Below are 108239 nucleotides of genomic sequence, written 5' to 3' on the forward strand. Positions count from 1 at the left end.
TCGCGGATGCGCTCCCATTGGGAGTCGCGAAGGCTGTAGCGTCGCACCGGTCAGCTCCAAAATGGCTGACCTTCTATGAATCGAAGTTTCCAGCGCGCCGGAAGCCCCTAAATGACGACAGGCCCTAATGCGACAACTTGCGTCAAGGGGATAATCCCCTTTTTCGTTTCCGGCGGCTGCGCGCGGGGCTTCAGAACGATCCGAAGGCGCTGCCGAGTGCGATTACGGCGATGAGGGCGATGAGGGCGCCGACGATGGCGGCCATGACGATGTCGAGGTAGCTTTCCTTGTGGGTGCAGCCGCAGACGGCGAGCAGGGTGACCACGGCGCCGTTGTGCGGCAGGCTGTCGAGCGTGCCGGCGCCGATCACCGCGACGCGGTGCATCAGCTCGGGGCTGAGGCCGGTGTCGGCGGCGATCTTCATGTAGGACTCGCCGAGGGCGTCGAGGGCGATGGTGAGGCCGCCCGACGCCGAGCCGGTGAGCGAGGCGAGGATGTTGGTCGCCACCGCCAGCGAGACGAGCGGGCCGCCGCCGATGCCGAGCACCCAGTCGCGCACCGCCGCGAAGGCCGGCAGCGCCGCCACCACCGAGCCGAAGCCGACGAGGCTGGCGACGCTGAGCACGGGCAGGGTGGAGGCGTTGGCGCCGGCGTCCACAGTCGCGCGCAGCGACGGCACGCCGGGGAAGTTGAGCGCGGTCACGACGACGATCGCCGCGGCCAGCGCGGTGACGACCGCCCAGACGCCGCCGACCGCGGCGAGCGACGTCGAGCCCCATTCCGGCTGCGCCAGATAGGACGCGTCCATGCGCGGCAGCACGACGAAGGACATCAGGAGATTGACGACCACCACCACGGCGAGCGGCAGGAAGGCGACCAGCGCCGAGGGCTGGCCCTTGCGCTTCTCGCTGCGGCCGATCTCGGCCGGATCGAAGGCGCCGGCGGTCGTCGCGCGCTCGCGCACGATCGCGTCGCCGGCGGCGGCGAGCGCCGGCTCGGCGGCGAGCGGCGCGCCGCCATAGCCCTCGCCGGCGGCGTTGGCCCGGCGCGCGGCGCGCGAGAGCCACCACATGCCGAAGGCCAGCATGATCGCCGAGGCGATGATCCCAAGGCCCGGCGCGGCGAAGGGGGTGGTGCCGAAGAAGGGCATCGGAATGGCGTTCTGGATCGCCGGCGTTCCGGGCAGCGCCGACATGGTGAAGGTCGAGGTGCCGAGCGCGATCGCCGCCGGCATCAGGCGCTTGGGCACGTTCGCCGAGCGGAACAGCGCCTGGCCCATCGGCGCGAGCACGAAGAAGGCGACGAACAGGCTGACGCCGCCGTAGGTGACCAGCGCGCCGGCGAGCACGACGGCGAGGATCGAGCGCTGCGGCCCGAGCGTCCTGGTCATGTAGTCGGCGATCGCCGCGACCGAGCCCGAATCCTCCATCAGCTTGCCGAACACGGCGCCGAGCAGGAAGATCGGAAAGAACGAGACCACGAACTGGCCGGCGCTGCCCATGAAGGTCTGCGTCCAGTGCGCCAGCAGCGGCTGCGCCGAGAAGGCCGCGGCGACCAGCGCCGCTACGGGAGCGATGACGAGAATGCTCCAGCCGCGATAGGCGAGGAAGATGAGCAGCGCGAGGGCTGCGAGGATGCCGACGAGCCCCATCAGATCCTGGCCTCCAGCAGCGGGTCCATTTCGAGCGTCGAGCGCACGCCAAGGTCATGGGCGTGGGCCTGCAGGAAGGCGTCGGCGCTCTTGCGGCCCTCCTTGTGCAGCATCTCGAAGAAGGCCCATTCGGCGTTGAGCTTCGAGGAGGCGCCGAGCTCGTTCATCACGTCGCTGGCGATGCGGTGGATGCGCATCTGCGCCCACAGGCGCCCCTCCTCGTCCTTGGCGTCGGCCATGCGGCGCAGCAGCGCGCCCATGCGCAGCTCCTTGAGCAGCACCGAGTTGAAGGCGATCTCGTTGAGGCGGTTCAGGATCTCGGCGGCCGAGCGCGGCGTGGTCTTGCGCTCGACGGGATTGATCTGGATGAGGATGGTGTCCTCCGAGCGGCATTCGCGCACCAGCGGCGTGATCGCCGGATTGCCGGAGTAGCCGCCGTCCCAGTAGGGCTCGCCGTCGATCTCGATCGCCTGGAACATGGTCGGCAGGCAGGCGGAGGCGAGCAGCACGTCGGCGGTGACGTCGGCGTTGCGGAAGATGTGGCCGCGTCCGGTGTGCACGTTGGTCGCGGTGACGAACAGCCGCATCGAGGAGTCCTGCAGCCGCCTGAAGTCGATCTGCGCCTCGAGGATGTCGCGCAGCGGATTGACGCCGCGCGGATTGACGTCATAGGGCGAGAACAGCCGGCTCATCATGTCCATGGCGATGAACACGGGCGAGGAGTCGAGCGTCCAGCGCCCGAGCAGCCGGTCGAGCGGGCCGCGCCGCAGCGGGCTGAAGCGCCCGGCGTCGGCGACCGCCCGCCAGAAGCCGGCGAGCGCCTCGCGCGCGGCCGGCGCGCCGCCGCGGGTGTAGCCGTCGGCCATCACGGCGGCGTTCATCGCCCCGGCCGAGGTGCCCGAGACGCCGTCGATCTGCAGCCAGGGCTCCTCGAGCAGGCGGTCGAGCACGCCCCAGGTGAAGGCGCCATGGGCGCCGCCGCCCTGCAGCGCGAGGTCGACCAGAACCGGCCCGCGCTCAATCAGCGTCGTCGAAGTCTCCAAAGCCAAAAGCACGTTCCTTTCTTCAGGCCGCGCGCGCCTCAGCCGTCCTGTCAGGCGCAGGCGGCGGCTTGCTCGACATCAATTCGGCGATCCACCGGCTCTGCGGAAACTGCTCGCAAACGGTGAGGACGGCGATCAGAATCGGAACGCCGATGACGGTTCCCGGCAAGCCCCAGAGGAAACCCCAGAAGAACACCGCGAAAACCACCGCGAAGGGCGACACCGACAGCGTCTTGGCGGTGAACAGCGGCTCGAAATAGCTGCCGATCATGAATTGCACGAAGGTCAGCGCCAGCAGCACGGTGAGCGCCGTCTCCCACGATCCCGTCTGCGCGAAGCCGAACAGGGCCGGCAGAATGGTGGCGATCAGCGGCCCGATGAAGGGGATGTAGTTGAGCGCGAAGGAGATGACGCCCCAGGCGGCGGCGAGCTCGAGCCCCATGAAGGCGCAGAAGGCCCAGACGATGAGGCCGGTCAGCACGCTTGCGGCGGTGCGCACCAGCATGTAGCGCCGGAACTTGCGCGACGCCGAGATCGCCGCGGCGACGAGCCGTTCGCCCGTCGGGCCGCCGACCGAGCGCAGGTTGGCGCCGACGACGCGCACCTCCAGGAGGCCCATGGCGAGAAAGATGAAGATCAGCAGCGAAAAGCCGATGACGCTGTTGAGCCGCAGCGCCACGGTCTGGAACATGCGCAGCATCCACACCACGTTGAAGCGGTCGGCGATGGTGCCGGCGATGTAGAGATCCTTCGCCTCGAGCCATCGCGCCCATGAGATGTAAAGGGCCTGGAAGCGGTCGAGATTGAGCGTCAGCCACTGTCCGACCTGGCTTCCGCCCCAGGCGACCATCGAGGTCAATTTGACGATGACGACGATCGTCACGCCTACGGTGAGGAGCAGCGCGACGCCCGCCGGCAGCTTCGTTTCGAGCGCCTTCTGCAGCGGCCAGACGATGGCGATGGCGAACAGCGCGAAGGCCGCCGGCTCGAACACGGCGGCGACCTGATAGGCCGCGAAGATCGACAGGAAGACGACGATCATCGTCGCGGCGACGCGCGTGATTGTGCTCTCCATGACTCTGGTGCGCTCCTAGGGAGGGAGACGGCCGCGGCCGCGGCCAAGCTTATATGCGAGGTCCGAGGCTTGAAAATGACGGGGACGCGCCGCATTGTGCCGCGCCGTCAAGGCGAAGCAAACGGGAGCCTGTTCCATGTCCGATCTCGTCGTCATTGTCTACCCGAGCGAGCAGAAAGCCGAGGAGGTTCGCTCCCTCCTGTTCGGGCTCCAGAAGGAGTACCTCATCAAGCTCGGCGACGCCGTGATCGCCACGAAGTCGGCGGACGGCCAGATCAAGCTGCATCAGGTCATCAACACGACCGCGGCGGGCGCAGTCTCCGGCAGCTTCTGGGGGCTGCTCGTCGGCGTCCTGTTCCTCAATCCGCTGCTCGGCGCCGCGATCGGCGCGGCGAGCGGCGCGCTCGGCGGCGCTCTGACCGACGTCGGCATCAACGACAAGTTCATGAAGGACCTTTCGGAGAGCATCAAGCCGGGCGACGCCGCGCTGTTCGCGCTCATCGAGAGCATGACCGCCGACAAGGTGCTCGACGCGATCAAGCCCTATGGCGGCGTAGTGCTGAAGACCTCGCTCGACGAGACCAAGGAGCAGGCGCTGCGCAACGCGCTCGCCGGCGCCATCGCGGCCCCGGCCGCCGCTCCGGCGCCAGCCGCCGAAGGCTGAGTCGGCGCGCGCCTCATGACGCGCTTCTCATGGCCCGTTTCTCATGGCGCAGGCTCGCCGGCCTGCGTCATGACGCGCTCCAGCATGTAGGGAAAGAAAGGGTTCGAGGACATCCGCAGCAGCGAATCGAGGCTGACGATCAGCGTTCCGCGCTCGCCGCGCGGCGCGAGCGCGCCGAGATTCACGCCGAAATCCTCCGCGAGGTCGGGCTGCAGGCCGTAGAGCGAGTCGCTGAGCGGAAACGGCAGCGCGACATGCGAGAGCGAGAAGACGCCCGGCGGAAACGAAAGGCCGAGCGGCCGCGTCTCCTCCTGCGTCGACCCGGCTGCGACGCGGCGCTCGACGGCGTCCGTCGTGGCCGGGCTGGCGTTGGCGACGACGGACACGGCGAAGGCGCGCGGCGGCGGCGGCAGGAGCCGGTTCAGCGCGTCGTCGGCGGTCAGGCGCAGCATCTGGCCGAACACGGCGTTGCGGTTGAGGTCGAACAGCACGAGCTCATGCCCGCCGCCCGCCGGCAGCAGATTGTAGAGCGAGCCGATGATCGCCCGGGTCGAGACGGTGAAGTCGACGACCGACTGGAAGGTCAGGATCGGCGGCAGCGCCTTGAGCCGCCCCTCCTGCGAAAGCGCCGCGAGCCGTCCCTGCAGGACCTGCGTGACGGCGTAGGACTGGCGCGCCCCGTTCACCGGGAATGAATTATATTTGAACGGATTGAACTCCGGCACCACGCCGAGCCAGGCGGCCTTGGCGAAGGCGGGAAAGAAGGCCGGCAGGCCGGCGAGGCCGGCGAAGCGCGCGAAACGGGTGATTCCCACCATCGGCGAGATGAGGACGAGCCGGCTCGGCCGCGCGAGCGTTTCGTCCTCGACCGCGTCGAGCGCATATTTGAGGGCGAGCGCGCCGCCGTTGGAGAAGCCGACGATCTCGAGCGGCGCGGGCGCCGGCGCCTTCTCGCGCGCTTCGCGCACGGCGAGCCGCGTCGCCGCCATCCAGTCCTCCCAGGTCGCTTTCGCCAGCGCGCCCGGCGTCGTCCCGTGCCCCGGCAGGCGCGGCGCGACGACGACGAAGCCGCGTTCGCGGTAGGCGCGCCCGATGTGGCGCAGGCTGTAGGGCGAATCGGTGAGCCCGTGCAGCAGCACGACGGCGCCTTTCGGCGGACCTTCCGGAACGAGCTCGTAGGAGCGGTTCCAGTCCTGCGCGAAGTGGCCGGGATAGACGGGGCTGCCGGCGAAATAGCGGTTCGCCGGGACCTCGTCCTCCGCGGGGAGCTTGTCGGTGACCTCGCGCCGGACCTCGCCGAAAATCTTGTCCTCGGCGCCGAGATAGGCGCTCCAGCCCGCGTGATCCAGCGCCTCCGGCGCCATCTCATGAGGGGCGAAGGTGTGCCAGAGGTCGAGCGGCGCGCCGCGCTGGGAGTCGTAGACCCGCGCTCCGAGGAGGACGACGAGGGCGATCCCGGCGACGAGCGCCGCGCGCTTTAGATATTTTAAAAGTCGTTCCGTCATGACTCTCGTCGAGGTCGGGCGTGCGGCGTGGCGCCGATGACGCATCCGCCGATTTTCGGTGCGCCGTCGGCTCGATTCCACGCCGCGGCGTCAAATCGTCGTGCGAATGCAGCTATACCGGAACGGCGATGCTGGCAAAGACGGGAGCGAAGATGAGGCTCGTGACGGCGGCGCTGCTCTGTCTCGCTCTCGCCGCCTGCGGACGGCCGGAGGGAGTGCTGGCGCCGATCGGCGGCACGTCGCCCGGCGCGAGCCTCGTCGACATGCTGGTCGCGACGACGCGCAAGCCCGCCGCCGATCCGGGGATCCTGTTCACCGGCGAACGCAAGCCCGACGTCTCCCTGACCAACATCGTCGTGTCGGTGCCGCCCGACGCCGCGAGGCGGGTCGGCGAGGTGCAATGGCCGCAACAGCTGCCGCCCAATCCGGCGACGGATTTCGCCGCCGTCAGCGTGACGCCGCTTTCCGGCGAAGCCGCGGCGCAGACCTGGCTGCGCAAGGCTCTGCCGCCGCAAAAGCGCGTTCTCGTCTTCGTGCACGGCTTCAACGTGCGGTTTGAGGACGCGGTATTCTCGCTCGCGCAGATCGTCCATGATTCCGGCGCGCAGGCGGCGCCCGTGCTGTTCACCTGGCCCTCGCGCGGCAACGTGTTCCAGTACGTCTACGACCGCGAGAGCACCAACGCCTCGCGCGACGAGCTCGAGACGCTGCTCTGGCGCATCGTCGACGACCGCGACGTGCGCGAGGTCACCGTTATGGCCCATTCCATGGGCTCGTGGCTGGTCATGGAGTCGCTGCGGCAGATGGCGATCCGGCGCGGCCGCGTGCCGCCCAAGATCCAGAGCGTGATCCTCGCCGCGCCCGACCTCGACGTCGACGTCTTCACTGCGCAGTGGCTCAAGATCGGCAAGCCGCGCCCGCGCCTCAGCGTGTTCTCCTCGCGCGAGGACCGCGCGCTGCAGGTCTCGCGGCGCCTCGCCGGCGACGTGCAGCGTCTCGGCCTCGTCGATCCGACGGTCGAACCTTATCGGACGCAGCTCGAAAACGAGGGGGTCGAGATGATCGACCTCACCGACCTGTCGCGGCCGGGCTCGCTCAACCACTCGAAGTTCGCCGAGAATCCTGAGATCGTGCAGCTGCTCGGCAAGCGCCTCATCGCCGGACAGAGCTTCGGTCCGGCGCCGAGCCTCGGCGAGCGCGTCGGAACCTTCGCGATGGGCGTCGGGCAGACGGTCGGCGGCGTCGCCGGCGTCGCGGTCACCGCGCCTCTGGCGATCGTCGATCCCGAATCGCGGCGCACGCTCGACGATCAGGTCGGCCATCTCGGCGGCGTGGCGGGCGACGCGCTCACCTCGGCGCCCGACGTCGTCAAGCTGCATTAAGGCGCGGACGGCTACGAGGCCAGCACGAGGCCGATCAGGGCGACGATCGCCATCATGGCCATCGTCGCCGCCGGCCACTGGCGCAGCGCGTATTCGCCCCGCTCGACCAGGGCCCCCGCCGAGGCGAGCGTCCGCGCTCCCGCCTCCTCGACGACGATGAGATCGCCGGGCGGCGGGCTCGGCAGGCGCGTCCCGTAGCGCCGCAGGGCCGCGGCCAGCGCCGCGCCGAGCAGGATGGGCCACAGGCCCTCGACGAGCGCCGTGGGCTGGAGCGCGTTGGCGAAAGGCTCGCCGAGCGTCGGATAAAGCGCGAAGGGCATGACGAGCGCCAGCGCCGCCGCGACGAGCCAGGGCGCGGAGGACGCGGCGGGAGCGCCGTCGCGGGGCGGCCGCGCTTCGGCGAGCGCGCCGACGAAATGCAGCATCAGCATGGTCGTGCCGGCGGCCGAGAAGCTGGCGAGCCAGCCGACGAGCGCGCCGCCCAGCGTGTCCTTGACGGCGAGCTTGGCCAGCGCGCCGCCGGTGAGCGGCAGGCCGCCGAGGCTCAGCGCGAGGAGAAGCGCAGGCGCGAGGACGATCGCGCGCCGTCCGCCTTTGGCCATGGCGAGCCCCACGGCGAGGAACAGGGCGCCTTTGATGAGCGTGTGGTTGGCGCCGTAAAAAGCCGTCTGGATGATCGCGTCGGGATCGCCGGCCGAAAGCCCCATGCCGACGACCGTCGCGATCACGCCCATCTGGCTGACGCTCGAATAGGCGAGGATGGTCTTCGGGTTCTTCTGCAGGACACCTACGGCGACGCCGTAGAAGGCGGAGAAGAGGCCGGCCGCGGTCAGCGCCTCGGAGAGCCCTGGCAGGTGGACGCCGAAGGGCGCGAAGCGCAGAAGGCCGACGACGCCGGCCTTGACCGCCGCTCCCGACAGCGCCGCGGCGGCGGCGCAGGGCGCGGCCGTGTAGGCGAGCGGCATGAAGCCGTGCATCGGCACGAGGCCCATCTTCATCGCGAAGCCGGCGACGGCGAGCGCGACCGCGGGCGCGGCGAAGGGCGAATTGGGCAGCGCCGCCATCACGTCGGCGATGTAGAGCCGCCCGGCCGGCTCGCCCGCCGCGAGGAGGGCGAAGGCGAGCAGGAGAAGGGTTTCGCCGAGGATCGCGAAGGCGAGGTAGACCGCGCCCGCCCGCCGCGCCTGCGCGTCGCCGTCATGGACGACCAGCGCGTAAGCCGGCAGGCTGACCAGCGCGTAGACGAAATAGAAGGTGACGAGGTCGGTCGCCGCGAAGACGCCCATGCTTCCGGCGAGCGTCAGGAGCCAGGCGACGCCGAAGCGGACGCCGCCCTCGCCGCGCTTCAGCGGCGAGGCGGCGACGCCGGCGACGATCCACAGCGCGCTCGCGGCCGCCATCATCGTCGCGCCCGTGGCGTCGAGATAGAAGTTGAGCCCGAGCAGCGGCGTTCGGGCGGCGATGCGGCCGAAGGTCAGCACGTCCAGCGCGGCGGCGAGCGCGGGCAGGGGCGCGAGCGACGTCAACGAAAGGGCGGCGCGACGCCACGTGGGAACCGCGCAGGCGAGCGCGAGGAGGAGCGGCGCGCCATAGGCGGCGGCGAGGAGGAGCGCGGTCGTGTTCATCGCTCGTCTCCGGGTCAGGGCGTCGGCGGGCGGCCGATGTCGAGAAAATCATAGAAGCCGAGCGGCGCGAGCCCCATCAGCGCGGCGACGACGGCGAGCGCGAGGGCGATCAGCTCGCGGCCCGGCTGGCGCGGCGCCTTGAGCTCGGCGGCGGGCAGGGCGAGCGTCGGGCGCAGGATGCGATAGAGATAGCCCGCCGCGAGCAGCGTGCCGGCGAGCAGCACGGCGACGATCGGCCAGGCGCCCGCCTCGGCGGCGCTCGTCAGCAGCAGCCATTTGGCCATGAAGCCGCCGCTCGGCGGCAGGCCCATCAGCGACAGCCCGCCGACGCCGAGCGCGAGGGCGGCGATGGGCATGGAGCGGCCAAGGCCCGAAAGGCCGTCGATGCGGTCATGGCCGAGCGATTTCGCGACGAGGCCGGCGGCGAGGAACATGCCGGCCTTGGCGAAAGCGTGCGAAAGCGTCTGGAAAATTCCCCCCGCCCAGGCGTCGGGCGCCCAGGGCGCGCCGCCGAGCGCGAGCGGGAACATCAGGAACAGATAGCCGATCTGCGCCGCCGTCGAATAGGCGATGAGCATCTTGAGGCGCGCCTGCCGCAGCGCCATCGCGCCGCCGAGCAGCGCGGCGAAGCCGCCGAGCGAAGCGAGGACGATCGCGCCTGCCCCCGCGGCGAGGCTCGGGAAGACGTCGAACCACAGGCGCACGATCAGGAAGAACGAGCCCTTGACGACGAGCGCGGAGAGGATGGCGCTCGCCGCCGGCGGCGCGCCGGCGTGCGCCGGCGGCAGCCACAGATGCAGCGGCGCGAGCGCCGTCTTCGCCAGCAGCCCCGCGGTGGTCAGCGCCGCGGCGGCGTAGACGACGCCGTGCGGGCCGATCCGCTGCGCGAGCAGGGAAATGTCGAGCGTGCCATAGGCCCCGTAGAGGAGAGCGACGCCGAGCAGGTAGAGCACGGAGCCGAACAGCGCGAAGACGAGATAGCGCAGCGCCGCGCGCAGCGTCGCCGCGCCGCCGCCAAGGCAGACGAGCGGCGCGGCGGCGAAGGTCAGAAGCTCGAGCGCGACGTAGAGGTTGAAGAGGTCCGAGCTCAGGAAGACGATGGCGAGGCCGCAGCCGAGCCCCTGGACGAGGCTCCAGAAGGCGAAGGGCGCGCGCGCTTCGCTCTTTCCCTCTGGCGTCGTGAAGTCGGCCCGCGCGTAGACGCTCGCCGCCCACAGGATGAGCGCCGAGGCGACGAGCATGACGGCCGAGAAGCCGTCCGCCTTCAGCGCGATGCCGAGCGGCGGCGGCAGGGCGCCGACGTGATAGACGAGCGGCGCGCCGGCGCCGCGCACGAGAAAGGCGATGGCGATGGCGAGGGCGAGGTTCGCCGGCGCCAGCGCGAGGGTGATCGTCTGCGCGCGCCGTCCGCCGACCGCGAAGGAGGCGATGAGGCCGGCGGCCGGCAGCAGGATGGCGAGCGGGAGGAGGACGGCGCCTTGCGTCACGCTTCCGGCCTTTCGGACGCGTCGGGCTCGGGCGGCGGCTCGGGGGCGAGGCTGGTCTCGCCGCTTTCCTCGTAAAGCCGCAGCAGCATGGCGACGGCGAGCGCGCTCGCCGAGAAGGCGACGACGACGCCAGTGATGACCATCGCCTGCGGGACGGGATCGCCTGAGAAGCCCGCGGCGGCGCCGTTGCGGGCGATGATGCCGAAGACGAGGAAGACGCCGCTGCCCAGCATGTTGAAGGCGAGGATCTTGCGCAGCGGCCGCGGGTCGACGATCAGCCCGTAGAGGCCGAGGCCGATCAGGGCCGCCCCGGCGAGCCCGGCGATGGTCGCTCCGTTCATGGCGCTTCGCTCCGCTCCGGCGTCCGGTCGGGCGGTCCGGCGACGAGCATCGGCAGGGTCGCCGCGACGGTGAGCGTCATGAAGGCCTCGACGATGAGGATGAGCGGGACCGACCAGCCCTGCGGCAGCGCGAAGACGGCGCCGGCGACGAGCGCGCCAGCGAGCCCGACGGCGAGGAAGACGGCCGGTCCGGCGACGAGCGCGAGCCGAAGCCGGCGCGAGGCCACCGGCGGCGCCGGGGCGAGGCGGGCGATGACGACGATGAGCCACATCGCGGCGATGACCGCGCCGCCCTGGAAGGCGCCGCCCGGATCGTCCTTGCTGACCCATAGAAGATGGACGCCGACGAGCAGGCCGAACGGGGGAAGCGTGCGCGCGAGGAACGCGAGCGCCCCTCGCGGCGCCGGCGCGGGGGCGGGGCCGGGCGCGCCGCCCCAGAACCGGTCCTGCGCCAGCGACCACACGCCGACCACGGCGAGCAGCAGGACGATCTTCTCGAGCAGCGTGTCGAAGGCGCGGAAGACCATCAGAACGGCGGTGACCGGATTGCCGAGGCCGGTCGGGCCGAGGCGCTCGCGCGCGAGCGGCGCGAGGCCGGGGCTCGGCCGCGGCAGGCCGAGCACGACGAGACCGACGGCGAGGGCGACGACGGCGCACAGCGCCGCGGCGGCGAGCCGCGCCGAGACGGGAAGCCGCTCGGACTCGCATTGCGGCGCCTCGCGCAGCCGGCGCGCCGCGCCGATCAGCAGCACGCCCGTGACGCCGCCGCCGATCGCCGCCTCGGCGATGGCGACGTCGATCGCCGCGAGGCGCGCCCAGATCAGCGCGAGCAGGAGGCCGTAGGCGACGTAGCCGAGCGCCGCCGAGAAGGACGAGCGGATCAGGATCGTCCACGCGGCCACGGTGAGGACGACGCCGGCGAGTCCGAGGTCGAGCGCGTCGAGAAGGCTCACGCGCCGCTCTCCCTGCGCCGCAGGGCGCGCGCGACGAGCTGCGCTGCGGTCGCCCCGGCGAGCTGCGTCAGCGCCCAGACGGCGACGAGCTTCAGCGCGTCGACGAGGTCGGACGCCTGCGGGACGAGGCCGAGGGCGATGAGGCCGAGGCCGAGATTGTCCGCTTTGGTCAGCGCGTGCAGGCGGGTCAGCGCGTCGGGAAAACGCAGCAGGCCGACCGTTCCGGCGAGGAAGAAGAAGGCGCCGGCGCAGATGGCGAGGATGCTGAAGAGGCTGACGGCGAGCGTCATGCGCAAACCCTTGGGGCGGGGCTGGTCAACGGCTGCGGGAGGCGGGCGAGGGCGGCGTTTCGTCTTCGTCCTCGCCGCCGACGAAGGCGACCGAGGCGAAGGCGGCGAGCAGGGCGAAGGCGAGCGCGACGTCCACGACGCCGACGATCCCCGTCGCCGCCGAGACGAGCAACAGCACCGCGACGCCGCCGCTGCCGAGAAGCTGGGCGGCCATCAGGCGGTCGGCGTCGCCGGGGCCGCGCAGAAGCCGCGCGAGGCCGAGCGCGACGCAGACGAGGACGAAGGCCGCCGCGCCAAGAAGCAAGGCGGTCATCGCCGCGCCTCCTCGAGCCCGAGGGCGCGCATGAACATGCGCTCCTCCGCTTCGAGATCCGCGGCGACGGGCTCACGGACGTCGAGGCAATGGACGAGCAATGCGCCGTCTTCCTCGCACGTCGGCACGGAGCCGGGCAGGAGGCTCGACAGGGCGTAGAAGGCGGCGCGACCGTTCCCCGGGGGGGTGAGCGGCCGATAGGCGACGAAGCCGGGGCTGATCGGCAGGGCGGGATCGAGCGCGCGCCTCGCCACGTCGAACCCGGCGCGAATCGACTGGCCCGCGAAGCGCGCGGCGAACAGCAGGAGAGCCAGCGGGCGTGGACGGGCGGCGCCGGGCGGCAGGAGACGAAGGCTGAGCCAGGCCGCGAGAACGGCCGTCGCCGCGCCGACGACCGCGCCAGCCGGCTCCATCTTCGAGATCATCAGCCAGAAGACGAAGAAAAAGACGCTGCGGCGCGCGAGGGATCGGCCCGGCGTCGAAGCGGGCGGCCTCCGATCAATCGTCGTCGCGGCCGATCGACCTTCGTTCATGAAATTCACGCACCAAGCGCCGACGCGCGGCCTGGCTCAAGCCTATCAGGTCGCGACGCGCGTCGGAAAGCTAATTATGGCCACGCCGGGAGCGCGCAAGGGCGCGTCAGCTCCGCGAGCCGCCCGTCGAGCACACGATCTTTTCATATTCGTTCGTCTGCGGGGCCAGCGGGGAGCGGGCGAGCTGGGCCTGGCCGAACAGGCCGCAGCTGATGGCGCTATAGGCGTCCGGGCCGCGCGCCGAGCTGAGCGCGGTCAGCGGCGAGCATTCCTCGATCGGCGTGGCGATCGAGCAGATCAGGATCATGATCTTGGTCATTGGGCGCATTTCCGGAACGCGGGCGTCGACCTCCCCAGTTCATGAGCTCAAGCAATTGGCGCGCCAGCCGAGACGGACGCGCCGGAACGCGTCCGCTCAAGGGTAGAAAAGCGCCATCATCACGAAGCCGAGAACGGTGAGCGCGGCGGCGGTGCGCATGTCGTCGGCGAAAGCGTGGCGTAGGCGCATCATGGCGTCGGCCTCCAGCGGCGGCGGCGCAGGAGGAGCCTCGCCACGCGGGTTCAGGCTGCGCCGTCATCATTAACAAGCCACGAGCATAGCGCCGTTGCGGCTTCGCCGTGAGCGTTTGCGCACACTCCGCCGCTCAATAATGGTGGCCGTGGCGATAATGACGCTTGTGCGCGTACGCGCTACGCCCCTGCGGGATGCCGAGCACGCCCTTGACGCCGCCGACCGCGCCGCCGACGCCGGCGCCCACCGCGCCGCCCACGACGCCGCCGACGGGCCCGGCCGCCCGGTTTCCCGTCGCTGCGCCCTCCTGCGCGCCGCGCACGATTCCCTGCGCGCCGGCGACGCCGGCGAGCCCGACGAACGCCGCAAAGGCGAGCGGCGCGAGATGGCTGATTTTCATGGCGGACCTCCTTCTTCGGGCGTTTTTCGCCCCGATGAGGCTCGAACCGCCGCGCGCCGTCCGCGGTTGCGTGAAAAATGCGCGTGACGAAACTGTCATATGAGGGAGTCTATCAAGTCCGCCCGCGTGCGGCGGCCGTCTCGCCCGACCGCGGCGTCCGCGAGGCTGTCCTGCAGCAGCTCGCCGAACAGCCGTGGACAGGCTTCGGAGAGCGCAACATCACCGTCAAGGACGGCGTCGTCCACGTGTGGGGGCTCGTCGGGTCGCCGGAGGAGCACAAGGCGCTGCTCGCGCTGGTCGAAGGCGTGGCGGGCGTCAAGGCCGTTTCGGACGAGACCATCGCCGCCTGCTGAGGCCGCGAAGGCGGGCGATTCAGCGCGCGACTGTTGCACGGGATCCACAGCGCGCGCGATTTTCGGCGTTAAGATGGGAGGCGGGCGTCCGATCCGCGTCTCTCATCCGCAGAGCGCCATGCACTTCGCCGACCAGACCGAGACGGTCGCGGCCGACGCCGCGAGGCTTCTGATTCGGCTGGGGCTCGTCATTCTGATGACGGCCCTGCCGGTCGTCGCCGTCTTCGCGCGCGACGCGATCTATGTGCTGATGCCGGTCGGCGCGTCCGTGGCGCTGGTCGGCGCCGTGATCGGGGCGGAGGGGCACGGACCGCGCCATTTGCGCGCCGCGCTCGGCTCGAAGCCGGGCCTCGCCGCGCTGTTCCTCGCTTTCTGGGCCGGTCTGTCGCTCGTCTGGACGCCCTTTCCCGCGGACGCCGCGCCGCGCTTCGCGCAGATCGTCGGCACCACGGCGCTCGTCGCGCTGCTCGCCGCCTGGCTGCCGGCGCGCACGCGCGCCTTCGACCTTTATCTCCTTCCCGTCGGCGTCGCGCTCGGCGCCTGCGCCCTTCTGGCGCTGACCCTGCGCGGGGAAGCCTATTTCGCGGACGCGGCCGGGGTGCGGGACACACGCTTCACGCGCGCGATGATCACGCAGATCGTGCTGGTGTGGCCGGCGCTCGGCGCGCTGTGCCTGCGCGAGCGCTGGGCGTTCGCCGCCGCGCTCGCCCTGCTCGCCGCCGGCGTCGCCTTCGCCGGCTTCGCGCAGGCCGCGCTCGCCGCGATGGGCGCGGCGGCTTTCGTGTTCGCGCTGGCGATGTCCGGCGCGGGCGGCGTCGGCCGCGCGCTCGGCCTCGCCTTCGCCGCGCTGACGCTGGCCGCGCCGGCGATCGCCCTGGCGCTCGGCCCGGTCGCCGATTCCGCGCCGCGCGCCGGCGCCGGCCTGCGGTCGATGGCCGTCTGGCGCGACATGATTCTCACCGAATGGCCGCGTCTCGTGACCGGGCACGGCTTCGGCGCGGCGGACCGCGCGCTGGCGCTCGGCTACATGCCCGACGCCTCGCCCCGCGGACTGCCCTTCGTCGTCTGGCACGATCTCGGCGCGCTCGGCGCGCTCGCCTTCGCCTTCCTCGCCGCGACGGCTTTCCGCCTCGCCGCGCGGGCGCCGGCCGAGGCGGCGCCCGCGCTTCTGGCGGGCCTGACGGCGGTTCTCGTGCTGTCCTTCCTTGGGGCGGCGAGCGCGCAGATCTGGTGGGTCACCCTTCTCGACTGCGCCGCGATCGCCTTCGTCGCGCTGCTGAAGGGGCTGCATCGCGCGCGGCCCGCGGCGCCGGGGCCGGACGCCGGGGACGAAGCCGACGAAGCCGCGCTCCTCGACGCCCCGGCCGAGAGCGCGTGAGGGCGACGCCGCGACGTGTCGTGGAAACGCCGCGCGCCCTTCGGCGGGCCGCGCCTGCGACCGCAAAAGTCTTGCGCGCGGCGGGCGTTGAGACCTAAGATTCCGGCATGATCGAAGGCGTCATCAGCATCCGGAACGCGCGTGAGGGCGACGCTGCGGGAATCGCGGACGTCCATGACGCGGCCTGGCGCGACGCCTATCGCGGCGTCATTCCCGGCCGCGAGCTCGAGCGCCTCATCGCGCGGCGCGGCCCGCGCTGGTGGCATTCGGCGATCATGCGCGGCTCGCGTCTTCTCGTGCTCGACTTCGACGAGGTGATCGGCGGCTACGTCAGCTACGGCCGCAACCGCGTCCCCTCGCTGCGCTACGGCGGCGAGGTCTTCGAGCTCTACGTCGCGCCCGAATTCCAGGGAATCGGCTTCGGCCGCAAGCTGTTCGAGGCCGCGCGCGAGGATCTCTCCGCGCACGGCTATCCGTCGCTGCTCGTCTGGGCGCTCGCCGACAATGAGCGCGCGATCGCGTTCTACACGCATCTGGGCGGGCGCAACGTCCGCCAGGCGAACGAGCGATTCGGCGACGAGACGCGCGCCCGCTGCGCCTTCGCCTTCAGCTGAGCCTTCCGCCGCCGCACGGCCGAGGCCGCACTTCCAAGGTCGCACTTCCAAGGTCGCACTTGCGGCCCAAACCGCGGTGGCGCATAAGGCGAGCGACCCGCCTTCGCGCTTCCGCCGCCTTCGCGTCCCTTCTTGATTCTGGCGGGCCCGCCCATGAGCGGACCCGACGCGGCGCATTAGGCTTCGGCACCGCGGGCCAGGCGAGGGGGCCCGCGCGGCGGGCCGAAAGGACAGCGAACAGGAGACGAGCATGCGCCTCGACGCAATCGCGATCGGCAAGAATCCCCCGAACGATGTCAACGTCGTGATCGAAGTCCCGATCGGAGGCGAGCCGATCAAATATGAGCTCGACAAGGCCGCCGGCGCGCTGATCGTCGACCGGTTCCTCTATACCTCCATGCGCTATCCGGGCAATTACGGCTTCATCCCGCATACGCTTTCGGAGGACGGCGACCCCTGCGACGTGATCGTCGCCAACACCCGGGCCATCGTGCCGGGCGCCGTCATGAGCTGCAAGCCGGTCGGCGTCCTCCTCATGCGCGACGAGGCGGGACAGGACGAGAAGATCCTGGCGGTGCCCACCGAGAAGCTGACCAAGCGCTACGCCAAGGTCGCGAACTATTCCGACCTGCCCGAGATCACGCTGCACCAGATCGAGCACTTCTTCGCCCATTACAAGGATCTCGAGCCCAACAAATGGGTCAAGATCGAGGGTTGGGGCGACGCCGCTCGGGCGCGCGCGATCATCTCCGAGTCGATCGAGCGCTACAAGTCGGCGAAGTAGGCCCGTCGGCGGCCCGGCCGCGCGCCGGGCCGCTCAGCCTTTGCGGGAGAGCAGGAACACGCCCTGCTCGCCGAACAGGTTCTGCACGAAGCCTCCTCCGCGCGACAGCGGCTTTCCAACGCTGTCGAGCGCGACGCGACGGTCGATCCGCGCGCCGATCGTCTCGACCAGCGCCACGAAGTCGGCGATCGTGCAGAAATGGATGTTCGGCGTCTCGTACCAAGGCGTCGGCAGCTGGCGCGTGACCGGCATGCGGCCGCCCAGAGCGAGCTGCGCCCTGATCCGCCAGTGGCCGAAATTGGGGAAGGAGACGATGGCGCGCCGTCCGATCCGCAGCATGTTCTCGACGACCTCGCGCGGCCGGCGCGTCGCCTGCAGCGTCTGCGACAGGATGACGTAGTCGAAGGCGTCGTCGGGATAGCCGGAAAGGTCGGTGTCGGCGTCGCCCTGGATGACCGAGAGCCCCTGCGCGACGCAATGGTTGACGCCGCCCTGCGACAGCTCGATGCCGCGCGCGTCGACCGCCTTCTCCCGCGACAGCAGGCGCAGAAGAGCGCCGTCGCCGCAGCCGACGTCGAGCACGCGCGACTGCGGCGCCACCATGCTCGCGACGAGCAGGAGGTCGACGCGCCCGGCCGGGGTCGCGGGCAGGGCGGAAAGACGTGCGTCGAGGCCGGCCGCGGCCGCGCGGCCATTCATGCCGCGCGCTCCGGCAGGCCGCGCGCCCGCGCGGCGGCGGCGAGGAAGCCGTGCGAGGTCGCGTTGAACTCCGGCAGGTCGAGCAGGAAGGCGTCGTGGCCGCGGTCCGTCTCGATGTCGACGAAGGAGACCGAGGCGCCGCCGGCGTTGAGCGCATGGACGATCGCCCGTGAGGCGGACGTCGGGTAAAGCCAGTCGGAGGTGAAGGAGATGACGCAGAAGCGCGCCTTGGCGCCCTTGAAAGCGCGCGCCAGCGAGCCGTCGTAGTCGGCGGCGAGGTCGAAATAGTCGCAGGCGCGCGTCACGTAGAGATAGGAGTTGGGATCGAAGCGGTCGACGAAGCTCGAGCCCTGGTAGCGCAGGTAGTTCTCGATCTGGAACTCCGCGTCGAAGGAGAAGGCGCGCGACTCCCGGTCCTGCAGCTTGCGGCCGAACTTGCTTTGCAGCGCCTCGTCCGAAAGATAGGTGATGTGCGCGGCCATGCGCGCCACCGCGAGGCCCTTGGTCGGGATCACCCCTTCTTCGAGATAGCGGCCCTTGCGCCAGTCGGGATCGGCCATCACCGCCTGGCGGCCGACCTCGTGGAAGGCGATGTTCTGCGAGGAATGCTTGGCGGCGGTGGCGATCGGCATGGCGCTGAACACGCGCTCCGGATAGCTCGCCACCCATTGCAGGACCTGCATCCCGCCCATCGAGCCGCCCACCACGCAAAACAGCGCGTCGATCCCGAGATGGTCGATCAGCGTCGCCTGCGCGCGCGCCATGTCGCGGATCGTCACGACGGGGAAGTCGAGCCCATAGGGACGCCCGGTCGCGGGATCGAGCGAGGCCGGGCCGCTGGTGCCCATGCAGCCGCCGAGGACGTTGGAGCAGATGACGAAATAGCGGTCGGTGTCGAGCGGCTTGCCCGGCCCGACCATCGAATTCCACCAGCCCGGCTTGCCGGTCACCGGATGGACGTTGGCGACGTGCTGGTCGCCGGTGAGCGCGTGGCACAACAGGACCGCGTTCGACCTGTCGGCGTTGAGCGCGCCATAGGTCTGGTAGGCGATCGTCCAGTTCTCGAGCCGCGCGCCGGAGTCGAGCTCGAGCGCCTTGTCGGGGCCGAAGCGCGCGACGAGGCTGTGCGGCGCGTCGGCTTCGCGCAGGCCGCTCAACTTATGGGAGAGGACGATCGTCACTTGGCGGCGTCGCTTCGCGTATTGAAGCAGAGGTGTCGTTCTGTATTCCGAACGCTCCGTACGGAATATGGAAGAGAAAATTCAGGCGAAAGTCAAGCCGGACGGGAGCTTATTCTCCCGTCCGCGACGTTTCGGGACAAATTTTCCCGTTTTGCGCGTCGTCAGCTCGCGCGCTTCTGGCGCACGCCGGACTTGAGCGGCGGCTGCAGGCGGACGCCGTCCTCGTCGACGATGGCGAACTGGTAGCGTCCGGCGCCGTCGCGGGTGACGGAGTAGCGCAGCCGCTCGACGACGTTGTTGCTGGCGTCGAAGGTGAGCACGGCCGGGCTCGCGTCGACGATCTCGTCGGCGCCGACATAGGCCGAGCCGCAAATGATGAGCTCGTCGCCCGGCTGGCAGGTGCGCGCGGCGGCGCCGTTCAGCACGCAGCAGCGCGAACCGCGCTGGCCGAGGATCACATAGGTCGAGATGCGGGCGCCGGAGTTCTTGTTCCAGATCTCCACGAATTCGAGCGGCAGGATGCCGGCCGCCTCGCAATGCGCCGGATCGAGCGTGATCGAGCCGTGATATTCGAGATTCGATTCGGTGACGCGGATGCCGTGGAGTTTTCCGCTGACAATTTTGCGCATCGAGTCCGTTTCCGTTAGCGCCGCGTCAGGCGCGCGAGGTCCGCAAGAAGCGTCTTCAAGAACGCGCTTCGCTTGGGCGAGCGCTATCGGCGGCCGCCGGCGACGCCGGGGCCGCCGCAGCACATGCTCTATTTTGCGCCGCTTCACAACCAAAATGGTGCGCCGCGGCCCGCAATGTAAGCCGCGGGCGCAGTTTGCGCCGGCGCTGGCGCCCGTGCGCCCGCCGTGCCAAGAAGGCCGCGCAGACGCAGGAGGCGACAGATGGGCGAACTGGGCGACGAGGCGGTCGAACTCTGCCGCGCGCTGGTGCGCCGGCCCTCCGTCACCCCGCGCGACGAAGGCGCGCAGGAGGCGCTCGCCGCCTATTTGCGCGACGCAGGTTTCACGGTCGAGCGCGTCGTCTTCTCCGAGCCCGGAACGCCGGATATCGACAATCTCTTCGCCACGATCGGCGAGGACGCGCCGCATCTCGCCTTCGCCGGCCACACCGACGTGGTGCCGCCGGGCGATCGCGCGCTGTGGAGCCGCGACCCCTTCGGCGGCGAGATCGTCGGCGGTGAGGTGGTCGGACGCGGCGTCGTCGACATGAAGGGCGGCGTCGCCGCCTTCGCCGCCGCCGCCGCCCGTTTTTGCGCGCGCGGCCCCTTCAAGGGCGCGATCAGCTTCCTCATCACCGGCGACGAAGAGGGGCCGGCGATCAACGGCACGCAGAAGTTGCTCGCCTTCGCCGCCGCGCGCGGCGCGCGCTTCGACCATTGCCTCGTCGGCGAACCGAGCAACGCGCAGGCGCTCGGCGACATGATCAAGATCGGCCGGCGCGGCTCCCTCAACGGGACGCTGACCGTGTTCGGCCGCCAGGGCCACGTCGGCTATCCGCGGCGCGCCGACAATCCGATTCCCGCGGCGATGCGCGTCGCCTCGGCGCTCATCGATCCGCCGCTCGACGCGGGCACGGCGCATTTCGAGCCCTCGAACCTCGAGATCGTCAGCTTCGACGTCGGCAACCCGGCCTTCAACGTCATTCCGGCGCAGGCGCGGGCGCGCTTCAACGTCCGCTTCAACGACGCCTGGACGCCGCAGAGCCTTTCCGCCGAGCTCGAGGCGCGCGCGGGCCGCGCGGCCGGCGGCGCGCGCTTCTCCCTTGATTTCGAGCCCTGCAACGCGCTGGCCTTCGTGAGCGAGCCGGACGCGTTCACGGATCTGGTGCGCGCGGCGATCACGCGCGGCGTCGGCCGCGTCCCGGAGCTGTCGACGAGCGGCGGGACGTCCGACGCGCGCTTCATCCGCGCCTATTGCCCCGTGCTCGAGTTCGGCCTCGTCGGCCAGACCATGCACATGGTCGACGAGCGCGCGCCGACGGCGGAGATCGGCGCGCTCGCCGCCATCTATCTCGACGTGCTCGAGGCCTATTTCGCCTGAACGCTTAGTCGGCGTCCGTCTGCGGCGGCAGCATGCGGCCGAGCGTTCCGTCGCGCCTGGCGACGACGTGCCAGACGACGCCGCAAAGATGGGCGACGATCAGGATGTAGACCGCGAATTGAGCGGCGAGATGGACGGATGTGGCGGCGTCGGCGAGCGGCTTGTTCTCGGCGAGCGCGGGCAACGACACGAGGTTGAAATAATCGACGGTGCGGCCTTTGGCCGCCGAGAGGACATAGCCCGACACGGGCATGACCAGCAGCATCAGATAGAGCAGCGCGTGGGTGATCTTGCCAGCCCAAACCTCCCACGGCTCGAAGCTCCACGGCGCCGGCGGCGGCGGATTGAGGCCGCGCCAGACGAGCCGGAACAGGGTCGCGGCCAGAATGGTGACGCCGAGCGATTTGTGGACCATGAAGACATAGCCCTTCCAGTCGCTCGTGCGCGGCAGCGCTTCGCCCACCCAGGCGAGCACGAGCGCGGCGAGCACCAGCAGCGCGGTGAGCCAGTGAAGCGTCTGCGAGACGCCGTCGTAGCGCGTGCGTTGCGGCTGCGCGAAGGTTGAAGCGGTCGTCATGCGGCGGGCGCTCCATGGCGCGTGGACGTCGGGGCCTGACCTTAAGCCCGACGGCGCCCCGCCGCGACGGCGCCGTCGTCACTCCGTCGTGAAGCGCCCTTGCGGCTTTCGGCTCGGCCGGGCCATAACGCTCGCCGACCGCGACTTGGACATATGCCGAGACGCGTTTTTTCGACGTAAAAGTCCGCGCCTTCCGCTCAAAGCGCTTCAGCTGTCCGCCGCGACCTCGACGGGCTTGGGCATGGCGGGATCCTTGACGCGGCGCGTGTGGCCTCTCTCGGTGAGGGAAAGGGACTTGCGAAGCCGCAGCGCCGGCTTCTCGATGACATGCCACGAGAACACGGCGACCGCCGTGGCCGCGACGATGCTCGCCGGGACGAAGATCCACATGTTCTTCGCCGCCGGGAAAAGCTGCATGATCGTCTGCTGCAACGGGAAGCCATAAAGGTAAATGCCGTAGGAATAGTCGCCCTTAGAGTAGAAGGGCAGTCGCGGCAAGCTCGCGAGGCCAAGAAAAACGACCATGTAGGTGAACACGATCGAGGTCACCGGCCGCATCCCGAATTTGTTCACCAGCCCGCTGTTTCCGAGAAAGGCGACGGCGACGTAGAAGACGGCGCAGACGAGGAAGATGCGGTAGTCGAAGGGAATCCTGTAGCGAAGCAGATAAAGGCCGCAGCCGAGGATGAAGAAGGGCAGGAGAGCCCTCACCTGATCGCCGAAATCCGTGACGGCCTTGACGGTTGTCGGCTCGAGCGGGAGCCAGCGGAGAAACGAAAGGGCGACGTAGATGACGCCGATCGTCGCAAAAAACAGGGCGCCGGCGCGCCTGTTGTTGAAGACGTTCCAGTAAATTGCGAGAGAGATCACTACGTAGCAGAAAATCTCGTGTGGAATCGTCCACAGCGATCGATTCACCACGCCGACATATTGAGCGACGTTGTTTTCCGTGAAAACGCCGGGAAGGTGATATTGAATAATGCCGAATATGTTGAGAAAGTAACCAAAGAACATAGGGTCCGAAAAATATTCCCGGAGAGGAACTGTCGTCAGCAGGGGGCCGAGAATAAGCGCGGACAGGGATATTTCGACGAACAGCGCGGGCACGATTCTGACGCCGCGATGAATGAGGAAGTCGCGCAGGTTCAGTCGCATCGCGCTGGCGGTTACGAGAAATCCGCTCAGCGCGAAAAACATCGGAAGGATCGAGAATTCAACGAACCAGAATGGCGTCTGCTTCAACCCGTCGCCGATCGCAAGGTTTCCGGCGTGGGAGATCAGCACGCCCATCGCGAGGGCGATGCGCATGAAGTCGAAGCCGGGACCAAAGCCTTTCAGCGAGTCGAGTCGTTGGCCGATCGAAACAGGCGCCGCCATGTTCAACTCCGTAGTTCGCCGCCGCGTCGGCGGCTGTGAAGCGCGCCGAGTGCGTGTGGCGGTAGCGGAAAGAAGGCATAGTGCTGGTTTCCAGCAGCTATATGCAATAATCAAGCCAATTTTGGGGCCAAGCTGAGGCCCGTCTGCGCCCCATCTTTCCGGCGGCGTCGAATGATATAAATCGAACTATATCAGACGCGCTGCGCTGCAGCAATCTCGTCTCCGCCCTGCGGCGGCGCGCGGCGCGTGACACGACGCCGCATCGGCGTCAACCCATCGTGAAATGCTTGGACAGCTTCAGACCCTGCCCCTGATAGTTCGAGCCTTCGCCGTAGAGGGTCAGCGGCGCCTCGGCCATCTTCTCGTAGACGAGGCGGCCGATGATCTGGCCGTCCTCAAGCACGAAGGGGACCTCGTGGCTGCGCACTTCCAGCACGGCGCGCGCGCCGGGGCGCCCGCCGGGCGCGGCGCCGAAGCCCGGATCGAAAAATCCGGCGTAATGCACGCGGAACTCGCCCATGGCCGGGTCGATCGGCACCATCTCGGCGGCGAGGTCGCGTGGAATATGCAGCCGCTCCCGCGACGCGAGAATGTAAAATTCGCCCGGATCGAGAATGAGGCGTCCGTCGTCACGCGGCGCGATCGGCTCCCAGTAGTCGGCGAGCCGGTAGCCGCCGACGCGGTCGACGTCGACGATGTCGGCGTGCTTCTGCGCCCTGAAGCCGATTGGGGCTTCGCGCTGCGCGCCGTTCTCCGGCTTCAGCGCGACCCTCAGGATCAGACCCTGACGCAGGTTGAGAGCGTCGTCGACCAGCGGGAGGAGCGCGTGGCGCTGCGCGAGGTCGCGGTCCTCGACCGTGAAGTCGGAGAGGTGGAGCTGCTGCGAATTGAGGCGGCGGAAGCGGATCTGGTTCAGCTTCGAGCCCGTGCGCACCCGCGCCGGAAAGCTGCGCGGCGAAACCTCGGCGTAAAGCGCGCCGTCGTAGCCGCGCGCCACGCGGTCGAACGTCTCCGACCTGTCGGTGATGAGGCGCGTGAAAATGTCGAGGCGCCCGGTCGAACTTTTCGGATTGGCGACGCCGAGGATGCTGTCGGGCAGGCGCAGCCGCTCGAGGAGCGGTATCACATAGACGCAGCCGCGCTCGAGCACCGCGCCGTGCTCGAGGTTGATCGCGTCCTCGTCGCGCGCGAAGGCGGCGAGCTGCTCCATCACGGGGCGCTCCCTGCCGGGCAGAAAACTCGCCCGCACGCGATAGGCGAGCGGGCCGAGCCGCAAGTCGAGGCTCGCCGGCTGCGCCTGGCCGTCGTCGATCGGTTTTTGCGCGACGATCATGCCGCGCCGGATCATCGTCTCGATCTTCTGGCGCGCGAGCAGCCCGAAGTTCGGGCCGAAATCGTCTGTGTCTGAGGTCTGGGGCGGCGGCATGAGGCGGGAGCGCGGCTGCGGGACGCGCCGACCTTAACGGCTGGCGGCCGGAAAAGGAAAGGCCTGTCGCCGCCCGTCGAATGCGCTGCGCGCCCGGCGCGTCGCCGCGCTCTTCGCCTGCGGGCGGCGCGTTCGCCGCACCGTCCAACGCAGGATCCTCGTTGTTATCCCATTGACGCCCAAGAGGTTTCAGCTCGTCCCGGCCTGCGTCGTTTTCCTGCCCGGCGCAGTGTGCTAGGCTTGGCGCCGCTTCGGAGCCGAGGGGGATCTGGTTTCCGTCATGTATAGCGCCGTCACGCAAGACATTCAGATCACCGTCCTGCCGGAGTTCGTTCCTGAACGCTCCGACGCCGAGCAGGCGGCCTATTTCTGGGCCTATACGGTCGAGATCGCCAACCAGAGCGACAGGACGGTGCAGCTCACGGCGCGCCACTGGAAGATCACCGACGGCAATGGCAAGCTTGAAGAGGTGCGCGGTCCGGGCGTCGTCGGCGAGCAGCCGATCCTGAAGCCCGGCGAGACCTTCCGCTACACCTCCGGATCGAACCTCACGACGCCCTCGGGGATCATGAGCGGCGTGTACCGCATGGTGGACGAGAACGGCGAGGAGTTCGACGCCCAGATTCCGGTGTTTTCTCTTGATTCGCCCTTCGTGCGGCGCGTCCTCAACTAGCGTGGGCGCGCCATGCAGCGGAGCCTCGCGCCGATGAACGCCCACGACGCCCGCGCCGGAGAGGACCGGCTCGCCGCCGCGATCGCCATGATGGAGCGGCTCGTCGGCTTCGACACGGAAAGCTCGAAATCCAATCTCGCTCTCGTCGCCGGCGTCGAATCCTGGCTCGCCGAATGCGGCGCGCCCTATGTCAAGGTTTTCAACGCGGTGGGCGACAAGGCCGCGCTGTTCGCCACCATCGGCCCGATGGAGGACGGCGGCGTCGCGCTGTCCGGCCACACGGACGTGGTGCCGGTCGAAGGCCAGAGCTGGACGTCCGACCCGTTCGAACTGCGCGGCGAGAAGGGCCGGCTCTACGGACGCGGCGCCTGCGACATGAAGGGTTTCGACGCCGTCTGCCTTGCGATGATCCCCGAGTTTCAGCGCGCGGCGCTGAAGCGGCCGATCCACATCCTGCTCAGCTACGACGAGGAGACGACCTGCCGCGGATCGCTGGACACGATCCGCCGCTTCGGCGCGGACCTGCCGCGGCCGGGCGCGATCATCGTCGGCGAGCCGACGATGATGCAGGTCGCCGACGCGCACAAGGCCGTAGCCACCTACCGCACGACGGTGCGCGGGCAGGAGGCGCATTCCTCCAAGCCCTATCTCGGCGTCAACGCCGTGGCCGCCGCCTGCGACCTCGTGAGCGAGCTTTACCGCGTCAACGACGAGCTTGCGCGCGAAGGCGACCCGGGCGGGCGCTTCGACCCGCCCGCCTCCACGATCGAAGTCGGCGTGATCCGTGGCGGCACGGCGCGCAACATCCTCGCCAAGGAATGCGCCTTCGACTGGGAGTTCCGCAGCCTGCCGGGCGTGCCGCAGAGGCTCGCCCTCGACCGCCTCGAGGCCTATGTCGCGCGCGTCGCGCTGCCGCGCCTGCGCCGGGGCGCGGTCGAGGCTGCGGTCGACACATGGTCAGAGGTCGAGGTGCCGGGCCTCTCGCCGGAGCCGGGCTCGCCGGCGGAGACGCTGGCCCTGAAGCTCGCGCGCTCGAACCACACGATCAGCGTGCCCTACGCGACCGAAGCCGGGCAGTTCCAGACGGCCGGGCTGTCGACAGTGGTGTGCGGGCCGGGCTCGATCGACCAGGCGCACCAGCCCGACGAGTTTGTGGAGGTGGCGCAGATCGAGGAGGCGATCGCCTTCATGCGCAGGCTGGCGAAAGAGCTGAGCTGACGCAGGAAAGCGCACCGGCGGACCCCTACGGCTCCAGCTCGGAATCCCAGTAAAGATAGTCCATCCAGCTTTCGTGGAGATAGTTCGGCGGAAACAGCCGGCCGTTGCGGTGCAGGTCGTTGACGGTGGGCTGGAAGGGCCGGTGCGTCGGCCACATGTGGGCTTCGTCGGGAAGCCGGTCGCTTTTCCTGAGGTTGCACGGCGAGCAGGCCGCGACGACGTTCTCCCAGGTCGTCAGTCCGCCCTTCGAGCGGGGAATCACATGATCGAAAGTAAGATCCTGCCGGGCGCCGCAATATTGGCAGGAGAAGCGGTCGCGCAGAAAAACGTTGAACCGGGTGAAGGCCGGGTGGCGCGACGGCTTGATGTAAGTCTTGAGCGATACGACGGAGGGGAGAAACATCTCGAAGCTTGGACTTCGCACCGCCTTGTCGTAGCTTGAGACGATGTTCACGCGGTCCAGAAATACGGCCTTGATCGCATCCTGCCATGACCATAGCGACAGGGGATAATAGCTCAGGGGCCGGAAATCGGCGTTGAGCACCAGGGCCGGACAGCTCTCCGGCGACGCCGCAGCATGGAAGTGGACCGACACGTCGCGTGGCCTCTCCTATTGCGTTCCCGCTTTAACCTTCGTCGCCTCGCCCCGTCAATTCTCTTTCTGCTCGCCGATGCGGCGATTTCCTATGACACAATGGATCCCTATGACGCAATGAAATGGAAGGGGAGCGTGCGAGACGTGGTTCGCGAGCCTGGCGTCGACGGCGTTTAACCGAGGGAGTCGGCGCCTCTTCCCCGCGCCGCCTATTCGGACCTCGAATATACCCACCATGCGATCGGGACGATCGTCAATTCGAGGGCCGCGTAAAAAAGAAGGAGAAAGGACGGCGCCCCGTCGAGCACGAAGCTCACCGCCCGTCCGATCACGAGCCCTCCCGCGAAGACGATGGTCGTCAGCACCGCCGTTCTTCTATGTTTCTCGCTGAAGGCGGCGAACAGCCAGAACAGCCCCAGGGCCAGATAAAGGCACATCATGGCGCGCAAGATATGCGCGAGATTGACGCCGGGATCGGCGACGCCGAGGAACGTCGCCGCGAACCAGGACGGCGAAACGCCATAGAGCAAGGCGATCACCGTCACCAGTCCGAACGCCAGTATCAGAAAGCTCCGCTGCGTCGCCATGGCTGGTCCCTCCAATTCGTCAGTATTGCGGCGATTCGGATTTCGGCGATAGAGCTTGAATCCGAAGGCGGAGCGAAGGCGGGATCATAGTCCGCTATGCGAGGGGCCTCGCGCCTCGACGCCAGCCAAGGGCGGCGCGGCGGAGGGGCGCTCCCTCCGCACGGGAGGCGGTCGGCGGTCCGGGCCATGGCTCGTCAGCCGTCACGGCGCGTCGGTTTCGCGCCCGGACCTTCCCGTTCTCCAGGAATTCCCGTTCTCCAGGAAGATGACGCCGGCGGCTTCGAGGGCGGCGCGAATCTGCTCCACGTCGCAAACGGGCGTCTTGGCCGGGCGGGACCGTCGCGACGGCGCCGTGAAGCCGGCCGCCGATCGATTCCACGCTCAGCGCGTGGGAACCGGCGTTCCGCTGCGGTAGTCGTAGAAGCCGCGCTGCGTCTTGCGGCCGAGCCAGCCGGCCTCGACATATTTGACCAGCAGCGGGCAGGGCCGGTACTTCGAATCGGCGAGCCCCTCGTGCAGCACCTGCATGACCGACAGCACGGTGTCGAGGCCGATGAAGTCGGCGAGCTGGAGCGGACCCATGGGATGGTTCGCGCCAAGGCGCATCGCGGCGTCGATCGCCTCGACCGAGCCGACGCCCTCGTAGAGCGTGTAGATCGCCTCGTTGATCATCGGCAGCAGGATGCGGTTGACGATGAAGGCGGGGAAATCTTCCGAGACCGTGTAGCTCTTGCCGAGGCGCGTCACGAGCTCCTTGGCCGCCTCGAACGTCTCGTTCTCGGTGGCGATGCCGCGGATGAGCTCGACGAGCTGCATGCGCGCGACGGGGTTCATGAAATGTATGCCGATGAAGCGTTCCGGCCGGTCGGTGGCCGAGGCGAGCCGCGTGATCGAGATCGAGGAGGTGTTGGAGGCGAGATAGACTTCAGGCTTCACATAGGCGCGCAGGAGAGTGAATATCTTGCGCTTGACCTCCTCGTTCTCCGAGGCGGCCTCTATGACGAGATCGCAGCCGCCCATGTCGGCGAGATCGGGCGTCGCCTTGATGCGCGCTTTCGCCGCGGCGCGCGCGGCCTCGTCGATCGCCCCGCGCTCGATCTGCTTGACGAGCGCCGCGTCGACCGCGGCGAGGCCCGCGTCGATCTTGTCCGCGGACACGTCGTTGATCAGAACGTCGAGGCCTGCGAGCGCGCAGACCTGCGCGATGCCCGAGCCCATCTGGCCGGCGCCGATCACTCCGATAGTGTTGATGGCCATTTTTCTTTCCATGAACGGAAACGTCGTCCAGCCGTCGGCGCGATCGGCCGAGGCGTCTCGTTGGGCCGCCGAAAGGCGACGCGCGCGCTGCGGATCGCGCATATACGGATCGCGCAGCTTCCGATCATGCGCCATGCGCCGCGGGCGAGCCGCCCAGAGTTCGACCGACAAGACTTCTAGACTGGAAAAATTCTCTTGGCCACATTCAAAACCGGCTTCATCCTTTTTGGCGGAGGCGCAGCCGGCGCGGACGCGGCTCAGGGCGTCGCCGTCATCCGCGGCTCGGGCGCTCCGGCGAGAAGGCGCGGGCGCGGATCGCCGCGGAAGTTATAGGCGCCGACATGGGTGAGGCGTCCCTCGGCGTCGAGCCAGATCTCGCCGCCGATGTCGCGCCAGCGCTGGCAGAAGGCGAAATCCTCGCTGACATAGGCGCCGGTCTGCGGGTCGATGAGGCAGTCGAACAGAGCGTAGCTCGGTCCGGGACGGACGTTGGAATAGGCGTGCGCGCCCTCGTAGCGCAAGTGTGGATAGGCTTCGATCATGCGTTCGACGACGCGGCGCCGCAGGAGCATGAACCCGCCGCCGCAGTAGACGGCCGAAACGAAGCGTCCGCGCCGCTCGGCGCCGGCGCAGGGGCTGCCGACGTAAAGCAGGGGCGCGGCCTCGAAGCCTTCCTGCAGCGTCGCGGCGCGCCGGATCGCCGCGTCGCTCCAGTCGATGACCTTCAGCGGATAGACGCCGGCGACGAAATCCTCGTCGAAAGCCAGCATGTCGGCGACCTGGCGCGCGTCGAAGGCGATGTCGGCGTCGATGAAGAGGAGATGGGTCGCCTCGCTCGCGGCCAGGAACTGCGCGACGAGCGTGTTGCGGCTGCGCGTGATGAGCGAGTCATGGCCGAGCATGGCGAGCATGACGTCGAAGCCGGCCTGGCCGGCGAACTGGACCAGCCCGAGCACCGACTGCATGTAGTGCTGCGAGACGAGGCCGCCGAAGCAGGGCGTGGCGATGAAGACGTTTGCGCGTTTCTGGGCGCGTTCTTGCTGGCTCATGCGCGATTCCGGGCTCGCCGGCCTGATCGCCGGACGCGTTCGCCATCCTGCGCCCCGCGCCATGCGCGAAGCCTGCCGCCGCCTCGCCCACGTTAAGCTTAACGAAAGGTTACGTCCCACTTCCGCGCGAAGCCGGCTACACTCGCCTCGATCTCAGCCGCGGACCAGCGCTCTCCCCAGCGGTCCGCGGCCTTTTCTTCGGCGGGGCGTTTCTCGACGGGACATTTGGCGCGATGCCGCAGAGCTTTTCCGCGAACCTCGATCCGGCGGTGCGCTTCGGGGACCGTCTGATCGCCTCCGACCAGTTCCACGCGCTTTTCAAGGACGGGATGGATCTCGTCGGCGCCGCCGCCGCCTATCTCGACGGCGAGGGGCGGCGACAGGCGCAGGCGCTGCCGCGGCCGGCGGCGCTCGCCTACGCCGTCGAAAGCATGAGGCTCACGACGCGCCTCATGCAGATCGCCTCATGGCTTTTGCTCCAGCGCGCGGTGAACGAAGGCGAGCTCACGCGCGCGGAGGCCGCGAGCGACAAGCGCCGCATCCGGCTTTCGCGCCAGGACGCCGCGGCCGAGGAGGCGGCGCTGCGCGATCTGCCACGCGATCTGTGCGAACTGGTCGAGGCTTCGCTGCGTGTGCAGGCGCGCATCCGCCGGCTCGACGTCATGCTGCATGAAGACGCGCGCCCCGCCGGAGTCGCTGAGCTGCGCGGTCCGGTGGCGTCGCAACTTGCGGCGCTGGAGGCGGCTTTCCGCCCCGCAGGGCGATGACGCCGCCCGAGAGGCGTCGGCGTCCTGATCGCAGGGGGACGTGTTGGCGCTTGTCTCAAGCCTGTTTTGCGACGTCGCCGCCTTGCAGGCGCGCCTCGTCGACGCCGCCGCCCATCTGACGCTCGGCGCGCGGCGAACACGTCGCCCGCGTTCAGTTCGCGCTGTTCATCCTCGACGGCGCGGGCGTCGCGCCGGGCGAGATCCAGGAGAAATCCTGTGGCGAGTCGACCGCGGCGGCGGTCCTCGCCTACAAGACGAGCCGGGACATCGTCAATCGCGCCTATCAGTCGGCGCCCGACGCCATCGTCGGCAAGATGACGATCGCCGCGCTCGATCGCGAGCTTGTGGAGAAGCAGGGCCGCGCGGCGGCGCCGGATGCGCTGCGGCTGCGACGCGCAGAGCGCCGCGGGACAAGGCGCTGGCGCGCGTGAACGACGCGCGGGACGCGGTGACGCACGCGCGCCGTCCTGTTCGGCCGGACGACGCCGTTTCCGTGAGCGCGCGGCCTTACTTCTTGCCGAAGCTGAGGCCGGCGAAGCGGGAGTTGAAGCGCGACAGGCGTCCGCCGCGGTCGAGCAGCTGCGTCGAGCCGCCCGTCCAGGCCGGATGCGTCTTCGGGTCGATGTCGAGATTCAGCGTCGCGCCTTCCGACCCATAGGTGGAGCGCGTCTCGAACTCGGTCCCGTCCGTCATGACGACCTTGATCACGTGGTACTGCGGGTGGATGTCGGCCTTCATCGGGACTGCCTCGAACTCTCTAGCTGGAACGTCCCGGACGAGGAGGCGCAGCTGCGCGCCGCCGCGAACCGTGGATCGTGACGTGAAGCCGCGGCCTATAGCAAAGCGGCGGGCGGGTGACAAGACGGACGACGGGGCCGGCGGCGCGCATGACGCGCGCGAATGCGCTCACATTGCTTTACTCGCGCACATTGAACGTGTACCGCAAAAGGCTCTCCCCGGCGCTCGCGCCGGGATTGTTTTTTTCGGGAGTTCCGAAGCCGCCCGCGGCTTCCGGGCCGCCAGAAGAAGCGAAGCTTGAACGATGGCGAACGTGGCGGTGGTCGGCGCCCAGTGGGGCGACGAGGGCAAGGGCAAGATCGTCGACTGGCTGTCGGTCGAGGCGGACGTCGTCGTGCGCTTCCAGGGCGGCCATAACGCCGGCCATACGCTGGTCATCGACGGCGTCACCTACAAGCTCGCGCTGCTGCCGTCGGGCATCGTGCGGCCCGGCAAGCTGTCGATCATCGGCAACGGCGTCGTCGTCGATCCGCGCCACCTGCTCGACGAGATCGCCGCCATCGCCAGGCAGGGCGTCGCGGTGACGCCCGAGAACCTCAAGATCGCCGACAACGCCACGCTGATTCTCGGCCTGCACCGCGAGCTCGACGCGCATCGCGAGGGCGCGTCCTCGGCCGGCCTCAAGATCGGCACGACCAAGCGGGGCATCGGCCCCGCTTACGAGGACAAGGTCGGGCGCCGCGCGATCCGCGTCATGGACCTCGCCGAGCCCGAGCTGCTCGACGAGAAGATCGAGCGCCTGCTCGCCCATCACGATCCGCTGCGGCGCGGCCTCGGGCTCGAGCCGGTGTCGGCGGCGGCGATCCGCGCCGAGCTCGATGCGGCGGCGCCGGGACTCCTGCCGTTCGTCGACGCGGTGTGGGAGCGGCTCGAGACTGTGCGGCGCGAGGGCAAGCGCATCCTGTTCGAGGGCGCGCAGGGCGCGCTGCTCGACGTCGACCATGGCACCTATCCTTTTGTCACCTCCTCCAACACGGTGGCCGCCAACGCCGCGACGGGCTCCGGGCTCGGACCCAAGGCGATCGGCTACGTGCTCGGCATCGCCAAGGCCTACACGACGCGCGTCGGCGGCGGCCCGTTCCCGAGCGAGCTCAACGACGCCGTGGGCGAGCTGATCGGCGACCGCGGCCACGAATTCGGCACCAACACCGGACGCAGGCGGCGCTGCGGCTGGTTCGACGCCGTGCTGACGCGCCAGACCGTCAAGACCTCGGGGATCGACGGCATCGCGCTGACCAAGCTCGACATTCTCGACGGCTTCGAGGAGATCAAGGTTTGCGTCGGCTATTCGCTCGACGGCGGGCGGATCGACCGCTTCCCGGCGAGCCAGGCGGCGCAGGCGCGGGTCGAGCCGATCTACGAGACGATGGAGGGCTGGCCCGGCGCGACGGTCGGCGCGCGCTCCTGGGCGCAGCTGCCGGCGCAGGCGGTCAAATACGTCCGCCGCATCGAGGAGCTGATCGAGGCGCCGGTGGCGCTGCTCTCGACGAGCCCGAAGCGCGAGGACACCATTCTCGTGCGCGACCCGTTCCGCGATTGAGCGGGCGAAAGCCATATTGCGCGCGCCTTCTATGCTATAAGGCGCGGCTCCGGCCGGTCCATTGACGGCGCGGCGCGCGAATGGTCTGAAGCGACATGGCTGATTATTACCCGCTGCTCGCCCGGGCCGTCGCCGGCCTTCCCGAAAATTCCGCGCAGGCGAGGGCGACCATCTACGAGCGGGCGCGCAGCGCCCTCGTCGGACAGTTGCGCCGCCTTGAGCCGCCTATTCCACAAGAGGAGATCGACCGCGAGAGCGCGGCGCTCGAAGCGGCGGTCGCCCGCCTCGAGGCCGAGGCCGCTCCCGAGCCTGTCGAAGCCGCCTCGGAGTCTCCGGCGTCACCGGAGCGGCCAGCGCCCGAACCGGCGCCCGTCGAGGCGCCCATAGAGTCTTCGGAGTCTTCGCCGATCGTGGAGGCGTCCGTCGCGGAGCCTGAAGCCTTCGCCGCCGCGCCGTCCGAAGACGTCGCGGGCGATCCCGAAGAGGCCCGGAAGGAGGACGTCGCCGAAGCGCCTCCGGCGGCCGAGCGCGCATGGCCCGAGCCTCGCCGCCGCCCCGGGACGGGCGCGCCGGGCGGCCTCCAGACGCGGCCGCCGATGTTCTTCAAGAGCCGTCGCGACCGCGCGCCGCTGGAGCCCGGCCCGGCGCGGCCCTCGCTCGGCCCGCCGCTCGCGCCGCCGCCTGTGGACGCTCCCCTGTCGCCTGAGCCGTCGGCGTCCGAGGCGGCGCCCGCCGAATGGCGCGCCGACCCTGAGGCGCCCGTCGCCGACGCGTTTTTTCCAGGCGCCGGCGAGCCGGCGCACGTCGCCGCCGCAATGGCGCGCAAGGCGGAAGGCGAGGCCGCAGGCGAGGGCGGCGAGCCGACGCCCGTCGCCGAAGCCGCGTCCGCGCGCGCGAAGTCCGAGGCGCAGCGCCCCTTCGCGCCGCAGCCGCGCCGCGACGAGCCTTCGCCGCGCCGGTTCTGGATTCTCGGCTTCGTCGTCGGCCTCGCGGTGCTGCTCGTCGCCGTCGCCGCCTATCGCCTGCGCGACAGGCCGGAGGAGCTGCGTCAGAAAGCCGAAGCGCAGTCGAGCGTAGCCGCCCCCGAGCCGGCGGCGCCGGCGGGCAAGATCGTCGAGCGCGTCGGCGCCGGCGCTTCGGGCGAGGCCGTGACGCCGCGTCCGGCCGATCAGGAGCAGCCGCGCCCGCAGCCGGCCGCGCCGCCGCCGACCCAGAGCGCGCGCCGCGCGGCGCTGCTGCTCGAGGCGCCCGACGAGCCCGGCAAGGTCAAGACCCTGCTCGGCGCCGTGGTGTGGAAGGTCGACAACGTCAGCGCCGGTCCGGCCGACCCGCTTTCGACGGCGGTGCGCGCGACCGTCGAGATTCCCGAAGAGAAGCTCGAGGTCGTCATAACCTTCCAGAAGAACTCCGACGCCTCGCTGCCCGCCTCGCATACGATGAAGATCCAGTTCATCGAAGGCGAGGGCGATCCGCTCGGGCCGGTGCAGCAGATCAGCGCGCCGCAGATGCGCCGCGAGGATACGGCGACCGGCGACGCGTTGAGCGGGGTCCCGGTGAAGGTCACCGACAACACCTTCCTGGTTGGGCTTTCCGGCGGCGACGCCGAGGCGGCCAATCTCGACCTCATCCGCAACCGCGGCTGGATCGACGTGCCGATGCTCCTCGCCAACGGCAAGATCGCCAAGCTGACCTTCGAGAAGGGGGAGGCGGGCGAGCGCGCGATCGCCGACGCGATCGAGACGTGGAAGGCGCAGTAGAGGCGAAGGCGCCGGCCTCGGAAAGGGCGCCGACTCAGCGCGCGAGGCTTGCGATCTCGGCGCTCATGCGGCTCGCGAGCTCGCGCAGCAGGCTTTCCGAGCCCTGGCCGGCGAGCGCGTAGCGCCCGCCCGCCTGACGCCACACGAAGGCGGTCTCGCCGAACCGCCCGCTGGGCACGCGGACCAGCGCGTCGGCGGAAACCGCGCCGACGCTGGAGGCTCCCTCGTCGGGGGAGACGCAGAGCGCGGCCGGCGCCTCCGCGCCGTGCGCGTAGAAGACGCAGAACGGATCGTCGGACGACTCTCCCCGCGCGTTCGGCGACGCGCGCACGCCGACGACCTCGAAGCCTGGAATATGCGGCGCGATGAGCGGCGAGGGTTTGCGCTCGGCTTCGCGCGCCGGCTTCGCGCCACCGGGCGCCTTCGCCTCGGCGAAGGCCGAAAGAAGGGCGAGCGTGCGCCGCGCGAGCGGCTCATCGCCGAGCGCGGCGCCGGCTCTCGGAGCGGCGGGCTCGAACCCGCGGATGGCGAGCAGGACGAAGACGGCGCAGGCCGCGCCCGCGGCGAAGGCGACGACGAGCGCGCGCTTCGACGTGCGCCCGGCTCGCCGCGTGCGCGCGGACGCGCCGGAGCCCGGCGCCCGCGCGGCTGGCGCGCCCGGCTTCGACGCGGGCTGCGCCTCGCGCCGCCGGTAGGGCAGAAGGATCGACGACGCCGGCGCAGGCTCGGCCTCGACGCGCGAGAAGGCCGCGCGCAGCGCCTTGCCCTGCTGACGCCAGATTTCGACGCGCTCCGCCGCCGCCGGCGTCGCGGCGAGATAGGCCTCGACCGTCCGCCGCCGTTCCGCGTCGCATTCGCCGTCGACGAACGCCATCAGCTCGGCGTCGCTGATTTGAACGGGATGTTCGGTCATGGCCGTGGACGGGCGGGCGGGGCGCGCCGCTACTTCACGACGCGCAGATGCGACGGAAGCGGCTTGGCGCTGCGCGTCTGGCGCGGGCGCTGCGGCATGCGCTCGCGCGCGCATGCGAGGCGCGCGGCGAACAAGCCCGGCGAGATTTTCAGGATCTGCGCCGCGCGGGCGTAGGCGAAGCCCTCGAGGACCACGAGCAGCAGCGCTTCGCGCTCTTCGGGCTTCAGGGCGCCGAGCGCGGCGAGGTCCGGATCGAGCTTCTGCGGATCGTGCGCCTGCGCGGCCGATCCGCCCGAAAAGCCGCCGCCGGGCCGCTGCGCGCCGAACGCCGGCGCGCGAAGCTCCGTGCGGCTGAGGTCGACGAGATGGCCGTAAGCGTCGGCCTCGCGCTCGGCGAGAGGGAGGGAGGGGCTCAGTTCCGTGAACCGGCGCAGGGCTGCGGCGGCGAGGCGATCCGCCGCGGCGTTGGGAGCCGGATCGGCGGCGACGAAGGCGCGGGCGTAGCGGCGAAGCCGCGCGCCGAGCTGATCCGTATGCTCTTGCGAATCCACCTTGCGCTCCACCCTTTGGCGCATCCCCCGCACGTTCTCGTTCACGGGGGTCGCGCCGGCATTTATCATAAGCGCCCGCAAAGCTTGTGCATACTATCCGAAACAAATTTTGATGGCGTCAGGCGCCGCATGGTCCTTGGGCCGCCGCCGGCTCAACCTTGCTTTAACCGGCGATGTTCCTTAAACGCGGGCGACGCAGCGCCCGTTCCAGCGGCGCGCCTTCCCTTATTCCCAACGCCGGATCGAGAATGACGCAACCGGAAGCAATGAGCATCGACGCGATCCGGTCCGGCCCCCTCGCCGGCAAACGCGGCCTCATCCTCGGCCTCGCCAACAACCGTTCGATCGCCTGGGGCATCGCCAGGGCGGCGCGCGAGGCCGGCGCCGAGCTCGCTTTCACCTATCAGGGCGAATCGCTCGGCAAGCGCGTGCGCCCGCTCGCCGCCGAGCTGGGCGGCCTCGTGGTCGGCCATTGCGACGTCGCCGACGAAGCGAGCGTGGATCAGGCGTTCAACGAGATCGAGCGGGCTTGGGGCAGGCTCGACTTCGTCGTTCATTGCGTCGCCTTCTCGGACAAGGACCAGCTGACCGGGCGCTACGTCGACACGAGCGCGGACAATTTCTCCAACACCCTGCTCATCTCCTGCTACTCGTTCACGGCGATCGCGCAGCGCGCCGAGCGGCTGATGGGCGAGGGCGGCTCGCTCCTGACCCTGACGTACTACGGGGCCGAGAAATGGATGCCCCATTATAATGTGATGGGCGTCGCCAAGGCCGCGCTCGAGGCCAGCGTGCGCTACCTCGCGGCCGACCTCGGCGAGAAGAACATCAGGGTCAACGCCATTTCGGCCGGGCCGATCAAGACCCTGGCGGCGTCGGGCATCGGCGACTTCCGCTATATCCTGAAGTGGAACGAATACAACGCGCCGCTGCGCCGCTCGGTGAGCATCGAGGAGGTCGGCGAGAGCGCCGTGTTCCTGCTGTCGCCGATGTCGCGCGGAATCACCGGCGAGATCCTGCACGTCGACGCCGGCTATCATGTCGTCGGCATGAAGAATCCCGCCGCTCCGGACATCGCCGCGCTCGGCAAGGAGTGATCCGGCCCGGCGGTTGATCGCGCGTTCATCCGGCGTTAAGCCTGCGTCCTCATTCTGCGGCGTTGAGACGCCGGCCTCCGGGCGTCGCGCTCCCGCCGTCATGGCGCCGGCCGCCGAAGGTCGGGCCGACGACGGAGGGTCGAGACGGCGGCCCCGCCGCGTCGAGCGCCGTCGACGAGCGCCGGCGCCAAGATGGAGAGCGGCCTGGATTCCTCCCTGAACGCCCCGGCGCGGCCGGACGCGGCCTGCGACCCGCATCTATCGATCCTGCGCGGCGCGCGCCGGCCCGACCTCGCGCGCGACGAAATCCTGAGCGAAATCTTCGCCGCGGCCGTCGCCGCCCATCCCGACGCCGTCGCCATGGTGACGCGCGACGGCGCGCTCACCTACGCCGAGGTCGACGCGCGCGCAGGCGCCGCGGCCAGCGCGCTCGTGAAGCGCGGCCTTCGCCCCGGCGCCGTCGCAGGCCTGTGGATGGGGCGCGGCCACGAGCTGCTGATCGCCCAGATCGCCATCGCCAGGACGGGCGCCGCCTGGCTGCCGTTCGACGCCGACGCGCCGGTCGAGCGCATCGCCGTCTGCCTCGAGGACGCCGCCGCCGCCTGCGTCGTCACGTCCGCCGGGTTCGCCGAGAAGCTCGCCGGCCACGCGGCGTGTCCGGCGCTCACCATGCGCCAGCTCTCGCTGGAGGGGGAGGGCGCTCCGGCCGTCGACGCGCGCGCGCTCGGCGCGAGCCCGGCGTCTCCGGCCTATCTCATCTACACCTCGGGCTCGACCGGCGTGCCCAAGGGCATCGTCGTCAGCAACGCCAACATCTGCCATTACCTGCGCGCCGCCAACGAGGTCTACGGGCTGACCGCCTCGGACGTCGTCTTCCAGGGCGCCTCCGTCGCCTTCGACCTCTCCATGGAGGAGATCTGGCTTCCGTATCTTGTCGGCGCGCGCCTGTTCGTGGCGACGTCCGAGATCATGGGCGAGGCCGAGAAGCTGCCCGAGCTCATGGAGGCGAACGGCGTCACCGTGCTCGACACGGTGCCGACGCTGCTCGCCCTGCTGCCGCGCGACGTCGCCACGCTGCGCGTCATCATCCTCGGCGGCGAGGCCTGCCCGCCCGCCGTCGCCGCGCGCTGGTGCAAGCCCGGCCGACGCATCTTCAACTCATATGGCCCGACCGAGGCGACGGTGGTCGCGACCGCCTCCGAGGTGCGCCCGAACGTCCCCGTCACCATCGGCGGGCCGATCCCCAACTACACCTGCTACGTCGTCGGCGAGGGGCCGACCATCCTGCCCCGCGGCGAGGAAGGCGAGCTGCTGATCGGCGGCCCAGGCGTCGCGCAGGGCTATCTCAAGCGGCCCGAGCTGACCGCCGAGAAATTCATCGCCAACCCGTTCGGCGACGGCGCCGCCGACGATCCGGTCCTCTACCGCTCGGGCGACGCCGCCATCGTCGACGAGAACGGCGACATCCTGTTCCGCGGCCGCATCGACGACCAGGTCAAGGTGCGCGGCTTCCGCGTCGAGCTCGGCGAGATCGAGGCGAAGCTCTCCGACCTCGACGGCGTCGCCAACGCCGCGGTGGCGCTGCGCTCCGACGGCGGCGTCGACGAGCTCGTCGCCTTCGTCATCCCCAAGAGCGGGGCCGAGCTCGATCCGCGCGAATTGCGCGCGGCCCTGCGCGCGATCCTGCCGCCCTATATGGTGCCGGGCCGGTTCGAGATGGTCGCGAGCCTGCCGAAGCTGTCTTCGGGCAAGGTCGACCGCAAGGCGCTGAAGGCGCTGCCTCTGGCGGCGCGGCAGGCGGAAGAGCAGGAGGAGCCGCGCACGCCGACGGAGGCGGCGTTGCTCGCCGCCGCCAGGGAGGCGCTGCCGCCGCAGGCCATTCCCTTCGACGCCGACTTCTTCACCGACCTCGGCGGCCATTCGCTGCTCGCCGCGCGCTTCGTGTCCGCCGTGCGGAAGACGCCAGCGCTCGCGCGCGTCACCCTGCACGACGTCTATTCGGCGCGCACCCTGCGCACGCTCGGCGAGCTGCTCGACCGCAAGCAGGCGCGCGCGCCGGCCGCCGCCGACCTCGGATTCGCGCCGCCGCCGCTCCTGCGCCGCTTCCTGTGCGGCCTGGCGCAGGCTGCGGCGATGCCGATCATCCTCGCCCTCGTCACGGCGCAATGGCTCGGCGTGTTCGTGAGCTACATGCTGCTGACCGGCGCCGACGCCTCGCTCGGCGAGGAGATCGTCTCGCTCGTCCTCGTCTACATGTGCGTGAACATCGCCACCGTCGCGATCGCCATCGGCGGCAAATGGGCGATCATCGGGCGCACCAGGCCCGGCCGCTATCCGCTGTGGGGCGTCTATTACTACCGCTGGTGGCTGGCGCGGCGCTTCATCGGCCTCGTGCACCTCAAATGGTTCTCGGGCTCGCCGTTCATGCGCTTCTACCTGCGCGCGCTGGGCGCGAGGATCGGCGAGGAGGCGATCATCGGCGAGATCGACGCCGGCGCGGTCGACCTCATCTCGATCGGCGCCGGGGCGAGCGTCGGCTCCATCGCCAATCTCGCCAACGCCCGCGTCGAGGGCGACGAGCTCGTCATCGGAAGCATCGACATCGGCCCCGAGGCCTATGTCGGCTCCTCCTGCGTGATCGAGAACGACGTCGCGATCGGGCGCGCGGCCGAGATCGGCGACCTCACCTCGATCGGGCCGGGCACGCGCGTCGGCGCCTATGAGCGCTGGGACGGCTCGCCCGGACGCAAGGTCGGGACGGTCGACCCGGCCGACCTCGCGACCCCGGCGCAAGCCGGCGCGCCCAAGCGGATCGCGATGGGCTTGATCTATCTCGTCCTTCTCCTCGCCATCCCGCCGCTCGGGCTCCTGCCGATCTTCCCGGCCTTCTGGGTGTTCGACCGCATCGACGAGCTGATCGGCTTCGCCGACATCGACCGGCTGAGCTACATGGCGATGATCCCGGTCATGGCGTGGCCGACCGCCTTCGTCATGGTGCTCGTCACCGTCGGCTTCATCGCCGCCTGCCGCTGGATCATCCTGCCGCGCGTGCGCGAGGGGACCTATTCGGTCCATTCCTGGTTCTACCTGCGCAAATGGACGGTGACGCTCGCAACCGAGATCACGCTCGAGACGCTCTCCTCGCTCTACGCCACCATTTACATGCGGACCTGGTACCGGCTGATGGGCGCGAAGATCGGCAAGGACGCCGAGATCTCGACGAATCTCTCCGGCCGCTACGACCTCGTCGAGATCGGCGAGAAGAACTTCATCGCCGACGAGGTCGTGTTCGGCGACGAGGAGGTGCATCGCGGCTGGATGATCCTGCGGCGCGTGCGCACCGGGCCGCGCGTCTTCGTCGGCAACAGCGCGGTGGTGCCGACGGGCGCCGACGTGCCGGCCAACGCGCTGATCGGCATCAAGTCGAAGCCGCCCGAGAACGAGATGATGAGCGAGGGCGACACCTGGTTCGGCTCGCCGCCGATCAAGCTGCCCGTGCGCCAGAAGTTCGACGCCGGCGGCGCCAACTGGACCTATGAGGCGCCTCGCTGGAAGAAGGCCGTGCGCGCCGTCTTCGAGGCCGCGACGATCTCCCTGCCGACCATGCTGTTCATCACCTTCGGCACATGGGCGGTCGAGTGGTTCTCGCAGAGCATGCTCGAGGGGAACTATGGTCTGTTCGCGGTCGAGTTCATCGTCGCCTCGACGGCGATCTGCTTCGCCCTGACCTTCGCCGTGATCATCCTGAAGTGGCTGACCATGGGCCGCTACGAGCCGATGGTGCGGCCGATGTGGTCGTGGTGGGCGCTGCGCACCGAGGCCGTCGCCGTCATCTACTGGGGCATGGCCGGCAAGGTGCTGCTCGACCATCTGCGCGGCACGCCGTTCCTGCCCTGGATGATGCGCCTGTTCGGGGCGAGGTTCGGCCGCGGCGTCTATATGGACATGACCGACATCACCGAGTTCGACTGCGTGAAGGTCGGCGACTTCGCGGCGCTCAACGCCATCTCCGCGCTGCAGACGCATCTTTACGAGGACCGGGTGATGAAGGTCGGCCGCGTCGACGTCGCCCGCGGCGTCACGGTCGGCGCCGGCTCGACGGTCCTCTATGACACGTATGTCGGCGAATTCGCCCGCCTCGGGGCGCTGACGCTGGTGATGAAGGGCGAGCAGATTCCGCCCAACTCGGAATGGGTCGGCGCCCCGGCCGAGCCGAAGGGCGGCGAGCTCGTTCAGGAGATGGAGGCGGCCTGATCGCCTCGTTCGCCGAGGGCTTTTCGCGCGTCGAGGGTCTGGCGCGCGGCGGCGAAGACGTCGCGGAACATCTCGCGCGTCAGCACGCCGGTGTTCGTGTTGTAGCGCGAGCAGTGGTAGCTGTCGAAGAGCGCGAGCGGCCGCCCGTCCGGGCCGCTGAGCCCGTGGCGCGCGCCATGGGCGAAAGGATGCGCCGAGAGCCTGCCGCCGAGGGCCCGCAGGATCTGCTCATGGGCGATGCGGCCCAGCGCGACGACGAACTCGAGCCGCGGCGCCGTCAAAAGCGTCGCGCGCAGAAAGGCGCGGCAGGCGGCGATCTCCGGCGTCGTCGGCTTGTTCTGCGGCGGAACGCAGCGCACGGCGTTGGTGATGAGGCAGTCGACCAGCGTCAGGCTGTCGTCGGGCGCGGCCTGATAGCTTCCGCGCGCGAAACCGAAGTCGAGCAGCGTTTCATAGAGCAGGTCGCCGGCGTAATCGCCGGTGAAGGGTCGGCCCGTGCGGTTCGCGCCGCGCAGGCCCGGCGCGAGGCCGACCACGACGAGGCGCGCGTCGAAGGCGCCGAAGCTCGGCACCGGCGCGTTGAACCAGCCGGGCTCCTCCGCCCGCAGCTCGCCGCGCAGCTCGACGAGGCGCGGACAGAGCGGACAGTCGCGCGGCGGCTCTGAGGCGCCGCGGACCGGGTCCGGCGCCGTCACTCGTCGGCGAGTTCGGGGTCGAAGCTCTGCGGCGCGGGCGCGTGGGCGGCCACGCGGCGGTCCGGGCGATGGGGACGCTCCGCGCGCTCGGGGCGCTCGCTCGCCTCGCGTCCGATCTTGGGCGCGAGATGGATGAGGTCGACGAACTCGTCGGCCTGGCGGCGCAGCTCGTCGGCGACCATCGCCGGCTGCGTGGCGTTGGTCGAGACGACCGAAACGCGCACGCCCTTGCGCTGCACGGCCTCGACGAGCGAGCGGAAATCGCCGTCGCCCGAGAAGAGAACCATCTGGTCGACGTGCCCGGCCATCTCCATGGCGTCGACCGCGAGCTCGATGTCCATGTTGCCCTTGACCTTGCGGCGTCCGAGCGAATCCACGAACTCCTTGGCCGGCTTGGTGACGACGGCGTAGCCGTTGTAGTCGAGCCAGTCGACGAGCGGACGGATCGAAGAATATTCCTGATCCTCGACCAGCGCCGTATAATAGAAAGCTCGAATGAGCTTGCCCCGGCTCTGGAACTCTTTGAGAAGGCGTTTGTAGTCGACGTCAAACCCAAGCGATTTGGCGGTTGCGTAAAGGTTCGCGCCATCAATGAAAAGCGCAATTCTTTCTTGGTCTGCCATACTGGTGTTACTCTTCAAATCACGCCATTCGCCGCCTGACGAATGGAAATCCTCGACGTCGCAAATTTGTCAACGTGGGCCGCCGACTGACCAGCCATGCGATGCGCACCATGTGAACGACGACGCGTGTAAATCGTTCCCACGTGGCATTAGCGAATTATGACGGTCGTGTCGAGTTTCCTGTCCGTTGAGCCGCGCCTTCAGGTTAATCCGGCTTGTGCGCCCGCCGTCCGAATTTCGCGCTGAATCATGTCGAAAAAGCGCCTGTGGCGCATCACCCATAGGATATATATATGTTTCGTCCGCCGTTCAGTTCGACGTGATGTGCGTCGGCGCGAGGACGGCCGACGCCGATCTGCGCCCTTGCCTTCGAGGCGTCCGGCGCGTTATGAGCTACGCAAATCCCCCTTTGCGTTTTTAGAGGAGCGGCGGCTGCATGGCCCGCGTGACCGTTGAAGATTGCGTCGACAAGGTCGAGAACCGGTTCGACCTCGTGCTCCTCGCGAGCCATCGCGCCCGCATGATCGGCTCGGGCCAGCCGATCACCATCGACCGCGACAATGACAAGAACCCGGTCGTGGCGCTGCGCGAGATCGCCGACGAGACGCTGACGCCGGACGACCTCAAGGAAGATCTCATCCAGTCGCTGCAGAAGCACGTCGAGGTCGACGAGCCCGAGGCCGAAGTCGTTCCCGCGCTGTCGCCCGCCGCCCAGGACCCCGACGCGGTCGGGGACGTCCAGTTCGACCGCATGACCGAAGAGGATCTGCTGCGCGGCCTCGAAGGCCTCGTGCCGCCCGCCGAGACCGAGGACGAGGCCGACTGACGGCGCCGCCTCGGCCAGGGTTTTGACGCGCGCGAAGGTTTTCGCGCGCGAATCTGTGTATGATGCGAAAATTGAGGCGCGAAGGAGCGGATCGGCCCAGGGCATGATGCGGCAATATGAGCTCGTCGACCGCGTGCGGCGGTATAATCCGCACGCCGACGAAATCCTGCTCAACCGCGCTTATGTCTACGCGATGAAGGCGCATGGGGCGCAAAAGCGCGCCTCGGGCGATCCTTATTTCTCGCATCCGCTCGAAGTCGCCGCCATCCTCACCGACATGAAGCTTGACGACGCGACCATCGTCGCCGCCGTGCTGCACGACACGATCGAGGACACCGATTCGACGCGCGAGGAGATCGACCGGCTGTTCGGGCCGGACATCGGCCGCCTCGTCGACGGGCTGACCAAGCTCAAGAAGCTCGACCTCGTCTCCAAGAAGGCGGCCCACGCCGAGAATTTCCGCAAGCTGCTGCTCGCCGTCGCCGAGGACGTGCGGGTGCTGCTCGTCAAGCTCGCCGACCGCCTGCACAACATGCGCACGCTGCATTTCGTGCCGCCGGAGAAGCGCGCCCGCATCGCCGAGGAGACGCTCGAGATCTACGCGCCGCTCGCCGGGCGCATGGGCATGCAGGGCATGCGCGACGAGCTCGAGGATCTCGCCTTCCGTCATCTGACGCCGGAGGCCTACGCCATGATCGAGGCGCGTCTCGCCGAGTTCCGGCGCAAGAACGGCAAGGCCATCGCGGCGATCGAGAAGGAGTTCGTCGACGAGCTCGAAAAGCGCGGGATCAAGGCCAAGATCGCCGGACGCGAGAAGCAGCCCTATTCGGTCTGGCGCAAGATGGAGCGCAAGTCGATCGCCTTCGAGCAGCTCTCCGACATCTTCGGCTTCCGCGTCCTCGTCGAGACAGTCGAGGACTGCTACCGCGTCATCGGCGTCGTGCACACCCGCTGGGCGGTCGTGCCGGGGCGCTTCAAGGACTATATCTCGACGCCGAAGCCGAACGACTATCAGTCGATCCACACCACCGTCGTCGGCCCCGGGCGCCAGCGCGTCGAGCTGCAGGTGCGCACGGAGGCGATGCACGACATCGCCCGCAACGGCATCGCCGCTCACGCTCTATATAAGGACGGGCGCATCTCCGACCGCGAGGCGCTCTCCTCCGAAAGCCGCGCCTATCAGTGGCTGCGCCGCACCATCGAGATGCTCGCCGAGGGCGACACGCCGGAGGAGTTCCTCGAGCACACCAAGCTCGAGCTGTTCCACGACCAGGTGTTCTGCTTCACGCCCAAGGGCCGGCTCATCGCCCTGCCGCGCGGCGCCAACGCCATCGATTTCGCCTACGCCGTGCACACTGACGTCGGCGACACCGCCGTCGGCGCCAAGATCAACGGGCGTCACGCCCCGCTCGTCTCCGAGCTGCAGAACGGCGACGAGGTCGAGATCGCGCGGGCCGAAGGCCAGACGCCGCCCGCCGCCTGGGAGGCGATCGTCGCGACCGGGAAGGCGCGCTCGGCGATCCGCCGGGCGACGCGCGAGGCGGTCAGGGCGCAATACGCCGGGCTCGGACGCCAGATCGTCGCGCGCGCCTTCGAGCGCGCCGGCAAGCCCTACGCCGAGGACAGGGTCAAGGCGGTGCTGCCGCGCCTCGCCAGAGCCACCGTCGAGGACGCGCTCGCCGCCGTCGGACGCGGCGAAATGTTCTCGGGCGACGTCGTCAAGGCCGTCTATCCGGACTTCATGGAGGAGCGCAAGGCCGCCGCCGCGGCGCGCCCGCGCGGCGAGGCCGGCTGGTTCGGCATGAAGCGCGTCGCCGGGCTCGTGTTCAAGATTCCCGGGGAAGGCGGCGAGGCGCAGGACCAGCGCTCGATTCCGATCCGCGGCCTGCAAGGCGACCTGCCGGTGCGCTTCGCGCCCAACGGCGGCGCCGTGCCGGGCGACCGCATCGTCGGCATCCTCACGCCGGGGGAGGGCATCACCATCTATCCGATCCAGTCGCCGGCGCTGACCGCCTTCGACGAGCAGCCCGAGCGCTGGCTCGACGTGCGCTGGGACGTCGAGGAGGGCGCGCATGAATATTTCCCGGCGCGCATTGTCATCACGGCGCTCAACGAGCCGGGCGCGCTCGGCGCGATCTCGACCGCCATCGGCGACCTCGACGCCAATATCGACAACATCGTGTTCCGGCCGCTCTCGGCCGACTTCCGCGAGATGACCATCGACCTTGAGGTCAACGACCTGAAGCATCTCAACGCCGTCCTCTCCAGCCTGCGCTCGCGCCCCGTCGTCAACAAGGTCGAGCGGGTCAACGGCTGACGCCGCAAGGGAGCTTTCCCAAGCAAGGCCTCCGCAGGAGCGCACATGGTCTTTCCGAGCCTCGCCGCCGCCTACGCCGCTCTGTTCGCCGGGCTCTACGCCGCGCTCTCGTTCTGGGTCGTCGCCGGGCGCTTCAAATACCGGAAGCTGCATGGCGACGACGGCGGGCAGGGCGACTTCGGCCGGCGCGTCCGCGCGCACGCCAATTTCATCGAATATGCGCCGCTGATCCTGATCCTCGTCCTGCTCTACGAGGCTTCCGGCGGGCCGCGGGGCGTCGTCCACGCGCTGCTCGGCCCGCTGTTCGCAGCGCGCCTCGCCCATCCGTTCGGCATGCTGGCGCCGGCGAACTCGCTGAGGCAATACGCCTGCCGCGGCCTCGGGACGCTGGTCACCTTCATCGTGCTGCTCGCCGCGGCGCTTCTGCTGTGGCTGCGCGTCGCCTGAACGTGCTAAAGGCGCGAGACGGCGCGCGACGCGCCTGAGGAACCAGCGAGAAGACGCTCGCCCATGCGCCACTTTCCCCGGCTCGGCGTCAACGTCGACCATGTCGCCACCTTGCGCAACGCGCGCGGCGGCCCCTTTCCCGATCCCGTGCGCGCGGCGCTCGTCGCCGTCGCCGCCGGAGCCGACGGGATCACCGCCCATCTGCGCGAAGACCGCCGCCACATCCGCGACGAGGACATGGCGCGCCTGCGCCGCGAGATCGGCGTTCCGCTGAATTTCGAGATGGCCGCGACCGACGAGATGGTGGCGATCGCCGTGCAGACGCGGCCGCACGCCTGCTGCCTCGTGCCGGAGCGGCGCAGCGAGCGCACCACCGAAGGCGGCCTCAACGTGCGCGACGGCCACGACCATCTGAAGCTGGTCACGGCCGAGCTGTCCCACGCCGGCGTGCGCGTCTCGCTGTTCATCGAGCCGGGCGAAAGCGCGGTCGAGGCGGCCGACTCGATCGGCGCCCCGGTCGTCGAGCTGCACACGGGCGCCTGGTGCGACGCGCTCGCCCATGGCGAGCAGGAGCGCGCCCATCAGGAATTCGAGCGCCTGCGCCGCGCGGCGCTGCTCGCGGAGCGGCTTGGCGTCGAGTGCCACGCCGGCCACGGCCTCGACTTCGACGCCGCGCGCGCGATCAGCGCGCTGCCGCAGATCGCGGAGCTCAACATCGGCCATTTCCTGATGGGCGAGGCGATCTTCGTCGGCCTGCCGGCGGCGATCGCGAAGATGCGCGCCGCGATCGCGCAGGGTCGCGAGACGGCCGGGCGCGGCTGAGGGCTTTCGCGCAAGGGGACGCGCCATGATCATCGGCTTCGGCGTCGACGTCTGCGACATCCGCCGCATAGCGCAGGCGCTGGAGCGCTACGGCGAGCGCTTCACCGCACGCTGCTTCACCGAGGTCGAGCGGGCGAAGTCCGACGCGCGGGCCGCGCGCGCCGCCTCCTACGCCAAGCGCTTCGCCGCCAAGGAGGCCTGCGCCAAGGCGCTCGGCACGGGCGTGCGCTTCGGCGTCGCCTGGCGCGAAATGGGCGTGGTCAACCTGCCCTCGGGCCGTCCGACGCTCGAATTGACCGGCGGCGCGCGCGCCCGTCTCGCGGCGATCACCCCGCGCGGGACGCGCGCCCTGATCCATCTGAGCCTGACCGACGAGTTCCCCTACGCGCAGGCGCAGACGATCATCGAGACGATCGACGATCCCGAAGATTTGCTCCGGCCGCGCGGCGACTACGAGGTGTGAGCGCCGCCGCCCGCGCTGTACGGGCCCCGCCGCGCGTGTTAAGGAGCGGCCTTTCCGTCGTCCCGGCCCCTGGACGGCGCGCGACGTCGCGGACGGGCGGACGAAAGTCCGGCCGCCGCGCCTTGGAGTTTGAGGGTTGATGTCGGAGCCGGCGCGGTTGAACGAGAAGCAGGCGGGCGCCCAGCTCGAGCCGAATGCGAAACGGAAGCCCGCCGCCTCTGAAGGCGGGATCGGCGAAACGATCAAGGTCGTCCTCCAGGCGCTCCTGATCGCGCTGGTCGTGCGCACCTTCCTGTTCCAGCCCTTCAACATCCCCTCGGGCTCGATGATTCCGACGCTTCTCGTCGGCGACTATCTGTTCGTCTCGAAATACGCCTACGGCTACTCGCGCCATTCCCTGCCGTTCAGCCCGGACCTGTTTCACGGCCGCATCCTCGGCTCGGCTCCCAAGCGCGGCGACGTCGTCGTGTTCAAACTGCCGCGCGACGGCTCGACCGACTACATCAAGCGGGTGATCGGCCTTCCCGGCGACAAGATCCAGATGAAGGAGGGGCGCCTCTACATCAATGACGAGCTGGTCCCGCGCGAGCCGATCGCCAAGGCCGTGACGGAGGATTTCTACGGCCGCGAGACCGAGGTGCCGACCTATCGCGAGACGCTGCCCGGCGGCGTTTCGCACACGATCATCGAGATTCAGGGCGATGCGGGCTTCAACGACAACACCCAGGCCTTCCTGGTGCCGCCCGGCGACTACTTCATGATGGGCGACAACCGCGACAATTCGACCGACAGCCGGGTTTCGCCCGACCAGGGCGGCGTCGGCTACGTGCCGTTCGAGAATCTCGTCGGCCGCGCCGAGCTCATCTTCTTCTCGGTCGGCAAGGGCGCGCCGGCCTGGGCGGTCTGGCAGTGGCCGTGGACGGTGCGCTGGTCCCGGATGCTGAAGCCCGTGCATTGACGGCGATGGCCCGCGGCGGCGACGAAGATCTCGACGCGCTGGAGGCGAGCGTCGGCCATCGCTTCCAGGACCGGCGCCTGCTGCGCGAGGCGCTGACCCATGTGAGCGCCGCGCCGGCCCGGCGCGGCAGCTATCAGAGGCTCGAATTCCTCGGCGACCGCGTCCTCGGCCTCGCCGTGTCGCAGATGCTATACGCGGCTTTCCCCGACGCCGACGAGGGCGAGCTCTCGCGCCGCCTCGCCGACCTCGTGCGGAAAGAGAGCTGCGCCGAGGCGGCGCAGGCGTGGGGCGCCGAAAGCTTCGCGCGCGTCGGCGAGAGCGAGCGCCAGGCGGTCGTCTTCAACCGCGCCATCCTCGCCGACCTCTGCGAGTCGATCATCGGCGCGGCCTTCCTCGACGCCGGCTTCGAAGCGGCGAGCGCCGTCGTCGCGCGCGCCTTCGAGCCGCGCATGCGCTCGCCGAAAAGGCCGCTGCGCGATCCCAAGACGACGCTGCAGGAATGGGCGCAGGCGCGCGGCCTGCCGCCGCCCTCCTACCGCGAGATCGGGCGCACCGGCCCGGACCATGCGCCGGAGTTCACCGTGAGCGTCGAGATCGAGGGCTTTTCCGGCGTCGAGGCGAGGGGCCTCGCCAAGCGGCTCGCCGAGCAGGCCGCCGCCTCGGCGTTCCTGGCGCGCGAGAACATCGTCGTTCCGGACTTTGGAAAGGGCGCGTCGTGAGCGCGCCGACGGATACGCGCTGCGGCTTCGTCGCGCTGATCGGCGCGCCGAACGCGGGCAAGTCGACGCTGGTCAACGAGCTCGTCGGCGCCAAGGTGTCGATCGTCTCGCGCAAGGCGCAGACGACGCGCGCGCAGGTGCGCGGCGTCGCGATCGAGGGCGCGGCGCAGATCGTCTTCGTCGACACCCCCGGCATCTTCGCGCCCAGGCGCAGGCTCGACCGGGCGATGGTCGCCTCCGCCTGGGGCGGAGCGGGCGACGCCGACGCGATCGTCCTGCTCGTCGACGCCCGCAAGGGCCTCGACGAGGAGAACGAGGCGATCCTCGCGCGGCTGAAGGAGCTGCGGGGGCCGAAATGCCTCGCGCTCAACAAGATCGACGCGGTCGAGCATCCAAAGCTCCTCGGGCTCGCCGCCGCCTTCGACGCGCGGCAAAAATTCGAGCATGTGTTCATGATCTCGGCGCTGCGCGGCCATGGCGTGCCGGCCATGAAGAAGGCGCTCGCCGCGCTCATGCCGCCGGGGCCGTGGCTCTATCCCGAGGACCAGATTTCCGACGCGCCGCTGCGCGCGCTCGCCGCCGAGATCACCCGCGAGAAGATGTTCGAGCGGCTGCACGACGAGCTGCCCTACCAGTCGACCGTCGAGACCGAGAGCTGGAAGGACCAGCCGGACGGCTCGGCGCGCATCGAGCAGACGATCTATGTGACGCGCGAGGGGCATCGCAAGATCGTGCTCGGCGAGGGCGGACGCACGATCAAGGCGATCGGCGCCGCTGCGCGCAAGGAGATCGCCGAGGCGATCGAGCAGAAGACGCATCTCTTCCTGTTTGTGAAGGTGCGCGAGAACTGGGCCGACGATCCCGAGCGCTACCGCGAGATGGGCCTCGATTTTCCGAAGTAGGCCCGGGCTCCCTTGAGCGTCGGCGCCTTGGGGCTTAAGAAGCGGCGCCTGATCTTTCCTGGAGTGCCTCCCGCCCATGGCCATCGCCAGCATGACCGGCTTCGCGCGCGCCGCCGGCGCCGCCGGACCCTATGCCTGGGCGTGGGAGATCAAGAGCGTCAACGCCAGGGGGCTCGACCTGCGGCTGCGCCTGCCGCCGGGCTTCGACGCGCTGGAGCCGGAGGCGCGGCGCAGGGCCGGGGCGCGGCTCGCGCGCGGGACGGTCTACGCCACGCTTGCGATGCGGCGCGAGGCGGCCGCGCCCGACGTGCGCGTCAACATGGAGCTGCTGAGCCGGCTGCTCGGCGCGCTGAACAGCGTCGAGCGGCCGCAGGGCGTCGCGCCAGCGAGCCTCGACGGGCTTCTCGCGCTGCGCGGCGTCGTCGAGACGGCCGAGGCGCCCGAGCTGGAGAGCGCGCTCGAGGAGGCGCGCGCCGCGGCGCTCGGGGGCTTCGAGGCGGCGCTCGACGCCCTTTGCGCCATGCGCGCGGGGGAGGGGGGCGCCGTCGGCGCCGCGCTGGCGCAGCGGCTCGCCCGCGTCGGCGATTTGACGGCGCGCGCCGACGCCTCGCCCGGACGCCAGCCCGCCGCCGTCATGGCGCGGCTCGGGCAGTCGGTCGCTGCGCTCGGCGGGACGGGCCTTGATCCGGCGCGGCTGCATCAGGAGGCGCTTCTTCTCGCCGGCAAGGCCGACGTGCGCGAGGAGCTCGACCGGCTCGAGGCGCACCGCGCGGCCGCGCAGGCGCTGCTCGCCGCCGGCGGGCCGGTCGGGCGAAGGCTCGACTTCCTCGCCCAGGAGCTGGCGCGCGAGGCCAACACGCTCTGCGCCAAGTCGAACGACGTCGAGCTGACGGCGATCGGCATGGAGCTGCGCGTCGAGATCGAACAATTCCGCGAGCAGGTCCAGAATGTCGAGTGAATTGGCCGCGGCGGCGCGCGCGGAGGACGGGACGGCCGTCGAGGCGGCGGCCGGGCGCGCGCCGGGCCGGCGCGGCTTCATGCTGATCCTGTCCTCGCCGTCCGGCGCCGGCAAGACGACCCTGACCCGCATGCTTCTGCAGACCAAGGAGCTCGACCTCACCCTGTCGATCTCGGTCACGACGCGGGCGCGCCGCTCGAGCGAGGTCGACGGCATTCATTACAGCTTCATCTCGCGCCGGCAGTTCGAGGCGATGCGCGAGGCCGGCGAGCTGCTCGAATGGGCGGAGGTGCACGGCAATTGCTACGGCACTCCGCGCGAGCCGGTCGAGAAGGTGCTCGAGGAGGGCCGCGACGTCCTGTTCGACATCGACTACCAGGGCGCGCAGCAGGTGCGGCAGAAGAACGGCGCCGACGTCGTCACGGTGTTCATCCTGCCGCCCTCGATGAGGGAGCTTCGCGCCCGGCTCGAACGGCGCGCGGAGGATCCGCCCGAGGTCATCGCGCGGCGCCTCGAAAACGCCCGCAACGAGATCAGCCGCTGGACCCAATATGATTATGTTCTGGTCAACAGCGATCTGCAGGCGACGTTCAGGGCGCTGTCGGCCATCGTCACGGCCGAGCGCGGCAGGGCGCAGCGCTCGCGGCAGGCCATCGCCGGCTTCGTCGAGGAGCTGCTGCGGCAGGGCTGAGGCGGGCTTGCGTGCGACGTATCGCCGCGGTCTCGAGGCCAGCCCGCCGCTGGGCGGGACGGGCGCGCTTTGTCGAGTCGGGGCGGCATGGTAAAGATCAGGCCTGTCGTCGCATGGCTGCGCGCGCGTCGCCGTCGTCGCGTTGCGATGGCGCGCCAGACCGCGCTTCCCTCCGGTGCGAGGCGCGCGTCGTCTTTTTTTCACGCCGCGCGTTCACCATGTCCCTGCGACGTCCCTCGGACGGGACGACGCGTCGAACTTGAGAGGGCTTCGTGACGATGCCGAATTCGGCCGACGTCCTGACGAAGAATGGCGTCGACGGGGAGGGACCGTCGAGACGCTTGTCCCGAAGCGAGTCGAGCGGGGCGCCTGCGGCGGCGCCGGCCGCGGCGAGCGCGGCGCGGACGCGCCGCAAGGTTGTGATCTTCCGCCTCGGCAGCCTCGGCGACACCGTGATCGCCCTGCCGTGCTTCCACAAGATCGCGCAGGCCTATCCCGACGCCGAACGCGTCGTTCTGACCAATGCGCCGATCTCCTCGAAAGCGGCGTCGATCGAATTGATTCTCGGCGGCTCCGGCCTCATCGACGGGGTGATGAATTACCCCTTGAAGTTGCGCTCGCTGCCCGCCTTGTGGCGGCTTTCGCGCCAGCTGCGCGCGCTCGACGCGGACGCGCTCGTCTATCTCACCGCGCGCCTGAGCCGCCTGCAGGTGCTGCGCGACATGCTGTTCTTCCGGTTGAGCGGGGTGAAACGCGTCGTCGGCGCGCCGCTCGCGGCGGACGTGCAGGTCGCGGCCTGCGACGCGGACGGCCAGCTCGAGAAGGAATGCGTGCGGCTCGCGCGCTCGATGCGCGCGCTGGGTCCGATCGATCTCGAGGACGGGCGCAACTGGGATCTGCGCCTCACGGCGGCGGAGGTCGAGGCCGGAGAGGGCGCCCTCGCGCCGTTCGGAGACAAGCCCTTCGTCGCCGTCAACATGGGCGGCAAGGCGGTCGAGAACCATTGGGGCGACGAGAACTGGCGTCGCTTCTTTGCAGATCTCGCCTCGACCCATGGCGGCTACGGGCTTCTGTTCGTGGGCGCCGCCGAGGAGGGCGTCGCGGTCGCGGCGGTGTCGCGCGGCTGGCCAAGCCCGGTCGTCAACGCCTGCGGCAAGCTGAGGCCGCGCGAAAGCGCGGCGGCGATGCGCGCGGCGAGCCTCTTCACCGGCCACGACTCGGGACCGATGCATCTCGCCGCGGCCATGGGCGTGACTTGCGTTTCGCCTTTCAGCGGCCTCAATCCGCCGCGCAAATGGCACCCCTTCGGCGAGAGCCATCGGATCATCCACCGCATGGAGGGCGTCGACAAGATCAGGGTCGAAGAGATGACGCGGGAGTTCCGCGCCGCTCTGTCCGGCGCCGCGCCCGCCTGAACCTTTCCGGCGATCGACGCCGACCCGCCATTCGAACATGAGGAGCCATATGTCGTCGCCAGCCATATTTCTCGACCGGGACGGCACGATCATCGTCGAGCGCATCTATCCCTCCGATCCCGATCAGGTGGAGCTGCTGCCCGGCGCCGCCGAGGCCATCAAGGCGATGGCGACGCTGGGCTATCCCTTCGTCGTCGTCTCCAACCAGTCGGGGATCGGCCGCGGCTATTTCTCGATCGCGCAGGCGGACATCGTCGAGGCCCGCGTCAAGGAGCTGCTCACGCAGGAGGGGATAGAGATCGCCGGCTGGTATCGCTGCGTGCACGGGCCGGACGACGACTGCTCCTGCCGCAAGCCGTTGCCGGGACTGGCGCTGGACGCGGCGCGCGACCTTGACCTCGACCTCGAGCGCTCCTTCGTCATCGGCGACAAGCTGTCGGACGTCGGACTCGCGCGCGCCATCGGAGCATACGGCGTTCTCGTCCTGACCGGCCATGGCCGGCATGACGAAGCGCGCGCCCGCGCGGAGGGCGCGCCCGTTTGCCGCGACCTCCTCGAAGCCAGCGAGGAAGTTCTGCGCCAGGCCGCGGCGCAGAACGCCTGAGATGTGAGAACGCGCATGGAAGGAGCGTCGGCGGGGAAACGAGCATCTCGCGCAGGACGCGCGGCGCCGGGACAGCGCCCGTCCGGCGCGTCGCCCCTCTTTCGGTGAGCATGATGAAGATATTGTACATTGGCCCTGAGACCGGCACCGCCGTGCAGCGCATCAACGCCTTCCGCCGGCTTGGCCACGAGGTGCGCTCGCTCGATCCCTGGGAGCCCGTCGATTCGCTGCCGATCGTGCCGGAGCGGCTGACCGACGCCTGGGTCGTCAGGACCGGCGCGCTCGGCCTCGGCGGACTTGTGGAGAACTGGATGTTCCGCCAGATCGGCGACGAGACCTACGACGTCGTGTTCGTCGATCACGGCGAGCTGATCAACGCTTCCTGCGTCAAGCGGTTCAAGACGGTCGCCCGCGCGGTCGTAAACTATAATCAGGACAATCCCTATGTCTCGCGGGACATGCGCAAGTGGCGCATGTTCATCAAGGCCTTGCCTTTCTACGACCTCGTCGCGACCGTGCGTCGATCTTCCGCGGAGCCTGCGCGTCGCATGGGCGCGAGGCGGGTGATGGTCGTGCGCCAGGCCGCGGACGAAGCGACGCACCGGCCCATCGAAATGAGCCAGGAGGACCTCGCGCGTTACTCGTCGCAGATCGCCTTCGTCGGCACATGGATGCCGGAGCGCGGTCCCTTCATGCGACGCCTCGTCGAGCGCGGCTTGCCGTTGCGCATTTATGGGCCGCGCTGGCGGAAGGCGCGCGAATATGACCGCCTGCGTCCCTATGTGACCTTGGGGGGTCTCGACGGCGCGAACTACGTCAAGGCGATTCGCGGCGCGAAAATCGCTCTCGGATTGATGTCGAAAGGCAATGAGGACCTCTATACGACCCGCAGCCTCGAAATTCCGGCGATAGGGACGCTGCTGTGCGCCGAGCGCACGAGCGAGCACCTGGAGATGTACGAGGACGGCGAGGAGGCGGTGTTTTTCGACGACGCCGACGATTGCGCCGACCGCTGCCTTGCGCTCCTGCAAGATCCGGAACGAATCAAGGCGATCGCCGCCGCGGGACGCCGCAGGGTGATCCAGAACGGCGATTTCAACGAAATGCTCATGTCGAAGATCGTCGACGCCGTCTTTCGCGAGGAAGCCTACGCCTGACGCGCCCGCAGGGGCGAGCCGTTCGGGGGATCCTCGCGATAGGAAAGAATCGAGATTAAAGCTCGGGTCCGCCCGCCGGGTGCATTCATGCCGAACGCCGTCAGCCGCCACACTTGGGTCTTACGCGGCGCCGCGAATTGTCCCAACGCAATCATGGAGCGCGCTGCCGATGTAAATCTGGGGCGGTTTTTAAGATTTCTGACCAGTCCGGTCATTTCTCGATTCTTTTCGTCTATCGTCAATCATGCGCGTCACCTCGGAGCCCTCGATCATCGACGTTAAGGAAGCGCCCGGGGCGGCGTCGCGCCGGAAGTCGCGGATCGTCGTCTGCGCCCTGTCGACCTATTCCAAGATCGGCGGGCTGCAGAACTTCAACCGGCGCCTTTTCCAGAGCCTTGGCTCGCGCGCACGTCGCGGCGCGGAGCCGCTTGTCGTCGTCGCCGGCGACGACAAGGCGACGTTGCCGGCCTCGTCCGGCTTCGAGATCGTCGCGCCGCACGGCCGGGCGGCCTTCCTGCTTCAGGTTTTCGCCGCCTCGGTCAGCCAGGGCGGCCTGCTTCTGATCTGCCACATCAATCTTCTGGCCCTCGCCGTCGCCGTGCGGCTGTTTCGGCCCCGTCTTCCCATCGTGCTTTTCGTGCACGGGTTCGAAGCCTGGAACGGCGCCGGGCGCCCGCGGCGCCATTTCGAGCGCCTCGCCTTGCGCTGCGTCGACAGAGTGGTCTCGGTCAGCCGCTACACGGCTGGCGTGATGAGCCGCGAATTCGGCGTGCCGATCGAGAAATTCCGCATCCTGCCGAACGCGGTCGACGAGCCGGCCCAGGGTCCCGTCGTCGCGCGCAAGCCCTTTTCGATTCTCACCGTGACGCGGCTCGGCGCCGCCGAACGCGAGAAGAACGTCCACGAGATGATCGAGGCGGTGGCGCTGCTGCGCGCGCGCGCGCCGCAGCTGACCTATGAGATCGTCGGCGACGGGGCCCTCCGCCCGCAGCTTGAGGAGCTCGCGCGCCAGCGCGGCGTCGACGACGTCGTCACGTTCCGCGGCCTCGTCGACGCCGACGCGCTGCGCGAGGCTTACGCGCGCGCCAGCGTCTTCGCCATGCCCTCCGACAAGGAAGGTTTCGGAATCGTCTATCTTGAGGCTTGGCAATACGGCCTGCCCGTGATCTGCAGCATGTTCGGCGCCGCGAGCGAGGTCGTCGCCGACGAAGTGGACGGATTCGTCGTCGATCCTCACGACGTCGAAGCGCTCGCCGAACGGCTCGGACGGCTGCTGCTCGATCCGGCGCTCGCGCGCGAGATGGGAGAGCGAGGGCGCGAGAAGGTCGTGTCGAAATATCTCGACGCGGATTTTCGCGGCAATCTCTTCAGGATCCTCGACGAAGTCGTCCGCGAAGCGGGCTCCGAGGCGCTCGCCGGAGGCTCCAAGCTGACCTTCTAGGCGCCCGTCGAGTTCTTGCAGCGGGCCGTGCGGCGCGGGCCCGGGCCGCGGCGAACGGACAGTTTCCTCCGTCCGCAAAACGCTCTAGGGTCCGGCTCGTCACGGCCGCTCGCCGGCGCGCGACGCGATCGCTAAACGGGGACGAGAGCATGGCCGGCCATTCGACGCCGCATTTCCACAATCAGCCGGGCGTCGCGCGCGTGCGCGTCGGGGCGAAGGAATTCATGTGCGTCGGCGCGCTGCCGCCCTTCGACCACCCGCATATCTTCATCGACATGGGCGACGCCGACGAGGCGGTCTGCCCGTACTGCTCGACGCTCTACGTCTACGACGCCGCGCTTCACGGCGGCTGCGAGCCCGCCGCATGCGCCTTCGAGCCGACGACGGCCGCCGCGTGAGGCTGCCTCGCGCGGATGGACCGTCTGCGGCGTGAGCGCGCCGCGTGCGGTGATCGTCGGCGCCGGGATCGGCGGCCTCTGCGCCGCCCTGCGCCTCGCGCAGGAAGGCTGGCGCGTCAGCGTCTTCGAGAAGGCGCAGGCTCTGGCCGAGGTCGGCGCCGGCCTGCAGCTTTCGCCTAACGCGACGTGCGTGCTGGACCGCCTTGGCGCGCTCGACGCGCTGCGTGACGCGGCGCTCGAGCCCGAGGCGACCCGCCTCCTGCGCGCGCGGGACGGCGCGACGCTGGCGTTGATGCCGCTTGCCGACGCGCGCGCGCGCTGGGGAGGGCCCTATCTGTTCGCCCATCGCGCCGACCTGCAGCGGGCGCTGCTCGCGGCCGCGGCGAAGGTCGAGGCGATCTCCCTCGGCCTCGGCGTCGAGGCCACGGGCTTTTCGCAGACGAACGAGAACGTCGAGACGCATTTCAGGAAAGGCGCGTCGCGCTTTTCGGTCGAGGGCGACGTGCTCGTCGCCGCCGACGGATCGCGCTCCATCCTGCGCCGGGCCCTGTTCGGCGCGCCCGCGCAGGCGCTCGCGATGTCGCGCCGTTCGGCCTGGCGGACGCTCGTCCCCGCCGCGCGCGCGCCGGAAATGGCGCTGCGCCCGGAGGCGGCGCTCTGGCTCGGGCCTGGCGCGCATCTCGTCCATTATCCGTTGCGCGGGAGAAGCTTCGTCAACATCGTCGCCGTCGTCGCCGAGGCGGCGCGCCCGGACGTCGGCCCGTTCTGGGCGAACGAGGCCGACCCGCGCGACCTCGCGCCGCATTTCGCGCGCTTCGACGCGCGGGCGCGCGCGCTCGTCGCGGCGGCGCCGTCCTGGCGCAAGTGGCGCCTGCACGACCGCGCGCCGCTCACGCGCTGGGTCGGCGGACGCGTCGCGCTGCTCGGCGACGCCGCCCATCCGATGCTGCCATTCCTGGCGCAGGGCGCGGCGCAGGCGATCGAGGACGCCGACGCGCTCGGCGCGGCCATCGCCTCGATTCCCGAACCGCAGGCGGCGCTGCGCGCCTATGAGGCGGCCCGCCTCGCCCGCGCCAGCCGCGTCCAGCAGGCGTCGCGCGCGCAGGAGCGCGTCTGCCATCTCGCCGGAGCGCCCGCGGCCGCGCGCGACGTCGCGATGCGGCTGATGGGCGGCGCGCGATTGCTCGAGCGTTACGCGTGGATTTACGCCGGCGCGGGCTTGACAGCATCGTCCGCGCCGTGACTCTGGGCGAAAATTCGAGGGAGGCGGGGATGAAGCGCAGGACGGCGGGCTATGCGGCGATCGGCGCGGCGCTGAGTCTTGGCGGCCTGTCTCTCGGCGGCTGCAGCCAGGGCGCCAACGCGCCGCAGCCTTATTCCAATCCGCCGACGGCGGCGGCGAGCGGGCCGACGCTTCCCTCGCCGCCGAGCTGGCCGGCGTTCCCGGCGAATTCCTCCTGCGCCGGTCCGCTCAACAGCTTCCAGACGGTCGTCTGGTCCGACGTCAAGACCGGCAACGTCAACCGTTCGGTCTATGACAGCATCGCCGGCGATCTCTCCCGCGCCGCCGAGGCCTGCGCCGCCGGACGCGACTCCGAGGCGCTGTCGATCCTGCGCGCCACCAAGTCCAAGCACGGCTATCGCGCCTGAAGATTCAGCTTCGGGAGAATTCGTCGCGCAGGTAGCGCAGCAGGAAATCCGGCATAAGGCCTTCGAGAAGGTCGCCTTCGCCGTAAGCCATGTGCAGCGCGCAGAACTCGGGATGCGCCTCGCCCGCCGCGAAGGCGGAGAAGCGCGCTTCGATCCCGCGCGCCGGCAGGGGCGAGCGAACCGCCTTCATGCAGGCGATGCGCGGCCCTTCGAACACGACGCGCCAGCCCGGCTCGCAGGCGGTCTCGCCGGCGCTCGATCCCATCTCCTCGAGAAGCTCGCGCGTCACGCTGCCCTCGAGGTCGAGCCTCCCGTCGCAGACGTCGCCGAGGTCTGGCGTGCCGGCGGGGAAATAGACTTTTCCGGCGTTGGCGGTGGTCTCGCTCATGCGGCCCATGACGAAGGCGCCGTCGGCCGAGCGCAGCGCCGCCATGGCGAAGCAGTTGCGCGCGTCGGCGTCCGGAAAGCCGAAGTCGCGCCAGGCGAGGAAGGCCTTGAAGTCGACCGCCGCGGCGACGCCGGTCAGGACGCGCCGGCCTTTCTCCTCGATCACGGCGCGCTCGAAATTCAGGAACACGCGGCCGTTGAAGAGATGCGGATTGGCTCCCTTGAGCTTCTCCCAATGGCGGTCGATCGCCTGCGCCTGCTCCTCCGCGAACGCCCAGCGCCGCTCCTCGATGCGCATCCCGACCGCATCGACGCTCTCGATCCGCGAGCTCCCGAACGGCGTCACGCGGCGTCGTTCGCGGCGGCGGCGCCGGCCTCGACCGCGCGCCACCAGCGCCGCAGCGAGACGCCGCAGCAGGGAATTTCGTCGGCGAGGCCGCCGGCGAATTCGCGCCAGGGCGGCAGGAAACGGCGCGCCACGCAGACGAGCGTCGGCGCGCCGGAGAGAACGGCTGCGCCGATTTCGGCGGTGAGGCCCTCGCCCTCCATCTCCAGCTTGCCGAAGCGGTTGACGAACAAGAGCTCGGGCGCGCCTTCGAGCGCGCGGGCGATCTCGACGCCGGCTCTGGCGATGGCGTCAGGATCGATCCGGCATGCGTCCGACCCCCGGCCGAGGTCCTGAAGGATCGTAAAGCTCTCGCCGGTCTCGACGTTCAGGAGCTCGGCCTCGCGGCAGCGGCAGAATTCCGTCGCCTCGGCGCGCTGGATCACGCCGGCGACGCGCCGTCCCTCCCGCGCGAGCTCGGCGGCGAAGTCGGCGACAATGCGGTTGGCTTCCTCGCTGTCGTCGAACACGAACGCGGCGAGCGGCTTCGCCGGCGAACCGGGCGGTCCTTCCGGAAAATACGCGTCGTCCGCCGTCGCCTCGCTTCGCGTCATGATCCTCTCCGGCGGATATGAAACACCAGCCCGCGCTCGTCATGGGCTTGACCTTCGAGCGCATCCCCTGTCTCGTTGACGAGATGAGGAATGTCGATCGCCGCGAGCGGGTCGGTGCACCGGACGATCAGAAGCTCGCCCGGCGCGAGGGCGCGCAGCGCCTTGCGCGCGCGCAGGACGGGCAGGGGGCATTTCAGCCCCACGAGGTCCAGCGCCACGACGCCGGCGTGGGCGTCCGCTTCGAGCGAGAGGGCGTTCACGGCGAAATCGTCTCCGTGCGGCGCGCTGCGAGAAACGGCGAAAACAGTTGCGTCATGCGGCCGTCCGAACGGGGAGCGCAATGCGGGTGATCGGCCTCGCGGGCTGGAGCGGGGCGGGGAAAACCACCTTGATCGTCAAGCTCATTCCTTATCTTATCGCGCAGGGGCTTTCCGTGTCGACGCTCAAGCACGCGCATCATCGATTCGATCTCGACCAGCCGGGCAAGGACTCCTTCCGCCATCGCGAAGCCGGCGCGCGCGAGGTGCTCGTCGCCTCGGCGCGGCGCTACGCCCTGCTGCATGAGAACGCGGAAGGCGAGGAGCCCGCCCTTTCCGAACTGCTCGCAAAGATGGCGCCCGTCGATCTCCTGCTGATCGAGGGCTGGAAGCGCGACGGCCACGCCAAGATCGAGGTTTTCCGCGCCGCCAACGGCAAGCCGGCGCTCCACGCCGACGATCCGACGATCCGCGCGGTCGCGGCCGACGATCCGGCCGCGGCCGGGCCGCTGCCCTTCGCGCATCTCGACGACGTCGCCGGCGTGGCGGCGCTCGCGCTGCGCTTCGCCGAGCCGGTCGAGCGCGCCCTGTCCGCGCTCGGCGGGCGCGGCTGACGCCATGGCGCAGCTTTCCCCGGACGCCTTCGCCGCCGACGAGAGGCCCATGCGCGTCGAGGAGGCGCTCGCCCTCCTCGCGGCGCGGATCAGGCCTGTCCCCGAAACCGAAAACGTCCCGCTTCTTGCGGCCGGGGGACGCATCCTCTCGTCGAACGTCGCCGCGCCGCTGCCCCTGCCGGGCTTCGACAACTCCGCGGTCGACGGCTATGCCGCGCGCTTCGCCGATCTTTCCGCCGACGGCGAGACAGTGTTGTTCGTCGGCGCGCGGGCGGCGGCGGGCCGCCCGCTCGAGCGCCTCCCGGCGGCGCTGACCGGCCTTGAAGGCAAGGCCGCGCGCATCTTCACCGGCGCGGCCGTGCCCGAAGGCTTCGACACGGTGTTCATGCAGGAGGACTGCCGGACGCTCGACGACGGGCGCGTCGGGCTGCCGTCCGGCCTCTTCCGCGGCGCGAACGTCCGGCGCAAGGGGGAGGACGTCGCCCTCGGCGAACTCGCGCTCGTCGCCGGGCGCCGGCTGCGGCCTGAAGACCTGGCGCTTGCGGCCGCCCTCGGCCTGCCCGCGCTTCCCGTCCGGCGAACGCTGCGCGCCGCCCTGTTTTCGACCGGCGACGAGCTCGCGCTCCCGGGCGAGAAGCTGCGCGCCGGGCAGGCCTATGACGCCAACCGCTTCATGCTCGCCGCGCTGCTGCGGCGGCTGGGCGTCGAGACGACCGATCTCGGCGTCCTGCCGGACGACCGGGACGTGATCGCCGCCGCGCTGCGCGAGGCGGCCGCGGCGCATGACCTCGTCGTCAGCTCGGGCGGCGTCTCGGTCGGCGAGGAGGATCATGTGAAGGCGGCGATTCTCGAGTTCGGCTCGCTCGCCTTCTGGCGGCTCGCGGTCAAGCCCGGCCGCCCGCTCGCCATGGGCGTGGTCGAGGGCGCGCCCTTCCTTGGCCTGCCCGGCAATCCGGTCGCGGCCTTCGTCGGCTTCGCCTTCTTCGGGCGCGCGCTCGTCGCGGCGCTCTCGGGCGCGCGCTACGAGCCGCCGCGCGCCGCGCGCGTTCCCTCCGGCTTCGCCCACCGCAAGAAGGCGGGGCCGCGCGAATTTTTGCGCGCCAGCCTCGTCGCCGACGCGCAGGGGACGCGCGCGGAAAAATACCGGCTCGAGGGGGCGGCGGCGCTGACCTCGCTCACGCGCACGCAAGGAGTGGTCGTCCTGCCCGAGGAGATGACGGCGCTGGAGCCCGGCGATCTGGTCGATTTTCTGGATTACGACCTGATCCGTTGAAGCCGATCGCCGCGCCATGTTTAATTAGAATGATGCTGAAACATCGTTGTTGCCCAGATTGCGCGCATGATTAAAATAATCATCCGTTCAATTCTTGGATGGGCGCCATGTGTGATCTTGCAAATGAGCGAATTAGAATAGATAAAATCTTGAATAAGGCGGCGGACGACTGGGATCCTGTGGGATCCGCCTCGCTTCTCGACGTCTGCGTCGCAGCTCTCGAGGCGGTCTACCATGACGCCTGCGTCGAGGAATGCCTGCGCCGTCGGGCCGCGGAGTTCGTCTCGACGCTCGTCGCCCGCCGCCGCGCCGCCTGAACGGCCCCATGCGTCGAACCTTGAACTCGATTCATGTCAGGACTTGTCAGGAGAGGCCGCGCCATGACCGACCATCGGACCCATTCCCGCGAGGTGGCCGGCGTCCACGCCGACGCGCCCGCCGAGCATCTGTTCTTTTCGCAATATCGCTACTGGATGGCGGGGTTTTCGACCCGCGACATGTTCTGCTGGGACTGCGCCTGGGACGCGCTCCTGCGCTACGTCGCGCTGGAAGTCGGGAAAACCCTGTTCTCCGAATTCCATGTGTTCACCCGCCTCCTGAACCAGCGCGCGAGCCGGCCGATCGGCTGGCTGCCTGACGTCTGCCGGTGCCTCTGCGAGGACGAGATGCGCGTCCTCCGCCTCGTCTGCGCCTCGCAGCGCGGCGAAGCGCATGAGGAGCTTCTGGCCGCCGCCGAGCTCGTCGGCGTCGACGACGCGAGGCCGCTGGTCGAGGCTAGCCGCTCGCTGGCGCGCGCGTTCGCCGCGCAGGACCTCCATTTCGCGCGCACGCTCGACGCGCGCGAGCCGCCGCTGGTCCGGCGGCTGGCGCCGCGGGCCGCGACGCTGCACTGAGCGTTCAGGCGGGAGGCGGGTGCATCCGCGCAACCGCGGCGCGCTTCGATCGCCGGCGAGAAGCGCTATAATAAGTCAAGCGCGCGCCGCATGGTGGGGGCTCTGGCATGTCTCTCGATCCAGCCTTGGTGAAGCCGTTCGTGAGAACGCCGCCTCCCGCGAAGATGCGGCGCCGGCGCAACTTCGGAACCCTGCTCGGCATGTGGGGATGGGGCGCGGCGCTCTTTCTTCTTTATGCGGCGGTCCTGGCCGCCTTCCTCAGCGCGGCGTTTCACGTCGACGCGGATGGAAAATGGGCGGCCTCGGCGAGCGACGGCGCCGCGGAGCGCGCGCTCAGCGGCTTCTACGCGGTGATGCGCGCGAACCAGACCATCATGGCCGCCCTCGTCGCCACCCTCGGCGTGGCGTGGTCATGGTTCTACCAGATGGCCAACGACAAGCCGCCGTCGCGTGAAGGCCATGACGCGGGCGAGCTTCCAGACGACAAGGCGAATTGACGGCGGTCCCGAAAATATCCGCCCGCCGCGCGCCGGCGAACGTCAATCCGCCCGCGCCTCGAGTTCGCCGCTGAGGCGAAGCCATTCCTCCTCCGCCTCGACCAGCGCCTTTTCGAGCTGGGCGCGTTGCCCTGCGAGCTCTCCGGCCTTGGCGGGCGCCTTGGCGAAGCTCGACGGATCGGCGAGCGCGGCGTCAACGCGTCCGACGAGCTCCTGCAGCTTCGCCATCCGCTCTTCGATCGCCGCGACGCGCTTGCGCAGCGCGCCGCCGCTGGCCTGCGGCTCCCTGCGGGCCGCCTTCTCCGGCGCCGCCTCGGCCTTGCGCGCCGGCGGCGCGCGCGTCGCGCCCGCCTGATCCAGCACGAAGCGCCGGTAATCGTCCATGTCGCCGTCGAAATTCTTCACCATGCCGTCGGCGACGAGCCACAGCCGGTCGGCGCAGGCTTCGAGGAGATGGCGGTCGTGCGAGACGAGAATCACCGCTCCCTCGTAATCGTTGAGCGCCTCGATCAGCGCCGCGCGGCTGTCGATGTCGAGATGGTTGGTCGGCTCGTCGAGAATGAGGAGATTCGGCCCCGAGAAGCTCGAAAGCCCCATCAGCAGCCGCGCCTTCTCCCCGCCCGAGAGCTGCGCGACGCGCGTGTCCGCCCTGACGCTGGAGAAGCCGAACTGCGCGCAGCGGGCGCGCGCCTTCGATTCGGGCGCCTCCGGCATGAGCCGCGCGACGCACTGGAAAGGCGTCGCCGCCTCGTCGAGGTCGTCGACCTGGTGCTGCGCGAAAAACCCGACGTCGAGCTTCGGCGCGCGCGTGACTGCGCCCGAGGAGGGTTCGAGCCGCCCGGCGACGAGCTTGGCGAAGGTCGACTTGCCGTTGCCGTTGGAGCCGAGCAGGCCGATGCGGTCGTCGTCGGCGATGGACAGCGACAGCCTGCGCAGGACCGGCTCGCCGCCGTAGCCGACGGCGGCGTTCTCCATGGCGACGATCGGCGGGCTGAGCTTCTTCGCCGGCGAGGGCAGGCGAAAGGGCAGGACCTCGCCGTCGACGACGGCCGCGACGGGCTCGAGCCTGGCCAGCATCTTGAGGCGCGACTGGGCCTGCGCCGCCTTGGTCGCCTTGGCGCGGAAGCGGTCGACGAAGGACTGCAGATGCCTCCTCTGCTCATCCTGCTTCTTCCGCTGCTTCTCCAGAACCGCCTGGCGCTCGCGCCGCTGCTTCTCGAAGCCCGAATAATTGCCGCGCCATAGCGTCAGCTTGCCGCCGTCGAGGTGCAGGATGTGGTCGCAGACGGCGTCGAGCATGTCGCGGTCGTGGCTGATGACGAGGATCGTCGCCGGATAGCGGCGCAGGTAGTCGATCAGCCAGAGCGCGCCCTCGAGGTCGAGATAGTTGGTCGGCTCGTCGAGCAGCAGCAGGTCGGGCGCCGAGAACAGCACGGCGGCGAGCGCCACGCGCATGCGCCAGCCGCCCGAGAACTCCGAGAGCGGGCGCCGCTGCGCCTCTTCGTCGAAGCCGAGGCCGGAGAGGATGGCGGCGGCCCGCGCCGGCGCCGAATGGGCGTCGATGTCGACGAGGCGGGCGTGGATCTCGGCGATGCGGTGCGGGTCGCGCGCGCTCTCGGCCTCGCGCGTCAGGGCGGCGCGCTCGACGTCGGCCTCGAGCACGAAATCGACGAGCGCCTGCGGCCCGCCCGGCGCCTCCTGCTCGACGCGGCCGAGGCGGGCGTGGCGCGGCGACGAGATCGTCCCGGATTCGGGATGGAGCTCGTCGGCGATCATCCTGAACAGCGTGGTCTTGCCGACGCCGTTGCGTCCGACGAGGCCGATCCTCGCGCCCTCCGGCAGCGCCGCCGAGGCCTTGTCGAACAGGAGCCGCGGCCCGAGCCGCAGGGTGAGGTCGCTGATGTGGAGCATCGCGGCTTTTCGCCCGAAGCGGCCGGCTTTGCAAGAAAGCGGCGCGCATGACTTTGCTGCGGCGCGATGACACATAGAGGCGCGGCGGTCCCGCGCCTATCTTCCAGGGTGAGCAGTTAGAGCAATTCTAACGGGTTACGTCGCGTCCTGCAGCTACGTCCACGCAGCATGGCGGCCGATCGCCGAATACGGTTTTTCGTCGCCCGCGGACGCATCGGCGCGGTCCAGCCCGGCGATAGGTCGCGACGATGCTTCCGATTTGCGACGGCGATTGGACCGTACGAAAAGTATTAAATATACATAGCGCAGTTCAGAACATCAAAAAGGAGGCCGAAATGGCTGGCATTGGCGACAAGATTCCCGAATTCTCCGTCACCGGAGTTAAGCCCGGCTTCGAGAACCACGAAGAAAACGGCGTTAGCGCCTTCGAGGAAATCACCCGGGACAGCTTTCCTGGAAAGTGGAAGGTGATTTTCTTCTATCCGAAGGACTTCACCTTCGTTTGTCCGACGGAGATCGCTGAATTCGCGCGCCTCAACTCCGAGTTCGCCGACCGCGACGCGGTGGTGCTCGGCGGCTCGACCGACAATGAGTTCGTCAAGCTCGCCTGGCGGCGCGACCACAAGGATCTCGCCAAGCTGCCGATCTGGCAGTTCGCCGACACCAACGGCTCGCTGACCGACGGCCTCGGCGTGCGCTCGCCGGCCGGCGTCGCCTACCGCTACACCTTCATCGTCGACCCGGACAACGTGATCCAGCACGTCTACGCGACCAACCTCAACGTCGGCCGCGCGCCCAAGGACACGCTGCGCGTCCTCGACGCCCTGCAGACGGACGAACTCTGCCCCTGCAACCGGCAGGTCGGCGGCGACGTGCTGAAGGCGGCGTGATGTCGATCGAGGCGCTCAAGGCGCAGATTCCCGACTTCGCCAAGGACGTGCGCCTCAACCTCGGCGCGATCGCCAACGACGAAAGCCTCGGCGAGCAGACCAAATACGGCCTGCTCCTCGCCTGCGCGATCGCCACCCGCAACGCCGAGGTCGCGGCCGCCTTCGACGCGGAGGCCGTCACGCGCCTCTCGCCCGAGGCGCGCGACGCCGCCCGCGCGGCGGCGGCGGTCATGGCGATGAACAACGTCTACTACCGCTTCGTCCATCTCGCCTCGAACCCGGTCTACAAGACGTTGCCGGCCAAGCTGCGCATGAACGTCATCGCCTCGCCGGGCGCGCCCAAGGCCGACTTCGAGCTGTGGTGCCTCGCGGTGTCGGCGATCAACGGCTGCGGCGCCTGCGTCGACGCGCATGAGAAGGCGCTGCTCGCCTCCGGCGTGACGCAGGAGAGCGCGCAGACCGCCGTGCGTTTCGCCGCCATCCTGCAGTCGGCCGCGATCGCGCTGGAGGCGGCGAAGCTGCCCGTCCTCGCCTGACGGCGCCGGTGGATGCTGAGAGGGCGCGTCGCTTGCGGCGCGCCCTTTTTCACGTCTTCAGAAGGGACGCGTCTTCCTGTCCGCACGCCTTCTCCGCGGCGTAAGGCCCGGCGGCGGTCGGCAGCCGGCTCGGGATATGCGCGCGCACGAGCTTCGCCAGCGCCTCGATCGCCGGCTGGCGCGGGTGGGTCGGACGAGACACGAGCCTGATCATGCGCGAGGTGTGCGGCCCCTTGAGCCGACGCACGATGAGGTCGCCCGGCAGGCGCGTCTCCTCGGCCAGCGCCAGCGCCGGGATGAGGGTCAGCCCGTAGCCCGCGGCGGCGAGATGCAGCAGCGTCGGCAGGCTCGCCGCGCGCATGTCGGCCATCTCGCCGTCGCCGCGTCGCGGATTTTGACAGAGCTCGAGCGCCTGGTCGCGCAGGCAGTGGCCGTCGGAGAGCAGCAGGAGCTCGTCCGGGTCGATGTCGGCCGCGTCGACGATTTCGGCCTGCGCCAGCCGGTGGCCGCGCGGCATGACGAGGAAGAAAGGCTCCTCGAACAGCTCGACGGCGGCGAGCGCGTCGTCTTCGGGCTGCGAGGCGATCAGCGCCGCGTCGAGCTCGCCCTGCGCGACGAGCTCCGTGAGCCGCGTCGTCAGATCCTCGACGAGGGCGAGCGGCGTCGAAGGCATCGCCTCGCGCGCCGGCGGCAGCAGCAGCGGCGTGAGATAAGGCGCGAGCGTCGGGATGATCCCGAGCCGGAGCGGGCCGATCATCGGGTCGCGGCTCGCCCGCGCGGCGGCGACGAGATCGTCGGCGGCGGCGACGCAGCGCCGCGCATGGGCGAGAATCGCCTCGCCGGCCGCGGTCGTCGTCAGCGACTTGCCGACCCGCTCGAAGACGGCGACGCCGAGCTCCTCCTCGAGCTTCAGGATCTGGCCGCTCAGGGTCGGCTGGCTCACGTGGCAGGCGACCGCGGCGCGGCCGAAATGCTTCAAGTCCGCGACTTTGATGATGTAGCGAAGGTCGCGCAGGTTCATGGCGCTGGAATAACAATCCTGCGCCCCGCCGGCAATCGGCGCGCGGGTTGCCGGGGAGGGACCGCGCCTCTATAAGCGCCTCGAAATTCCCTCCCGCGCCGCCGGCGCGGGTTTTTTCACCTCCTGCGCATCCCGCGCAGCTTCCGCCAAGGATTTTGACGCTCATGGCGATCGAACGCACCTTCTCCATCATCAAGCCGGACGCCACGCGGCGCAACCTCACCGGCGCGGTCAACGCCCTGATCGAGAAGGCCGGGCTGCGCATCGTCGCGCAGAAGCGGGTGCTGATCACGAAAGAGCAGGCGCAGACCTTCTACGCCGTGCATAAGGCGCGGCCGTTCTTCGGCGAGCTGGTCGAGACCATGACCGCCGGCCCCGTCGTGGTGCAGGTGCTCGAGGGCGAGAACGCCATCGCCGCCTATCGCGAAGTGCTCGGCGCGACCGATCCCGCCAAGGCCGCGCCCGGCACGATCCGCAAGGAGTTCGCGCTTTCGGTCGGCGAGAACTCGGCGCACGGCTCCGACGCGCCGGAGACGGCGGCGGTCGAGATCGCCCAGTGGTTTTCCGGCAACGAGATCGTCGGCTGAGCTATTTCAACGCCTTGCGCGCAGATCATGAACTTCCGGCGAAACCTCGCCACATGTTCGCCGGAAGCTTTCACATCAGCGCGCAAGCCTTTGGTTTGAAAATATAATCGTCTCAGCAGGAAGGATTGCGCAGCGCTTCTGTCGCGCCTGGCGCTCCGACGCGGACGACGCGGTTCCCCTCGACCCTCAAAACTCCCGCCGCCAGCCATTCGAGCGCGGCCGGATAGATTTTATGCTCCTGCTCCAGCACGCGGGCGGCGAGCGTCTCCGGCGTGTCGTCGTCGAGCGCGGGGACCGCCGCCTGCGCGATGATCGGCCCTTCGTCCATCGCCGGAACGACGAAATGCACGGTGCAGCCGTGAATCTTGACGCCGTCGGCGAGCGCCCGCTCATGCGTGCGGAGGCCGCGGTAGGAAGGCAGCAGGGCGGGGTGGACGTTGATCATGCGTCCGCTCCACTGGCCGATGAACCAGGGGGTCAGCAGGCGCATGAAGCCGGCGAGGCAGATGAGCTCGATCCGGTGGATTTCGAGCATCGCCTGCATCGAGCGCTCGAACTGCTCGCGCCCGGCGTAGATTTTATGGTCGAGGGCGGCGCAGGCGATCCCCGCCTCGCGGGCGAAGGCGAGGCCGGCGGCGTCCGGCCGGTTCGACAGCACGAGCGCGATCTCGGCCGGAAAATCCGGCGCGCGGGCGCGCTCGACGAGCGCCCGCATGTTCGAGCCGCGTCCCGAGATCAGGATCGCGACGCGCCTGCGCGCGACGCTCAAAGCGCGAGGCGCCCGGCGTAGGCGACGCGCTGCGCGCCGGCCTCGACCACCCGGCCGAGCCGCACCGGCGCCTCGCCCGCCGCGACGAGCGCGTCGACGAGCCCCTGCGCCTGCGCCTGCCCGCACACCAGCGCCATGCCGATCCCGCAATTGAACGTGCGCAGCATTTCGGGCGCGTCGACGCCGCCCTGCGCCGCAAGCCAGGAGAAGACCGGCGGCAGCGGGATCGCCGAAAGGTCGACCTCGACGCCGAGGCCCGCCGGCAGGACGCGCGGCAGATTGTCCGGGAAGCCGCCGCCGGTGATGTGGGCGAGCGCCTTGACCGGCGAGCCCGCGCCGAGCAGCGGCAACAGCGTGCGCACATAGATGCGCGTCGGGGTGAGCAGCGCCTCGCCGAGGCTGTGGCCGGGCGCGAAAGGCGCCGGCGCGTCCCATGAAAGCCTCGACTGCGCGACGATGCGGCGGATCAGCGAGAAGCCGTTGGAGTGCGCGCCCGAGGAAGGCACGCCGATCAGCGCGTCGCCCGGCCCGACGTCGGCGCGCGGCAGCAGCGCGCCGCGCTCGACGGCGCCGACGGCGAAGCCTGCGAGGTCATAGTCGGCGCCGGCGTAAAGGCCCGGCATCTCCGCCGTCTCGCCGCCGATCAGCGCCGCGCCGGCCTCGATGCAGCCGCGCGCGATCCCGCTCACCACGGCGGCGGCGACCGCCCCGTCGAGCTTGCCGCTGGCGTAATAGTCGAGGAAGAACAGCGGCTCCGCGCCCTGGACCACGAGGTCGTTGACGCACATGGCGACGAGGTCGACGCCGATCGTGTCGTGGACGCCGGTCTCGATGGCTATGCGCAGCTTGGTGCCGACCCCGTCATTTGCGGCGACGAGGATCGGATCCTTGAAGCCGGCCGCCTTGAGGTCGAACAGGCCGCCGAAGCCGCCGATCTCGGCGTCGGCGCCGCGCCGGCGCGTCGCCCGCACCAGCGGCCTGATCGCCTCCACCATGGCGTTGCCCGCCTCGATGTCGACGCCGGCGTCGGCGTAGGTGAGTTTCTTGTCGTCGGTCATGAGGGCCTCGCGTCGCCGCCCACGGCTAGCCCCTCCGGCGCCGCGACGCAAGACGCCGCCCGCGTTGTCGGCGAGGGCGCGCCTTGGTAGGTTGCGCGGCGCGCAATCGGGCCGATCGTCGATGGATTTTCGCAATTTCGGCAGCCTGCCGAACCTCATCACCTGCATGCGCCTGCTGCTCGTGCCGGCGGTGATCTCATTCATCGCTTCGCGGCAGTGGACCTACGCCTTCGCCGCCTTCGTCGTCGCCGGCGTCTCCGACGGGCTGGACGGCTGGATCGCCAAGACCTTCGACTGGCGCACCGAGCTTGGCGCCTATCTCGACCCGATCGCCGACAAGGCGCTGCTCGTCTCGATCTACGTGGCGCTCGCCATCGTCGGCGCGATCCCGGCGACTCTGGCGATCATCGTCGTCGCGCGCGACGCGATGATCGTCGGCGCCTTCCTCGTCGCCCGACTCATGGACCGGCCGATGGAGGTGCGTCCGCTGCTCGTGTCCAAGCTCAACACGCTGGCGCAGATCCTGTTCGCGGCGATGGTCCTCAGCGTCGAGGCCTTCGGCGTCGAGAAGGGGGCATGGTTCACGGCGTCGGTCTATGCGGTGGCCGCCCTCGCGCTCGCCTCGTTCGCCGCATATTCCTTGCAATGGATCCGCCACATGGGCGCCTGAGGCGCGGGGAAGCTTCGAGCGATGCGCACCGAATGGAAAATCGCCTTCTGGGCCGGCGCCGTCCTTCTGGCCGCGCTGTTCCTGTGGCTGTTCAGCGGCGTGCTCGCGCCCTTCGTCGCGGCGCTCGCGCTTGGCTACCTGCTCAATCCGGTCGCCGGCCGGCTGGAGCGCGCCGGCTTCAGCCGGCTCGGCGCCTCGCTCGCGATGATGGCGGTCTTCCTGCTCGCCGCCGCCGTCTTCCTGTTCGTCGTCGCGCCGGCGCTCTGGCGCCAGCTGACGAGCTTCATCATCGCGCTGCCGGACTATGCGCTCCGGCTCGACGAATTGTTGAACCATCTCGCCGACTATGTGAGCAAGACCGTGTCGAGCCCGCTGCTCGAGCGCCTGGGGCTCAGGCAGGACGTCTCGGGCGATCTGCGCAACTCGATGCGCGACCTCCTGAACCAGGGCGCGCAATGGGCCGGCGCCTTCGTGAGGTCGCTGTGGACAAGCGGGGCGGCGCTCATCAGCGTCATCTCCCTGCTCGTGCTGACGCCGGTCATCGCCTTCTATCTCCTGCTCGACTGGGAAAAGATGATCGCGACCGTCGACGGGCTCGTGCCGCCGCGCCGGCGCGCGACGGTGCGGGAGCTCGCGCGCGAGATCGACGCGGCGCTCTCCGGCTTCCTGCGCGGCCAATCTCTCGTCTGCCTGTTCCTCGGGCTCTGGTACGGCGTCGGGCTCTCGCTCATCGGCCTCAACTACGGTCTGTTGATCGGCCTCACCGCCGGGCTGTTGAGCTTCATTCCCTATGTCGGCTCGCTCACCGCGCTGATTCTCTCCAGCGTGTTCGCGCTCGTGCAGGGCTGGCCGGAATGGCGGCTCATGCTGATGTCGCTCGCCGTCGTCGGCGCCGGACAGTTCCTCGAAGGCAACGTCCTCTCGCCCAAGCTCGTCGGCGAATCGGTCGGCCTGCATCCGGTCTGGCTGATCTTCGCGCTGCTCGCCTTCGGCAGCCTGTTCGGCTTCGGCGGCCTGCTCATCGCCGTTCCCTGCGCGGCGGCGTTCGGCGTGCTGCTGCGCTACGCGGCCGCGCGCTACCGCGCGAGCCGCATCTACGCCGAGCCCGACCGCGCGCCGGCGATCATCCTTGCGAGCGAGCCCGAGCCGCTTCCCGCGCCGGCGCCGGCGCCGCGGCTCGGCGAGCGCAAGGGATAGGCCATGGCGCGCGACGGCGCCGGACTCGCCCCGCAGCTGACCCTCGACCTCGCCGGAGCGCCGGAATTCGGCGCGCGGGATTTTTTCGTCGGCGGCTCCAACGAGGCCGCCGCGCGGCTGATCGGCCGCTGGCCCGACTGGCCCGACTGCGTCCTGCTGCTGAACGGCCCGGCGGGCTCCGGCAAGAGCCACCTCGGCGCGATCTGGGCGGCTCGCGCGCGGGCGCGGCGCCTGCGCGCCGCCGACCTTGAGGCTTCAGGCCCGGCCGCGCTCGCGCGCGAGCCCGCGCTTCTGATCGAAGATCTCGACGCGCTGACGCCGGCCGGCGGGCGCGCGTTTTTCCACCTTCTGAACCTCGTTCGCGAGCGCGCCCTGCCGACGCTCCTGACCGCGCGCGAGGCGCCCGAACGTCTCGGCGTCGAGCCGCCCGACCTGCTGTCGCGGCTACGCCTCGCGCCGCGCGTGGAAATCGGCGCGCCCGACGACGCGCTCATGCGGATGGTGCTGGGCAAGCTGCTGACCGACCACCAGATCGCGCCCGATCCGAAGCTCGTCGCCTACGCCGCGACGCGGCTCGACTCCTCGCTCGACGCCGCGCGGCGCTTCGTCGAGGCGCTCGACCGCGAGGCGCTGGCGCGCAAGTCCAGGGTCACGCGGCGCCTCGCCGGGCAGGTTCTGGCGGCGATCGGCGCGCCCGCCGGAGAGGAGGAGGACGAGGAGGAGTTTTAAGGCCCGACGTAGCGGATCTGCACGCCGCGCGGATCGACGATCATATGCCCGCGGGCGAGATCGGGATCGGCGGCCGAGCGGCCGGTGAGGAGCGCGCCGGAGACGCGGCGCTCGTCCATGGCCAGAAGGGCCTCGCGCGAACGCGCCGGCAGCTTGCGGACGGCGGCGAGCGGCGCGAAATCGCCCGGCGAATGCGGCAGGGCGGCGTCCTTCGCGCCGACATAGACGCGCACGCCCGCGTCGGTCATCACGGCGTCGCCGACCCTCAGGCTGTCGTCATCCATCACGCTGGCGACGACGCGGGCTGGCGTATGCGGCCGCACAGCGACGACGGGCTTCGGCTTGCGCGCGACCTTCTTGCGCGGAGCGAGGGAAGAGGGCGGGCTGTACGCCGGCGCGGCCGGCTGCGACGGCGGGAACAGGAAGTCGAAGAAGCCGGCCTGCGCGTCGGCGAGCGGCAGGATCAGGGCCGGGAGAAAAGCGAGCCAGGCGCCCGGTCGGGCGAACGCGAAGCGGCCGGCGCGCAGGCGGGCGGGGGAATGCGGGGCCTTCACGGCGTGCTCTCCGTCGGTTGGCCCGCGACGCCCCGGCGGCGCCTCGAAACCGCCATGCAGCTAACACAATCCGTCCCAAAACGGAACCGGTTCGTTCAGGCGCGGGCGCGCAAACGCTCGAACTGGGCGCGCACGAGCGTCTCGCCGTAGGCGCGCTCGAGGCGGCGCACGGTGAAATGGCCATGCGCCAGCGACTGGAAGTGGTCGACGAAGACGTAGTTGATCGCCGCCCCGCTCGCCGCGCCGATGAGCGGCACGGCCTGCGCGGCGAGCTTCTGCGACACGACGAGGCCGAATCGCGCCGCGATCTGCGACACCAGCCGGGTAAGCAGCGGAGCCGCGTCGGTCACGAGGCCTCTATGCAGCAGATGGCGCGCCGACTGGCTGACCATCTTCGCCAGCATGACGCGCGCGGCGTAATAGCCCATGTCCTCGGCGCCCGCCGTCTCGCCCGTCTCGGCGCCGACCTCGCCGCCGAGCGCGAACACCTCGAGGCAGGCGATCGCCGTCTCCGGGTCGGCGAGGTCCTCGCCCTCGTCCTGCGCGATCGCGGCGATCGAGCGCAGCATCATCGTCGTGGTGAACGGAAGCTCCACGGGAAGGGCTGCGACGCCGAGCGCGCCGCCGGCGGCGCCGGCGAGCGTCACCACGGACTTGTGCATGCGGCTGCGGTCCTTGCGCTCGGGCGGCAGGCTGCGCAGGGCGACGGCCAGCGCGGCGCGGATCGCCGTCTCGGCGCTCGACCGGACGGCGGCGACGATCTGCGGCGGCGCGACGAGGCCCGCCGCGCCCAGCTGGCGCCCGATCGCCGAGGCGAGGCGCATGGCGACGCTCGAGCCCGACAGCTCGGCCACCGCCCGCGCGAGGGCGGCCTCGTCGAGAGGGGAAAGGCCGCCCGCGAAGACGACGACCTCGCGGCGTTCGGACTGCGTCGGCGACAGGCTCACGGGCGCTTCTCCATCCACGTCGTTAACGATATCTTAATTTGCCGCTTCGCGCGGGGCGGGCGCCCGTTGATTTAAGCCGCTCGCGCATTTAACGATTTGTAAACCAAGCGGCGACGCCGAAGCCACATAGAGGTGTCGCCGGCGCCGCAGGAGTTCAAGGGCGCGGACGCAAGGTTCGTACAAAACTTCGCAAGTTTGCGTCCCATGCTGCAAAGACGACGTTAAGCAACGCGAGCGCCGGCGCGGCGCAGGACGGCGACGAATTAAAATCGAAGCCTTCCGTTTAAGCGCGCGAACACAGCCGACCGACAAGGTTCGGGTCAAGACTTCGGTCATGACGGCGGAGACTTCGCAGATGAAGAGCTGGTGCGCGAAAGGCCGGGCGGCGGGGAGGCTCGGCAGGGGACTCCTTCTCGGCGCGCTCGCCGTCGTCGCCTGCGCCGTCGCGCCGCGCGGCGCGCAGGCGGCGGCTTCCGCTCCGTCCCCGGCCTTCATGCCGATCGTCGCGCCGACCACCACGCCCTACGGCTGGGCCGATTTCTGCCGCCGCTACGCCGGCGCCTGCGACGGCGGCCCGCTCGAGCCGCTCGACGTCGTCGCCTCGCCGCGCACCATGAAGGAGATCGAGCGCGTCAACCGCTGGGTCAACGCCCACGTCGAGGCGGTCACCGACATGGACCACTGGGGCGTGCTCGACCAGTGGGATTATCCGACCGACGGCAGGGGCGACTGCGAGGACTTTGCGCTCCTGAAGCGCAAGATCCTGCTCGAGGAAGGCTTTCCGCGCCAGGCGCTGCTGATGACCGTCGTCAAGGATGCGGGCGACCAGGGCCACGCCGTGCTCACCGTCAAGACCAGCGCCGGCGACTACGTGCTCGACAACCTCGCCGGCGACGTGAAGCTCTGGACCCGCACGCCCTACCGCTTCGTCAAGCGGCAGTCGCAGGCGGACCAGAACGTGTGGATGCAGATCGGCGATCCGACCAGCGAGCCGGCCTATGTGTCGCGCGACGCGGCGCGCTGAGGGCGGCGCTCCGCGCCCCTGAGGCTTCCGTCGAATCGAGGGGTTGCGCCGCGCCTTCGCTCTGCGGCAATCTCCGCGCGCCCCCGCCGGCGACCGCGAGAGTCGCGCCGGGCGCCGGTCGACGTCGAGCCGCCTTCGCGGCGTTCGGCCTCGGCCTCAACCCGCAGCATCGGAGCCCAGCATGTCCCTGCAGTCGCGCAACGCGATCGTCACCGGATCGACCAGCGGCATCGGCCTCGCCATCGCCCGCGCCCTCGCCAGGGAGGGGGCGAACGTCACCATCAACGGCTTCGGCGACGCGGCGGCGATCGAGGCCGAGCGGACGAAGATCGAGAAGGATTTCGGCGTGAAGGCGGCCTACAGCGCCGCCGACATGAGCAAGGCCGAGGAGATCCGCGCCATGGTCGCCGACGCCGAAAAGGCGTTCGGGAGCGTCGACGTGCTCGTCAACAACGCCGGAATCCAGCATGTCGCGCCGATCGAGGAGTTCCCGATCGAGAAGTGGAACCAGATCATCGCCATCAACCTGTCGGCGGCGTTCCACGCCATCGCGGCGGCGGTCCCCGGCATGAAGGCGCGCAAATGGGGGCGGATCATCTCGACCGCCTCGGCCCATTCCAAGGTCGCCTCGCCGTTCAAGTCGGCCTATGTCTCGGCCAAGCACGGCGTCGCCGGGCTCACCAAGACCGCGGCGCTCGAGCTTGCGACCTTCGGGATCACCGTCAACTGCATCTCGCCCGGCTACGTCTGGACGCCGCTCGTCGAGAAGCAGATCCCCGACACGATGGCGGCGCGCAACCTGACGCGCGAGCAGGTCATCAACGACGTGCTTTTGACGGCGCAGCCGACCAAGGAGTTCGTCACGGTGGACGAAGTGGCGGCGCTCGCCGTGTTCCTGACCACGGACGCTGCGGCGCAGATCACCGGCGCGAACCTGTCGATGGACGGCGGCTGGACGGCGGCCTGAGCGTCAGCGGTTGAGGACGACGATCGCCGCGTTGAGCGCGGCGGCGTAGACGATCCAGACGAGATAGGGAATGAGCAGGACCGCCGCGAGGCGGTCCGCGCGCGCAGCCTTGACGATCGCGCCCGTAAGCGTCGCGATCATCGCCAGGACGACGACGAGCGCCGCGCCCGTCGCGTGCAGCCCGAAGAAGACCGGTGGCCAAAGCGCGTTAAGGGCGATGTTGGCGAGGAGCGCGGCGAGCGCCGCGCCGCGCGCCGGCGAGGGCGGCGCGCGGTCGAGAAGCCGCCACAACGCGAGCGCGATCAGCGCATAGAGCGCCGGCCAGACGACGGGGAAGGCGGCGTTGGGCGGCGTCCACGCCGGCTTTGCGAGCGCGGCGTACCAGCCCGGGATCTGCGGCGCGGTGATGAAGCCGCCAAGCGCGGCGGCGCTCGCGCAGAGCGCGAGGCAAAGCGCGAGCCGAAACAGCGAGCGGCCGTCGAGGGGACGGACGGTGGAGGCGTTCATGGACGGCCTTTTCGCCCGCCCGGCTCGCCGAAGCAAATCCGGGCGGAGCGAAGCGATCGCCCTTATGCGGGGCGGGGCGCCTGGCGGTCGCCGTTGCGACGCTCGCCCTGCGGCCGCGCGTGGCCGGCGGGACGCGGACGCCCATGGGCGGGAGCCGGATGAGCCGCGTTGGCGTGCGCGCGCTCGCCATGGCTGCGCTCGCCGTGGCCCCGCTCCTGCGGCCGCGCCGGCTGGCCGGCGGGCGGCCGGCGCTGGTCGAGCGGACGCTGCTGCGTGCGCAGCGGCGGGCGCGATTCGGGCGAGCCCGGCGCCGCGCGGCGATCCTCGGAGGGCACCCGCTGGCGGGTCAGCCGCTCGATGTTGCGCAGGAGGTCGCGCTCGGCGCCGTCGCACAGCGAGATGGCGATTCCCTCCGCGCCGGCGCGCGCCGTGCGGCCGATGCGGTGGACATAGGCCTCGGGCACTTCCGGCAGCTCGAAGTTGACGACATGGGTCACGGCGTCGACGTCGATGCCGCGCGCGGCGATGTCGGTCGCGACCAGCGCCCGCACCCGGCCGGCGCGGAACGAGGCAAGCGAGCGCTCGCGCTGGCTCTGGCTCTTGTTGCCGTGGATCGCGGCGGCGGCGATCCCGGCCTCCTCGAGATGCTGGGCGACCTTGTCCGCGCCGCGCTTGGTGCGGGTGAAGACGATCGTGCGCGCCAGCGCCGGATCGGCGAACAGGTCGACGAGCACGTCGCGCTTGCGGTGCGTCTCGACGAACAGCACCTGCTGCGCCACGCGGTCGGCGGTCTTGGCGACCGGCGTCACCGAGACCTGCGCCGGATTGTGCAGCAGGTCGCCGGCGAGCTTGGCGATCTCGGTCGGCATGGTCGCCGAGAAGAACAGGTTCTGACGCTTTTGCGGCAGCGTTCCGACGATGCGGCGGATCGACTTGACGAAGCCGAGGTCGAGCATCTGGTCGACCTCGTCGAGCACGAAGAACTCGGTCTTGCCGAGATGGGCGACGCCGGCGTCGAGATGGTCGACGAGGCGCCCCGGCGTCGCGACGAGCACGTCGAGGCCGCGCTGCAGGGCGCGGATCTGCGCGCCGTGCGGCACGCCGCCGAACACGACGGCGACATTGAGCCGCATCTGCGATCCGAGGACGCGGAAGCTTTCGGCGATCTGGCTCGCGAGCTCGCGCGTCGGGCTCAGCACCAGCACGCGGGCGCCGCCGCGCGGCGGTTGCTGGCGGTTCTCGGCGAGCTTGTGCAGGATGGGAAGGGCGAAGGCGGCCGTCTTGCCAGTGCCGGTCTGGGCGATGCCGACGAGGTCGCGGCCGGAGAGAACGTGGGGAATGGCCTGCGCCTGGATCGGCGTCGGCTGCGAGAAGCCCATTTTGTCCAGGGCGAGGAGAAGCGGCTCGGCGAGGCCGAGGCCGGAGAAGTCTTGCAAAGGGAGAACTTTCGGATGCGCAGCTCCGCCGTCTAGCGGGCGGTCGCGGCTGGGAACGGTTGAGGGCCCGAACCGGGCCCATCATGAGGCGCGATAAACGCGGCAGGAGAATGAGCGCTCCATTCTCCCTGCAACCGACGCGCCAGCGTCTGCAACTTGGCAGGCGGTCTGCATATGGATGAGTTGGATCAAAAAGTCAAGCCGGCGGCATTACAGAACGCTGCGCCGATTATGACTGTGCGGCGCCGCGACTTGGCGGCTGAGGCGGCTCCTTTCGCAAATATGTCAAAGATTTGAATCTGTCTATATTTGAGGCGTGGGCTCTCGCGTGAAGCACGCTCGCGCGTCGAGGGCGCTTCCTTGAAGCCTCTCCAACTTTGCCGCCGGATGTTCTAAGAGCGCGCAGCGCCGCGCCGGCGCCGGGGAGCCGCCGTGGACGTCGTTTTCCTTGACAACGGGCTGATCGGAAAGGGCGAGCACAGCTTCACCCTGATCCGCGAGGTGGGCGACGCGCTCTCGCGCCGCGGCGTCGGCTGGACCGCTTACGGCGCGCGCAGGATGAACCCGCAGGTCGCGCAGGAGCTCGGCGCGGTCCCGCATTTCAGCCATTCGCTCTATGAGAGCGTCGGCGCGAGCGCCAACGAATGGCGGCTCATGCGCGCGGCGGCGTTCCTGACCGCCCGGCGCTTCGATCCGAACCTGCCGACCGAGAGGGCCAGCGCCCGCGTCATGAACCGCGCCTTCGCGCAGGACATTCTCGCCCTGCCGGAGCGCGCCTTCGGGCCGGGACGGCTCGTCGCGCTGCCGGGCGTCGCCCAGCACCAGCTTCCGGGCCTCGTCGAGGCGCTTCTGGCGACCGCGCCGGAGCGCCGTCCGCGCGTGTTGTGCCAGCTGATGTTCGCCCCCGACTGGACCCCATGGGGGACGCCCGGCCGCCTCGGCCCGCGCCTCTACGCCCGCGCGTTCAAAAAGGCCCGGCCGCTGATCGGCAAGACCCTGTTCTTCGGCGCGGAGAACGCGGCGATCGCCGGCCTCTACCGCGCGGCCTACGGCGTCGAGGCGGCGCTGCTGCCCGTTCCCTTCGGCGGCGCGGAAAAGGCGCGTCAGGTTCCGGCGCGGCCGTGCTTCGCCTTCTTCGGCTACTCCAAGGCCGACAAGGGCTTCCATCTTCTGCCCGAGGCGATCGCCATTTGCCGCGCGCGCGGGCTCGACGCCGATTTTCTCGTGCAAATCCAGCATGGCGGCTGGGAGGCGAGCACGGTCGCGGCCGAGAAGGCGCTGCGGGCGCTGGAGGGCGTCAGGCTGATCGAGGGCGTGCTCGACGAGGCGGCCTACGCCGCCGCCGCGCACGAGGCCGACGCCATGCTTCTCCCCTACGACCCGACGCTGTTCGGACTGCGCGGATCGGGGATCTTCACGCAGGCGACGGCGGCCGGACGCCCGGTGGTCGCCTCAGCGGGCGCCTTCGCCGCCGCGGCGGTCGCGGCGGGGGAGGCGGAGGGGGAAGTCTTCTTCCCCTATGACGCGAAAGCCTTCGCCGACGCGATCATGCGGCTCGCCGCGCGCATGCCGACCGCACATAAGAAGGCGGCCGCCCTCGCCGCCGACTTCGCGCGAAGGCATACGCCGGACGCCTACGCCGACGTGCTGCTGGCGCACGCCGGCGGGCTGTGAGCGGCTTCAGACGTCGGTCGAGTCGTCGCCGTAGTCGGAGTCGAAGCCCGGATCGTAGTCGGCGTTCTGGTAGTCCGACCCGCCGCCGAAGCCGCCGGCGTCGGCCTGCTGCGCGCCCTGGTCGCCGTAGTAATTGTTGATGATGGTGTCGCCGCCGCCCTCGTTGCTGGCGAGGTCGGCGTCGGCGCCCGCCTTCGACTCGGCGCCGGCGACGCCTTCGCCGATGCCGAGCGGATTGCCGGAGCCGGCGAACAGGCCCTTGATCGAATCGGCGAGCAGCACGCCGCCGGCGACGCCCGCCGCCGCGCCAAGCGCGCCGCGCAGGAAGCCGCCACCGCCGCCGCCCATCGGACCCGCGCCCATCGGACCGCCGAAGCCGCCTTGCGGGCCGCCCCACGGACCGCCCTGCGGGCCGAAGCCTCCGGGCTGCCCGCCGGGGAAGGGCTGGCCATAGGGCTGTTGCGGCCCGCCGCCCCATCCGCCGCCCTGGGGCTGACCGCCCCATCCGCCCTGTTGAGGCTGCCCGCTCCAGCCGCCTTGCTGCGGTTGCCGCTGGCCATACCCCTGCGGCGGCTCGGGGCGCGGCTGCGGCTGGCCGCCGCCGAACAGCGAGCCGAGCCCGCCGAGGAAGCCGCCGCCCTGCTGCGGCTGCGGGGCCTGGCGCAGGCGTTCGTTGAGATCGGCGACCTCGGCCTCGAGTTGCTGCAGCCGGTCGTTGGCGGCGCGCAGCGCCTGGTCCTGCACGATGGTCGTCTGGGCGAGCAGATAGGGCGCGTAGGGCAGCGCCCTCACCGCGTCGTTGATGAAAGCCTCGGCCTCTTTGTCGCGCGGCCCGTCGCCGGCGGCCTTGATCCGGTCGAACAGGCCCTGAATCAGCTGGCGTTCCTCAGGTGACATGGAGCTCTCCGGTTGAAGGGCGGCGCAGGGCCGCGCCCTAGAGATAGGCGCGCCGCGTCGCCGCGTAAGGCCTCCTCCCTTGCAGGCGTAGCGCCCCGCCCGTAGAAGGGCCGCTTAAATTTTGGAAAGGTCGCCCCGCGGCCTTCGGGAAATGGCTTCATGACGCAGGACGACAAACCGGCGCGCGGGCAGGCGCGGCTTCCGCGCGGCTTCGCCGACCGCGGCCCGGCCGAGCTCGCCGCGACGCAGAAGATGCTCGAGGCGATCCGCGCCTCCTACGAGCTCTACGGCTTCGAGGCGGTGGAGACGCCTTTCGTCGAGTTCACCGACGCGCTCGGAAAATTCCTGCCCGACCTCGACCGGCCGAATGAGGGCGTGTTCTCGTTCAAGGACGACGACGAGAGCTGGCTCTCTTTGCGCTACGACCTCACCGCGCCGCTCGCCCGCTTCGTCGCCGAGAATTACGATCGGCTGCCGAAGCCCTACCGCAGCTATCGCGCCGGCTATGTGTTCCGCAACGAGAAGCCGGGGCCGGGGCGCTTCCGCCAGTTCATGCAGTTCGACGCCGACACGGTGGGCTCGGCCAGCGTCGCCGCCGACGCCGAGATGTGCATGATGGCCGCCGACACGCTGGAGAAGCTTGGCGTGCCGCGCGGCGGCTATGTGATCAAGGTCAACAACCGCAAGGTGCTCGACGGCGTGCTGGAGGCGATCGGCCTCGGCGGCGACGAGAACGCGGGGCGGCGGCTGACCGTGCTGCGCGCGATCGACAAGCTCGACAAGTTCGGGCCGGAGGGCGTCGCCCTGCTGCTCGGGCCGGGGCGCAGGGACGAGAGCGGCGACTTCACGAAGGGCGCGGGGCTCGATAATGCGCAGACGGCTCAAATATTTAATTTCGTAGGCGAACTCAGAGATCTAAAGGGCCCAGAGCACGGTCGGCGTTTCGATAATCGCTATACGGTGTTGCGCTGGCGAAAAATCGTCGAGCAGTCCGTTATCGGTGCTGAAGGCGTGAACGAGCTTTTGCAGTTCTCTGATCTCATTAATGCGGCGGAATACGACGACCGGGTTCAGATAACTTCCGAAACCGTCCGCGGCCTCGAATATTACACCGGCCCCGTCTTCGAGGCCGAGCTGACCTTCGAAGTCGCCGGCGAGGACGGCAAGCCGGTCCGCTTCGGCTCGGTCGGCGGCGGCGGGCGCTACGACGGCCTCGTCGGCCGCTTCCGTGCCGAGAACGTTCCGGCGACCGGCTTCTCGATCGGCGTCTCGCGGCTCTACGCCGCGCTGAAGGCGGTGGGCTCGCCCATCGTGGCGCAAGGCGCGCAGCACGGTCCCGTCGTCGTGCTCGTCCTCGACAAGGGCGAGACCGCCCGCTACCAGCGCTTCGTCGCCGACCTGCGCGCGGCCGGCGTCAGCGCCGAGCTCTATCTCGGTTCCTCCGGCATGAACGCGCAACTCAAATACGCGGACAAGCGCGGCTCGCGCTGCGCGATCATCCAAGGGACCAACGAGCGCGAGCACGCGGACGGCCCGCAAGTGACGATCCGCGACCTCGCGCTCGGCGCGAAGATCGCCGGCATGAACAAGGACCGCGCCGACTATCTCGAAATGCGCGGGAAGGCGCAGTTCACGGTTCCCGAAACCCGCCTCGTCGAGGCCGTGCGCGAGGTCCTCGCGCGGGGCGGGTGAGGCGGGGCGCGGTTTCCTTCCGCGCCGCCATGCTCTAAGAGGGCGCCAGCGCAACCCTCATCCGCCGGGACGCCCGTCCCGCGCCCTCCGAGCTCCTCGTGACCAACGCCAATTCGCAGGCCGTCGCGGCCCATCTCGCCAACGCCGGCTATCAGCGCTGCGAGCCGGCGATCCTTCAGCCGGCCGCGATCTTCTTCGACTCGGGCGAGGATCTGCGCGGCCAGCTCTACATCACGAGCGACCTCTCCGGCGCTGAATACTGCCTGCGGCCGGAGTACACCATCCCCGTGTCGCGCCATTACCTCGCCTCCGGGCTCGTCGGCGAGGCGGCCGCCTATTCCTATTGCGGCCCGGTGTTCCGCTACGCCCCCGGCGAGAGCGGCGAATTCGTCCAGGCCGGCGTCGAGAGTTTTGGACGCGGCGACCTCGAAGCGGTGGACGCCGAGATCCTCACCCTCGCGCTCGACGCCGCCGCCGTGGCGGGCGCTGGAACGCTCGACGTGCGCCTCGGCGACGCGGCCCTGTTCACGCGCTTTCTCGAAGCGCTCGACCTTTCGCCGCAATGGCGCCGGCGCATCGCCCGCGGCCATGGACAGGGCAAGAGCGTCGCCGAAAGCCTCGACGCGGCGAAGAACGGCGCGCACGACCATTCGGGCGTGCTCTCGCTCCTGCAGGGGGCCGACCCGAAAGGCGCGCGCGCGCTCGTCGAGGATCTGCTCTCGATCGCCGGCGTCGCCACTGTCGGCGGGCGCACGGCCGGCGAGATCGCCGATCGCTTCCTCGAGCAGGCGGCGACGGCCCGCGGCGGCGCGCCGCGCGAAAAAATCGCCGTCGTCGAACGCTTCCTGTCGATCAAGGGCGATCCGGACCAGGCCTCGCTGGAGCTGCGTCGGCTCGCCGCCGACGCGCGGCTCGACCTTTCGGCGAGCCTCGACGCCTTCGACACGCGGCTCGGCTTCATCGCCGCGCTCGGCTTCGACCTCGCCTCGCTCCTGTTCGAGGCGAGCTTCACGCGCGACCTCGACTATTACACCGGCTTCGTGTTCGAGGCGCGCGACAGGTCGCGGCCGACGGAAAAGCCCGTCGTCGCCGGCGGACGCTACGACCAGCTTCTCGCGCGGCTCGGCGCGCCCGCGCCCGTTCCGGCGGTCGGCGCGGCGATCTGGGTCGACCGGCTCGGCGGAGGCGGACAATGAGCGCCCTCGTCCTCGCCGTGCCCTCGAAGGGCCGCCTGCAGGAGAACGCGCAGAGCTTCTTCGCGCGCGCCGGGCTCGAGATCGCGCAGGGGCGCGGGGCGCGCGACTACCGCGGCGCCCTCGTCGGCCTCAAGGAGGTGGAGGTCGCCTACCTCCCGGCCGCCGACATCGCCGCCTCGCTCGCCAGCGGGCAGGTCCATCTCGGCGTCACCGGCGAGGACCTCGTGCGCGAGCAGATTCCCGACGCCGACGAACGGGTGGCGATGCTGGCGCCGCTCGGCTTCGGCTTCGCCAATGTCGTCGTCGCCGCGCCCCGCGCCTGGATCGACGTGCGCTCGATGGCCGACCTCGAAGACGTCGCGGCGGGTTTCCGGGCGAAGCGCGGCGAGCGGATGCGCGTCGCGACCAAATATGTGAACCTCACCCGCCGCTTCTTCGCGGCGATGCATGTCTCCGACTATCGCATCGTCGAAAGCTCCGGCGCGACCGAGGGCGCGCCCGCGGCGGGGCAGGCCGAGCTGATCGTCGACATCACCACTACGGGCGCGACGCTCGCCGCCAACGCGCTGAAGATCCTCGACGACGGGATCATCCTGCGCTCGCAGGCGAGCCTCGTCGCCTCGCTTTCCGCGCGCTGGAGCCCGCCCGCGCTGGAGGCGGCGCGCGTGATTCTCTCGCGCATCGCCGCCGAGGAGACGGCGCGCACGACGCGCGAGGTCGCCGCCTTCCTGCCCGACGCGGCGCCGGCCCTGTTCATGGAGGCGCAGACGCTGTTCGGCGCGAGGCTGCGCTACCGCTCGGCGGACGGGCGCGTCGGCCTCAACGTCGCGAGGGCGCAGGCGCCCGAGCTCGCCGACTGGCTGATCGGGCGGGGCGCCGGACATGTCGGCGTCGCGTCGCTCGATTATGTGTTCTCCGCCGAGAACCCGCTTTACGACCTGCTCGCCGCCCGCGTCGCGGCGCGCGGCTGAATGTTCAGGTGAGGCCCGGTCAGGAAAGGCTCGACATGGCGGCTCGCATCATCGTCAATCTTCCCGAGGGCGGCGTCGTCCTGTTCGGCGGCGCCCCGGAGCAGGGCGTCGCCGACGCCGGCCTGCACGCCGGCGCGACGCGCGTCGAAGTCGGCGCGCTCGAGGCCGCCTTCGGCGCCCTTGGCGTCGTGGCCGCGGCGATGGAGCGCGCGGTGGCGGCGCTGCCGAACAGGCCCGAGGACATGGAGGTCGAGTTCGGCGCGACGCTGAGCTCTGATGGCGATCTGTGGATCGTCGGCCCCGACGCCTCGCCCGAGTTCACCGTCCGGCTGGCGTGGGAGGCCGACTGAGCCTCACATCGCCGACAGCGTGACCAGCGTGCGCCCTGCCTCGTCGACGAGCAGGAGCTTGCGCTGGGCCGGATCGACGCGCCAGCGCTTGACCTTGGCGAGCGCGTCGAGGAAGCGGCGCTCCTGGTCCATCGCCGCCGGCGGGCAGGCCATCTGCGTCGAGAACAGCCGGCCGAGGTCGATCCGCTCGCCGTCGATCGTCGCCTTGCCGCCGAAGCGGTTGCAGCCGCCCGATCCCGAGACCGTCCCGTCGGCGGCGATCTCGAGCGTCGTCTGCAGCCGGTCGATCACGCCGCGCCCCTCGACAGATTCGGCGAGCCAGCGGCCGGCTGGCGTCGTCGGGGCGGCCTGCGCCACGGCGGCCGGCGCGGGCGCCGCTGAGGCGGCGCTCGCGCGCTGCAGCAGGAGATCCGCGCGGTTGCGCCGCCCCGAGAACACGGGATGCGCCGTCGTCGTGACGAACCACGGGGCGCCGTCGACGGTGATGCGCGCCTGCAGCGCGTAGCGGCGGCGCTTCACGATCGCGCCGGCGTCGTATTGCAGGACGAAGGGGATCGGCGGCTGCCGCCCGCGCGTCTCGATCGAGGTCTGCGCGATGACGGGCGAGGGCGCGTCGGCGAGCGAGACGTCGACCAGCTTCACCTCGACGAGCGCGTTCGGCGGCAGCGCCATGCGCTCGCGATAGGCGACGGTTCCCTTGAGCGTCCGCGTCTGCGCCATCGCCGCGCCGGCCGAAAACAGGGCGGCGAGCGTCGCCGCGAGGAGGAGCGAAAGCGTCTTCATGCCGTTCCCCTGGCTCCCGTGAGCGAAAGTCTTCACGCCGAGACCGGCGCCTCGCCGAGCGCCGAGGCGCCGTCGGCCCGCGGGCGCATCTCGAGATGGCGCGCGTGCCGGTCGAGAAGGCTCGAGCGGTGGCCGATCGACACGATGGTCGAGCCCTTCAGCTCGCGGAACAGCGCGTCGTAGATCTCGGCCTCGAGCGCCTCGTCCATGGCGGCGGTCGCCTCGTCGAGGAACAGCCAGTCGGGCCGGGCCAGCAGCGCCCGCGCGATGGCGACGCGCTGCTGTTCGCCGCCCGAAAGCCGCTGCCCCCAGTTGTCGTCGACGAACAGCTTGTCGACGAGGCCGGGCAGCTTCGCGGCCTTGAGCGCGGCGACGACGTCGGCCTCGTCATAGGCGTCGGGCTCGGCCGGATAGGTCACCGCGCCGATCAGCGGGCCGACCGGCAGATAGGGCTTTTGCGGCAGCAGCATCACGCTCGCGCTCTCAGGCGTCGCCACCTCGCCGTCGCCGAGCGGCCAGACGCCGGCGAGCGCCCGGGACAGGGTCGATTTGCCCGAGCCGGAGGCGCCGGTGAGCAGCGTCGATTCGCCGGCGCGCAGGCGCAGGTTGACGTCGCGCACCAGCGTGCGCCCGTCCGGAAGGCGCAGGGTGAGGCCGCGCAGCGCGATGTCGCGCGGGTCGGGCGCCTGCGTCGTCGCCTCGACGGGGCCGGACAGATCGTGCCCCGCCTGGATCGAGGAGTCGAAGGAGGAGAGGCGGTCGAGCACCGATTTGAAGTCGGCGAGCGAGACATAATAGGTCACGAAGAAGGTCAGCGCGCTGTCGACGCTGCCGAAGGCGCGCGCCGTCTGGGTCATCACGCCGAGCGTGATCTTGCCGGCGAAATAGAACGGCGCGGCGACGATGTAAGGAATGAGCGGCGACAGCTGCCCGTAAGTGGCGGTGAAGCCGATCAGGTTCTTCCGCACCGTCACGATCTGGAAGTAATTGGCGATGATCGCGCCGAAGCGGCGGCCGAGCGAGGACTTCTCCGCGCGCTCGCCGTCGAGCAGCGCGACCTGCTCGCCATATTCGCGCAGCCGCGCCAGCGAGAAGCGGAAATCGGCTTCGTAGCGCTGGCGGGCGAAGGACAATTCGACCAGCGAACGGCCGATGAGATGAGTCACCCAGGTGCCGACGCCGGCGTAGATCAGCGCCACCCAGAACAGGAAGCCGGGCACTGCGATCGAGGTGCCGGGCAGCGTGAAATTGGCCGAGAGCCCCCACAGCACGATCGAGAAGGAGACGAGCGAGGAGAGGTTGGAGATGAGCAGGATCGAGAAGGAGTAGATGCCGTAGCCTTCCTGCCCGCCGTTGATGAAGCGGTTGACGTCCTCCGCGATGCGCTGGTCGGGGTTGTCGGCGGCGGTCCCGGCGAGCGCCATGCGGTAATGCGCGTGGCCGTCGAGCCAGCGCGAGACATAGTCCTCGGTCAGCCAGCGCCGCCAGCGGATGACGAGCGTCGAGGCGACGACGAATTCGAGGATCGCCGAGGCGATGAAGATGAACGCCCAGGGGACGAACACCCACAGCAACTGCGACCAGAAGGCGGCGGCGTCCTTGTTCTGGATGGCGTTGAACCAGTCGCGCGAGAAGAACGACAGGCGGACCTGGATGCCGACCTGGGTCTGGTTGATGACGACGAGGAACACCACCATGACGATGGCGAGCCAGCGCTCGCGCACGGTGAAGGACGGCAGCGGCCAGATGCGCACGCTCGTCGGGCCGGGCGCGTCGAAGTAGCGGTCGCCGATCCGCGTCATCGACCGCACCACCGGAATGAAGGAGATGGCGTAGACGATCAGGGCGAAGATGGCGACGGTGAGCGGCAGGCTCTCGGGCACCGCGTAGTCTTCGAGCGAGGGCGGCCAAAGCCCCGTCGGGTTGGCGAGGAACAGCGCGCCGAACACGATCGTCTCGACGGCGAAGGTCGTCGAGAAGATGCGCAGGAAGGTCGAGATCTTCGGGCTCTGGTAGGTCGTGTAGGCGCAGGCGAAGCCGGCGACGGCGAGCAGCAGCACCGTGCCGTCCATCTGGTAGAGGCCGACGACGGCGCAGAGCGCGGAGAACAGGGCGACGGCGGCGGCGAGAATGCGCATGGATGGCCTTATGCTTTGCGGACGCCTCGGGCGCGGACCATCGCGCGCTCGCGCCCGGCCGACGAACCGCTATAGCGGCATGAAGGCGCGTCCCGCATCTAAAAACTATGTAAGGACGCGTCGCTCCCGGCGCGCCGCCTCGCGGTCATTCGCCGTCCGGCCGCGTCGGCGCCCCGTTCACGCAGGCGGAGAGCACGGGGGAGGGCTTGAAGGTCAGCACGCGGCGCGGCTTGATCGGCGCTTCGACGCCGGTGCGCGGGTTGCGGCCGATCCGCTCGCGCTTGGCGCGCACGGAGAACAGTCCGAAGGAGCGCAGCTTGACGCTGTCGCCGCGCACCAGGGCGTCGCTGATCTCCTCGAGCGCCATCTCGAAGATCTGGCGCGCCTGGGCGCGCGAAAGGGCGGGGCAGGAGGCGTAGACCGCCTCGAGGAGCGCCGCGCGGGTTGCGGTCCGTCTTTCCGCAGCATGCGACTGCGGCTCGCAGGTTCGCGCCGTCACCGTCTCCCCCGCTTAAAATCGCTTGTCGCCAGAATAGATCACATCGACGAAATTTGGGAAGCGGTCGGCACGCTCGCGCCGCTTCTTCGCGTGGAAGGTGCGCAAGCTTCATGTCGAGATTGCGGCTCCCGCGCGCCGTCGCGGGGCCGGACGTGAAAAAAGCCCCGGATCGCTCCGGGGCTTTCTTTCGGCTCGTCTCTTCGGGCGCGCGGCCGGATCAGAAATCCATGCCGCCCATGCCGCCCATGCCGCCGCCGCCCGGCATCGCGGGGGCTTCCTTCTTGGGCTGCTCGGTGATGATCGCCTCGGTGGTGATGAGGAGGCCGCCGACGGAGGCCGCGTCCTGCAGGGCCGTGCGCACGACCTTGGTCGGATCGATGATGCCGAGCTTCACGAGGTCGCCGTACTCGCCGCTCTGGGCGTTGTAGCCGTAGGCGTAGGACGGGTTCTCGATCAGCTTGCCGACCACGACGGCGCCGTCGGCGCCGGAGTTGTCGACGATCTGGCGGGCCGGGGTCTGGACCGCCTTGCGGACGATCTCGACGCCGGTCTTCTGGTCGGCGTTCTCGACGGAGACGTTGTCGAGCGCCTTGATGGCGCGCAGCAGGGCGACGCCGCCGCCGGGCAGGACGCCTTCCTCGACCGCCGCGCGGGTGGCGTTGAGGGCGTCGTCGACGCGGTCCTTCTTCTCCTTGACCTCGACCTCGGAGGCGCCGCCGACGCGGATCACCGCGACGCCGCCGGCGAGCTTGGCGAGGCGCTCCTGCAGCTTCTCGCGGTCATAGTCGGAGGTCGTGTCGGCGACCTGGGCCTTGATCTGGGCGATGCGGGCCTCGATGTCGGCCTTGGCGCCGGCGCCGTCGATGATCGTCGTCGACTCCTTGTCGATGCGGATGCGCTTGGCGCGGCCCAGCATGTTGAGGGTGACGTTCTCGAGCTTGATGCCGACTTCCTCGGAGATCAGCGTGCCGTTGGTGAGGATCGCGATGTCCTCGAGCATGGCCTTGCGGCGGTCGCCGAAGCCAGGCGCCTTCACGGCCGCGACCTTGAGGCCGCCGCGCAGCTTGTTGACGACGAGCGTGGCCAGCGCCTCGCCCTCGACGTCCTCGGCGACGATCACGAGCGGCTTGCCGGACTGCACCACCGCCTCGAGCACGGGAAGCAGCGCCTGCAGCGAGGAGAGCTTCTTCTCATGGATGAGGATGAAGGGATCCTCGAGCTCGGCGATCATCTTCTCGGCGTTGGTGATGAAATAGGGCGAGAGATAGCCGCGGTCGAACTGCATGCCCTCGACGACGTCGAGTTCGGTCTCGAGGCTCTTGGCCTCCTCGACCGTGATGACGCCCTCGTTGCCGACCTTCTGCATGGCGGTCGAGATCATCTCGCCGACCGACTTGTCGCCGTTGGCCGAGATGGTGCCGACCTGGGCGATCTCCTCGTTCGAGGTGACCTTCTTGGAGTTGGCCTTGAGGTCGGCGACGACGGCGGCGACCGCCTGGTCGATGCCGCGCTTCAGGTCCATCGGATTGAGGCCGGCGGCGACCGCCTTGACGCCTTCGCGCACGATCGAGGCGGCGAGGATGGTGGCGGTGGTGGTGCCGTCTCCGGCGGCGTCGTTCTGCTTGGAGGCGACCTCACGCACGAGCTGGGCGCCGAGGTTCTCGAACTTGTCGGAGAGCTCGATCTCCTTGGCGACGGTGACGCCGTCCTTGGTGATGCGGGGAGCGCCGAAGCTCTTCTCGATCACGACGTTGCGGCCCTTGGGGCCGAGCGTGACCTTGACGGCGTTGTTGAGGATGTCCACGCCGCGCAGCATGCGGTCGCGGGCGTCGGACGAAAAGCGGACGTCTTTGGCTGCCATTCCTGGAAACTCCTGAAAGCTGGTTCACTGGGCGCGGAAAGAGGACGCTCAGGCGACGACGCCGAGGATGTCGCTTTCCTTCATGATGAGCAGGTCCTGGCCGTCGATCTTGACCTCGGTGCCGGACCATTTGCCGAACAGGATCTTGTCGCCGGCCTTGACGTCGAGCGGGGTCACGTTGCCCTTCTCGTCGCGGGCGCCCGGGCCGACGGCGACGATCTCGCCTTCCTGCGGCTTCTCCTTGGCGGTGTCGGGGATGATGATCCCGCCCTTGGTCTTCTCCTCGCTGTCGAGACGCTTCACGACGACGCGGTCGTGCAACGGACGAAAGGCCATGACAGAATTCCCTTGGCTGGCCGCCGAAGCTCGTGCTCCGCGATGGAGGGCCTCAGTTAGGCGGCGGATTGAAACGGGCCTGTTAGCACTCTCTCACGATGAGTGCTAACCGCGGCCCCTATCTATGAGCGGCCCCTCGCGCTGTCAAGGCGCCGGCCGTCGGCGGGCGCGGCCTTCGTCGCACATCGCCGCGCGGCGACCGCGAGTATTTCCCCGCAAATATTGAAAGCGTGCGGCGCCGCGCGAATTCGCTCGCGCCGCACGCACGAAGCAGTCTAAAAGAATTCAAAAAAGCTGGGCGTGGAACGCTCCGGCGTCGAGGAACGAGCCGAAGGATGCAGGACATGGAGGAAGAAGTTTCGTCGCACTATGATTCGACCACGATCGCGCTGCACTGGCTGACCGCGGGAATGGTCGCCGCCCTGTGGTGCGTCGGGCGGGTCGCGGATTTCTTTCCCAAGGGCGTCTGGCGCACCAATGTCTGGTCGATCCACGTCTCGCTCGGCTTCGCGTTCGTCACCGTGCTCGCCTGGCGCATCGTCTGGCGTTTCTTCGGCCGCAGGCGGCTGCCCTTTCCCTATCCGGGCCTGACGCACAAGCTCGCCGCCGCTTCGCACGCGCTGCTCTACGCGCTGGTGTGCGTCGTCGTGGCGCTCGGCGTCGTCAACGCCTTCGTGCGCGGCTTCAACCTGTTCGACGTCTTCGCCCTGCCGCAGTTCGGCGACCGCGAGCTTAAGACGCCGATCACCTTCTGGCACGGCCTGTTCGCCAATCTTCTGATGCTGACGGCGCTGGCGCACGCCTGCGCCGCGCTGTTCCACCATTACGTCCTGCAGGACGGCGTGATGGAGCGGATGATTCCGGAGCGCCAGATCTATGTCGAGGAGCCTGACCTCGACACGTTGATCGAAGACGGCAAGGGCGGACGCTCAAGCCACACCTGAACCCCGGAATCCTCAAATATAGCTAGATTAGTTTTTTTCTAAAATAGTTGCCGCTCCCTCCACCCGTCGCTATCAAGCTGGTCGTCGCCCTCGGGCGCCGTCCCTCTCGATCATGCCGGGTGGAGGCAGATGTCAGCGTCAGTCACAAAGCGCGAATGCGGCGAAGTCTATGATCCGCTGACGATCGCCCTCCATTGGAGCGTCGCCGGGCTCGTCGTCGCGCTCTGGATCATAGGCCAGGTCGCGGACCTGTTTCCAAAAGGCCCGCTGCGCGGCGGCCTGTGGTCGACCCATGTCGTGCTTGGCTTCTTCCTCGCCGTCCTCGTCGTCTGGCGGCTGGCCTGGCGCGTTTCGCGCGGGCGCCGCCTGCCGCCGTCCGGAGGGCGCGCGCTCGCCATCGCGGCCAAGGCGGTCCAGGGGCTGATGTATTTAACGCTGCTCGCGGTGATCCTGCTCGGCGTCGTCAACGCCTTCGTGCGCGGCTTCAACCTGTTCGGCGTCTTCAGCCTGCCGCAGATCGGCGACCGCGAATTGCGCAAGCCGATCACCGAATGGCACGAACTTGCGGCGAACCTGCTGCTCGCGCTCGCGCTCCTTCACGCGGGCGCGGCCCTTTTCCACCATTACGCGCTCAAGGACGGGGTGCTTCTCCGCATGGCGCCGGGGCTTCGGCGGGCGGCGCCGGACGGCGGGAAGCTCTAGACTCTTCGCCAGGCGGAACAGCGGAGGCGACATGGTCCAGCCGCACCCCGAGAACCATCTCGTCGCGAGGATCGGCTGGCTGCGGGCCGCGGTCCTTGGCGCCAATGACGGGATCATCTCGACGGCGAGCCTGATGCTCGGCGTCGCCGCCGTCAGCTCCACGGGCGAGGTCGTCGTCGCGGGCCTCGCCGCCCTCGTCGCCGGCGCGATGTCCATGGCGGCCGGCGAGTATGTGTCCGTGAGTTCGCAGGCCGACACCGAGAACGCCGATCTCGACCGCGAGCGGCGCGAGCTTGCCGAGAATCCGAAGTTCGAGGAGAAGGAGCTCGCGCAGATCTATGTCGGCCGCGGCGTGGAGCCGCAGCTTGCGTTGCAAGTCGCGCGTCAGCTCATGGCGAAGGACGCGCTCGGCGCCCATGCGCGAGACGAACTCGGCATTTCCGAGGCGGTCGCCGCAAATCCCGTGCAGGCGGCGTTCGCCTCCGCGGCGAGTTTCGCGTCGGGCGCGGCGCCGCCGCTCGCGACGGCGGCCATCGCGCCCCGGGAGCTCCAGGCTGCGCTTATCTGCGGCGTCTCGCTGGCGCTCCTCGCCGTGCTCGGCGCGATAGGCGCGCGCGCCGGCGGCGCCTCCATGCTCAAGCCTGCGCTGCGTGTGGCCTTCTGGGGGGCGCTGGCCATGGCCGTCACCGCCGGCGTCGGCGCGCTCGTGGGACGAACGATATAGCTGCGGCGGACGGGCGTCTTGACGCGGACGCGAAAGTTGGCGTCAACAGCGCATGTCCCAGCGGTCCAGATCCGAGGGCGCGGCCGGCGTCGCGCTTGTGACCGGCGCGGCGCGGCGCATCGGCCTTTCCATCGCTCGAAAACTCGCCGCGGCGGGCTATGAGGTCGTGCTGCATGCGAGCGAAGCCTCGTTCGAGGAGGCGCGCTCCGCGGCCGCCGCGATCGTCGCGCAGGGCGGGCGGGCGGCGGCGATCGCCGCCGATCTCGCCGACGCCGCGCAGACGGAGGGGCTGATCGCGGCGGCGACCGAGCGCGTCGGTCCGCTCGCGCTGCTCGTCAACAACGCCTCGATCTTCGAGGCCGACGCGGCGAACGACTTCCTCGCCGGCCGCTTCGACGAAATCTTCGCGGTCAATTTGCGCGCGCCCTGCATGCTGGCGGCGCGCTTCGCGGCGCAGGCGCCGTCGGGCGCGAGCGTCGTCAACATCGTCGACCAGCGCGTGCTGAACCTTTCGGCGGACTGCTTTTCCTACACCTTGAGCAAGGCGGCGCTGTGGGCGGCGACGCAGACCATGGCGCAATCCTTCGCGCCCGGGGTGCGGGTCAACGCCGTAGGGCCCGGGCCGGTGCTGCCGAACAGCCGCGACGGCGAGGCGGGCTTCCGTCGCGAGGTCGAGCGCGCGCCGCTGCGCCGGGCGGTCGATCCGGCCGACGTCGCGGACGCCGTGCTCTATCTCGCCGGCGCGCGCAACGTAACGGGGCAGATGATCGCCGTCGACGCCGGCCAGCATCTGGGATGAGGGGCAGGCCGCCGATCGCGTCCGCGACGATCCGGCCGTTTTCCGCGTCAGTCCACTCCGCGCCATCTGCGCGCCGCACGCCTCAATCCGCGCTCGGCAGCCGCCGCATGGTGAATTCGATGCGCTCGCCCTCCAGCTCGCGCCAGGACTCGATCTCGGTCATGTAGGCGGCCTTCGGGAAGCGGTCGAACCATTCGCGCGCCTTGTCGCGCGCCTCGTGGCGAGGCAGGGTGAAGGTCTCGCGCCGCCAGCCGCCGGCCGCGGCGTCCTGCCCGGAGGTCCGGACGCGTCCGGCGAGCCGGCGAGCGACGTCGGCGGGCCGTCTCGGTTCAAAAGGACGCTTCATATGCGCGCTCACTCTGCGACCCCTTCGCGCCGCGCCCGTCGCCGGCCCGACGCATCATAGCCCAGCCGCGCCGCGTAATCGATTCAAAACAAACGACTAACGGCTCCGGGCGCGCCGGCGCGGTTAACGCCGCAGCCCGGCCGCCTCGTCGAGCCACGTGTCGACGAGCGCCGGATCGTCGGGGAAGCCGGCGGCGATCCAGCGCGCTTTGAGGCCCCGCAGGGCCGCGCCCACCGCCGGCCCATGAAGGCCTCTTTCGACGAGCCGCGCGCCGGTGAAGGGGCTTGCCGGAAGCGGGACGGCGCGCAGGGCGGCGCGCACCGGCCCGATCTCGTCCGGCTCGGCCGCGAGGACGGCGCCGTCGATCGCCGCCTCGCGGCCATGGAGATAGGCGAGACGGCGCAGCGCGGCCTCGTCCAGCGGACGAGCGGCGCGCAGGGCGATCGCCGCCGCGCCGGCGCTCACGAGACGGCGCGCCTCGGCGCGCGAAAGGCGCAGACGTTCGGCGAGGCGTCCGGCGTCCTCCGGCGTCGCGACGCACAGCGCGGCGAGCCGCATCAGCGGATCGACCGCGACGCCCGCCCCGCGCAGGCGGGCGAGCCGGCCCGGATTGGGCGCGAGGCCGAGAAGCGGCCCGAGCGCGCCGGCTTCGCTCATCGCCGCGAAACCTTCGGCGGCGCCGTCGAGCGCCGCGAGCTTCAAAAGCTCCGCCCGCACGCGCTCGCGCGAAAGCCTTTCGAGCCCGGCGCGCTCGGCGACGCAAGCCCGAAAACCTTCCGCGTCGATCTTCCGGGCGTAGCCCGCCGAAAAGCGGAAGAAGCGCAGAATGCGCAGATAGTCCTCGCGGATGCGCCGGCGCGGCTCGCCGATGAAGCGCACTTTTCGCGCGGCGACGTCCTTGAGCCCGCCGACATAGTCGTGCAGCAGTCCGTCGGACGAGAGTGAGAGCGCGTTGAGGGTGAAGTCGCGGCGCAGCGCGTCGGCGCGGAAGTCGCGGCCGAAGCGCACCTTCGCACGGCGCCCGTCCGTCTCGACGTCCTCGCGAAGGCTCGTGACCTCGAAGCTTTCGCCGCCCGCGAGCAGCGTCGCGGTGCCGTGCTCGATCCCGGTCGGAACGGCGCGCAGGCCGGCGCGCTTAGCCCGCGCGAGAATCTCCTGCGGCGGCGCGGTCGTCGCGAGGTCGATCTCGGCCGGCTCGCGCCCGAGGAGCGCGTCGCGCACGGCGCCGCCGACGACGCGGGCCTCCTCGCCCTCGCCGTCGATCGCTTCAAGGACCCTGCGCAGACCCGGCCGCTCGAGAAGCCGGGCCAGCGCCGGCGGAGCGGGAGTCGGCGCGCTCACTCGAGGCGCCCCGGCGCAAGCTGGCCGTTCTCGATATGCGCCGGCACATAGGCGCCCTGCCGGCGCGGCGCGAGGACGCCGAGGAGCAACGCGCCGCCGACGGCGGCGGCGAGGCCGGCGAGGACGAGGTTCGAGACCGCGCCGCGCGTCCAGTAGTCGACGGCGAAGGGATAGCGGCGGCGCAGCGCCACATAGGCTGCGTAAGCGGCGAAGGGCGCGCCGAACAGAAGCGCCGCCTCGAGGAGAACCCGCCACATCTAAAGGTAGAGCCTTTCATAGAGATTGCGCAGCATGCCCGCCGTCGCGCCCCATATATAATGCTCGCCATAGGCCATGGCGTGGAATCGGCGCAGCCGTCCGCCGAATTCGCGCGTGTCGATCGAATGATTGGCGGCGTCCATCAGAAAGGCGAAGGGCGCCTCGAACACGGACTCGACCTCGTGCGGGTTGAGGTCGAGCTCGAGCGGCGGAACGATCCGCGCGACGACCGGCGCGACGCGAAATCCTGTCCCGGTGACATAGGGCGCGAGGAAGCCGAGCGGTTCGACGCGGCTCGGGTCGAGGCCGATCTCCTCGCGCGCCTCGCGCAGCGCCGCGCCGACGGGCCCTGCGTCCTCCGGCTCGATCCGCCCGCCGGGAAAGGCGATCTGCCCGGCGTGGACGCGCAGCGTCGCGGAGCGGCGGGTGAGCAGCACGCCGACGCCGTCCTCATGGGCGACGAGCCCGATCAGCACGGCGGCGGCGCGCGCGCTCTCCTGCAGCGCGAAGGATTTCAGCTCCTCCTCCTCGATGAACGGATCGCTGACGACGTCGCGCGCGTCGGGAGGCGGCGCGACGCGGTCGAGCTTGCGGCGCAGCTCGGCGAAGATCCGCTCCTGAGCGAAGCGCGGGTCGGGGTCGAGCCTCAGGGTCAATCTGCGGCCTCGATGGCGGCGACCTCGGCGGCCGAGGCGATCTTGAAGAACGCGCCGTCCGAGACGACGCCGAAGCTCTCCTCGCCGCCCGCGCGCCGCGTTTCGGCCAAGGCCACGAGCTCGGGGACGAGCGAGCGCGCGACGAGCGCCTCGAGCGCGCCGCGCACGAGCACATAGGGCTTGAGGCCGTCGCGCGCGTCCTTCTCGAAGCGGATAGGATGGTCCGGCCCGGCGCGCGCGCGGTCGCCGACGTTGGTCGTGAACTCGATCGCCGGCGCGCCGTCCTCGTCGAGGACGCGCATGGCCACGGCGACGAAGGGCGCGTCCTCGACCTCGACCGACACGCTTTCGACCGGCGTCACGAGGAGATGGCGCTCGCCGTCCCGACGCAGGATGGTCGAGAACAGGCGCACGAGCGCCGGCCGCAGGATCGGCGCGCCGTGCTGGCTCCAGCTTCCGTCGCGGGCGATCCTGAGGCCGATGTCGCCGCAGAAGGGCGGGCGCCACAATTCGACGGGCGGGAGCGGGCGCCCCGGCGCATGCGCCTCGAGGCCGCCGCCGGCGGAAAGGCGCAGCAGCGAGACGCCGGCCGGCGCGTCCTCGAAATCCTGCGCCATCCGCGCGCCTCCCTCGCCCCTTGAGCTCCGGCGGCGAAAGCCGGACGGGGCCATCAAAAAGAGCCAATCACGGCGAATGTGAAACAGAGCGCGGTCGACATTGCAATCGCGATGGACAAGTCTTCTCGCGGGCCGCACATTCCGCGCGCCGATCGGGCGCCGTTCGCTATGCGCCGCTCCGGCGCAACCTCGACAGGGAGCTTCATGGCCGACGCAGCCGCAACCTCTCTCGAAGCCGCCGTGGAGCGCAGCGCCGAAGCCGCGCTCGACCGCATCGGCGCCGCCCGCGCCGCCATCGAGACGGTCATCTTCGGACAGGCCCGCGTCGTCGAGGAGGCGCTGGCGACGCTGCTCGCCGGCGGCCACGGGCTGCTCGTCGGCGTCCCCGGCCTCGCCAAGACCCGTCTCGTCGAGACGCTCGGAACCGTGCTCGGCCTCGACGGGCGCCGCGTCCAGTTCACTCCCGACCTCATGCCGGCCGACATCCTCGGCTCCGAGGTCCTCGAGGAATCGGCCGACCACAAGCGCAGCTTCCGTTTCGTCAAGGGGCCGATCTTCGCCCAGCTCCTGATGGCCGACGAGATCAACCGCGCGAGCCCGCGCACCCAGTCGGCGCTCTTGCAGGCGATGCAGGAATATCACGTCTCGGTCGCCGGCGAGCGGCACGATCTGCCCTCGCCCTTCCATGTGCTGGCGACGCAGAATCCGCTCGAGCAGGAGGGCACCTATCCGCTGCCGGAGGCGCAGCTCGACCGCTTCCTGATGCAGATCGACGTGCCGTACCCCGACCGCGCGGCCGAAAAGCGCATTCTGCTCGAGACCACCGGCGCCTCCACGCCCGCGGCGCGCGCGGTGATGGGCGCCGACGACCTCATGGCGATGCAGCGCCTCGTGCGCCGGCTGCCCGTCGGCGAGATGGTGATCGAGGCGATCCTCGACCTCGTGCGCTCGGCGCGCCCGGGCGAGGGCGACTCGGCGGTCACCCGCCATATCGCATGGGGCCCGGGTCCGCGCGCGGCGCAGGCCTTGATGCTCGCGACGCGCGCGCGCGCCCTCCTCGACGGGCGGCTCGCCCCCTCGAAGGCCGACGTCGCGGCGCTCGCCGAGCCGATCCTCAAGCACCGTATGGCGCTGACCTTCGCCGCGCGCGCGGAAGGCGAGACCATTCCCGGCCTCATCGCGAAGCTGACGGAGACGCTCGCCTGAGATGAGTCTGGTCAAGGTTCTCGAGCGGGACGGCGGCGGATTCGGCCTCGGCCGGCAGGAGGAGGCGCTCGCGCTGGCGCAGCGTCTGCCGAGCCTCGTCGTCGCGGCGCGGGAGACGGCGGCGAGCGTCATGCACGGCCTGCACGGGCGAAGGCGCTCCGGGCCGGGTGAGAATTTCTGGCAGTTCCGGCCCTATTCCTTCGGCGAGGCGCAGAACCGCATCGACTGGCGCCGCTCGGCCCGCGACGACCGGATCTATGTGCGCGAGCGCGAGTGGGAATCGGCGCATACCGTCGCGACATGGATCGACCGCTCGGCGTCGATGCGCTTCGTCTCGAAGCTCGCCCTGCAGCCGAAGGTCGACCGCGCCGTCGTGCTCGGCCTCGCGGCCGCCGATCTCCTGGTCGGCGGCGGGGAGCGCGTCGCGCTGCTCGGGCTCACCCGTCCGCTCGCCGCGCGCGACGTCGTCGAGCGCTTCGGCGTGGCGCTCGCCGAGGATCTTCGCCAGCGCGCGCGCTCCGGCGCGCCTGACGAGGAGCTGCCGGCGCGCGAGCCGCTCGCGCGCAACGCCCACGCGGTGCTGATCGGCGATTTCCTCAGCCCGGCGGCCGAGATCGAGGCGACGATCCGGGCGCTCGCGGCGCGCGGGGCGCGGGGCCATCTGGTGCTGATCGCCGATCCCGTCGAGGAAACCTTTCCCTTCGCCGGCCACACCGAGTTTCTCGACGTCGATTCGCCGGCGCGGCTCAGCGTGGGCGAGGCGAGCGCCTTCCGCGAGGCCTATCTCGGCCGCCTCGCGGCGCATCGCGAGGCGGTCCGCGAGGCGGTGCGGCGGCGCGGCTGGACCGTGACCCTGCACCGCACCGACCGCCCGGCGAGCGAGGCGCTGATCGCGCTGAAGCTGCGGCTTGAGGCCGAGCTCGCCGGCGCCGGACGGACGCCCTGACATGTTCGGCCTGCCGCTCGCCTTCGCCGCTCCCGCCGTGCTCGCCGCCCTCGCCGGCCTGCCGCTGCTCTATTACCTGCTGCGCGTCACGCCGCCGCGCCCGCAACGGATTCCCTTTCCTCCGCTCAAGCTGTTCCTCGACCTGCCGCCGGCGCGCAAGACGCCGCTGCGCACGCCCTGGCCGATCCTCCTGCTTCGTCTCGCCGTCGCCGCCTGCGTCATCCTCGCCATGGCCGGGCCGGTGCTCAATCCGACTCCCGCCGCGTCCGGCTCGGGGCCGCTGCTCGTCATCCTCGACGATAGCTTCGCCGCGGCGCCGGACTGGGAGCGCCGCGTCGCCGCCGCCGCCGAGCGCCTCGACGCGGCCGGCCGGGCCTCGCGTCCCGTCGCCGTCGCGGCGGCCTCGGACGGCGCGAAGGCGATCGTCCTCACGGACTCCGCCAAGGCGCGCGAGCGGCTGCGGGCTCTGAAGCCGCAGCCCATTTCGCCGGACCGCGGTCCGCTCGGCGGCGCCGTCGCGGCCTTCGTCGAGGCTCATCCCGACTCCGCGCTGGCGTGGATCGCCGACGGCGTCGAGCGCGGCGGCGCAGGCGAGTTCGCCGCGCGCCTCGGCGCTCTCGGCGAAAAATTCGGCCGCAGGCTGGAGATCGTCGCCGGGCGCGAGCCCGCGCGCGCCCTCGCCGACGCGCGCAATCTCGCGGGCGGCCTCGAGGCGTTCGCGCTGCGCGCCCGCCCGGGCGGGCCGGAGCGCGGGACGGTCGTCGCCTTCGACGCCAAGGGCGCGCGGCTCGGCGCCGCGGCCTTCGATTTCGCCGGCGGAACGCAGGCGCAGGCGAAGATCGAGCTTCCCGTCGAGCTGCGCAACGACATCGCCCGGCTGGAGATCGAGGGCGGACGCTCGGCCGGCGCCGTCGCTCTGCTCGACGGACGCTGGAGGCGGCGCGTCGTCGGCCTCGTGACCGGGGACGGCGCCGATGTCTCGCAGCCTCTGCTCGCCGCCGACTATTACCTGCGCAAGGCGCTCGCGCCCTTCGCCGACGTGCGCGAGCCGAAGCCGGGTGCGGTCGATCCGATCGAAGGCCTCATCCACGACGGCGCCTCCGTCGTCGCGCTCGCCGATGTCGGCGCGCTGTCGGACGCCGAGCATGACGCGCTGCGCGGCTTCGTCGAGCGGGGCGGGGTGCTGCTGCGCTTCGCCGGCACGCGGCTCGCCGCCGGCTCCGACGACCTCGTCCCGACCCGGCTGCGCCGCGGCGGGCGCGTGCTCGGCGGCTCGATGTCATGGGACACGCCCAAGCGCCTCGGCGCCTTCGACCGGTCGAGCCCGTTCTTCGGCCTCATCGCGCCGCAGGAGGTCACGGTGTCGCGGCAGGTGCTGGCCGAGCCCGACCCCGGCCTCGCCGCCAAGACCTGGGCGCAGCTTTCCGACGGCACGCCGCTCGTCACCGCGCAGCGCGAGGGAGAGGGACTCATCGTGCTGTTTCATGTGACGGCGGACGCGTCCTGGTCGAATTTGCCTCTCTCGGGGCTGTTCGTCGACATGCTGCGCCGCGTCGTCGATCTCGCCGGACAGCCGGCGGCCGCCGCCGGGGCGGAGCAGGGCGCCGGAGCGGAGGCCCCGAAGAGCCTGGCGCCGCTCCGCGTCCTCGACGGCTTCGGCGCGCTTGGCCCGCCGCCGGCGAGCGCCAAGCCGGTCGCGGCGAATTTCGACGGCGTCGCCGACGCCGAGCACCCGCCTGGATTCTATGGGCCGGCCAACGCGCCGCTCGCGCTCAACGCGCTTGCGCCCGGCGAGCGGCTCGCGGCGGCCGATTATTCGGCGGCCGGAGTCGCGGCGCAGGCATTGCGGACAGCCGAGCCGGTCAATCTGCAGCCGCCGCTGCTCGCCGCCGCCTTCCTCGGCTTCTGCCTCGACTCCCTCATCTGCCTGCTTCTCGCCGGCGGGACGCGCCAGCGGCGCGCGGCGGCGGCGGTCGCGCTTCTGGCGGCGGCTTGCGCCCTCGGCGCCGCGTCGCCGACGCGGGCCGCGGCCGCCGAGCCTGCGGTTTCGGCGCGCGACGTCAAGTCCGCCCTCTCGACGCGGCTCGCCTATGTGGTCACAGGCGATTCCAAGGTCGACGAGGCGAGCCGCCAAGGCCTCCTCAGCCTGTCGCTGGCGCTGGCGCGGCGCACCTCGTTGACGCCGGGCGAGCCGGTCGGCGTCGATCCGGCGCGCGACGAGCTGAGCTTCTATCCGCTCATCTACTGGCCGATCGTCGCGACGCGGCCGCAGCCGCAGCCGGAGGCGGCGGCGCGCGTCGGCGCCTTCATGAAGCAGGGCGGCACGATCGTCTTCGACACGCGCGACGCGCTCACCGCGCGGCCCGACGGGCCGCCGTCGCCGGAGACGCGCTGGCTGCGCCAGCTTCTCGCCGGCGTCGACGTGCCGGAGCTCGCGCCGGTGCCGGCCGACCATGTGGTCACCAAGACCTTCTATCTCATCGACGGCTTCGTCGGCCGCTACGCCAATGGCGCGACCTGGATCGAGGCGCTGCCGCCGGCGCCTGCCGACGGCTCGGCGCGTCCGGCGCGTTCGGGCGACAGCGTGTCGCCGATCGTCATCACCTCGAACGACCTCGCCGCCGGCTGGGCGAGCGACGCGGACGGGGAGAGCCTCTACGCCCTCAATCCGGGCGGGGCGCGCCAGCACGAGCTCGCGCTGCGTGGCGGCGTCAATCTCGTGATGTACACGCTGACGGGCAACTACAAGGCCGATCAGGTGCACGTGCGCGACCTTCTGGAGCGGCTCGCGCACTGACGTCTCCAGCCAAAACTTCGTGATTCCCTGACCGCCGCGAGGATGATTTCCAGCGAAGGACGCGGGCGCGCGCGGCATCTCGTCGCAACCCTTTTCAAATATTTTGATCTGGAAGGTTGATTTTGTCGCAAGGGTTGAGATAACCAAGCCCGTCTTCGCAGGTGCAGCGAAGGAAAGGTTTAGATTTCCCGTCAAGGTCGGCGAAAGGTTCAGCGCTCAATCTGCCCGTTAACGTCTCGTTAACCATTGGGCTTGATTACTCGGATGCAACGGTGTCTGATTAGCTTCGATCAAGGTTGATGGAACCTTGCCTTAACTGTCGGAGCCCTAACGCTGAGCCTGCCTTCCGATCATTAAAAGGAGCTGGAGGATGAGCCTTCTCGTACGGGGCGATTGGAAAGTCGCCGCCGTGTTGGGCGCCGCCCTCGCGTTTGGCGCCTGCGCCAAGAATCCCGCCGAAGACCCGAGCGCGCTCGCCGGGGCCGGGGCGGGAGCCGGAGGGCGCGGCGCCGCGATCCCCGGAAGCCCGCAGGATTTCGCCCAGAACGTCGGCGACCGCGTCTTCTTCGAAAGCGACTCGAGCGAGCTCAGCCCCTCCGCGCAGGCGACGCTCGACAAGCAGGCGCGCTGGCTGCGCCAGTACGGCAAGCTGGCCTTCACCATCGAGGGCCACGCCGACGAGCGCGGCACCCGCGAGTATAATTTCGCGCTCGGCGCGCGCCGCGCCGAAGCCGCCAAGGCCTATCTCGTCGCGCGCGGCGTGCCGGCCTCCGGCATCCACACCATCAGCTACGGCAAGGAGCGTCCCGTCGCCGTCTGCAACGACATCTCGTGCTGGTCGCAGAACCGCCGGGCGGTCACCGTCCTCGCCGGCTCGCAGTCCTGACGGCGACTTTTACTCAGCCTTTGCTGCGGCGCGGTAGAGGATAGGCCATGCGTCGGGGGGAACGCCCCGGCATGCGTCCATCCGGGCGTAGGAGACGAGCCTGAACGCGGCGCCGTCGAACGCCCATTGCGCCGTCTCGCCGCAATCGGCGATCCCGCGTCCCTTGTTCAGCATGGCCAGCGTCGTGCGCCCGTTCGTGAGGCCCGGATTGACCAGCGTCGACGGGCTGTCGTCCGGCTCCGGCGCGCGCCCGGCGATGGAGAAGATCGCCGGCTTCGCCTCGCCCTGCGCGACGATCGAGAAGCGGTAGGCGAAATTATAGGCCGCCGCCAGTTCGCAGACGCCCCATAGCGTCCGGCCTTCGGACAGCGCTATCGCGATCGGCGGATAATCCGCGCAGCTCGGATCGTCCGAGGGTTTGAGCACGGCCGGAAGCGCGGGCGGCGGATTGATCAGCTTCAGCCCCTCGGCCTTGACGTCCGGAGCGGGAGGCGGGGCGGGGATCGAGCCTGCGTCCGCCGCGCCGCGGTCGACGAGCGCCGTTCGCGTTCCCGCCCGAAGCTGCGCGGCGTCCATATAGAGCAACGCCGCCGCCGATCCTGCGAGCGAGATCGGGCGGGAGGATTTGGCCCTTCCGGCGAGGCCGACCTGCAAGGTCCTGGCGTTGCGGACGGCGTCAAGAAACGGGCCGACGTCGGCGTCGTCGAGGCTGGCGGTGAGGAAGTCGCCGTCGCGACGCGCCGGAAGCGGGGCGGAAAGCGCGGCTTTCCCGTCGAGGCGCAGCGCGAGCGCCGGCCGCGCGGCGGAGCTGTCGGAGACGATGGACAGCGTGACCCGGGACTTGCCCGCAGGATCTCCCGAACGTTCGACGCGCAGGAACGCGCCGCCGGCGCCTTCGTCCGGACCGAGGCCGAGGGCGACGCAGCTCCTGGTATTGTCGCAGCCGACCACCCAGTCGCGGAACGCCTTGAGCTCGCCCGCGCGCTCAGGCTCCTGCGCCGCTGCGGAATAGGAAGCGGCGAGCAGCGGAAGGACGACGACGGCGCGGACGGGGCGCGAAATTCTCATGGCGCAGGTCCCGGCGTGAAAAAGGGGACGGCGAGCCGTCCCCTGGTCTCGAACCGCCGAAGCGGCGGTCGTTCAAGCGCGAGCGCCCGCGTTCACGCTTGCGGCTGCGGCTCCAGTCCGCCGGGCTCGGGGCCGGGCTTCGGCCGCGAGCCTGCGCCGATCGTCGGCACCGGCGAACCGCGCAGCGGCGGCGTGTCGTCGGGGTTCTCGCGCACCGGCTTCCTGCCTTGCAGGAGGCCGATGATCTCGTCGCCAGACAGGGTCTCATATTCGAGCAGGCCCTTCGCCAGCGTCTCGAGGTCGGCGCGCTTCTCGGTCAGGATGCGCGTCGCCTCGGCGAGGCCGAGCTCGACGAGCCGCCGGACTTCGGAGTCGATCTTGCGCGCGGTCTCCTCCGAGATGGTCTGCTGCTTGCCCATCGAATAGCCGAGGAAGACCTCCTCCTGGTTCTCGCCGTACATGACCGTGCCGAGCTCGTCGGAGAAGCCCCAGCGGGTGACCATGGCTCTGGCGAGCTTCGTCACCTGCTCGATGTCCGACTGCGCGCCGGACGTGATCTGGTCCTTGCCGAAGATGATCTCCTCGGCGACGCGCCCGCCCATGCACACGGCGAGGCGCGAGGTCATCTGCACGTAGCTTGTCGAGAGCTTGTCGCGCTCGGGGAGCTGCATGACCATGCCGAGCGCCCGGCCGCGCGGGATGATCGTCGCCTTGTGGACGGGATCGGTCGCCGGCACGTTGAGCGCGACGATGGCGTGGCCGCCCTCGTGATAGGCGGTGAGCATCTTCTCCTGCTCGGTCATGACCATGGTGCGGCGCTCGGCGCCCATCATGATCTTGTCCTTGGAGTCCTCGAACTCCGCCATGGTGACGACGCGCTTGCCGCGTCTTGCCGCGAGCAGGGCGGCTTCGTTGACGAGGTTCATGAGGTCGGCGCCCGAGAAGCCCGGCGTGCCGCGCGCCACCGTCTTGAGGTCGACGTCGGGGGCGAGCGGAACCTTGCGGACATGGACCTTCAGGATGCGCTCGCGGCCGACGACGTCCGGGTTCGGCACGACGATCTGGCGGTCGAAGCGGCCGGGACGCAGCAGGGCGGGGTCGAGCACGTCGGGGCGGTTGGTCGCGGCGATGAGGATGATGCTTTCGTTCGCCTCGAAGCCGTCCATCTCGACGAGCAGCTGGTTCAGGGTCTGCTCGCGCTCGTCGTTGCCGCCGCCAAGGCCCGCGCCGCGATGGCGCCCGACCGCGTCGATCTCGTCGATGAAGATGATGCAGGGCGCGTTCTTCTTGGCCTGCTCGAACATGTCGCGCACGCGGCTCGCGCCGACGCCGACGAACATCTCGACGAAGTCGGAGCCCGAGATCGTGAAGAAGGGCACGTTGGCCTCGCCGGCGATGGCGCGGGCGAGCAGCGTCTTGCCGGTGCCGGGCGGGCCGATCAGCAGCACGCCGCGCGGAATCCGGCCGCCGAGCCGCTGAAAGCGCTGCGGATCGCGCAGGAACTCGACGATCTCCTGCAGATCCTCCTTCGCCTCGTCGACGCCGGCGACGTCCTCGAAAGTGACGCGCCCGTGCGCTTCGGTCAAAAGCTTCGCCTTCGATTTGCCGAAGCCCATGGCCTTCCCGCCGGCCCCCTGCATCTGGCGGGACAGGAAAATCCACACGCCGAAGATGGCGATCAGCGGCAAGCCGTTGACGAGCAGCGTCAGCAGCCAGTTGTTGCCGTCGGACGGCGGACGCGCGGCGATCGAGACGTTCTTCTTGTAAAGCGTCTGGACCAGCGTCGGATCGTTCGGCGCATAGGTGGAGAAGGCGCGGCTGTCGGTGAAATGGCCGCTGATCTCGTTGCCGGCGATCGTCACCTCGCGCACGCGGCCCTGGTCCACCTCGTTCAGAAGCTGGCTGAAGGTGATGTCCTGCGCGCTCGCCCGCTGGCCCGGATTCTGGAACAGCATCACCAGCGCCACGACCAGCAGGATGATGATGACCCACAGCGCGAAATTTCGGAAATTCGGATTCATGCTTCCGTCCTGGTCCAGGCGGTCCTGCCGAAATGGCTGATTGCGGGACGTTTCCTGAAAAGCGGGCGAACGCCCGAACGACCGCTGGCGATGGGGTTTAATGTAGGCGTCGCCCCGGGCATTGCCAAGTGGCGCTCCAAGGGCGCCAAGCGGCGGAATGAGCGGCCGTCAGGCGCCGCGCCGCCCGGTTTCGCGGCGCGCGCGCAGGATTCCCTGCGCGTCGAGCTTCAGCAGCGCCCCGCCGAGCGTCGCCACGCAAGGCTCGCGCCGTTCGATCGCGCGCGCGAGCCGGTCGGTCAGCGCTTCGAGCCGGTCGAGGCGCGCCGGCGCGCCGCCGACCGCCTCGATCTGCGCGCCGGCCACCCGAAGCAGCGCCTCCTCGAGCCCTTCTCCCGGCGCGCCGGCGAACCCCGAGAGGTCGAGCGCGCCGTCGTCGCGGCGCGCCGCCGCGCCGAGTTCTCGCGCCTGACGGGCGAGGGCGGCCTGCGCGCGCGCCGCCCGCCGGCCGAGCCGCAGCAGCGCCTCGCGGCCGAGCCCATGCGCCTCAAGCAGCGGCATGAGCGCGCGCAGCCGCGCGCGGGCGAAGCGCGGATCGGCGTTGGAGGGGTCGATAAAAAAGGGATGTCCTTCGCTCTCGCACAGGGCGACGAGCTCGGCCTTGGCGCAGCCGAGCAGCGGGCGAGCGTGGAGGAGGCCGTCGCGCTCGCGCAGCGCGGCCATGCCGGCGAGGCCTGAAGGGCCGCTGCCGCGCAGGAGCCGGAACAGGATGGTCTCCGCCTGATCGTCAGCATGGTGCGCGGTCGCGACGACGCGCGCTCCGACGCGCGCGGCATGGGAGAAGAGCAGGGCGTGACGCGCCCGCCGCGCGCGCTCCTGCAGCCGGGCGGCGGGCTTCTCGCCTTCCCACGCCAGAACGGCGCCGTCGAAGCCCGCGTCCGCAGCCCAGACGACGACGGCCTGCGCCTCCTTACGCGAATCCGCCCGCAGGCCGTGGTCGACCGCGGCGACGCGGATGTCCGGCGCGCAGCGTCCGTCCCGCGCGAGCGCCTCGCGCCAGCGCCGCGCCAGCAGCATCAGCGCGATCGAGTCGGGGCCGCCTGACACTGCGAGCACGAGCCCGCCCGCGTCCTCGAGGCCGGCGAACAGGCGCTCCGCCGCGCCCGGCGCGTCGAGCCCCCGCGCCGCGCTTCTCGCGTCGCCCGCGCCGGCGAAGGGGTCTAGCATTGCGCGCGCTTCAACTCCCGCTCCACGCCGGCTTTGACGCTCGCCGAGGCGTTCGGATATTTGCGCGACAGTTCGGCGAAGGTGGCGCAGCCCTGCTCCTTCGCGCCGAGCGCGTTGAGCGACTGGCCGAGCCGCAGCATGGCTTCGGGCGCGCGGGGCGAGCCGGTGAATTGCGTCGAAAACTTCAGGAACTGCTCGGCGGCCTCGCGCTGGCGCCCGCGCTGGAAGAAGCTCTCGCCGAGGTAATAGGTCGCGTCGGCGGCGTAGCGGCTCTTCGGATTTTTCTGCAGGAAGCCCGAAAAACCCTTCTCCGCCGCCTCGTACTGCTTCTGGCGGAAATAGCCGAAGGCGAGGTCGTATTCGTCCTTGACCGGGTTTGGCGCCGGCGCGGGGCTTTGCGCCGCCGCCGCGCTCTGGGCGGCGGGGTCGGGGTCCGGCTGGCGCCATTTCGCGCCGGAGAGGTCCAGCGGCCCGTTGGACGGGAAGTCTTCGGCCGTCGCGGCGCGTCCGCGCGGCTCAGGCGCGGCGGAGGCGGGGCTTCCGAGCGGCCTGGGCGCGCCCGGCGCCGTCGGATCGGCGTCGGGATCGAAAGCGTCGGAGCGGCGCCCCGCCACGGTTCTGCCGACGCTCGGCTCCGGCTCCGGCGCGGCGGCGGTCTGTTCGTCCTGCCCGAGGATGTCGTCGATCGCGTCGCCGCGCTTCTGCGGCTTGGCCGGCGAGGCCGCGGGCGCAGCCGGCGCGCCGGCGCCCCTGCCGCCTTCCTGGAAGCGGAAGTCGACGTCCTGCTGGAACTTGCGCAACTGCTCCTCAAGCCGCCGGTTCTGGAATTGCAGTTGCTCGATCTCGCCGTTGAGCTGACGCATCTGCGCCTCCAGCCGGTCGATGCGCACGAGCTGCGAGGCGTCCGACGGCTGGGCCTGCGTCCCGCCGCCGTCGGGCAGCGAGCCCGGCGGATAATAACCTTGGGCGGAGGCGCCGGCCGGCGCCGCGAGCAGCGCGGCGGCGAGGAGAAAAGCGCGCCTCGCCGCCTTTGAGCCCGGAAAAGGCCGCGAAGAAAGCTTCATGGTCAAGAATCCATAAATTGGCGTGGCTTATCTCGAATTAACCGGTTGCGCGCAGTCTTGCGCGGGATGTTTGTCGCCGCCGGGCGGCGCGTGTAAAGGCTTTTTAGCGAGGCCCGGTCCGGCTGGCGCGCCAGGCGCGAAAAAGTGAAGGCGGCCCCGGCCGCGCCGTGCAGTCTTTAGGATGCGTATCGATGGTTCGCAAACATTTCGGGACGGACGGAATCCGCG

At 70.0% G+C, this 108239-nt stretch carries 112 protein-coding genes (1 of these 112 running past the window's edge); 58 read left to right on the forward strand and 54 right to left on the reverse strand.

Annotated elements, in window-relative coordinates:
- Positions 1-190 precede the first annotated feature (190 nt).
- From ACE3OG_RS06470 to ACE3OG_RS06480, 3 genes are read right to left on the reverse strand one after another with little or no spacing between them, the layout of a single operon-like run.
- The gene (locus ACE3OG_RS06470; protein WP_374306888.1) at positions 191-1651 is read right to left on the reverse strand and encodes a GntP family permease; all 1461 of its coding nucleotides are present in this window, start codon (positions 1649-1651) and stop codon (positions 191-193) included.
- Positions 1651-2694, reverse strand: a complete 1044-nt coding sequence (locus ACE3OG_RS06475; protein WP_374307187.1) for a patatin-like phospholipase family protein — start codon at positions 2692-2694, stop codon at positions 1651-1653. The genes ACE3OG_RS06470 and ACE3OG_RS06475 overlap by 1 nt, the downstream gene beginning before the upstream one ends.
- A 22-nt stretch (positions 2695-2716) precedes the next feature.
- Positions 2717-3769 carry an AI-2E family transporter gene (locus ACE3OG_RS06480; protein WP_374306890.1) on the reverse strand — a complete coding sequence of 351 codons (1053 nt, stop codon included), beginning with the start codon at positions 3767-3769 and terminating at the stop codon, positions 2717-2719.
- 136 nt (positions 3770-3905) lie between these two features.
- On the opposite strand from ACE3OG_RS06480, the gene ACE3OG_RS06485 reads away from it, so the two are divergent.
- Positions 3906-4433, forward strand: coding sequence for a DUF1269 domain-containing protein (locus ACE3OG_RS06485; protein ID WP_374306891.1), 528 nt, complete (start codon positions 3906-3908; stop codon positions 4431-4433).
- A gap of 41 nt (positions 4434-4474) precedes the next feature.
- Here the strand turns inward: ACE3OG_RS06485 and ACE3OG_RS06490 are convergent, their stop codons facing one another.
- Positions 4475-5938 carry an alpha/beta hydrolase gene (locus ACE3OG_RS06490; protein WP_374306893.1) on the reverse strand — a complete coding sequence of 488 codons (1464 nt, stop codon included), beginning with the start codon at positions 5936-5938 and terminating at the stop codon, positions 4475-4477.
- 152 nt (positions 5939-6090) lie between these two features.
- Between ACE3OG_RS06490 and ACE3OG_RS06495 the strand changes: the two genes are divergently transcribed.
- Positions 6091-7320, forward strand: coding sequence for an alpha/beta hydrolase (locus ACE3OG_RS06495; RefSeq protein WP_374306895.1), 1230 nt, complete (start codon positions 6091-6093; stop codon positions 7318-7320).
- 11 nt (positions 7321-7331) lie between these two features.
- Here the strand turns inward: ACE3OG_RS06495 and ACE3OG_RS06500 are convergent, their stop codons facing one another.
- From ACE3OG_RS06500 to ACE3OG_RS06540, 9 genes are all read right to left on the reverse strand, one after another.
- Positions 7332-8945 carry a proton-conducting transporter membrane subunit gene (locus ACE3OG_RS06500; RefSeq protein WP_374306897.1) on the reverse strand — a complete coding sequence of 538 codons (1614 nt, stop codon included), beginning with the start codon at positions 8943-8945 and terminating at the stop codon, positions 7332-7334.
- Between the two features lie 14 nt (positions 8946-8959).
- Entirely contained in the window at positions 8960-10432 is a 1473-nt protein-coding gene (locus tag ACE3OG_RS06505) for a complex I subunit 5 family protein (protein WP_374306899.1), read from the reverse strand.
- The gene (locus ACE3OG_RS06510) at positions 10429-10773 is read right to left on the reverse strand and encodes an NADH-quinone oxidoreductase subunit K (RefSeq protein ID WP_374306901.1); all 345 of its coding nucleotides are present in this window, start codon (positions 10771-10773) and stop codon (positions 10429-10431) included. Before ACE3OG_RS06510 ends, ACE3OG_RS06505 begins: the two co-directional genes overlap by 4 nt.
- Complete coding sequence (locus ACE3OG_RS06515; RefSeq protein ID WP_374306902.1) at positions 10770-11726, reverse strand: hydrogenase subunit MbhD domain-containing protein; 957 nt, start codon at positions 11724-11726, stop codon at positions 10770-10772. The genes ACE3OG_RS06510 and ACE3OG_RS06515 overlap by 4 nt, the downstream gene beginning before the upstream one ends.
- On the reverse strand, positions 11723-12016 hold the full coding sequence (locus tag ACE3OG_RS06520; RefSeq protein WP_374306904.1) for a monovalent cation/H(+) antiporter subunit G: 294 nt from the start codon (positions 12014-12016) through the stop codon (positions 11723-11725). The genes ACE3OG_RS06515 and ACE3OG_RS06520 overlap by 4 nt, the downstream gene beginning before the upstream one ends.
- A gap of 25 nt (positions 12017-12041) precedes the next feature.
- The gene (locus ACE3OG_RS06525; protein WP_374306905.1) at positions 12042-12329 is read right to left on the reverse strand and encodes a monovalent cation/H+ antiporter complex subunit F; all 288 of its coding nucleotides are present in this window, start codon (positions 12327-12329) and stop codon (positions 12042-12044) included.
- Positions 12326-12862, reverse strand: coding sequence for a Na+/H+ antiporter subunit E (locus ACE3OG_RS06530; RefSeq protein ID WP_374306906.1), 537 nt, complete (start codon positions 12860-12862; stop codon positions 12326-12328). Before ACE3OG_RS06530 ends, ACE3OG_RS06525 begins: the two co-directional genes overlap by 4 nt.
- Before the next feature lie 106 nt (positions 12863-12968).
- Positions 12969-13181 (reverse strand): hypothetical protein, encoded by a 213-nt coding sequence (locus ACE3OG_RS06535; RefSeq protein ID WP_374306908.1) that lies wholly within the window; start codon positions 13179-13181, stop codon positions 12969-12971.
- A gap of 325 nt (positions 13182-13506) precedes the next feature.
- Entirely contained in the window at positions 13507-13773 is a 267-nt protein-coding gene (locus ACE3OG_RS06540) for a hypothetical protein (protein WP_374306909.1), read from the reverse strand.
- 83 nt (positions 13774-13856) lie between these two features.
- On the opposite strand from ACE3OG_RS06540, the gene ACE3OG_RS06545 reads away from it, so the two are divergent.
- From ACE3OG_RS06545 to ppa, 4 genes are all read left to right on the forward strand, one after another.
- Complete coding sequence (locus ACE3OG_RS06545) at positions 13857-14126, forward strand: BON domain-containing protein (RefSeq protein WP_374306911.1); 270 nt, start codon at positions 13857-13859, stop codon at positions 14124-14126.
- Positions 14127-14244: 118 nt separating this feature from the next.
- Positions 14245-15504, forward strand: a complete 1260-nt coding sequence (locus ACE3OG_RS06550) for a hypothetical protein (RefSeq protein ID WP_374306912.1) — start codon at positions 14245-14247, stop codon at positions 15502-15504.
- 107 nt (positions 15505-15611) lie between these two features.
- Positions 15612-16118, forward strand: coding sequence for an N-acetyltransferase family protein (locus ACE3OG_RS06555; protein ID WP_374306913.1), 507 nt, complete (start codon positions 15612-15614; stop codon positions 16116-16118).
- 250 nt (positions 16119-16368) lie between these two features.
- Positions 16369-16902 (forward strand): inorganic diphosphatase, encoded by a 534-nt coding sequence (gene ppa / locus ACE3OG_RS06560; protein ID WP_374306915.1) that lies wholly within the window; start codon positions 16369-16371, stop codon positions 16900-16902.
- A 33-nt stretch (positions 16903-16935) separates the two neighbouring features.
- Here the strand turns inward: ppa and metW are convergent, their stop codons facing one another.
- From metW to panD, 3 genes are all read right to left on the reverse strand, one after another.
- On the reverse strand, positions 16936-17601 hold the full coding sequence (gene metW / locus ACE3OG_RS06565; RefSeq protein ID WP_374306916.1) for a methionine biosynthesis protein MetW: 666 nt from the start codon (positions 17599-17601) through the stop codon (positions 16936-16938).
- On the reverse strand, positions 17598-18782 hold the full coding sequence (locus tag ACE3OG_RS06570) for a homoserine O-acetyltransferase (protein WP_374306918.1): 1185 nt from the start codon (positions 18780-18782) through the stop codon (positions 17598-17600). Before ACE3OG_RS06570 ends, metW begins: the two co-directional genes overlap by 4 nt.
- Before the next feature lie 161 nt (positions 18783-18943).
- On the reverse strand, positions 18944-19411 hold the full coding sequence (gene panD, locus ACE3OG_RS06575; RefSeq protein ID WP_374306920.1) for an aspartate 1-decarboxylase: 468 nt from the start codon (positions 19409-19411) through the stop codon (positions 18944-18946).
- A 261-nt stretch (positions 19412-19672) separates the two neighbouring features.
- Here panD and dapE point away from each other — a divergent pair, with 261 nt between their 5' ends.
- The gene (dapE, locus tag ACE3OG_RS06580) at positions 19673-20830 is read left to right on the forward strand and encodes a succinyl-diaminopimelate desuccinylase (protein WP_374306922.1); all 1158 of its coding nucleotides are present in this window, start codon (positions 19673-19675) and stop codon (positions 20828-20830) included.
- Between the two features lie 4 nt (positions 20831-20834).
- On the opposite strand, the gene ACE3OG_RS06585 is transcribed toward dapE, so the two are convergent.
- The 3 genes from ACE3OG_RS06585 to ACE3OG_RS06595 all read right to left on the reverse strand — a co-directional run bounded on the left by ACE3OG_RS06585 (position 20835) and on the right by ACE3OG_RS06595 (position 24210).
- Positions 20835-21407: a cytochrome b gene (locus tag ACE3OG_RS06585; RefSeq protein WP_374306924.1), complete on the reverse strand. Its 573-nt coding sequence runs from the start codon at positions 21405-21407 to the stop codon at positions 20835-20837.
- A gap of 207 nt (positions 21408-21614) precedes the next feature.
- Entirely contained in the window at positions 21615-22898 is a 1284-nt protein-coding gene (locus ACE3OG_RS06590) for an acyltransferase family protein (RefSeq protein ID WP_374306925.1), read from the reverse strand.
- Between the two features lie 154 nt (positions 22899-23052).
- Complete coding sequence (locus ACE3OG_RS06595; protein ID WP_374306927.1) at positions 23053-24210, reverse strand: 2'-deoxycytidine 5'-triphosphate deaminase; 1158 nt, start codon at positions 24208-24210, stop codon at positions 23053-23055.
- A gap of 280 nt (positions 24211-24490) precedes the next feature.
- On the opposite strand from ACE3OG_RS06595, the gene apaG reads away from it, so the two are divergent.
- Entirely contained in the window at positions 24491-24883 is a 393-nt protein-coding gene (gene apaG, locus ACE3OG_RS06600; RefSeq protein ID WP_374306929.1) for a Co2+/Mg2+ efflux protein ApaG, read from the forward strand.
- 33 nt (positions 24884-24916) lie between these two features.
- Positions 24917-26101: an acetylornithine deacetylase gene (argE, locus tag ACE3OG_RS06605; RefSeq protein WP_374306931.1), complete on the forward strand. Its 1185-nt coding sequence runs from the start codon at positions 24917-24919 to the stop codon at positions 26099-26101.
- A gap of 25 nt (positions 26102-26126) precedes the next feature.
- Here argE and ACE3OG_RS06610 read toward each other — a convergent pair whose 3' ends face one another.
- The 4 genes from ACE3OG_RS06610 to ACE3OG_RS06625 form a co-directional block, all read right to left on the reverse strand.
- Positions 26127-26696, reverse strand: a complete 570-nt coding sequence (locus ACE3OG_RS06610; RefSeq protein WP_374306933.1) for an HNH endonuclease — start codon at positions 26694-26696, stop codon at positions 26127-26129.
- A gap of 209 nt (positions 26697-26905) precedes the next feature.
- Positions 26906-27283 carry a DUF4345 domain-containing protein gene (locus tag ACE3OG_RS06615; protein ID WP_374306935.1) on the reverse strand — a complete coding sequence of 126 codons (378 nt, stop codon included), beginning with the start codon at positions 27281-27283 and terminating at the stop codon, positions 26906-26908.
- 381 nt (positions 27284-27664) lie between these two features.
- Complete coding sequence (locus ACE3OG_RS06620; protein ID WP_374306936.1) at positions 27665-28540, reverse strand: 3-hydroxybutyryl-CoA dehydrogenase; 876 nt, start codon at positions 28538-28540, stop codon at positions 27665-27667.
- A gap of 257 nt (positions 28541-28797) precedes the next feature.
- On the reverse strand, positions 28798-29589 hold the full coding sequence (locus ACE3OG_RS06625; RefSeq protein ID WP_374306937.1) for a hypothetical protein: 792 nt from the start codon (positions 29587-29589) through the stop codon (positions 28798-28800).
- Between the two features lie 233 nt (positions 29590-29822).
- On the opposite strand from ACE3OG_RS06625, the gene ACE3OG_RS06630 reads away from it, so the two are divergent.
- On the forward strand, positions 29823-30356 hold the full coding sequence (locus tag ACE3OG_RS06630; protein WP_374306939.1) for a DUF1465 family protein: 534 nt from the start codon (positions 29823-29825) through the stop codon (positions 30354-30356).
- Positions 30357-30863: 507 nt separating this feature from the next.
- Here ACE3OG_RS06630 and rpmE read toward each other — a convergent pair.
- A complete protein-coding gene (rpmE, locus tag ACE3OG_RS06635; protein ID WP_374306941.1) occupies positions 30864-31094 on the reverse strand; it encodes a 50S ribosomal protein L31 in 231 nt (76 codons plus the stop codon).
- Positions 31095-31398: 304 nt separating this feature from the next.
- Here rpmE and ACE3OG_RS06640 point away from each other — a divergent pair, with 304 nt between their 5' ends.
- Together ACE3OG_RS06640 and ACE3OG_RS06645 are read left to right on the forward strand one after the other, a co-directional pair.
- The gene (locus ACE3OG_RS06640; RefSeq protein WP_374306943.1) at positions 31399-32694 is read left to right on the forward strand and encodes an adenylosuccinate synthase; all 1296 of its coding nucleotides are present in this window, start codon (positions 31399-31401) and stop codon (positions 32692-32694) included.
- Positions 32695-32789: 95 nt separating this feature from the next.
- Complete coding sequence (locus tag ACE3OG_RS06645; RefSeq protein WP_374306945.1) at positions 32790-34451, forward strand: hypothetical protein; 1662 nt, start codon at positions 32790-32792, stop codon at positions 34449-34451.
- Between the two features lie 34 nt (positions 34452-34485).
- Here ACE3OG_RS06645 and ACE3OG_RS06650 read toward each other — a convergent pair whose 3' ends face one another.
- Together ACE3OG_RS06650 and ACE3OG_RS06655 are read right to left on the reverse strand one after the other, a co-directional pair.
- Positions 34486-35364, reverse strand: coding sequence for an anti-sigma factor (locus ACE3OG_RS06650; RefSeq protein ID WP_374306947.1), 879 nt, complete (start codon positions 35362-35364; stop codon positions 34486-34488).
- A gap of 29 nt (positions 35365-35393) precedes the next feature.
- Complete coding sequence (locus tag ACE3OG_RS06655; RefSeq protein ID WP_374306949.1) at positions 35394-35939, reverse strand: sigma factor-like helix-turn-helix DNA-binding protein; 546 nt, start codon at positions 35937-35939, stop codon at positions 35394-35396.
- Positions 35940-36163: 224 nt separating this feature from the next.
- Between ACE3OG_RS06655 and fabI the strand changes: the two genes are divergently transcribed.
- Entirely contained in the window at positions 36164-37012 is an 849-nt protein-coding gene (gene fabI, locus ACE3OG_RS06660; RefSeq protein WP_374306951.1) for an enoyl-ACP reductase FabI, read from the forward strand.
- A 192-nt stretch (positions 37013-37204) separates the two neighbouring features.
- Positions 37205-41266 (forward strand): Pls/PosA family non-ribosomal peptide synthetase, encoded by a 4062-nt coding sequence (locus ACE3OG_RS06665; RefSeq protein ID WP_374306953.1) that lies wholly within the window; start codon positions 37205-37207, stop codon positions 41264-41266.
- On the opposite strand, the gene ACE3OG_RS06670 is transcribed toward ACE3OG_RS06665, so the two are convergent.
- Positions 41245-41961, reverse strand: coding sequence for a uracil-DNA glycosylase (locus ACE3OG_RS06670; protein WP_374306955.1), 717 nt, complete (start codon positions 41959-41961; stop codon positions 41245-41247). The genes ACE3OG_RS06665 and ACE3OG_RS06670 overlap by 22 nt on opposite strands.
- Positions 41958-42584 (reverse strand): NYN domain-containing protein, encoded by a 627-nt coding sequence (locus ACE3OG_RS06675; protein ID WP_374306957.1) that lies wholly within the window; start codon positions 42582-42584, stop codon positions 41958-41960. The genes ACE3OG_RS06670 and ACE3OG_RS06675 overlap by 4 nt, the downstream gene beginning before the upstream one ends.
- A gap of 436 nt (positions 42585-43020) precedes the next feature.
- Here ACE3OG_RS06675 and rpoZ point away from each other — a divergent pair, with 436 nt between their 5' ends.
- The 17 genes from rpoZ to ACE3OG_RS06760 all read left to right on the forward strand — a co-directional run bounded on the left by rpoZ (position 43021) and on the right by ACE3OG_RS06760 (position 58352).
- Positions 43021-43410 carry a DNA-directed RNA polymerase subunit omega gene (gene rpoZ / locus ACE3OG_RS06680; RefSeq protein ID WP_374306959.1) on the forward strand — a complete coding sequence of 130 codons (390 nt, stop codon included), beginning with the start codon at positions 43021-43023 and terminating at the stop codon, positions 43408-43410.
- A gap of 103 nt (positions 43411-43513) precedes the next feature.
- A complete protein-coding gene (locus tag ACE3OG_RS06685; RefSeq protein WP_374306961.1) occupies positions 43514-45727 on the forward strand; it encodes a bifunctional (p)ppGpp synthetase/guanosine-3',5'-bis(diphosphate) 3'-pyrophosphohydrolase in 2214 nt (737 codons plus the stop codon).
- A 45-nt stretch (positions 45728-45772) separates the two neighbouring features.
- Entirely contained in the window at positions 45773-46174 is a 402-nt protein-coding gene (locus ACE3OG_RS06690) for an MAPEG family protein (protein WP_374306962.1), read from the forward strand.
- A 63-nt stretch (positions 46175-46237) separates the two neighbouring features.
- A complete protein-coding gene (locus ACE3OG_RS06695; RefSeq protein ID WP_374306964.1) occupies positions 46238-46996 on the forward strand; it encodes a pyridoxine 5'-phosphate synthase in 759 nt (252 codons plus the stop codon).
- Between the two features lie 25 nt (positions 46997-47021).
- Positions 47022-47459: a holo-ACP synthase gene (acpS, locus tag ACE3OG_RS06700; protein WP_374306966.1), complete on the forward strand. Its 438-nt coding sequence runs from the start codon at positions 47022-47024 to the stop codon at positions 47457-47459.
- 139 nt (positions 47460-47598) lie between these two features.
- Positions 47599-48417 carry a signal peptidase I gene (gene lepB / locus ACE3OG_RS06705; protein ID WP_374306968.1) on the forward strand — a complete coding sequence of 273 codons (819 nt, stop codon included), beginning with the start codon at positions 47599-47601 and terminating at the stop codon, positions 48415-48417.
- Between the two features lie 5 nt (positions 48418-48422).
- Positions 48423-49136, forward strand: coding sequence for a ribonuclease III (gene rnc / locus ACE3OG_RS06710; protein ID WP_374307188.1), 714 nt, complete (start codon positions 48423-48425; stop codon positions 49134-49136).
- A complete protein-coding gene (gene era, locus ACE3OG_RS06715) occupies positions 49133-50038 on the forward strand; it encodes a GTPase Era (RefSeq protein WP_374306970.1) in 906 nt (301 codons plus the stop codon). Before rnc ends, era begins: the two co-directional genes overlap by 4 nt.
- A 76-nt stretch (positions 50039-50114) precedes the next feature.
- On the forward strand, positions 50115-50996 hold the full coding sequence (locus tag ACE3OG_RS06720) for a YicC/YloC family endoribonuclease (RefSeq protein ID WP_374306972.1): 882 nt from the start codon (positions 50115-50117) through the stop codon (positions 50994-50996).
- A gap of 79 nt (positions 50997-51075) precedes the next feature.
- A complete protein-coding gene (gene gmk, locus ACE3OG_RS06725; protein WP_374307190.1) occupies positions 51076-51687 on the forward strand; it encodes a guanylate kinase in 612 nt (203 codons plus the stop codon).
- Positions 51688-52028: 341 nt separating this feature from the next.
- Positions 52029-53102, forward strand: coding sequence for a glycosyltransferase family 9 protein (locus tag ACE3OG_RS06730; protein ID WP_374306974.1), 1074 nt, complete (start codon positions 52029-52031; stop codon positions 53100-53102).
- A 49-nt stretch (positions 53103-53151) separates the two neighbouring features.
- Positions 53152-53706, forward strand: a complete 555-nt coding sequence (locus ACE3OG_RS06735) for a D-glycero-alpha-D-manno-heptose-1,7-bisphosphate 7-phosphatase (RefSeq protein WP_374306976.1) — start codon at positions 53152-53154, stop codon at positions 53704-53706.
- A gap of 122 nt (positions 53707-53828) precedes the next feature.
- On the forward strand, positions 53829-54863 hold the full coding sequence (locus ACE3OG_RS06740; RefSeq protein WP_374306978.1) for a glycosyltransferase: 1035 nt from the start codon (positions 53829-53831) through the stop codon (positions 54861-54863).
- Positions 54864-55107: 244 nt separating this feature from the next.
- Positions 55108-56304: a glycosyltransferase family 4 protein gene (locus ACE3OG_RS06745; RefSeq protein ID WP_374306980.1), complete on the forward strand. Its 1197-nt coding sequence runs from the start codon at positions 55108-55110 to the stop codon at positions 56302-56304.
- Positions 56305-56453: 149 nt separating this feature from the next.
- Positions 56454-56702 carry a zinc-finger domain-containing protein gene (locus ACE3OG_RS06750; protein ID WP_374306982.1) on the forward strand — a complete coding sequence of 83 codons (249 nt, stop codon included), beginning with the start codon at positions 56454-56456 and terminating at the stop codon, positions 56700-56702.
- Between the two features lie 31 nt (positions 56703-56733).
- Positions 56734-57945, forward strand: coding sequence for an FAD-dependent monooxygenase (locus ACE3OG_RS06755; protein ID WP_374306984.1), 1212 nt, complete (start codon positions 56734-56736; stop codon positions 57943-57945).
- Positions 57946-57974: 29 nt separating this feature from the next.
- Entirely contained in the window at positions 57975-58352 is a 378-nt protein-coding gene (locus ACE3OG_RS06760) for a hypothetical protein (RefSeq protein WP_374306986.1), read from the forward strand.
- 4 nt (positions 58353-58356) lie between these two features.
- Here ACE3OG_RS06760 and ACE3OG_RS06765 read toward each other — a convergent pair whose 3' ends face one another.
- The 3 genes from ACE3OG_RS06765 to ACE3OG_RS06775 are packed head-to-tail and all read right to left on the reverse strand — an operon-like array spanning position 58357 to position 59938.
- Entirely contained in the window at positions 58357-59085 is a 729-nt protein-coding gene (locus ACE3OG_RS06765) for an NUDIX hydrolase (RefSeq protein ID WP_374306987.1), read from the reverse strand.
- Complete coding sequence (locus ACE3OG_RS06770; protein WP_374306989.1) at positions 59082-59678, reverse strand: DUF2478 domain-containing protein; 597 nt, start codon at positions 59676-59678, stop codon at positions 59082-59084. Before ACE3OG_RS06770 ends, ACE3OG_RS06765 begins: the two co-directional genes overlap by 4 nt.
- The gene (locus ACE3OG_RS06775) at positions 59675-59938 is read right to left on the reverse strand and encodes a sulfurtransferase TusA family protein (RefSeq protein ID WP_374306991.1); all 264 of its coding nucleotides are present in this window, start codon (positions 59936-59938) and stop codon (positions 59675-59677) included. The genes ACE3OG_RS06770 and ACE3OG_RS06775 overlap by 4 nt, the downstream gene beginning before the upstream one ends.
- On the opposite strand from ACE3OG_RS06775, the gene mobB reads away from it, so the two are divergent.
- From mobB to ACE3OG_RS06800, 5 genes are all read left to right on the forward strand, one after another.
- Positions 59869-60549, forward strand: a complete 681-nt coding sequence (gene mobB, locus ACE3OG_RS06780; RefSeq protein ID WP_374307192.1) for a molybdopterin-guanine dinucleotide biosynthesis protein B — start codon at positions 59869-59871, stop codon at positions 60547-60549. The two genes, ACE3OG_RS06775 and mobB, sit on opposite strands and share 70 nt — an antisense overlap.
- A gap of 4 nt (positions 60550-60553) precedes the next feature.
- Positions 60554-61822, forward strand: a complete 1269-nt coding sequence (gene glp / locus ACE3OG_RS06785) for a gephyrin-like molybdotransferase Glp (protein WP_374306993.1) — start codon at positions 60554-60556, stop codon at positions 61820-61822.
- A 149-nt stretch (positions 61823-61971) separates the two neighbouring features.
- A complete protein-coding gene (locus ACE3OG_RS06790; RefSeq protein ID WP_374306994.1) occupies positions 61972-62139 on the forward strand; it encodes a hypothetical protein in 168 nt (55 codons plus the stop codon).
- Between the two features lie 63 nt (positions 62140-62202).
- A complete protein-coding gene (locus ACE3OG_RS06795; RefSeq protein ID WP_374306996.1) occupies positions 62203-62715 on the forward strand; it encodes a hypothetical protein in 513 nt (170 codons plus the stop codon).
- A gap of 140 nt (positions 62716-62855) precedes the next feature.
- Complete coding sequence (locus tag ACE3OG_RS06800; protein ID WP_374306998.1) at positions 62856-63212, forward strand: hypothetical protein; 357 nt, start codon at positions 62856-62858, stop codon at positions 63210-63212.
- Positions 63213-63254: 42 nt separating this feature from the next.
- Here ACE3OG_RS06800 and ACE3OG_RS06805 read toward each other — a convergent pair whose 3' ends face one another.
- Positions 63255-65123: an ABC-F family ATP-binding cassette domain-containing protein gene (locus tag ACE3OG_RS06805; RefSeq protein WP_374307000.1), complete on the reverse strand. Its 1869-nt coding sequence runs from the start codon at positions 65121-65123 to the stop codon at positions 63255-63257.
- A gap of 335 nt (positions 65124-65458) precedes the next feature.
- Here ACE3OG_RS06805 and ACE3OG_RS06810 point away from each other — a divergent pair, with 335 nt between their 5' ends.
- Together ACE3OG_RS06810 and ACE3OG_RS06815 are read left to right on the forward strand one after the other, a co-directional pair.
- On the forward strand, positions 65459-66013 hold the full coding sequence (locus tag ACE3OG_RS06810) for a peroxiredoxin (protein ID WP_374307001.1): 555 nt from the start codon (positions 65459-65461) through the stop codon (positions 66011-66013).
- Complete coding sequence (locus ACE3OG_RS06815; RefSeq protein WP_374307003.1) at positions 66013-66549, forward strand: carboxymuconolactone decarboxylase family protein; 537 nt, start codon at positions 66013-66015, stop codon at positions 66547-66549. Before ACE3OG_RS06810 ends, ACE3OG_RS06815 begins: the two co-directional genes overlap by 1 nt.
- A gap of 49 nt (positions 66550-66598) precedes the next feature.
- Here ACE3OG_RS06815 and ACE3OG_RS06820 read toward each other — a convergent pair whose 3' ends face one another.
- Positions 66599-67570 carry a LysR substrate-binding domain-containing protein gene (locus tag ACE3OG_RS06820; RefSeq protein ID WP_374307005.1) on the reverse strand — a complete coding sequence of 324 codons (972 nt, stop codon included), beginning with the start codon at positions 67568-67570 and terminating at the stop codon, positions 66599-66601.
- Between the two features lie 164 nt (positions 67571-67734).
- Between ACE3OG_RS06820 and ndk the strand changes: the two genes are divergently transcribed.
- Positions 67735-68157, forward strand: a complete 423-nt coding sequence (gene ndk, locus ACE3OG_RS06825) for a nucleoside-diphosphate kinase (protein ID WP_374307006.1) — start codon at positions 67735-67737, stop codon at positions 68155-68157.
- 112 nt (positions 68158-68269) lie between these two features.
- Here the strand turns inward: ndk and purN are convergent, their stop codons facing one another.
- Positions 68270-68926: a phosphoribosylglycinamide formyltransferase gene (purN, locus tag ACE3OG_RS06830; protein ID WP_374307008.1), complete on the reverse strand. Its 657-nt coding sequence runs from the start codon at positions 68924-68926 to the stop codon at positions 68270-68272.
- On the reverse strand, positions 68923-69984 hold the full coding sequence (purM, locus tag ACE3OG_RS06835; RefSeq protein ID WP_374307010.1) for a phosphoribosylformylglycinamidine cyclo-ligase: 1062 nt from the start codon (positions 69982-69984) through the stop codon (positions 68923-68925). Before purM ends, purN begins: the two co-directional genes overlap by 4 nt.
- A gap of 121 nt (positions 69985-70105) precedes the next feature.
- Here purM and ACE3OG_RS06840 point away from each other — a divergent pair, with 121 nt between their 5' ends.
- From ACE3OG_RS06840 to ACE3OG_RS06850, 3 genes are read left to right on the forward strand one after another with little or no spacing between them, the layout of a single operon-like run.
- Positions 70106-70654, forward strand: a complete 549-nt coding sequence (locus ACE3OG_RS06840) for a CDP-alcohol phosphatidyltransferase family protein (protein WP_374307012.1) — start codon at positions 70106-70108, stop codon at positions 70652-70654.
- Positions 70655-70675: 21 nt separating this feature from the next.
- Positions 70676-71851, forward strand: a complete 1176-nt coding sequence (locus ACE3OG_RS06845) for an AI-2E family transporter (RefSeq protein ID WP_374307014.1) — start codon at positions 70676-70678, stop codon at positions 71849-71851.
- 3 nt (positions 71852-71854) lie between these two features.
- The gene (locus tag ACE3OG_RS06850) at positions 71855-72580 is read left to right on the forward strand and encodes a hypothetical protein (RefSeq protein ID WP_374307016.1); all 726 of its coding nucleotides are present in this window, start codon (positions 71855-71857) and stop codon (positions 72578-72580) included.
- On the opposite strand, the gene ACE3OG_RS06855 is transcribed toward ACE3OG_RS06850, so the two are convergent.
- Together ACE3OG_RS06855 and ACE3OG_RS06860 are read right to left on the reverse strand one after the other, a co-directional pair.
- Positions 72577-73134: a hypothetical protein gene (locus ACE3OG_RS06855; protein ID WP_374307017.1), complete on the reverse strand. Its 558-nt coding sequence runs from the start codon at positions 73132-73134 to the stop codon at positions 72577-72579. The genes ACE3OG_RS06850 and ACE3OG_RS06855 overlap by 4 nt on opposite strands.
- Before the next feature lie 95 nt (positions 73135-73229).
- A complete protein-coding gene (locus ACE3OG_RS06860) occupies positions 73230-74081 on the reverse strand; it encodes an EcsC family protein (protein ID WP_374307018.1) in 852 nt (283 codons plus the stop codon).
- 334 nt (positions 74082-74415) lie between these two features.
- Between ACE3OG_RS06860 and ACE3OG_RS06865 the strand changes: the two genes are divergently transcribed.
- The gene (locus tag ACE3OG_RS06865; protein WP_374307020.1) at positions 74416-75105 is read left to right on the forward strand and encodes a transglutaminase-like cysteine peptidase; all 690 of its coding nucleotides are present in this window, start codon (positions 74416-74418) and stop codon (positions 75103-75105) included.
- Positions 75106-75286: 181 nt separating this feature from the next.
- Complete coding sequence (locus tag ACE3OG_RS06870) at positions 75287-76072, forward strand: 3-hydroxybutyrate dehydrogenase (protein WP_374307022.1); 786 nt, start codon at positions 75287-75289, stop codon at positions 76070-76072.
- A 3-nt stretch (positions 76073-76075) separates the two neighbouring features.
- Here the strand turns inward: ACE3OG_RS06870 and ACE3OG_RS06875 are convergent, their stop codons facing one another.
- Positions 76076-76579: a TspO/MBR family protein gene (locus ACE3OG_RS06875; protein ID WP_374307024.1), complete on the reverse strand. Its 504-nt coding sequence runs from the start codon at positions 76577-76579 to the stop codon at positions 76076-76078.
- A 62-nt stretch (positions 76580-76641) separates the two neighbouring features.
- Positions 76642-78015 carry a DEAD/DEAH box helicase gene (locus ACE3OG_RS06880; RefSeq protein WP_374307026.1) on the reverse strand — a complete coding sequence of 458 codons (1374 nt, stop codon included), beginning with the start codon at positions 78013-78015 and terminating at the stop codon, positions 76642-76644.
- Positions 78016-78447: 432 nt separating this feature from the next.
- On the opposite strand from ACE3OG_RS06880, the gene ACE3OG_RS06885 reads away from it, so the two are divergent.
- Positions 78448-79689 (forward strand): glycosyltransferase, encoded by a 1242-nt coding sequence (locus tag ACE3OG_RS06885; protein WP_374307028.1) that lies wholly within the window; start codon positions 78448-78450, stop codon positions 79687-79689.
- 6 nt (positions 79690-79695) lie between these two features.
- On the opposite strand, the gene ACE3OG_RS06890 is transcribed toward ACE3OG_RS06885, so the two are convergent.
- Positions 79696-80586, reverse strand: coding sequence for a DUF2076 domain-containing protein (locus ACE3OG_RS06890; protein ID WP_374307030.1), 891 nt, complete (start codon positions 80584-80586; stop codon positions 79696-79698).
- A 159-nt stretch (positions 80587-80745) separates the two neighbouring features.
- Between ACE3OG_RS06890 and hisS the strand changes: the two genes are divergently transcribed.
- The 4 genes from hisS to ACE3OG_RS06910 all read left to right on the forward strand — a co-directional run bounded on the left by hisS (position 80746) and on the right by ACE3OG_RS06910 (position 84795).
- Positions 80746-82278 carry a histidine--tRNA ligase gene (gene hisS, locus ACE3OG_RS06895; protein ID WP_374307032.1) on the forward strand — a complete coding sequence of 511 codons (1533 nt, stop codon included), beginning with the start codon at positions 80746-80748 and terminating at the stop codon, positions 82276-82278.
- Between the two features lie 98 nt (positions 82279-82376).
- Positions 82377-83474 (forward strand): ATP phosphoribosyltransferase regulatory subunit, encoded by a 1098-nt coding sequence (locus ACE3OG_RS06900; protein ID WP_374307034.1) that lies wholly within the window; start codon positions 82377-82379, stop codon positions 83472-83474.
- Positions 83471-84445 carry an ATP phosphoribosyltransferase gene (gene hisG / locus ACE3OG_RS06905; RefSeq protein ID WP_374307036.1) on the forward strand — a complete coding sequence of 325 codons (975 nt, stop codon included), beginning with the start codon at positions 83471-83473 and terminating at the stop codon, positions 84443-84445. The genes ACE3OG_RS06900 and hisG overlap by 4 nt, the downstream gene beginning before the upstream one ends.
- A 35-nt stretch (positions 84446-84480) precedes the next feature.
- Positions 84481-84795, forward strand: a complete 315-nt coding sequence (locus ACE3OG_RS06910) for a CU044_2847 family protein (RefSeq protein ID WP_374307038.1) — start codon at positions 84481-84483, stop codon at positions 84793-84795.
- A 3-nt stretch (positions 84796-84798) separates the two neighbouring features.
- Here ACE3OG_RS06910 and ACE3OG_RS06915 read toward each other — a convergent pair whose 3' ends face one another.
- The 5 genes from ACE3OG_RS06915 to groES all read right to left on the reverse strand — a co-directional run bounded on the left by ACE3OG_RS06915 (position 84799) and on the right by groES (position 90412).
- Positions 84799-85578: a YbaY family lipoprotein gene (locus tag ACE3OG_RS06915; protein WP_374307040.1), complete on the reverse strand. Its 780-nt coding sequence runs from the start codon at positions 85576-85578 to the stop codon at positions 84799-84801.
- Positions 85579-85610: 32 nt separating this feature from the next.
- Positions 85611-87716, reverse strand: a complete 2106-nt coding sequence (locus tag ACE3OG_RS06920; protein ID WP_374307042.1) for an ABC transporter ATP-binding protein/permease — start codon at positions 87714-87716, stop codon at positions 85611-85613.
- Positions 87717-87861: 145 nt separating this feature from the next.
- Entirely contained in the window at positions 87862-88215 is a 354-nt protein-coding gene (locus ACE3OG_RS06925) for an integration host factor subunit alpha (protein ID WP_374307044.1), read from the reverse strand.
- A gap of 217 nt (positions 88216-88432) precedes the next feature.
- On the reverse strand, positions 88433-90076 hold the full coding sequence (gene groL, locus ACE3OG_RS06930) for a chaperonin GroEL (RefSeq protein ID WP_374307046.1): 1644 nt from the start codon (positions 90074-90076) through the stop codon (positions 88433-88435).
- Between the two features lie 48 nt (positions 90077-90124).
- A complete protein-coding gene (groES, locus tag ACE3OG_RS06935) occupies positions 90125-90412 on the reverse strand; it encodes a co-chaperone GroES (protein ID WP_374307048.1) in 288 nt (95 codons plus the stop codon).
- 344 nt (positions 90413-90756) lie between these two features.
- Here groES and ACE3OG_RS06940 point away from each other — a divergent pair, with 344 nt between their 5' ends.
- The 4 genes from ACE3OG_RS06940 (at position 90757) to ACE3OG_RS06955 (ending at position 93581) form a co-directional block, all read left to right on the forward strand.
- Positions 90757-91356 carry a cytochrome b gene (locus tag ACE3OG_RS06940; protein WP_374307050.1) on the forward strand — a complete coding sequence of 200 codons (600 nt, stop codon included), beginning with the start codon at positions 90757-90759 and terminating at the stop codon, positions 91354-91356.
- 129 nt (positions 91357-91485) lie between these two features.
- Complete coding sequence (locus tag ACE3OG_RS06945) at positions 91486-92058, forward strand: cytochrome b (protein WP_374307052.1); 573 nt, start codon at positions 91486-91488, stop codon at positions 92056-92058.
- Positions 92059-92089: 31 nt separating this feature from the next.
- The gene (locus ACE3OG_RS06950; RefSeq protein WP_374307054.1) at positions 92090-92782 is read left to right on the forward strand and encodes a VIT family protein; all 693 of its coding nucleotides are present in this window, start codon (positions 92090-92092) and stop codon (positions 92780-92782) included.
- A 52-nt stretch (positions 92783-92834) separates the two neighbouring features.
- Positions 92835-93581, forward strand: coding sequence for an SDR family oxidoreductase (locus ACE3OG_RS06955; protein ID WP_374307056.1), 747 nt, complete (start codon positions 92835-92837; stop codon positions 93579-93581).
- Positions 93582-93663: 82 nt separating this feature from the next.
- On the opposite strand, the gene ACE3OG_RS06960 is transcribed toward ACE3OG_RS06955, so the two are convergent.
- The 5 genes from ACE3OG_RS06960 to ACE3OG_RS06980 all read right to left on the reverse strand — a co-directional run bounded on the left by ACE3OG_RS06960 (position 93664) and on the right by ACE3OG_RS06980 (position 96799).
- The gene (locus ACE3OG_RS06960) at positions 93664-93927 is read right to left on the reverse strand and encodes a hypothetical protein (RefSeq protein WP_374307058.1); all 264 of its coding nucleotides are present in this window, start codon (positions 93925-93927) and stop codon (positions 93664-93666) included.
- A 123-nt stretch (positions 93928-94050) separates the two neighbouring features.
- Positions 94051-95268: a CCA tRNA nucleotidyltransferase gene (locus ACE3OG_RS06965; RefSeq protein WP_374307059.1), complete on the reverse strand. Its 1218-nt coding sequence runs from the start codon at positions 95266-95268 to the stop codon at positions 94051-94053.
- Positions 95265-95525, reverse strand: coding sequence for a DUF6111 family protein (locus ACE3OG_RS06970; RefSeq protein WP_374307061.1), 261 nt, complete (start codon positions 95523-95525; stop codon positions 95265-95267). Before ACE3OG_RS06970 ends, ACE3OG_RS06965 begins: the two co-directional genes overlap by 4 nt.
- Positions 95526-96182: a CoA pyrophosphatase gene (locus tag ACE3OG_RS06975; protein ID WP_374307063.1), complete on the reverse strand. Its 657-nt coding sequence runs from the start codon at positions 96180-96182 to the stop codon at positions 95526-95528. It abuts the gene before it with no gap.
- On the reverse strand, positions 96179-96799 hold the full coding sequence (locus ACE3OG_RS06980) for a DUF1285 domain-containing protein (RefSeq protein ID WP_374307064.1): 621 nt from the start codon (positions 96797-96799) through the stop codon (positions 96179-96181). Before ACE3OG_RS06980 ends, ACE3OG_RS06975 begins: the two co-directional genes overlap by 4 nt.
- A 204-nt stretch (positions 96800-97003) precedes the next feature.
- Here ACE3OG_RS06980 and ACE3OG_RS06985 point away from each other — a divergent pair, with 204 nt between their 5' ends.
- The 4 genes from ACE3OG_RS06985 (at position 97004) to pal (ending at position 102634) form a co-directional block, all read left to right on the forward strand.
- Positions 97004-98005 (forward strand): AAA family ATPase, encoded by a 1002-nt coding sequence (locus ACE3OG_RS06985; RefSeq protein WP_374307066.1) that lies wholly within the window; start codon positions 97004-97006, stop codon positions 98003-98005.
- Between the two features lies 1 nt (position 98006).
- On the forward strand, positions 98007-98951 hold the full coding sequence (locus ACE3OG_RS06990) for a DUF58 domain-containing protein (RefSeq protein WP_374307067.1): 945 nt from the start codon (positions 98007-98009) through the stop codon (positions 98949-98951).
- Between the two features lies 1 nt (position 98952).
- Positions 98953-101748 (forward strand): DUF4159 domain-containing protein, encoded by a 2796-nt coding sequence (locus ACE3OG_RS06995; RefSeq protein ID WP_374307069.1) that lies wholly within the window; start codon positions 98953-98955, stop codon positions 101746-101748.
- Positions 101749-102118: 370 nt separating this feature from the next.
- The gene (pal, locus tag ACE3OG_RS07000) at positions 102119-102634 is read left to right on the forward strand and encodes a peptidoglycan-associated lipoprotein Pal (protein WP_374307071.1); all 516 of its coding nucleotides are present in this window, start codon (positions 102119-102121) and stop codon (positions 102632-102634) included.
- 9 nt (positions 102635-102643) lie between these two features.
- Here pal and ACE3OG_RS07005 read toward each other — a convergent pair whose 3' ends face one another.
- The 4 genes from ACE3OG_RS07005 to ybgF all read right to left on the reverse strand — a co-directional run bounded on the left by ACE3OG_RS07005 (position 102644) and on the right by ybgF (position 108011).
- On the reverse strand, positions 102644-103702 hold the full coding sequence (locus tag ACE3OG_RS07005; protein WP_374307072.1) for a DUF1176 domain-containing protein: 1059 nt from the start codon (positions 103700-103702) through the stop codon (positions 102644-102646).
- Positions 103703-103794: 92 nt separating this feature from the next.
- Positions 103795-105723: an ATP-dependent zinc metalloprotease FtsH gene (gene ftsH / locus ACE3OG_RS07010; protein WP_374307073.1), complete on the reverse strand. Its 1929-nt coding sequence runs from the start codon at positions 105721-105723 to the stop codon at positions 103795-103797.
- Between the two features lie 168 nt (positions 105724-105891).
- On the reverse strand, positions 105892-106947 hold the full coding sequence (gene tilS, locus ACE3OG_RS07015) for a tRNA lysidine(34) synthetase TilS (RefSeq protein WP_374307075.1): 1056 nt from the start codon (positions 106945-106947) through the stop codon (positions 105892-105894).
- The gene (ybgF, locus tag ACE3OG_RS07020) at positions 106941-108011 is read right to left on the reverse strand and encodes a tol-pal system protein YbgF (protein ID WP_374307077.1); all 1071 of its coding nucleotides are present in this window, start codon (positions 108009-108011) and stop codon (positions 106941-106943) included. Before ybgF ends, tilS begins: the two co-directional genes overlap by 7 nt.
- Before the next feature lie 191 nt (positions 108012-108202).
- On the opposite strand from ybgF, the gene glmM reads away from it, so the two are divergent.
- Positions 108203-108239, forward strand: partial view of a phosphoglucosamine mutase gene (gene glmM / locus ACE3OG_RS07025; protein ID WP_374307079.1) — the start only. Its footprint extends 1313 nt past the window's final position; the window shows 37 of its 1350 coding nt (coding positions 1-37); it begins with the start codon at positions 108203-108205; its stop codon lies off the right edge, out of view.

It is taken from the genome of Methylocella sp. (genome assembly GCF_041905455.1).
Classification (GTDB): domain Bacteria; phylum Pseudomonadota; class Alphaproteobacteria; order Rhizobiales; family Beijerinckiaceae; genus Methylocapsa.

Bases quoted from the DNA above. Each gene is read 5' to 3' on its own strand.
- groES (WP_374307048.1), bottom strand. From the start codon at position 90,412: ATGGCCTTTCGTCCGTTGCACGACCGCGTCGTCGTGAAGCGTCTCGAC.
- ACE3OG_RS06805 (WP_374307000.1), bottom strand. From the start codon at position 65,123: ATGCTCCACATCAGCGACCTCACCCTGCGGCTCGGGCCGCGGCTCCTG.
- ACE3OG_RS07005 (WP_374307072.1), bottom strand. From the start codon at position 103,702: ATGAGAATTTCGCGCCCCGTCCGCGCCGTCGTCGTCCTTCCGCTGCTC.
- ACE3OG_RS06875 (WP_374307024.1), bottom strand. From the start codon at position 76,579: ATGAACGCCTCCACCGTCCGTCCCCTCGACGGCCGCTCGCTGTTTCGG.
- ftsH (WP_374307073.1), bottom strand. From the start codon at position 105,723: ATGAATCCGAATTTCCGAAATTTCGCGCTGTGGGTCATCATCATCCTG.
- rpoZ (WP_374306959.1), top strand. From the start codon at position 43,021: ATGGCCCGCGTGACCGTTGAAGATTGCGTCGACAAGGTCGAGAACCGG.
- ACE3OG_RS06910 (WP_374307038.1), top strand. From the start codon at position 84,481: ATGGCGGCTCGCATCATCGTCAATCTTCCCGAGGGCGGCGTCGTCCTG.
- ndk (WP_374307006.1), top strand. From the start codon at position 67,735: ATGGCGATCGAACGCACCTTCTCCATCATCAAGCCGGACGCCACGCGG.
- ACE3OG_RS06470 (WP_374306888.1), bottom strand. From the start codon at position 1,651: ATGGGGCTCGTCGGCATCCTCGCAGCCCTCGCGCTGCTCATCTTCCTC.
- ACE3OG_RS06685 (WP_374306961.1), top strand. From the start codon at position 43,514: ATGATGCGGCAATATGAGCTCGTCGACCGCGTGCGGCGGTATAATCCG.
- ACE3OG_RS06625 (WP_374306937.1), bottom strand. From the start codon at position 29,589: ATGAGCCAGCAAGAACGCGCCCAGAAACGCGCAAACGTCTTCATCGCC.
- ACE3OG_RS06495 (WP_374306895.1), top strand. From the start codon at position 6,091: ATGAGGCTCGTGACGGCGGCGCTGCTCTGTCTCGCTCTCGCCGCCTGC.
- ACE3OG_RS06940 (WP_374307050.1), top strand. From the start codon at position 90,757: ATGGAGGAAGAAGTTTCGTCGCACTATGATTCGACCACGATCGCGCTG.
- ACE3OG_RS06690 (WP_374306962.1), top strand. From the start codon at position 45,773: ATGGTCTTTCCGAGCCTCGCCGCCGCCTACGCCGCTCTGTTCGCCGGG.
- ACE3OG_RS06795 (WP_374306996.1), top strand. From the start codon at position 62,203: ATGACCGACCATCGGACCCATTCCCGCGAGGTGGCCGGCGTCCACGCC.
- glp (WP_374306993.1), top strand. From the start codon at position 60,554: ATGGCGCAGCTTTCCCCGGACGCCTTCGCCGCCGACGAGAGGCCCATG.
- hisS (WP_374307032.1), top strand. From the start codon at position 80,746: ATGACGCAGGACGACAAACCGGCGCGCGGGCAGGCGCGGCTTCCGCGC.
- tilS (WP_374307075.1), bottom strand. From the start codon at position 106,947: ATGCTAGACCCCTTCGCCGGCGCGGGCGACGCGAGAAGCGCGGCGCGG.
- fabI (WP_374306951.1), top strand. From the start codon at position 36,164: ATGACGCAACCGGAAGCAATGAGCATCGACGCGATCCGGTCCGGCCCC.
- ACE3OG_RS06915 (WP_374307040.1), bottom strand. From the start codon at position 85,578: ATGAAGACGCTTTCGCTCCTCCTCGCGGCGACGCTCGCCGCCCTGTTT.
- rpmE (WP_374306941.1), bottom strand. From the start codon at position 31,094: ATGAAGGCCGACATCCACCCGCAGTACCACGTGATCAAGGTCGTCATG.
- ACE3OG_RS06870 (WP_374307022.1), top strand. From the start codon at position 75,287: ATGTCCCTGCAGTCGCGCAACGCGATCGTCACCGGATCGACCAGCGGC.
- panD (WP_374306920.1), bottom strand. From the start codon at position 19,411: ATGCGCAAAATTGTCAGCGGAAAACTCCACGGCATCCGCGTCACCGAA.
- ACE3OG_RS06955 (WP_374307056.1), top strand. From the start codon at position 92,835: ATGTCCCAGCGGTCCAGATCCGAGGGCGCGGCCGGCGTCGCGCTTGTG.
- ACE3OG_RS06550 (WP_374306912.1), top strand. From the start codon at position 14,245: ATGCACTTCGCCGACCAGACCGAGACGGTCGCGGCCGACGCCGCGAGG.
- ACE3OG_RS06525 (WP_374306905.1), bottom strand. From the start codon at position 12,329: ATGACCGCCTTGCTTCTTGGCGCGGCGGCCTTCGTCCTCGTCTGCGTC.
- ACE3OG_RS06485 (WP_374306891.1), top strand. From the start codon at position 3,906: ATGTCCGATCTCGTCGTCATTGTCTACCCGAGCGAGCAGAAAGCCGAG.
- purM (WP_374307010.1), bottom strand. From the start codon at position 69,984: ATGACCGACGACAAGAAACTCACCTACGCCGACGCCGGCGTCGACATC.
- ACE3OG_RS06810 (WP_374307001.1), top strand. From the start codon at position 65,459: ATGGCTGGCATTGGCGACAAGATTCCCGAATTCTCCGTCACCGGAGTT.
- ACE3OG_RS06520 (WP_374306904.1), bottom strand. From the start codon at position 12,016: ATGACGCTCGCCGTCAGCCTCTTCAGCATCCTCGCCATCTGCGCCGGC.
- ACE3OG_RS06620 (WP_374306936.1), bottom strand. From the start codon at position 28,540: ATGGCCATCAACACTATCGGAGTGATCGGCGCCGGCCAGATGGGCTCG.
- ACE3OG_RS06750 (WP_374306982.1), top strand. From the start codon at position 56,454: ATGGCCGGCCATTCGACGCCGCATTTCCACAATCAGCCGGGCGTCGCG.
- ACE3OG_RS06735 (WP_374306976.1), top strand. From the start codon at position 53,152: ATGTCGTCGCCAGCCATATTTCTCGACCGGGACGGCACGATCATCGTC.
- ACE3OG_RS06945 (WP_374307052.1), top strand. From the start codon at position 91,486: ATGTCAGCGTCAGTCACAAAGCGCGAATGCGGCGAAGTCTATGATCCG.
- lepB (WP_374306968.1), top strand. From the start codon at position 47,599: ATGTCGGAGCCGGCGCGGTTGAACGAGAAGCAGGCGGGCGCCCAGCTC.
- ACE3OG_RS06815 (WP_374307003.1), top strand. From the start codon at position 66,013: ATGTCGATCGAGGCGCTCAAGGCGCAGATTCCCGACTTCGCCAAGGAC.
- ACE3OG_RS06720 (WP_374306972.1), top strand. From the start codon at position 50,115: ATGGCCATCGCCAGCATGACCGGCTTCGCGCGCGCCGCCGGCGCCGCC.
- ACE3OG_RS06865 (WP_374307020.1), top strand. From the start codon at position 74,416: ATGACGGCGGAGACTTCGCAGATGAAGAGCTGGTGCGCGAAAGGCCGG.
- ACE3OG_RS06745 (WP_374306980.1), top strand. From the start codon at position 55,108: ATGCGCGTCACCTCGGAGCCCTCGATCATCGACGTTAAGGAAGCGCCC.
- ACE3OG_RS06530 (WP_374306906.1), bottom strand. From the start codon at position 12,862: ATGAACGAAGGTCGATCGGCCGCGACGACGATTGATCGGAGGCCGCCC.
- ACE3OG_RS06980 (WP_374307064.1), bottom strand. From the start codon at position 96,799: ATGGCGCAGGATTTCGAGGACGCGCCGGCCGGCGTCTCGCTGCTGCGC.
- ybgF (WP_374307077.1), bottom strand. From the start codon at position 108,011: ATGAAGCTTTCTTCGCGGCCTTTTCCGGGCTCAAAGGCGGCGAGGCGC.
- argE (WP_374306931.1), top strand. From the start codon at position 24,917: ATGAACGCCCACGACGCCCGCGCCGGAGAGGACCGGCTCGCCGCCGCG.
- ACE3OG_RS06555 (WP_374306913.1), top strand. From the start codon at position 15,612: ATGATCGAAGGCGTCATCAGCATCCGGAACGCGCGTGAGGGCGACGCT.
- ACE3OG_RS06500 (WP_374306897.1), bottom strand. From the start codon at position 8,945: ATGAACACGACCGCGCTCCTCCTCGCCGCCGCCTATGGCGCGCCGCTC.
- ACE3OG_RS06630 (WP_374306939.1), top strand. From the start codon at position 29,823: ATGCCGCAGAGCTTTTCCGCGAACCTCGATCCGGCGGTGCGCTTCGGG.
- ACE3OG_RS06695 (WP_374306964.1), top strand. From the start codon at position 46,238: ATGCGCCACTTTCCCCGGCTCGGCGTCAACGTCGACCATGTCGCCACC.
- ACE3OG_RS06990 (WP_374307067.1), top strand. From the start codon at position 98,007: ATGAGTCTGGTCAAGGTTCTCGAGCGGGACGGCGGCGGATTCGGCCTC.
- ACE3OG_RS06535 (WP_374306908.1), bottom strand. From the start codon at position 13,181: ATGACCAAGATCATGATCCTGATCTGCTCGATCGCCACGCCGATCGAG.
- ACE3OG_RS06640 (WP_374306943.1), top strand. From the start codon at position 31,399: ATGGCGAACGTGGCGGTGGTCGGCGCCCAGTGGGGCGACGAGGGCAAG.
- ACE3OG_RS06510 (WP_374306901.1), bottom strand. From the start codon at position 10,773: ATGAACGGAGCGACCATCGCCGGGCTCGCCGGGGCGGCCCTGATCGGC.
- ACE3OG_RS06950 (WP_374307054.1), top strand. From the start codon at position 92,090: ATGGTCCAGCCGCACCCCGAGAACCATCTCGTCGCGAGGATCGGCTGG.
- ACE3OG_RS06760 (WP_374306986.1), top strand. From the start codon at position 57,975: ATGAAGCGCAGGACGGCGGGCTATGCGGCGATCGGCGCGGCGCTGAGT.
- ACE3OG_RS06920 (WP_374307042.1), bottom strand. From the start codon at position 87,716: ATGCGCATTCTCGCCGCCGCCGTCGCCCTGTTCTCCGCGCTCTGCGCC.
- ACE3OG_RS06480 (WP_374306890.1), bottom strand. From the start codon at position 3,769: ATGGAGAGCACAATCACGCGCGTCGCCGCGACGATGATCGTCGTCTTC.
- ACE3OG_RS06970 (WP_374307061.1), bottom strand. From the start codon at position 95,525: ATGTGGCGGGTTCTCCTCGAGGCGGCGCTTCTGTTCGGCGCGCCCTTC.
- ACE3OG_RS06655 (WP_374306949.1), bottom strand. From the start codon at position 35,939: ATGCGCCAAAGGGTGGAGCGCAAGGTGGATTCGCAAGAGCATACGGAT.
- ACE3OG_RS06645 (WP_374306945.1), top strand. From the start codon at position 32,790: ATGGCTGATTATTACCCGCTGCTCGCCCGGGCCGTCGCCGGCCTTCCC.
- ACE3OG_RS06540 (WP_374306909.1), bottom strand. From the start codon at position 13,773: ATGAAAATCAGCCATCTCGCGCCGCTCGCCTTTGCGGCGTTCGTCGGG.
- ACE3OG_RS06960 (WP_374307058.1), bottom strand. From the start codon at position 93,927: ATGAAGCGTCCTTTTGAACCGAGACGGCCCGCCGACGTCGCTCGCCGG.
- ACE3OG_RS06595 (WP_374306927.1), bottom strand. From the start codon at position 24,210: ATGCCGCCGCCCCAGACCTCAGACACAGACGATTTCGGCCCGAACTTC.
- ACE3OG_RS06820 (WP_374307005.1), bottom strand. From the start codon at position 67,570: ATGAACCTGCGCGACCTTCGCTACATCATCAAAGTCGCGGACTTGAAG.
- ACE3OG_RS06985 (WP_374307066.1), top strand. From the start codon at position 97,004: ATGGCCGACGCAGCCGCAACCTCTCTCGAAGCCGCCGTGGAGCGCAGC.
- ACE3OG_RS06845 (WP_374307014.1), top strand. From the start codon at position 70,676: ATGCGCACCGAATGGAAAATCGCCTTCTGGGCCGGCGCCGTCCTTCTG.
- apaG (WP_374306929.1), top strand. From the start codon at position 24,491: ATGTATAGCGCCGTCACGCAAGACATTCAGATCACCGTCCTGCCGGAG.
- ACE3OG_RS06665 (WP_374306953.1), top strand. From the start codon at position 37,205: ATGGAGAGCGGCCTGGATTCCTCCCTGAACGCCCCGGCGCGGCCGGAC.
- ACE3OG_RS06995 (WP_374307069.1), top strand. From the start codon at position 98,953: ATGTTCGGCCTGCCGCTCGCCTTCGCCGCTCCCGCCGTGCTCGCCGCC.
- metW (WP_374306916.1), bottom strand. From the start codon at position 17,601: ATGAATGGCCGCGCGGCCGCGGCCGGCCTCGACGCACGTCTTTCCGCC.
- groL (WP_374307046.1), bottom strand. From the start codon at position 90,076: ATGGCAGCCAAAGACGTCCGCTTTTCGTCCGACGCCCGCGACCGCATG.
- ACE3OG_RS06615 (WP_374306935.1), bottom strand. From the start codon at position 27,283: ATGGCGACGCAGCGGAGCTTTCTGATACTGGCGTTCGGACTGGTGACG.
- hisG (WP_374307036.1), top strand. From the start codon at position 83,471: ATGAGCGCCCTCGTCCTCGCCGTGCCCTCGAAGGGCCGCCTGCAGGAG.
- pal (WP_374307071.1), top strand. From the start codon at position 102,119: ATGAGCCTTCTCGTACGGGGCGATTGGAAAGTCGCCGCCGTGTTGGGC.
- acpS (WP_374306966.1), top strand. From the start codon at position 47,022: ATGATCATCGGCTTCGGCGTCGACGTCTGCGACATCCGCCGCATAGCG.
- ACE3OG_RS06850 (WP_374307016.1), top strand. From the start codon at position 71,855: ATGGCGCGCGACGGCGCCGGACTCGCCCCGCAGCTGACCCTCGACCTC.
- dapE (WP_374306922.1), top strand. From the start codon at position 19,673: ATGGGCGAACTGGGCGACGAGGCGGTCGAACTCTGCCGCGCGCTGGTG.
- ACE3OG_RS06890 (WP_374307030.1), bottom strand. From the start codon at position 80,586: ATGTCACCTGAGGAACGCCAGCTGATTCAGGGCCTGTTCGACCGGATC.
- ACE3OG_RS06770 (WP_374306989.1), bottom strand. From the start codon at position 59,678: ATGACGCGAAGCGAGGCGACGGCGGACGACGCGTATTTTCCGGAAGGA.
- ACE3OG_RS06585 (WP_374306924.1), bottom strand. From the start codon at position 21,407: ATGACGACCGCTTCAACCTTCGCGCAGCCGCAACGCACGCGCTACGAC.
- rnc (WP_374307188.1), top strand. From the start codon at position 48,423: ATGGCCCGCGGCGGCGACGAAGATCTCGACGCGCTGGAGGCGAGCGTC.
- ACE3OG_RS06840 (WP_374307012.1), top strand. From the start codon at position 70,106: ATGGATTTTCGCAATTTCGGCAGCCTGCCGAACCTCATCACCTGCATG.
- ACE3OG_RS06490 (WP_374306893.1), bottom strand. From the start codon at position 5,938: ATGACGGAACGACTTTTAAAATATCTAAAGCGCGCGGCGCTCGTCGCC.
- ACE3OG_RS06675 (WP_374306957.1), bottom strand. From the start codon at position 42,584: ATGGCAGACCAAGAAAGAATTGCGCTTTTCATTGATGGCGCGAACCTT.
- ppa (WP_374306915.1), top strand. From the start codon at position 16,369: ATGCGCCTCGACGCAATCGCGATCGGCAAGAATCCCCCGAACGATGTC.
- gmk (WP_374307190.1), top strand. From the start codon at position 51,076: ATGCTGATCCTGTCCTCGCCGTCCGGCGCCGGCAAGACGACCCTGACC.
- ACE3OG_RS06650 (WP_374306947.1), bottom strand. From the start codon at position 35,364: ATGACCGAACATCCCGTTCAAATCAGCGACGCCGAGCTGATGGCGTTC.